Source organism: Clostridium bowmanii (assembly GCF_018861315.1).
Classification (GTDB): domain Bacteria; phylum Bacillota; class Clostridia; order Clostridiales; family Clostridiaceae; genus Clostridium_AD; species Clostridium_AD bowmanii.
This window is the reverse complement of record NZ_JAHLDL010000003.1, coordinates 1-115,343: the sequence shown is the minus strand read 5'-3', so window position 1 is coordinate 115,343 and position 115,343 is coordinate 1. Positions and strand designations below refer to the sequence as shown.

General features: G+C 31.3%; 99 protein-coding genes, 5 pseudogenes and 1 other annotated feature (1 of these 105 running past the window's edge). Of the genes and pseudogenes, 86 read left to right on the top strand and 18 right to left on the bottom strand.

The window, feature by feature from the left end; genetic code table 11:
• Nucleotides 1–325, top strand: the 3' end of a protein-coding gene (locus tag KPL51_RS02865; protein WP_216157054.1) for an energy-coupling factor transporter transmembrane component T. It extends 470 nt beyond the left edge of the window; only the last 325 of its 795 coding nucleotides appear in the window; its start codon lies beyond the left edge, outside the window; the stop codon is at nucleotides 323–325.
• Between the two features lie 5 nt (nucleotides 326–330).
• Entirely contained in the window at nucleotides 331–1,059 is a 729-nt protein-coding gene (locus KPL51_RS02860; RefSeq protein ID WP_216157052.1) for an energy-coupling factor ABC transporter ATP-binding protein, read from the top strand.
• Between the two features lie 54 nt (nucleotides 1,060–1,113).
• On the opposite strand, the gene KPL51_RS02855 is transcribed toward KPL51_RS02860, so the two are convergent.
• The gene (locus tag KPL51_RS02855; RefSeq protein WP_216157049.1) at nucleotides 1,114–1,362 is read right to left on the bottom strand and encodes a hypothetical protein; all 249 of its coding nucleotides are present in this window, start codon (nucleotides 1,360–1,362) and stop codon (nucleotides 1,114–1,116) included.
• A gap of 238 nt (nucleotides 1,363–1,600) precedes the next feature.
• On the opposite strand from KPL51_RS02855, the gene KPL51_RS02850 reads away from it, so the two are divergent.
• From KPL51_RS02850 to KPL51_RS02780, 16 genes are all read left to right on the top strand, one after another.
• The gene (locus tag KPL51_RS02850; protein ID WP_216157046.1) at nucleotides 1,601–1,960 is read left to right on the top strand and encodes an ArsR/SmtB family transcription factor; all 360 of its coding nucleotides are present in this window, start codon (nucleotides 1,601–1,603) and stop codon (nucleotides 1,958–1,960) included.
• 91 nt (nucleotides 1,961–2,051) lie between these two features.
• Entirely contained in the window at nucleotides 2,052–3,068 is a 1,017-nt protein-coding gene (locus KPL51_RS02845; protein WP_216157043.1) for a permease, read from the top strand.
• Between the two features lie 110 nt (nucleotides 3,069–3,178).
• Nucleotides 3,179–3,406, top strand: a complete 228-nt coding sequence (locus tag KPL51_RS02840; protein WP_216157039.1) for a thioredoxin family protein — start codon at nucleotides 3,179–3,181, stop codon at nucleotides 3,404–3,406.
• 166 nt (nucleotides 3,407–3,572) lie between these two features.
• Nucleotides 3,573–4,109: a thioredoxin family protein gene (locus KPL51_RS02835; protein ID WP_216157037.1), complete on the top strand. Its 537-nt coding sequence runs from the start codon at nucleotides 3,573–3,575 to the stop codon at nucleotides 4,107–4,109.
• Nucleotides 4,106–4,798 (top strand): cytochrome c biogenesis CcdA family protein, encoded by a 693-nt coding sequence (locus KPL51_RS02830; protein ID WP_216157034.1) that lies wholly within the window; start codon nucleotides 4,106–4,108, stop codon nucleotides 4,796–4,798. Before KPL51_RS02835 ends, KPL51_RS02830 begins: the two co-directional genes overlap by 4 nt.
• Nucleotides 4,799–5,042: 244 nt before the next feature.
• Nucleotides 5,043–5,471 carry an arsenate reductase/protein-tyrosine-phosphatase family protein gene (locus tag KPL51_RS02825; RefSeq protein WP_216157032.1) on the top strand — a complete coding sequence of 143 codons (429 nt, stop codon included), beginning with the start codon at nucleotides 5,043–5,045 and terminating at the stop codon, nucleotides 5,469–5,471.
• A gap of 71 nt (nucleotides 5,472–5,542) precedes the next feature.
• On the top strand, nucleotides 5,543–5,887 hold the full coding sequence (locus tag KPL51_RS02820) for an ArsR/SmtB family transcription factor (RefSeq protein WP_216157029.1): 345 nt from the start codon (nucleotides 5,543–5,545) through the stop codon (nucleotides 5,885–5,887).
• Between the two features lie 41 nt (nucleotides 5,888–5,928).
• Entirely contained in the window at nucleotides 5,929–7,401 is a 1,473-nt protein-coding gene (gene arsB, locus KPL51_RS23920; RefSeq protein ID WP_224853624.1) for an ACR3 family arsenite efflux transporter, read from the top strand.
• A gap of 21 nt (nucleotides 7,402–7,422) precedes the next feature.
• The gene (locus tag KPL51_RS24245; RefSeq protein ID WP_312888333.1) at nucleotides 7,423–7,557 is read left to right on the top strand and encodes a hypothetical protein; all 135 of its coding nucleotides are present in this window, start codon (nucleotides 7,423–7,425) and stop codon (nucleotides 7,555–7,557) included.
• A 399-nt stretch (nucleotides 7,558–7,956) separates the two neighbouring features.
• Nucleotides 7,957–9,036: a C40 family peptidase gene (locus KPL51_RS02810; RefSeq protein WP_216157026.1), complete on the top strand. Its 1,080-nt coding sequence runs from the start codon at nucleotides 7,957–7,959 to the stop codon at nucleotides 9,034–9,036.
• Nucleotides 9,037–9,342: 306 nt separating this feature from the next.
• Nucleotides 9,343–9,540 (top strand): helix-turn-helix domain-containing protein, encoded by a 198-nt coding sequence (locus tag KPL51_RS02805; RefSeq protein ID WP_216157022.1) that lies wholly within the window; start codon nucleotides 9,343–9,345, stop codon nucleotides 9,538–9,540.
• 12 nt (nucleotides 9,541–9,552) lie between these two features.
• The gene (locus KPL51_RS02800; protein WP_244997979.1) at nucleotides 9,553–11,235 is read left to right on the top strand and encodes a ribonuclease J; all 1,683 of its coding nucleotides are present in this window, start codon (nucleotides 9,553–9,555) and stop codon (nucleotides 11,233–11,235) included.
• A gap of 471 nt (nucleotides 11,236–11,706) precedes the next feature.
• Complete coding sequence (locus tag KPL51_RS02795) at nucleotides 11,707–11,952, top strand: hypothetical protein (RefSeq protein WP_216157019.1); 246 nt, start codon at nucleotides 11,707–11,709, stop codon at nucleotides 11,950–11,952.
• Nucleotides 11,953–12,669: 717 nt separating this feature from the next.
• On the top strand, nucleotides 12,670–14,352 hold the full coding sequence (locus tag KPL51_RS02790; RefSeq protein ID WP_244997978.1) for a ribonuclease J: 1,683 nt from the start codon (nucleotides 12,670–12,672) through the stop codon (nucleotides 14,350–14,352).
• Between the two features lie 53 nt (nucleotides 14,353–14,405).
• Nucleotides 14,406–14,567: a hypothetical protein gene (locus tag KPL51_RS02785; protein ID WP_216157016.1), complete on the top strand. Its 162-nt coding sequence runs from the start codon at nucleotides 14,406–14,408 to the stop codon at nucleotides 14,565–14,567.
• A gap of 219 nt (nucleotides 14,568–14,786) precedes the next feature.
• Nucleotides 14,787–15,989 carry an EAL and HDOD domain-containing protein gene (locus KPL51_RS02780; protein ID WP_216157013.1) on the top strand — a complete coding sequence of 401 codons (1,203 nt, stop codon included), beginning with the start codon at nucleotides 14,787–14,789 and terminating at the stop codon, nucleotides 15,987–15,989.
• Between the two features lie 82 nt (nucleotides 15,990–16,071).
• Here the strand turns inward: KPL51_RS02780 and KPL51_RS02775 are convergent, their stop codons facing one another.
• Entirely contained in the window at nucleotides 16,072–17,358 is a 1,287-nt protein-coding gene (locus KPL51_RS02775; RefSeq protein WP_216157010.1) for an MFS transporter, read from the bottom strand.
• Nucleotides 17,359–17,498: 140 nt separating this feature from the next.
• Here KPL51_RS02775 and KPL51_RS02770 point away from each other — a divergent pair.
• Nucleotides 17,499–18,651 (top strand): annotated as a pseudogene (locus tag KPL51_RS02770) (pyruvate formate lyase family protein); the annotation flags it as partial.
• A gap of 196 nt (nucleotides 18,652–18,847) precedes the next feature.
• Here KPL51_RS02770 and KPL51_RS02765 read toward each other — a convergent pair.
• The 3 genes from KPL51_RS02765 to KPL51_RS02755 form a co-directional block, all read right to left on the bottom strand.
• Nucleotides 18,848–19,498 carry a transaldolase family protein gene (locus tag KPL51_RS02765; protein ID WP_216157007.1) on the bottom strand — a complete coding sequence of 217 codons (651 nt, stop codon included), beginning with the start codon at nucleotides 19,496–19,498 and terminating at the stop codon, nucleotides 18,848–18,850.
• The gene (locus KPL51_RS02760) at nucleotides 19,428–20,321 is read right to left on the bottom strand and encodes an SDR family oxidoreductase (protein WP_216157003.1); all 894 of its coding nucleotides are present in this window, start codon (nucleotides 20,319–20,321) and stop codon (nucleotides 19,428–19,430) included. Before KPL51_RS02760 ends, KPL51_RS02765 begins: the two co-directional genes overlap by 71 nt.
• 61 nt (nucleotides 20,322–20,382) lie before the next feature.
• Complete coding sequence (locus tag KPL51_RS02755) at nucleotides 20,383–20,901, bottom strand: pyruvate formate lyase family protein (RefSeq protein ID WP_263628183.1); 519 nt, start codon at nucleotides 20,899–20,901, stop codon at nucleotides 20,383–20,385.
• A gap of 187 nt (nucleotides 20,902–21,088) precedes the next feature.
• On the opposite strand from KPL51_RS02755, the gene KPL51_RS02750 reads away from it, so the two are divergent.
• The 4 genes from KPL51_RS02750 to KPL51_RS02735 all read left to right on the top strand — a co-directional run bounded on the left by KPL51_RS02750 (nucleotide 21,089) and on the right by KPL51_RS02735 (nucleotide 24,425).
• Nucleotides 21,089–22,081: a Cof-type HAD-IIB family hydrolase gene (locus KPL51_RS02750; protein ID WP_216157000.1), complete on the top strand. Its 993-nt coding sequence runs from the start codon at nucleotides 21,089–21,091 to the stop codon at nucleotides 22,079–22,081.
• 61 nt (nucleotides 22,082–22,142) lie between these two features.
• Nucleotides 22,143–22,904 (top strand): DeoR/GlpR family DNA-binding transcription regulator, encoded by a 762-nt coding sequence (locus KPL51_RS02745; protein WP_216156997.1) that lies wholly within the window; start codon nucleotides 22,143–22,145, stop codon nucleotides 22,902–22,904.
• Between the two features lie 219 nt (nucleotides 22,905–23,123).
• Nucleotides 23,124–23,921, top strand: coding sequence for an alpha/beta fold hydrolase (locus tag KPL51_RS02740; RefSeq protein ID WP_216156994.1), 798 nt, complete (start codon nucleotides 23,124–23,126; stop codon nucleotides 23,919–23,921).
• 111 nt (nucleotides 23,922–24,032) lie between these two features.
• The gene (locus KPL51_RS02735) at nucleotides 24,033–24,425 is read left to right on the top strand and encodes a VOC family protein (protein ID WP_216156991.1); all 393 of its coding nucleotides are present in this window, start codon (nucleotides 24,033–24,035) and stop codon (nucleotides 24,423–24,425) included.
• Between the two features lie 153 nt (nucleotides 24,426–24,578).
• Here KPL51_RS02735 and rsgA read toward each other — a convergent pair whose 3' ends face one another.
• Both rsgA and KPL51_RS02725 read right to left on the bottom strand, forming a co-directional pair.
• Nucleotides 24,579–25,577: a ribosome small subunit-dependent GTPase A gene (rsgA, locus tag KPL51_RS02730; protein WP_216156987.1), complete on the bottom strand. Its 999-nt coding sequence runs from the start codon at nucleotides 25,575–25,577 to the stop codon at nucleotides 24,579–24,581.
• A 108-nt stretch (nucleotides 25,578–25,685) separates the two neighbouring features.
• Nucleotides 25,686–25,976 carry a CD3324 family protein gene (locus KPL51_RS02725; RefSeq protein ID WP_216156984.1) on the bottom strand — a complete coding sequence of 97 codons (291 nt, stop codon included), beginning with the start codon at nucleotides 25,974–25,976 and terminating at the stop codon, nucleotides 25,686–25,688.
• Nucleotides 25,977–26,920: 944 nt separating this feature from the next.
• On the opposite strand from KPL51_RS02725, the gene KPL51_RS02720 reads away from it, so the two are divergent.
• Nucleotides 26,921–27,175: a hypothetical protein gene (locus KPL51_RS02720; protein ID WP_216156981.1), complete on the top strand. Its 255-nt coding sequence runs from the start codon at nucleotides 26,921–26,923 to the stop codon at nucleotides 27,173–27,175.
• Nucleotides 27,176–27,315: 140 nt separating this feature from the next.
• Here KPL51_RS02720 and KPL51_RS02715 read toward each other — a convergent pair whose 3' ends face one another.
• Nucleotides 27,316–28,110, bottom strand: a complete 795-nt coding sequence (locus KPL51_RS02715) for a sodium-dependent transporter (protein WP_224853621.1) — start codon at nucleotides 28,108–28,110, stop codon at nucleotides 27,316–27,318.
• A 453-nt stretch (nucleotides 28,111–28,563) separates the two neighbouring features.
• Between KPL51_RS02715 and KPL51_RS02710 the strand changes: the two genes are divergently transcribed.
• The 4 genes from KPL51_RS02710 to KPL51_RS02695 all read left to right on the top strand — a co-directional run bounded on the left by KPL51_RS02710 (nucleotide 28,564) and on the right by KPL51_RS02695 (nucleotide 31,322).
• A complete protein-coding gene (locus KPL51_RS02710) occupies nucleotides 28,564–28,860 on the top strand; it encodes a uroporphyrinogen decarboxylase family protein (protein WP_216156978.1) in 297 nt (98 codons plus the stop codon).
• Complete coding sequence (locus KPL51_RS02705; protein ID WP_216156976.1) at nucleotides 28,845–29,027, top strand: hypothetical protein; 183 nt, start codon at nucleotides 28,845–28,847, stop codon at nucleotides 29,025–29,027. Before KPL51_RS02710 ends, KPL51_RS02705 begins: the two co-directional genes overlap by 16 nt.
• Nucleotides 29,012–29,197, top strand: coding sequence for a uroporphyrinogen decarboxylase family protein (locus KPL51_RS24450; RefSeq protein WP_216157400.1), 186 nt, complete (start codon nucleotides 29,012–29,014; stop codon nucleotides 29,195–29,197). The genes KPL51_RS02705 and KPL51_RS24450 overlap by 16 nt, the downstream gene beginning before the upstream one ends.
• 466 nt (nucleotides 29,198–29,663) lie before the next feature.
• Entirely contained in the window at nucleotides 29,664–31,322 is a 1,659-nt protein-coding gene (locus KPL51_RS02695) for a glutamine--tRNA ligase/YqeY domain fusion protein (RefSeq protein WP_216156974.1), read from the top strand.
• A gap of 133 nt (nucleotides 31,323–31,455) precedes the next feature.
• On the opposite strand, the gene thrS is transcribed toward KPL51_RS02695, so the two are convergent.
• From thrS to KPL51_RS02680, 3 genes are all read right to left on the bottom strand, one after another.
• Nucleotides 31,456–33,393 carry a threonine--tRNA ligase gene (gene thrS, locus KPL51_RS02690; protein WP_216156972.1) on the bottom strand — a complete coding sequence of 646 codons (1,938 nt, stop codon included), beginning with the start codon at nucleotides 33,391–33,393 and terminating at the stop codon, nucleotides 31,456–31,458.
• A 131-nt stretch (nucleotides 33,394–33,524) separates the two neighbouring features.
• Nucleotides 33,525–33,728, bottom strand: a binding site (T-box leader).
• Nucleotides 33,729–33,786: 58 nt separating this feature from the next.
• Entirely contained in the window at nucleotides 33,787–34,683 is an 897-nt protein-coding gene (locus KPL51_RS02685) for a polysaccharide deacetylase family protein (protein WP_216156970.1), read from the bottom strand.
• Between the two features lie 49 nt (nucleotides 34,684–34,732).
• Nucleotides 34,733–34,975: a hypothetical protein gene (locus KPL51_RS02680; protein ID WP_216156968.1), complete on the bottom strand. Its 243-nt coding sequence runs from the start codon at nucleotides 34,973–34,975 to the stop codon at nucleotides 34,733–34,735.
• A gap of 382 nt (nucleotides 34,976–35,357) precedes the next feature.
• Here KPL51_RS02680 and KPL51_RS02675 point away from each other — a divergent pair, with 382 nt between their 5' ends.
• Complete coding sequence (locus tag KPL51_RS02675) at nucleotides 35,358–37,481, top strand: sensor domain-containing protein (protein ID WP_216156966.1); 2,124 nt, start codon at nucleotides 35,358–35,360, stop codon at nucleotides 37,479–37,481.
• Between the two features lie 314 nt (nucleotides 37,482–37,795).
• Here the strand turns inward: KPL51_RS02675 and KPL51_RS02670 are convergent, their stop codons facing one another.
• Nucleotides 37,796–37,978 (bottom strand): hypothetical protein, encoded by a 183-nt coding sequence (locus KPL51_RS02670; RefSeq protein WP_216156963.1) that lies wholly within the window; start codon nucleotides 37,976–37,978, stop codon nucleotides 37,796–37,798.
• Between the two features lie 268 nt (nucleotides 37,979–38,246).
• Nucleotides 38,247–38,456 (bottom strand): DUF1450 domain-containing protein, encoded by a 210-nt coding sequence (locus KPL51_RS24240; protein WP_216157397.1) that lies wholly within the window; start codon nucleotides 38,454–38,456, stop codon nucleotides 38,247–38,249.
• 191 nt (nucleotides 38,457–38,647) lie between these two features.
• On the opposite strand from KPL51_RS24240, the gene KPL51_RS02660 reads away from it, so the two are divergent.
• Nucleotides 38,648–39,328, top strand: a complete 681-nt coding sequence (locus KPL51_RS02660) for a response regulator transcription factor (protein WP_216156960.1) — start codon at nucleotides 38,648–38,650, stop codon at nucleotides 39,326–39,328.
• Between the two features lie 3 nt (nucleotides 39,329–39,331).
• Nucleotides 39,332–40,699, top strand: coding sequence for a sensor histidine kinase (locus KPL51_RS02655; RefSeq protein ID WP_216156957.1), 1,368 nt, complete (start codon nucleotides 39,332–39,334; stop codon nucleotides 40,697–40,699).
• Nucleotides 40,700–41,069: 370 nt separating this feature from the next.
• Here KPL51_RS02655 and KPL51_RS02650 read toward each other — a convergent pair whose 3' ends face one another.
• Nucleotides 41,070–41,981, bottom strand: coding sequence for a transposase (locus KPL51_RS02650; protein WP_216156954.1), 912 nt, complete (start codon nucleotides 41,979–41,981; stop codon nucleotides 41,070–41,072).
• Nucleotides 41,982–42,125: 144 nt separating this feature from the next.
• Nucleotides 42,126–43,196, bottom strand: a pseudogene (locus KPL51_RS02645) (urease accessory protein UreH domain-containing protein); the annotation flags it as partial.
• Nucleotides 43,197–43,593: 397 nt separating this feature from the next.
• Here KPL51_RS02645 and KPL51_RS02640 point away from each other — a divergent pair.
• From KPL51_RS02640 to KPL51_RS02620, 5 genes and pseudogenes are all read left to right on the top strand, one after another.
• Nucleotides 43,594–44,565 carry a serine hydrolase gene (locus tag KPL51_RS02640; protein WP_216156951.1) on the top strand — a complete coding sequence of 324 codons (972 nt, stop codon included), beginning with the start codon at nucleotides 43,594–43,596 and terminating at the stop codon, nucleotides 44,563–44,565.
• A 341-nt stretch (nucleotides 44,566–44,906) separates the two neighbouring features.
• A complete protein-coding gene (locus tag KPL51_RS02635) occupies nucleotides 44,907–45,146 on the top strand; it encodes a FeoA family protein (RefSeq protein ID WP_216156948.1) in 240 nt (79 codons plus the stop codon).
• Nucleotides 45,147–45,223: 77 nt separating this feature from the next.
• A pseudogene (locus KPL51_RS24625) lies at nucleotides 45,224–45,490 on the top strand (FeoB small GTPase domain-containing protein); the annotation flags it as partial.
• 31 nt (nucleotides 45,491–45,521) lie between these two features.
• Nucleotides 45,522–46,565, top strand: a pseudogene (locus KPL51_RS02625) (nucleoside recognition domain-containing protein); the annotation flags it as partial.
• Nucleotides 46,566–46,814: 249 nt separating this feature from the next.
• Nucleotides 46,815–48,539: a phospho-sugar mutase gene (locus KPL51_RS02620; RefSeq protein ID WP_216156942.1), complete on the top strand. Its 1,725-nt coding sequence runs from the start codon at nucleotides 46,815–46,817 to the stop codon at nucleotides 48,537–48,539.
• A gap of 74 nt (nucleotides 48,540–48,613) precedes the next feature.
• Here KPL51_RS02620 and KPL51_RS02615 read toward each other — a convergent pair whose 3' ends face one another.
• Nucleotides 48,614–50,695, bottom strand: a complete 2,082-nt coding sequence (locus KPL51_RS02615; RefSeq protein WP_216156939.1) for a methyl-accepting chemotaxis protein — start codon at nucleotides 50,693–50,695, stop codon at nucleotides 48,614–48,616.
• Nucleotides 50,696–50,979: 284 nt separating this feature from the next.
• Between KPL51_RS02615 and KPL51_RS02610 the strand changes: the two genes are divergently transcribed.
• From KPL51_RS02610 to KPL51_RS02585, 6 genes are all read left to right on the top strand, one after another.
• Nucleotides 50,980–54,759, top strand: a complete 3,780-nt coding sequence (locus KPL51_RS02610; RefSeq protein ID WP_216156936.1) for a helicase-exonuclease subunit AddB family protein — start codon at nucleotides 50,980–50,982, stop codon at nucleotides 54,757–54,759.
• Nucleotides 54,760–54,764: 5 nt separating this feature from the next.
• Nucleotides 54,765–58,916 carry a helicase-exonuclease AddAB subunit AddA gene (gene addA / locus KPL51_RS02605; RefSeq protein WP_263628189.1) on the top strand — a complete coding sequence of 1,384 codons (4,152 nt, stop codon included), beginning with the start codon at nucleotides 54,765–54,767 and terminating at the stop codon, nucleotides 58,914–58,916.
• A 23-nt stretch (nucleotides 58,917–58,939) separates the two neighbouring features.
• The gene (locus KPL51_RS02600; protein WP_216156930.1) at nucleotides 58,940–60,190 is read left to right on the top strand and encodes an exonuclease SbcCD subunit D; all 1,251 of its coding nucleotides are present in this window, start codon (nucleotides 58,940–58,942) and stop codon (nucleotides 60,188–60,190) included.
• Nucleotides 60,177–63,794 (top strand): AAA family ATPase, encoded by a 3,618-nt coding sequence (locus KPL51_RS02595; protein ID WP_216156927.1) that lies wholly within the window; start codon nucleotides 60,177–60,179, stop codon nucleotides 63,792–63,794. Before KPL51_RS02600 ends, KPL51_RS02595 begins: the two co-directional genes overlap by 14 nt.
• Before the next feature lie 511 nt (nucleotides 63,795–64,305).
• Nucleotides 64,306–64,575: a DUF1294 domain-containing protein gene (locus KPL51_RS02590; protein ID WP_216156924.1), complete on the top strand. Its 270-nt coding sequence runs from the start codon at nucleotides 64,306–64,308 to the stop codon at nucleotides 64,573–64,575.
• A 110-nt stretch (nucleotides 64,576–64,685) separates the two neighbouring features.
• Complete coding sequence (locus tag KPL51_RS02585) at nucleotides 64,686–65,150, top strand: hypothetical protein (protein ID WP_216156921.1); 465 nt, start codon at nucleotides 64,686–64,688, stop codon at nucleotides 65,148–65,150.
• A 283-nt stretch (nucleotides 65,151–65,433) separates the two neighbouring features.
• Here the strand turns inward: KPL51_RS02585 and KPL51_RS02580 are convergent, their stop codons facing one another.
• Nucleotides 65,434–66,219: a nitrilase-related carbon-nitrogen hydrolase gene (locus KPL51_RS02580; protein WP_216156918.1), complete on the bottom strand. Its 786-nt coding sequence runs from the start codon at nucleotides 66,217–66,219 to the stop codon at nucleotides 65,434–65,436.
• 606 nt (nucleotides 66,220–66,825) lie between these two features.
• Here KPL51_RS02580 and KPL51_RS02575 point away from each other — a divergent pair.
• The 41 genes from KPL51_RS02575 to KPL51_RS02380 all read left to right on the top strand — a co-directional run bounded on the left by KPL51_RS02575 (nucleotide 66,826) and on the right by KPL51_RS02380 (nucleotide 111,745).
• Nucleotides 66,826–67,449, top strand: a complete 624-nt coding sequence (locus tag KPL51_RS02575; RefSeq protein WP_216156915.1) for a sugar transferase — start codon at nucleotides 66,826–66,828, stop codon at nucleotides 67,447–67,449.
• Nucleotides 67,450–67,599: 150 nt separating this feature from the next.
• Nucleotides 67,600–68,451: an NAD-dependent epimerase/dehydratase family protein gene (locus tag KPL51_RS02570; protein ID WP_216156912.1), complete on the top strand. Its 852-nt coding sequence runs from the start codon at nucleotides 67,600–67,602 to the stop codon at nucleotides 68,449–68,451.
• A 98-nt stretch (nucleotides 68,452–68,549) separates the two neighbouring features.
• Nucleotides 68,550–69,716 carry an NAD-dependent epimerase/dehydratase family protein gene (locus KPL51_RS02565; RefSeq protein ID WP_216156909.1) on the top strand — a complete coding sequence of 389 codons (1,167 nt, stop codon included), beginning with the start codon at nucleotides 68,550–68,552 and terminating at the stop codon, nucleotides 69,714–69,716.
• Between the two features lie 6 nt (nucleotides 69,717–69,722).
• Complete coding sequence (locus KPL51_RS02560; protein WP_216156906.1) at nucleotides 69,723–70,733, top strand: WaaS/CpsH family glycosyltransferase; 1,011 nt, start codon at nucleotides 69,723–69,725, stop codon at nucleotides 70,731–70,733.
• Nucleotides 70,734–70,773: 40 nt separating this feature from the next.
• Nucleotides 70,774–71,928, top strand: a complete 1,155-nt coding sequence (locus tag KPL51_RS02555) for a glycosyltransferase family 4 protein (protein ID WP_216156903.1) — start codon at nucleotides 70,774–70,776, stop codon at nucleotides 71,926–71,928.
• A 52-nt stretch (nucleotides 71,929–71,980) separates the two neighbouring features.
• On the top strand, nucleotides 71,981–73,039 hold the full coding sequence (locus KPL51_RS02550) for a mannose-1-phosphate guanylyltransferase (RefSeq protein ID WP_216156900.1): 1,059 nt from the start codon (nucleotides 71,981–71,983) through the stop codon (nucleotides 73,037–73,039).
• Between the two features lie 72 nt (nucleotides 73,040–73,111).
• On the top strand, nucleotides 73,112–74,236 hold the full coding sequence (locus tag KPL51_RS02545) for an acyltransferase family protein (protein ID WP_216156898.1): 1,125 nt from the start codon (nucleotides 73,112–73,114) through the stop codon (nucleotides 74,234–74,236).
• A 155-nt stretch (nucleotides 74,237–74,391) separates the two neighbouring features.
• Nucleotides 74,392–74,991: a DapH/DapD/GlmU-related protein gene (locus KPL51_RS23915; protein ID WP_280526752.1), complete on the top strand. Its 600-nt coding sequence runs from the start codon at nucleotides 74,392–74,394 to the stop codon at nucleotides 74,989–74,991.
• A gap of 42 nt (nucleotides 74,992–75,033) precedes the next feature.
• The gene (gene rfbA / locus KPL51_RS02535) at nucleotides 75,034–75,969 is read left to right on the top strand and encodes a glucose-1-phosphate thymidylyltransferase RfbA (protein WP_216156895.1); all 936 of its coding nucleotides are present in this window, start codon (nucleotides 75,034–75,036) and stop codon (nucleotides 75,967–75,969) included.
• Between the two features lie 18 nt (nucleotides 75,970–75,987).
• Entirely contained in the window at nucleotides 75,988–76,557 is a 570-nt protein-coding gene (gene rfbC, locus KPL51_RS02530; RefSeq protein ID WP_216156892.1) for a dTDP-4-dehydrorhamnose 3,5-epimerase, read from the top strand.
• Between the two features lie 2 nt (nucleotides 76,558–76,559).
• Complete coding sequence (gene rfbB, locus KPL51_RS02525; protein WP_216156888.1) at nucleotides 76,560–77,612, top strand: dTDP-glucose 4,6-dehydratase; 1,053 nt, start codon at nucleotides 76,560–76,562, stop codon at nucleotides 77,610–77,612.
• Between the two features lie 41 nt (nucleotides 77,613–77,653).
• Nucleotides 77,654–78,991 (top strand): O-antigen ligase family protein, encoded by a 1,338-nt coding sequence (locus tag KPL51_RS02520; RefSeq protein WP_216156885.1) that lies wholly within the window; start codon nucleotides 77,654–77,656, stop codon nucleotides 78,989–78,991.
• Nucleotides 78,992–79,009: 18 nt separating this feature from the next.
• Nucleotides 79,010–80,104, top strand: a complete 1,095-nt coding sequence (locus KPL51_RS02515; RefSeq protein WP_216156882.1) for a CDP-glycerol glycerophosphotransferase family protein — start codon at nucleotides 79,010–79,012, stop codon at nucleotides 80,102–80,104.
• Nucleotides 80,104–80,814: a 2-C-methyl-D-erythritol 4-phosphate cytidylyltransferase gene (gene ispD, locus KPL51_RS02510; RefSeq protein ID WP_216156880.1), complete on the top strand. Its 711-nt coding sequence runs from the start codon at nucleotides 80,104–80,106 to the stop codon at nucleotides 80,812–80,814. Before KPL51_RS02515 ends, ispD begins: the two co-directional genes overlap by 1 nt.
• Nucleotides 80,814–81,863 carry an alcohol dehydrogenase catalytic domain-containing protein gene (locus tag KPL51_RS02505; protein ID WP_216156876.1) on the top strand — a complete coding sequence of 350 codons (1,050 nt, stop codon included), beginning with the start codon at nucleotides 80,814–80,816 and terminating at the stop codon, nucleotides 81,861–81,863. Before ispD ends, KPL51_RS02505 begins: the two co-directional genes overlap by 1 nt.
• A 56-nt stretch (nucleotides 81,864–81,919) precedes the next feature.
• Complete coding sequence (locus KPL51_RS02500; protein ID WP_216156873.1) at nucleotides 81,920–83,305, top strand: MATE family efflux transporter; 1,386 nt, start codon at nucleotides 81,920–81,922, stop codon at nucleotides 83,303–83,305.
• 140 nt (nucleotides 83,306–83,445) lie between these two features.
• Nucleotides 83,446–84,621 carry an O-antigen ligase family protein gene (locus KPL51_RS02495; protein ID WP_224853618.1) on the top strand — a complete coding sequence of 392 codons (1,176 nt, stop codon included), beginning with the start codon at nucleotides 83,446–83,448 and terminating at the stop codon, nucleotides 84,619–84,621.
• 168 nt (nucleotides 84,622–84,789) lie between these two features.
• Complete coding sequence (locus KPL51_RS02490; protein ID WP_216156867.1) at nucleotides 84,790–85,626, top strand: YihY/virulence factor BrkB family protein; 837 nt, start codon at nucleotides 84,790–84,792, stop codon at nucleotides 85,624–85,626.
• A 904-nt stretch (nucleotides 85,627–86,530) separates the two neighbouring features.
• Nucleotides 86,531–87,199 (top strand): sugar transferase, encoded by a 669-nt coding sequence (locus KPL51_RS02485; RefSeq protein WP_216156865.1) that lies wholly within the window; start codon nucleotides 86,531–86,533, stop codon nucleotides 87,197–87,199.
• 47 nt (nucleotides 87,200–87,246) lie between these two features.
• The gene (locus KPL51_RS02480) at nucleotides 87,247–88,296 is read left to right on the top strand and encodes a mannose-1-phosphate guanylyltransferase (RefSeq protein ID WP_216156862.1); all 1,050 of its coding nucleotides are present in this window, start codon (nucleotides 87,247–87,249) and stop codon (nucleotides 88,294–88,296) included.
• Between the two features lie 69 nt (nucleotides 88,297–88,365).
• Nucleotides 88,366–89,448 carry a GDP-mannose 4,6-dehydratase gene (gene gmd, locus KPL51_RS02475; protein WP_216156859.1) on the top strand — a complete coding sequence of 361 codons (1,083 nt, stop codon included), beginning with the start codon at nucleotides 88,366–88,368 and terminating at the stop codon, nucleotides 89,446–89,448.
• 34 nt (nucleotides 89,449–89,482) lie between these two features.
• On the top strand, nucleotides 89,483–90,415 hold the full coding sequence (locus tag KPL51_RS02470) for a GDP-L-fucose synthase family protein (RefSeq protein WP_216156856.1): 933 nt from the start codon (nucleotides 89,483–89,485) through the stop codon (nucleotides 90,413–90,415).
• Nucleotides 90,416–90,501: 86 nt separating this feature from the next.
• Nucleotides 90,502–91,086, top strand: a complete 585-nt coding sequence (locus tag KPL51_RS02465) for an acyltransferase (protein WP_216156853.1) — start codon at nucleotides 90,502–90,504, stop codon at nucleotides 91,084–91,086.
• Between the two features lie 18 nt (nucleotides 91,087–91,104).
• The gene (locus KPL51_RS02460) at nucleotides 91,105–92,343 is read left to right on the top strand and encodes a glycosyltransferase family 4 protein (protein ID WP_216156850.1); all 1,239 of its coding nucleotides are present in this window, start codon (nucleotides 91,105–91,107) and stop codon (nucleotides 92,341–92,343) included.
• A 188-nt stretch (nucleotides 92,344–92,531) separates the two neighbouring features.
• Nucleotides 92,532–93,554 (top strand): glycosyltransferase family 4 protein, encoded by a 1,023-nt coding sequence (locus KPL51_RS24235; protein WP_216156847.1) that lies wholly within the window; start codon nucleotides 92,532–92,534, stop codon nucleotides 93,552–93,554.
• A 101-nt stretch (nucleotides 93,555–93,655) separates the two neighbouring features.
• The gene (locus KPL51_RS02450; RefSeq protein ID WP_216156844.1) at nucleotides 93,656–94,954 is read left to right on the top strand and encodes a hypothetical protein; all 1,299 of its coding nucleotides are present in this window, start codon (nucleotides 93,656–93,658) and stop codon (nucleotides 94,952–94,954) included.
• Nucleotides 94,932–95,984, top strand: coding sequence for a glycosyltransferase (locus KPL51_RS02445; RefSeq protein ID WP_216156841.1), 1,053 nt, complete (start codon nucleotides 94,932–94,934; stop codon nucleotides 95,982–95,984). Before KPL51_RS02450 ends, KPL51_RS02445 begins: the two co-directional genes overlap by 23 nt.
• The gene (locus KPL51_RS02440; protein WP_216156837.1) at nucleotides 95,981–97,036 is read left to right on the top strand and encodes a glycosyltransferase family 2 protein; all 1,056 of its coding nucleotides are present in this window, start codon (nucleotides 95,981–95,983) and stop codon (nucleotides 97,034–97,036) included. The genes KPL51_RS02445 and KPL51_RS02440 overlap by 4 nt, the downstream gene beginning before the upstream one ends.
• A complete protein-coding gene (locus tag KPL51_RS02435) occupies nucleotides 97,033–98,220 on the top strand; it encodes a polysaccharide pyruvyl transferase family protein (protein WP_216156834.1) in 1,188 nt (395 codons plus the stop codon). The genes KPL51_RS02440 and KPL51_RS02435 overlap by 4 nt, the downstream gene beginning before the upstream one ends.
• A gap of 100 nt (nucleotides 98,221–98,320) precedes the next feature.
• Nucleotides 98,321–99,847, top strand: a complete 1,527-nt coding sequence (locus KPL51_RS02430) for a lipopolysaccharide biosynthesis protein (protein ID WP_216156831.1) — start codon at nucleotides 98,321–98,323, stop codon at nucleotides 99,845–99,847.
• A complete protein-coding gene (locus tag KPL51_RS02425) occupies nucleotides 99,844–101,022 on the top strand; it encodes a Coenzyme F420 hydrogenase/dehydrogenase, beta subunit C-terminal domain (RefSeq protein WP_216156828.1) in 1,179 nt (392 codons plus the stop codon). The genes KPL51_RS02430 and KPL51_RS02425 overlap by 4 nt, the downstream gene beginning before the upstream one ends.
• A gap of 11 nt (nucleotides 101,023–101,033) precedes the next feature.
• Nucleotides 101,034–102,104, top strand: coding sequence for an acyltransferase (locus KPL51_RS02420; RefSeq protein WP_216156825.1), 1,071 nt, complete (start codon nucleotides 101,034–101,036; stop codon nucleotides 102,102–102,104).
• 37 nt (nucleotides 102,105–102,141) lie between these two features.
• The gene (galU, locus tag KPL51_RS02415) at nucleotides 102,142–103,056 is read left to right on the top strand and encodes a UTP--glucose-1-phosphate uridylyltransferase GalU (RefSeq protein ID WP_216156822.1); all 915 of its coding nucleotides are present in this window, start codon (nucleotides 102,142–102,144) and stop codon (nucleotides 103,054–103,056) included.
• Entirely contained in the window at nucleotides 103,046–104,152 is a 1,107-nt protein-coding gene (locus KPL51_RS02410; RefSeq protein WP_216156819.1) for an acyltransferase family protein, read from the top strand. The genes galU and KPL51_RS02410 overlap by 11 nt, the downstream gene beginning before the upstream one ends.
• A 24-nt stretch (nucleotides 104,153–104,176) precedes the next feature.
• Entirely contained in the window at nucleotides 104,177–105,058 is an 882-nt protein-coding gene (locus KPL51_RS02405; RefSeq protein ID WP_216156816.1) for a beta-1,6-N-acetylglucosaminyltransferase, read from the top strand.
• Nucleotides 105,059–105,128: 70 nt separating this feature from the next.
• Nucleotides 105,129–106,193 (top strand): glycosyl hydrolase family 28-related protein, encoded by a 1,065-nt coding sequence (locus tag KPL51_RS02400; RefSeq protein ID WP_216156812.1) that lies wholly within the window; start codon nucleotides 105,129–105,131, stop codon nucleotides 106,191–106,193.
• 213 nt (nucleotides 106,194–106,406) lie between these two features.
• Nucleotides 106,407–108,269, top strand: coding sequence for a nucleoside-diphosphate sugar epimerase/dehydratase (locus KPL51_RS02395; protein WP_216157387.1), 1,863 nt, complete (start codon nucleotides 106,407–106,409; stop codon nucleotides 108,267–108,269).
• 263 nt (nucleotides 108,270–108,532) lie between these two features.
• Nucleotides 108,533–109,930, top strand: coding sequence for a cell wall-binding repeat-containing protein (locus KPL51_RS02390; RefSeq protein WP_216156808.1), 1,398 nt, complete (start codon nucleotides 108,533–108,535; stop codon nucleotides 109,928–109,930).
• A gap of 263 nt (nucleotides 109,931–110,193) precedes the next feature.
• Entirely contained in the window at nucleotides 110,194–111,189 is a 996-nt protein-coding gene (gene galE / locus KPL51_RS02385) for a UDP-glucose 4-epimerase GalE (protein WP_216156805.1), read from the top strand.
• A 126-nt stretch (nucleotides 111,190–111,315) separates the two neighbouring features.
• Complete coding sequence (locus KPL51_RS24620) at nucleotides 111,316–111,453, top strand: DUF1659 domain-containing protein (RefSeq protein WP_446681734.1); 138 nt, start codon at nucleotides 111,316–111,318, stop codon at nucleotides 111,451–111,453.
• A gap of 55 nt (nucleotides 111,454–111,508) precedes the next feature.
• On the top strand, nucleotides 111,509–111,745 hold the full coding sequence (locus tag KPL51_RS02380) for a DUF2922 domain-containing protein (protein WP_216156802.1): 237 nt from the start codon (nucleotides 111,509–111,511) through the stop codon (nucleotides 111,743–111,745).
• A 120-nt stretch (nucleotides 111,746–111,865) separates the two neighbouring features.
• Here the strand turns inward: KPL51_RS02380 and KPL51_RS02375 are convergent, their stop codons facing one another.
• Complete coding sequence (locus tag KPL51_RS02375) at nucleotides 111,866–112,387, bottom strand: cell wall hydrolase (RefSeq protein ID WP_216156799.1); 522 nt, start codon at nucleotides 112,385–112,387, stop codon at nucleotides 111,866–111,868.
• Between the two features lie 151 nt (nucleotides 112,388–112,538).
• On the opposite strand from KPL51_RS02375, the pseudogene rfbD reads away from it, so the two are divergent.
• The 3 genes and pseudogenes from rfbD (at nucleotide 112,539) to KPL51_RS02360 (ending at nucleotide 115,264) form a co-directional block, all read left to right on the top strand.
• A pseudogene (gene rfbD / locus KPL51_RS02370) lies at nucleotides 112,539–113,378 on the top strand (dTDP-4-dehydrorhamnose reductase).
• Nucleotides 113,379–113,700: 322 nt separating this feature from the next.
• The gene (locus KPL51_RS02365) at nucleotides 113,701–113,976 is read left to right on the top strand and encodes a chalcone isomerase family protein (protein ID WP_224853612.1); all 276 of its coding nucleotides are present in this window, start codon (nucleotides 113,701–113,703) and stop codon (nucleotides 113,974–113,976) included.
• Nucleotides 113,969–115,264, top strand: a complete 1,296-nt coding sequence (locus KPL51_RS02360; RefSeq protein ID WP_216156796.1) for a hypothetical protein — start codon at nucleotides 113,969–113,971, stop codon at nucleotides 115,262–115,264. Before KPL51_RS02365 ends, KPL51_RS02360 begins: the two co-directional genes overlap by 8 nt.
• Nucleotides 115,265–115,343 lie beyond the last annotated feature (79 nt).

Here is a 115,343-nt window from a genome sequence, read left to right as displayed (position 1 = left end):
CCCTGACATATTTATCTTAGTTTTGGATATCACTATAAAGTACATAGTTATTTTTGGAGAATTTTCTTTAAATATGCTTTATGCACTTAAATTAAGGTCTGTAGGAAAAAACAAAAACAAAACAACCTCACTATCAGGGATTATAGGCACTATGTTTATAAAGTCAAAAGAAATGGCTGAGGAAATGTATGGAGCTATGGAGTGTAGAGGATTCACTGGGGAATATAAATTACATAGTAAGTACAAATTTAGATTAAATGATATCTTATGTTTTATAATTAATATAGGGTTTATAGCTTCATATTTTTATTTTGTTAGGGCGTGATTTTGTTGATCGGAATGAAAAATATTTATTACTCATATGACAGCGGTGCACCGGCACTTAAAAATGTTAGTTTGAAAATTATGCCTGGTGAATCTGTGGCTTTTATAGGACCAAATGGAAGTGGGAAATCTACACTTATGAAATTAATTAATGGACTAGTGAGTCCGAGTAGTGGAAGCTACAGTTTTGAGGATTTAGAAATAACTTCAAAATATCTTAAGAATGATCTACTTTTAAAGAGCTTTCATAAGAAAATTGGCTTTGTATTTCAAAATTCAGAAGTACAACTATTTTGCTCAAATGTATATGAAGAAATAGCCTTTGGAGTAAGGCAAATGGGAATGCCTGAAGGTGAAGTTCAGGAAAAGGTGGAAGATATTTTAAAGTTACTAAAGGTTGAACACCTGAAACACAGACAGCCTTACCACTTAAGTGGAGGAGAAAAAAGGAAAATCGCTATAGCTTCGGTACTAGTGATGAATCCTCAGGTGCTTGTTTTTGATGAACCTATGAATGGGCTTGATCCTGAGTCGAAAAGGTTTTTAAGAGAACTCATGATTTCACTAAATGAGGCTGGAAAGACAATCTTATGTTCAACTCATGATTTCGAGTATGTAAAAGATGTGTTTAAGAGAGTTGTAGTATTTTCAAAGGATCATACCATTATAAGAGACGGTAGCTACAAAGAAATAATGGAAGATAAAGAGTTTTTGATTAAAAATAATATAATATAAAAAAATAAGTGCTATCCAAGTGGCAAGGTTCTAACTTGCCACTTGGATAGCACTTTATTTTTGTAAACTATCAATATATTTTACCATTTTAGATTGATTTTCCACCAATATTTTTTGGTTTTGGATTAATATACCCATTTTATTCCCAAAAGTAAGAGTCTGTGCATGAGCGATGATGTTATCTTTGGATATCTTATTTTCTATTAATTCATGTAATAAATCCTCTTCAATATCATTAAAAATCTCACCTTGTTCTAATATTTCATTTACAATTTTTTCAGTATCTAATTTTTTAACTTCCAAATTAAGGGACTCCCAATGCTTTACTAAAAGTATTATACACTACTTTAGATTTTTTACATAGGACATTTGATCCTATAATTATAAATAATTTAGGGTTGGCCAACATGCCACTTGCCATATGGCAATTTATCTTTTTTTTAGAAAAGTAGTTGACAAATAGGCGGTTTTGGAATACTATGCTTATATACCCATATAGGCATATAAGCGCGGTATTATTTATTTAAAGGATGTGAAATGGATGGAAAAATTAATAAACTTATTTAAAGTACTATCAGATGAAACACGTATGAGGATTTTAGTATTGCTATATCATAAAAAGCTTTGTGTATGCCAGATTCAAGGAATATTAGAGGAAGGGCAGCCTAAAATTTCAAAGCACCTAGGCAAACTTCGAGATATGGGCTTTGTAAAAGATGAAAGGCAAGAACAATTTATTTACTACTACATAGATAAGGATAATGAACTTCTTAATGACATACTTAAGAAAATAATTTTAAATATAGAAAATTACGATATCATAAAAAATGATTTAGAAACCCTTCAAAAAGGTGATGAATATACGGAAATGTTAAAAAATAAATGTACTCCCAGCAGTTAACGTAAGTTTAGCAATGAAGATTATAAACGGCAGCGAAGGTTATAATCAAATTTCATATTAATAAAAAATATTATACAGGTAGGTGACAAGAATGAATGTAATATCACAAATATTTAGTTGGGTAAATAACGAGATTTTGAAAATGACTTGGCTTTCAAATCTTATTAAAAGGCTTGTAGAAAACGTATTTGGACTATCAATCAAAGAAAGATTAGGAGGCAGTGTACACTTTTTCATTTATGACACTATAAAGATATTTATACTGTTATCAGTGTTGATTTTCCTTATATCTTATATTCAAAGTTATTTTCCACCGGAAAGAACAAAAAAACTACTTGGAAATATTAAGGGTATCAAGGGGAATATACTAGGAGCATTGCTTGGAACTATTACACCCTTTTGTAGCTGTTCTAGTATTCCAATATTTATAGGATTTAACGCAGCAGGACTACCCCTTGGAATAACTTTTTCCTTCCTTATATCTTCACCGCTTGTAGATTTGGCATCATTATTAATTTTAATGTCTTTCTTTGGTGCTAAGATCGCTATTACCTATGTTGTTGTAGGACTAATTTTAGCAGTAGTAGGTGGAACTATTATTGATAAATTAGGGCTTGAAAATTATGTAGAAGGATATGTAAAAGAAATAGAAAATGTAGATGTGGAAATAATTGAAATGACAAGAGAAGAGAGAATATCTTATTCTAAAGAGCAGGTTAAAGATGTATTTCGTAAGGTTTGGATATATGTTTTAATCGGTGTTGGCATCGGGGCTGCAATCCACAATTGGATACCACAATCAATAATAGAAACTGTAGTTGGGAATAATAATCCTTTTGCAGTATTACTAGCTACCGCAGTAGGTATACCAATGTATGCTGACATATTTGGTACCTTACCAATAGCAGAAGCACTATTTGGTAAAGGAGTAGGAATTGGTACAGTATTATCCTTTATGATGGCAGTAACTGCACTTTCGCTTCCATCAATAATCATGCTTAGTAAAGTTGTTAAGCCTAAACTACTGGCTATATTTGTAGCGATAGTTGCAACAGGCATAATTATAATAGGATATCTATTTAATGCATTTTCATTTTTATTAGTTTAGTACTACAATAAAATAATAACATTGTGTTTTTAAAATGCACAATAACATAAAACAAGGGGGATAATAACTAATAATTATTATCTACCAAAAATATACAAGGAGGATTTATTATGATAATTAAAGTTTTAGGTTCAGGATGTTCAAGTTGCAAGAAATTAGAGGAAAACACAAGAAAGGCAGTAGAGGAGTTAGGTATTGAGGCTACTATAGAAAAAGTTGAAGACTTTAAAAAAATTATGGCTTATGGAGTTATGAAAACTCCTGCTTTAGTAGTAGATGAAAAAGTTAAGATAATGGGAAGAGTGCCATCAGCTGAGGAAATTAAGAAATATTTATAATAAGTAAAGAAAATTTAATTAGGTATTAATAACAAGGAGTTAACATTTAGTTTACTCCTTGTTATTTCCATTTTTGGAGGATAACACATTGAAAGTTATCTATGTATAAATATATCCTATGATACATAGATTTATATAAATGTATGAGAAATGGAGTGTGTTTTTAATGGATGAAAGAAAGAGTGAAAAGTTCTCTAAAAATAGGGCTAAAATAATTATACCTGTGCTTATAGTTATAGCAATAGGAGCAATATGGTATTTTAAAAACTTTAATAAAACACCAATTGCTAAAGATGATAATTCCGATTTTGCCCTACACGTGACCGGCAGACTGGATCTTAAACAACTTAAATCCTATGAAATACCTATTATGATTGATTTTGGTGCGGATTCCTGTATTCCTTGTAAGGAAATGTCTCCTGTTTTAAAGGCACTTAATGAAGAACTCCGTGGGAAAGTAATCATAAAATTTGTTGATGTAGGTCAGTACCAAAGTTTAGCAAATGATTATCCTATTAGTGTAATTCCAACACAAGTTTTTATAGATAAGGATGGTAAACCTTATACTCCTAAAAATGCAGAAGCCTCACAAATGAAAATATATGATTCTAAAGAAACAGATGAGCATGTATTTACTACTCATGAGGGTGGCATGACTAAGGATCAAATCCTACAGGTATTAAAGGAGATGGGTGTAGAATGATTAATGATTGGTTAGGTATATTATCAAAGCTTATTTCTCAGAGCTTTTGGCTTGCACCTTTAATTGCACTCCTTGCAGGTGTATTAACATCATTTACCCCATGTGCGCTTACAAGTGTACCACTTGTAATTGGCTACGTAGGTGGTGTTGGGAACAATGATACAAAAAGAGCATTTAAATTATCAATTGTTTTTGCTACTGGGATGGCGCTTACTTTTACCATTCTCGGCACTATGGCATCTATTCTAGGCAAACTTATGGGAACATCAAGCTCCTTATGGTATATTGCACTAGGTATTTTAATGGTGCTTATGGCACTTCAAGTTTGGGAGGTATATAGTTTTATACCATCAATCTCTTTAGGGAGTAAGAAACCTAAAAAAGGTTATCCGGGAGCTTTTTTAGCAGGAATTTTAGGAGGTGTATTTTCATCGCCCTGTGCGACTCCAGTACTTGTAGTCTTGCTTTCCATAGTAGCAAAAGAAGGGAATATTGCAAGAGGGGTACTGCTTTTACTATTATATTCAATAGGACATAGTGTTCTAGTTATAATAGCAGGAACATCAATGGGATTTGTAACTAAGCTTACATCTAGCAATAAATATGGTGACCTTAGTAAGGTTCTAAAATATATTATGGGCACCGCTATTCTTCTAATTGCTTTTTATATGTTTTATTTGGGGTTTTAGAAGTCTTTAGATATAATCTAAGTTGGATTGTAACAAATGGATTTAATTTCACTTAAGCATGTTATGTAATATTATGGAATTCATAAGAGAATATAATGATATGCTGTTGACAAAACAGGTAGTTAATATTACAATATGAGTATAAACAAATATACGAATATACGAATATACGAATATACGAATATACAAATTATGTTTGAAAACTAAAAATACTACATATAACAAATAAAAGGAGGATTATTTTATGAAACCCAAAGTAGCATTTATATGTGTTCACAATTCATGCAGGTCACAGATGGCAGAGGCACTGGGAAAACTATTCGCATCAGAGGTGTTTGAATCTTTTTCTGCAGGTACCGAAACTAAGCCTCAAATTAACCAAGATGCGGTGAGAATAATAAAGGATTTATATAGTTTAGACATGAATGAAATTCACAGATCAAAATTAATTGATGATATACCAGAAGCTGATATTGTAATAAAAATGGGATGTAATGTAGTTTGCCCAATAATGGCTCATAGGCATGAAGAAGATTGGGGACTAGATGATCCTACTGGAAAATCTGATGAGGAATTTATAAAGACAGCAAAAATAATAGAAGGAAAGGTAAAAGATTTAAAGAAAAGAATAGAAAATAATAAAATTGATTTAAGTGGAGAACTTGAGTGGTAATTGTAACAAATGTGCTTTAAAGGCATAGTATATGAGCATATGAGTATATAAAAATATAGGAGGTGAAAATAGTGGTTGATATATTTAAAGCATTAGCAGAGGAAAATAGACTTCGTATATTGGCATTGCTTATGGTAGATGAAATGTGCGTATGTGAAATTGAGAATTGTCTAAATATGAATCAATCCAATGTTTCCAGACATTTAACGGCGCTTAGAAGGTGTGGAATACTTGAGGGCTATAAAAAAGCACAGTGGGTGTACTACAAAATAAACAATAATTTTATAGAAAAAAATCCTGATTTATATGCTTATTTGACAAAGGAACTTAAACAATTAGCTTCTTACAATAGCGATTGCGAAAAAATGGCATCATCAAAACTTCAATGTTTATGTGATGTGAAAATTAAAGAATAATTTATAAGATTTTAAACAAAGTAAGGGGTGATTAATTATGAGTGAAATTAAAAAACCAGATATGGGATTTTTTTCAAAAGTATTTAACAGTTTGGGTAGCAACTTGTATGGTAGTAAGTGTACTCATTGGTAAATTTATTCCAGTAATTCCGGAATTCTTAAATCAGTTTGAGTACGCGAAGGTTTCCATTCCTACCGCTATACTTATTTGGGTAATGATTTATCCAATGATGATGAAGGTAGACTTCCAAAGCATTAAGAATGTTAGGAAAGAGCCAAAAGGCTTGTATATAACATGGATAACAAATTGGCTTATAAAACCATTTACAATGTATGTAATATCTTCATTTTTCTTTTTTGTTGTATTCAAAGCATTTATAGCACCAGAACTGGCTACTCAATATCTTGCAGGAACCATATTGCTCGGAGCCGCTCCCTGCACTGCCATGGTATTTGTTTGGAGCACTCTTACAAAGGGGAATCCCGCTTATACTGTTGTACAAGTAGCCACAAATGATTTAATCATACTAGTTGCATTTATACCTATAGTGAAACTTCTGCTTGGTGTCAGTAGCATTGTGGTTCCCTGGAGTACACTAATTCTATCGGTGGTTTTATTTGTTGTTATTCCTTTGGCCGCGGGCATTTTGACTAGAATTATGATGACAAAGAAAAGAGGCCTAGAGTATTTTGAAAATACTTTTCTCCATAAGTTTGATAATGCAACAACTGTTGGATTATTACTCATATTGGTATTGTTATTTTCATTTCAAGGTGAAATCATTTTAAACAATCCATTGCACATTTTACTTATTTCTGTGCCACTAACTATACAAACATTTTTGATTTTCTTTATTGCTTATTTAGCATGTAGAAAGCTAAAACTAACACATGATATTGCTGCACCTGCTGGAATGATTGGAGCATCAAACTTTTTTGAACTATCGGTTGCGGTTGCCATTGCACTGGGATTATCTGCAAAAGGTAAAAAGGTACATCTTACCACAACTGACCCTGCAGCTCATCTTAAATTTGTTATTAATGAGAGTAGCAACATCACTATGAGTCACATTGATGAGCAGGTTGAACTTGAAAAATATAAGCAGGAGGTGCTTTTAAAGGCAAGAGAAACCATGGCTGATGAAGATATAGAATATGTTGAAGAGGATCTTCGTTCTCCATGTACACAAGAAATAGCAGTGTTTAGAGCCTTTGCTGAGATAGGAGACAAGTCGGAGGAGCAAATTGTTGTTATAGACACCGCTCCAACAGGACATACTTTGCTGCTATTTGATTCCACCCAAAGCTATAATAAGAAAATTAAGCGCTATCAGGGAGATATCCCGGAATCTACGAAAAAACTGTTGCCAAGGCTTCGTAATGCTGATGAAACTGAAGTCATTATTGTAACTCTAGCGGAAGCTACACCTGTATATGAAGCAATGCGTCTCGAGGAAGATTTAATACGTGCAAAAATATCAACAAAATGGTGGGTTATTAATTCATCACTTTAAGCCACTGGTACTACAAATAAATTGCTGGCTGCAAAGGCAAGTAATGAAATTGAATGGATTAAAAAGGTTGATGCACATGCAAAGGGTAAATTTGCAGTAATAGCTTGGAGCCCTGATGAAATTAAAGGTGATAAGTTAAAAAATTTATTGGTGTAAAACTATTTAAACATATTAATAAATATGTTTTATGGGTATGTGAATATTATGAAAGATGACATAAAATAAAGATAATAGAAAAGAAATATAAATTTCTTTAATAGCACTCGACAGTTAGATAAAGTTTTCTAACTATTGGGTGCCTTTTACATTTTAAAAAAGGAAAAGTGAGAATACAGTTCATAAAATATAGAAACAAATTTTTATACTTAATGTAAAAAAAATATTAAAAAGTAAAAAAAATATAAAAATTACATATTAAATAAGATTTGTTCTTGAATTTAGCTGTAAAATAGTGGTACAATAAAAACATTGGGTTGTAAGCAGTAAATTAACAACGTTTACATTGCGTAAATAAATATAAACACATAAATTTGTTATGATATAGGGGGGATTGGGTTGCGTAAAAGAATATTATCATTGTTATTAATACTTGGGTTAGTTACTACAACGAGTATAACCGCATTTGCAGAACCATTATCAGATAGTTTAGTAAATCAAAATGAAGTATATAAGCAAGCACAAAACAAGGTTGAGGATATAGAAATTTCTATTGAAAAATTAGATTCAGATATAGAAAAAATCATGATACAAGTTGATCAAGCAAAAGTAAAAATGGGTAAAACTCAACTGGAAATAGAAAAATCTAAAAAAGATATACAAGATGCAGAGGATAATATTCTAGAAGAAGAAGACTTATTCAACAAGAGAATGCGAAGCATGTATATTAATGGTGTGGATAGTTACATAGAAGTTTTATTAGATTCAGAGGGTATAGAAGACTTAATTTCAAGAGTTGAAAACATAAAAAAGATTGTGGAATATGATAATGATATTATTGGAGGATTAACAGATAAGAAAGATGAAATTGAAGATCAAAAGGAAATACTTGAAAATGAAAAAACTAAGCTAGCACTTTTGACAACTGATAATGAAGTCAAAATAAGTAGCCTTAAAGATAAAAAGCAAAAACAAATTGTATTAAATGAGGAAGCTAAAAAGCAACGACGATTATATGCTGGTATGGTTAGTGAGGGACAAGCCATTGTCAATATTTCTATGAATCAAATAAATGCAGTAAAAGCGGATTCGCCTAAGTATACCTTATCTAGAGGAGCGACATCACTTAGCTCTAACTCTATAGTTGCTTATGCAAGTAATTTTCTAGGAACACCATATGCTTGGGGTGGCAATGGTCCTAGTAATTTTGATTGTTCTGGTTTTGTAAAATATGTGTATGCTCATTTTGGAGTGTCAATAGGTAGATCTACATCTGATCAAATAAATGATGGGTCCTATGTATCTAGAGAAAATTTGCAGCCGGGAGATTTAATTTTCTTTGGTTCATCCTCAGATCCTCATCATGTGGGAATGTATGTAGGCAATAACTCATATATTCATTCGCCAAGTACTGGAGATGTAGTTAAAATATCAGCACTTACAAGAAACGATTACATTGGTGCAAGAAGAGTTAAGTAGTTTTAAATGTGGACAGACTATTTGAAATAGCCTGTCCTTTGTACGTTCATCCTTATTTTAAGGATGAATAAATAATCCTCAAAACTTTTTTACTTTATAATCAAATATAATTAATTGTAATGTGGTATAATTAAGTTTCGTTAGTATAAAAGTAAGCTTGTTTAATTTATTTTTTATTTTAAGCGTTTAGGGGTGTAAGAACATGTTATAAAATTAATAGTGAAATAAAGAGTGTGATGTTTACATAACAATCACTACTTTAAAATATAGGTTTACTAAAAAATAAATTCAAGAAAGGATAAGTAAATGAGTGGAAACATCAAAGCCGATGAAATTATGACAGTAAGTGAAGTTGCAACATACTTTAAAATTAGTGAAGTAACTTGTTATAAATTGGTGCAAAGCGGTAAGATACCAGCCTTTAAAATCGGGCGTAATTGGAGAGTGAAAAAAAGTAATTTAAATGAACTATTGGAAAAATTACAACAGGGAGAAAGAATATAAGGGAGGCAAATTTTGAACAATAATTATAAAAAGAAAGTTAAAAACAAGATTAAAATTATTCCACTAGGTGGACTTGGAGAAATAGGAAAAAACATTACGGTAATAGAATACAAAGAAGAAATCGTTATTATAGATTGTGGAATTTCTTTTCCAGATGCGGATATGTATGGGGTAGATTTAGTTATTCCAGATGTAAATTATCTACTAGAGAACAGAGATAAGGTAAAAGGAATTTTTCTAACCCATGGTCATGAGGACCACATTGGCGCATTACCATATATTTTAAAACAAATTAATATCCCCGTTTATGGAACACAACTAACCTTAGGGATTGTAGAAAGTAAGTTGCAAGAACATGGAATATTATCGGATTGTACCTTAAATGTAGTGAAATCTGGAGATATTATAAAATTGGATAAACTTAGTGTAGAGTTTATAAGGGTTGGTCATAGTATAGCCGATGCCTGTGCCATTTGCATACATACACCCATTGGCAGAATTATAGATACAGGAGATTTTAAGATTGATTATACTCCAATTGATGGAAAAGTTATAGATTTAGAGCGATTTGCAAAACTAGGTGGTCAGGGAGTACTTCTACTTATGGCTGATAGTACTAACGTGGAACGTCCTGGATTTAATATTTCTGAGAAAGTAGTGGGAGAAACTTTAAATAAATTGTTTTATAAAGTTAAGGGCCGAATAATAGTAGCATCCTTCGCTTCAAATGTCCATAGAGTACAATTAATTGCCAATGCATCAATTATGAATGGAAGAAAAATAGCCTTCAGTGGAAGAAGTATGGAGAAGATTTCTGAGGTAGCTATGGATCTAGGGTATTTAGATATTCCAAGGGAAGCTATAATTACTGTGGCGGAACTTCATAATTATCCTGATGATAAGGTAACAATAATAACTACTGGTAGCCAAGGTGAACCACTAGCTGCACTTACAAGGATGGCATTCTCCACCCATAGAAGTATTCAAATACAGGAGGGCGATTTGATTATTTTATCTGCATCACCTATTCCTGGAAACGAAAAATCCATATACAATGTTATAAATGAATTATTTAAAAAGGGAGCTAATGTAATATATAATACTACTGACGATATTCATGTTTCTGGGCATGCATGCCAAGAAGAATTGAAATTAATGCATAGTTTAATAAGGCCTAAGTATTTTATGCCAGTACACGGAGAATATAGACATTTAAAAGAACATGCGTTACTTGCAGAAAAAATGGGAATGGATCCTGCAAACATATTTATTGGAGAAACTGGACAGATATTAGAAGTATCCCAAAATGCATGTGAACTTACTGGAAGAGTTCAAACTGGAGCTATAATGGTAGATGGACTAGGTGTAGGGGATGTTGGTAGCATTGTACTTAGAGACAGAAAACACTTAGCTGAAGAGGGTATTCTTACTGTGGTAGTTACTATAGAAAGAGATACTTATAGTATATTAGCAGGACCAGATATAATAACTAGAGGTTTTGTATACATGAAAGAATCAAATGAATTAATTAATGAGGCAAGAGACATTGTTAGAAAAGAATTAGAGCAGTGTTTAGATAAAAAAATTAAAGAATGGTCGGTAATAAAGGCCTGTATAAGAAATGCACTAGGTCAGTTTTTATATATAAAAACTAAGAGACGACCTATTATTATTCCAATAATAATGGAAATATAATAAAAATATTGATTTAAACTATTGATTTAAACTATAATTTAGGTGATGGAATTCACCTTAACTACTGTGAATTTACAATAAAAGACTCCTACTTAGAGCTTAGCTTTAAGTAGGAGTCTTTTATTATGCAGGAATTATAGCAGGAGAAAGGTTGTTGCCAGATGATTATATATCATCAAAATTTACTAAATACAATTGTAAATTTAAAAAATGCTTTGATTTTGGATTTTATAAAATATAATAGATAATAATTGTTTATTGTTTTAAAATATTGTTAATAATTATAAAGAAATATAATAATTTATAATCCCTCTTAAAGCAGAGATATTGTAACAAATAGAGTATAATACATCAATCCAAATTATAATGGAAGTTGATTATATTTGATAACATATATATAATAGAAGTGCGCAAGAAAAAACATACAATAGAGATAATGATATTATTCATATTATACAAGGAGGAAGATAAATGATTCTAGATGTAAACACACCACTCGATAACCTTTTAGATACCTGGGCGACGTATTCAACAAAACTTTTCTACACTAAGCTAACTTCCAAAGAAGAAATTGATGAATTTGATAAAATAAAATTAGTCTTAAAAACAAAAGGAATTATAAATTTAGAATTACATAACGTATATGAAAAAGAGTACATTTTACATTATACTAAGCAAGGTGGATTATTTAAAAAGCACTTTATTATAAATAAATAAGTAATTAACTTAGAATGCAACTTGAATGGGAAGAAATGCACACTGTTATTGAGTGTCATGTCTCCTTCAAGTTGTATTTTGTGCATTATATAGAGTTTATTTTAAGAACATTAATTGCTGTAGAAAGCAATATCTTGCGACTTATAAATTGTTTCTCAACCTTTATTAATTTATAATCGAATATAATCAAATGTAATATGGTATAATTATATTTAATTAGTATAAATTAAGTTGATAATGTTGTAGCTACGAAGGTGAAAAGCATCTTCGAAGATAATGAATAGCTACATAGGTGTTTATGTAAGCACCAATTGGAGTCAACTGCTAACTACAATAATGGGATAGTTGGGTTAGCACAATCTTATAAAAAAACTATTATAAACATATAGTGTAGTAAAGAGAGTGATGTTTAATTAAAAAGCAACACTTTGAAATATAGGTTGCATTAATAAAATATTAAAGAAAGGAGATAAAAATAACAAAGCAATAAAAATATAAAAGAAAAGGTAGGTGAAAATCCTGATTTATGGTCAGTTAATAGGATGAAAATACTTGGGATAGTATGCTAACATAACAGAACTGTTTGTACAATAGAACTGTTGATATAACAGGATTAACCTAATTATTTGAAACCTGTGGTACCGCCATGCTGTTTAGTCGACAGAACGAAAATATTGGATATATAAATTGATAAATATTTAGAAATCAGGAAAAATATTGAATAATAATTATAAAAGTAAAGGCAAAAACAAAATCAAAATTATCCCAATAGGTGGACTTGGAGAAATTGGAAAAAACATAACTGCAATAGAGTATAAAGATGAAATCATTGTTATAGATTGTGGAATTTCATTTCCCGATGCTGATATGTATGGAGTGGATTTAGTTATTCCAGATGTAACTTATCTTTTAGAAAATAGAGATAAGGTAAAAGGAATTTTTCTAACTCATGGTCATGAGGATCATATAGGAGCATTACCATACGTTTTAAAACAAATTAATATTCCCGTTTACGGAACACGTTTAACCCTAGGACTTGTAGAGAATAAGTTACAAGAACATGGGATAATGGCAGATTGCACCTTAAATGTAGTAAAAGCTGGGGATATTATAAAATTAGAAAAACTAAGTGTAGAATTTATAAGGGTTAGCCATAGTATTGCAGATGCTTGTGCCATTGCGGTACATACACCTATTGGAAGAATTGTACACACAGGTGATTTTAAAATAGACTATACTCCAATTGATGGAGAACTTCTAGATTTTGAGCGATTTGCGAAATTAGGTGGCCAAGGAGTACTTCTACTAATGGCTGATAGTACTAATGTAGAGCGCCCGGGATTTACTATATCTGAGAAAGTAATTGGCGAATCATTAAATAAATTATTTTACAAGGCTGATGGAAGAATAATAGTAGCTTCTTTTGCATCAAATATTCATAGAATACAACAAATTGCAAATGCTTCAGTTATGCATGGTAGAAAAATAGCCTTTAGTGGAAGAAGTATGGAAAGAATATCTGAGGTAGCTATGGATCTTGGATATTTGCATATACCACAGGAATCTATAATTACTGTGGCAGAAATTCATAATTATCCTGATGATAAAGTAACAATAGTTACTACTGGTAGCCAAGGTGAACCCCTTGCTGCATTAACAAGAATGGCATCAGCTACTCATAGAAGTATTGAAATACAAAAGGGTGATTTAATTATTATATCAGCATCTCCTATTCCTGGAAATGAAAAATTCATATACAATGTTATAAATGAATTATTCAAAAAAGGGGCTAATGTAATATACAATACTACAGAAGAGATTCACGTTTCTGGGCATGCTTGTCAAGAAGAATTGAAATTAATGCATAGCTTAGTCCGTCCTAAGTATTTTATGCCGGTACATGGTGAATATAGACATTTAAAACAACATGCTTTACTTGCAGAAAAATTAGGTATGGATCCAGCAAATATATTTATTGGAGAAACTGGGCAGATATTAGAAGTATCCCAGAATGAATGTAAATTTGGTGGAAGAGTTCAAACAGGAGCCATAATGGTGGATGGACTAGGTGTAGGGGACGTTGGGAATATTGTACTTAGAGACAGAAAACATTTAGCAGAAGAGGGTATACTTACTGTAGTAGTTACTATTGAAAGAGAAACTTATAGTATACTTGCAGGACCGGATATAATAACTAGAGGTTTTGTATATATGAAAGAATCTAATGAGCTTATTAATGAAGCAAGAGACATTGTGAGAAAAGAGTTAGAACAGTGTTTAAATAATAAAGTTAAAGAATGGGCAGTAATAAAGTCTTGTATAAGAAATGCTCTAGGTCAGTTTTTATATATAAAAACTAAGAGAAGACCTATAATTATACCAATAATAATGGAAATTTAATAAAAACAAATTATTATATTCTTTGTGATTAGAAAATATAGAAAGTATGTATTGTGCAAAAGGCAGTTGCAGTAGCAATTGAAATTGTGTTAATACATACTTTTTTTTATAATATAATAGATTTAAATAATAAAGACTTCTACACAATTGAACAGGATGAGGATTTTTGTGATAGAAAATCTACTTTTGAATCAAAATTTTATTCAAATTTATAAAAATAAAAAATATGTGTTAATTTATATAAAATATTGCAAAAGGATGTAAATATATGTATAATGGAATTAGTAGAAAATAATATAAATAAATGTATAATTGAGGTATTAGCAATTAAAATATTTGAGAGGCCATTTGGAAATTAGGCGCTACCGCGTAGGAGGCTGTAATTTGCAAAATAACATATAGTGATAAAAAAATGAAATTACTAGGGGGATAACATGGAAGTTTTTTTAGCTAGACAGCCCATACTTGATAGATTTAATAAATTATTTGGATATGAATTACTATTTAGAGATAGTGAAAAAAATATATACCAAAGTGAAGATGGCGATAAAGCAACAATGGCGGTTATAAAGAATAGTTTTGTAAATATAGGAATTGAAAAAGTAACAGGGGGTAAAAAAGCTTTTATTAATTTCACTGAAAATATATTAAAATCTGATATATTTCAGGTTTTGAATCCTCAATCAGTGATAGTTGAGATATTAGAGGATGTGCAGCCTACAGAGGAAATATTAGACCTGTGTAAAACATTAAAAGCACAGGGTTATATTATAGCTTTAGATGATTTCGTATATTCTGACAGATATAGAAAACTTATAGAAATAGCAGATATTATTAAAGTGGATTTTAAAACCACTAAAGGACACGAAAGAAGAAAAGTAATTGAACTAGTAAATTGTGAAGATATAAAGTTTCTTGCAGAAAAAGTTGAGACCCTGGAAGATTATAATGAAGCAGTTTCTTTTGGATATTCATACTTCCAAGGATTTTATTTTAGTAAACCCACAATGATTTTGGGAAAAAGAATGTCAGAAAATAAAGTTATCTATATGAGATTATTGAAAGAAATTACTAGTAGTAATTTTGCTATTGAGGGCATAGAAAATTTAATAAAACGGGATGTATCTTTATCTTTCAAATTATTAAAGCTTATGAACTCTGCCAGTTATAGTTTTATAAGTGAAATAAAATCAATGAAACAAGCATTGGCGCTGCTTGGAGAAAAAGAAATAAAAAAGTGGTTATATTTAATGGTTTTTAAGAATATGGGACAAGATAAGCCTGAGATTTTAACTATTAATTCTTTAATTAGAGCAAAGTTTGCAGAAATAATTGCTGGTAAAACCCAGAAGAAAATAAACCCTTTCAATGCGTATTTATTAGGAATGTTATCTCTGATAGATTTGCTTTTAGATAGACCAATAGATGAAATACTTCAGGAATTATTAATACCAATTGATTTAAAGGATGCTTTAAATGGAGTTAGTAACAATGGCTATAGTAAATTATTAAATTTAATTATAGCCTATGAAAATGGAAACTGGGATGAGGTATCAAAAGTTTCAAGGGACCTTAATATAGATGAGAATTCATTACCCAATGCATATTATGAAGCTATTTTCTATACAACAATTTAATAAAAAAGAAAAAAAGGTATATATTACGCGTAATATATACCTTTTTTTGCGTATAAAAACATATTTTTTATTTAAGCATATTTTATTCTTCAGGTGCGGTATCCATATCTATAGCAGTATCTATAATATCTACATTTTTAAGTTTTTGTTCTTTGATAAAGAATACTCTAAAGACAATCCATGCAAGTAAAGTGCTTCCGGCTGCAAATATTGTAGGTAGATTTAAACTTACAGAAGTTACAAAGCCTGCAATAATAGGAGGGATAGCTTGCGCAAGGGATAAAATAGATTGGTTTATGCCTAAGATCTCTCCTTGTTTATCCTTGTCTGCCAAATTAGAAATAATGGCTGTACTGTTTGGCTGAGTAAGTCCTTGAAATATAGCTATAAAAGGTATTATTAAGTATATTCCAATAGCTTTATTAGGTATTAAAAGTAGTGGGAAGGTTAAAGCTAATAATATTATGGAAATACTTAAGATGCTCATAGGCTTATATTTTTTAGATAGTGGACGTAAAAACACACCTTGAGCTACTGCAATCCATATTCCCATATAAGCAAATAAATCGCCTATTCTTGATTGATTAAATTTGAACTTACCTATTAGAAATACCTGAAAAAACTGAGTAAAGAAATTAAAACCTACAGTTAGTAGAAAGGCAACTAAAAACATAGTTCTTAAATCTTTATATGCGAAGGCTTTTTTAATATTCCTAAACCCAGTAAGTGCGCTAACTTTAGTTGCTTTTGTTGCTTTAACTAAAGTTTCTGGAAAGTACAATAGAACTAGCAATATGTTTATTGAAGTCAGTATAACAGAAAGCCAAAATGGTGTAGCATAGGTAAACCAGCTTACTATAGAAGGATCTGCCAGTTTTCCGCCTACATAAGGTCCGATAATAAAGCCTAAACCAAAAGCCATACCAATAAGTCCGAAATTTCGAGATTTTGTTTCTGGAGTACTAATGTCAGCTATAGCAGATTGTGCAATAGAGATATTACCACCAGTAAAGCCATCTAAGAGTCTACCAATAAATAAAAGAAAAATATTACTATAGACTATTCCAAGAGCAAATAAAACATAACCGATAAAGGTCCCAATTAGTGAAACTATTAATAGCTTTTTTCTTCCCTTTTGGTCTGCTAAAGAACCTAAAATAGGTGCACCAAAAAATTGAGCTAAAGGGTAAGAGGCTATTAAGAATCCATATATTAAGGTCCTTGTTGAAAAAACATAGCTAACAGGTAATATTGCTGAACGTGGATCTAATAAAACTGCAGGTAATATAGGAATTACAATGCCAAGACCCAGTAGGTCTAAAAATACTGTGAAAAATATGGGCAGAATTGTGAATTTCTTATTTTTCAAATTGATCACTCCTTTAAAAAATATTTATTGTTAAATAAAAAATTTTATCTATACATATATTATAGTGAACGTTGTTCATAAATGCAATATGTATTAACAATATATTTTTGAATATTTTCTATATTATAGGAATTAAACATATTGAAAAAGGTGTTGCAGAAGAAGATGCTTATAATTACAGTGTCATTGGCTGCGTAGAGGTAGCTATACCTGGAAAGTGGGGCTATCGATGCACAGGTATGAGTTTCTTAAACTTTGCTAAGAGCTTAATGATTGCATTAAATGATGGGGTTGATATTGATAGTGGAATTAGAGTATGCCAGGGGGTTGGTCACTTTAGAGATATGAAAAGCTTTGATCAGGTGCTTGCTGCTTGGGATAAAATCATCCGTGAATTTACACGTCAAAGTGTTATTATTGATAGTTGTGCAGATACTGTACTAGAGAAAGATGCTGCGGATATTTTATGTTCTTCACTAGTTGATGATTGCATTGATTGTGGCTTAACTCTAAAAGAGGGTGGTGCAGTTTATGACTTTATTAGCGGTCCACAGGTTGGTATTGCAAATCTTGGAGACTCTCTTGCTGCAATTAAAAAATGTGTATTGTAAGATATTTACCCCTACTCAGTTATGGGAAGCTTTGATAAGTGACTTTGAAGGTGACACGGGTAAGCATATTCAAGATGCTTTAATAAGTGGTGCACCCAAATATGGCAATGATGAGGACTATATCGACCTGCTACTAAAAGATTCTTATGGAGTATATATTGATGAGATTAGTAAATATCACAACACAAGGTATGGACGTGGTCCTATTGGTGGAGTTTATTATGCTGGAACTTCTTCAATCTCTGCAAATGTTCCACAGGGAGCTTCTACAACGGCTACACCAGATGGACGTAAGGCGCACACTCCACTTGCTGAGGGTTGTTCACCAAGTCATGCTATGGATAAAAATGGTCCCACATCTGTGTTTAAATCAGTATCCAAATTACCTACTGATAAAATTACAGGGGGCGTGCTTCTAAACCAAAAGGTTAATCCACAAATGCTTGCAAAAGAGGAAGATAGGATGAAACTTATTATGCTCATACGTACTTTCTTTAACCGATTGAAGGGTTTTCATGTTCAATATAACGTTGTATCCAGAGAAGTTTTATTAGATGCACAAGTGCATCCAGAAGACCATGGAGATTTGATTGTGCGAGTGGCAGGTTATAGTGCCTTCTTCAATGTATTATCAAAACAAACTCAAGATGACATAATTGAACGTACCGAACACGTAATATAGTAAAAGCATTGGATATAAAAAACCAACCTGTAATTTTTATTACAGGTTGGTTTTTTATTAGAGGATTAAGTTTGCCAAACCTACTCTTCGACAAACTTATTTTCTATAAGGCTTACTAGTGCATTCACAATTTTTTTTCATCTGTGCCTTCTGTAAGAATCTTAGTTTCTTCACCTTTTTTAGGCTTAAACTCTAGTTATTCAACATCTAAAGTTGTTTTTCCTATTCCATATACACTTTCCCAATCATTTACGAATTGATTAACACTCCAATCGGTAAGAGGATGTGCAAGCATTGCATCTAGTATCTCTGGATTTACAGTTACAGAGTGTCCACCAACAAGAGCTACATTATGTACTTGTTGAACGTTTTTAAAAGAAGCAGCTAAAACTTTAGCATCTATATTATATTGATCAAATAATTGAACTATTTGAGCTACGACGCAAACTCCATCACCACTAATATTATCTATTCTATTAACATAAGGAGCAACAAAGGAAGCTCCAGCCACTGCTGCCATAAGAGCCTGCTCCGCCGTGAAAATTGCTGTAGCAGTTGTTTTTATACCCTTTTGTTTAAGTATTTTTATTGCTTTTATTCCTTCGGGTATAACAGGAATCTTAACATAAAGATTTCCGCCAATTACACTATTTAAATACTCAGCTTCTTGTACCATTTTTTCAGCAGTTAGGCTCACAGCTTGAACATGAAGCATTGACTCAGTACCTATAATTTTTCTGATACCCTTTAAAATTTTTAAAAAACTTTTGTTTTCTTTAGAAATGATTGTTGGGTTTGTAGTAACTCCTGCCATAGGGTAGAAGTTGTAAGCATTTTTTAATTCCATCTGTTGACTTTGAAAACTTTAGACCATAGCTTTTAATTTTATTAGTACATAGTCTTATATCTCTATTATGAACTTTATATTTTTCTGTGTCTGCTTCTAATAATTCATCTATTCTGTGTTCTAGTCCAACTTCTTTAAATATTAAAGAGCAGATATCATAACGGTTTAAACTGTTATGACTTCCTACATGATAGGTACCATAAGGTATTTCAAAGATCATCGGAAATTGGTCTACAACTTCATGAACATAAGTGAGGCCTCTATACTCGTTTGTTGTAACTTTTGTTTTCTTACCTTGTAAGATATCAGTTAAGGTACCCCAAAGTATATTAGGTGACATACCACAATTTCGTTCAGGAACACCGAAAAGCCAAGTAAATCTTACAACCCAAAGTTCATCTAATACTTCTTTTAATAGGTCTTCAGCTTCAAGTTTGTTCTTTCCATACATTGTATCAGGACAAGGAGTAGATTCTTCGGTATATGGACCTCCCTCTAAATTGCCATTAAAAACTTGCTCAGAGCTAATGAATATCATTTTACCATGTACTTGTTTGCAAGCTTTAGCAACGTTTATTGCTCCTGTAACATTAATCTTATGTGCAAGCTCTGGATTTTTGTCGCAAAATTCAGTGCTTGCTACGGCAGCTGCATGAATAATGTAATCTGGTTTAAAGTTTTTAATAGTTTCAGTTACCTTGGCTTCATCAGTAATATCAAGCATGGGTACATCTGTTGATAGAATTTCATAAGTGTTTTTATATCTCTCCACAAATCTTGTACAAAAGAAACCATTTCCACCTGTTAATAATATTTTTTTCATTTTAACACCTCATCTTAAAATTTTTAATAATTAAAACATGATTACTAACCACTAACTATAATTACAAACCACCAACCACAAATGAAATGAGGAATAATGATCTTACTGTTTCGAACTTGGGAATTATATGTCCTTGACCCTTATCAGTCTGATTAAGTTTGAAAATATCTAAATCCACAGGCTCCATTACTTCAGGTATAAGTCTTTTATTTATAAAGTCTTTTAAGGATTTACCGGCCCAATAAGGATAAAGAACTTCCCTATAAATTTTTTTATCTCCCTCTGAAATAATGAAGGGGTCTTGTGGTCTACTCTCTAATGTATCAAGTTCATCATTAATCCAGTAGGGATCCATTTCAGGAGAGATGATTCCGCTTCTAGGTTTTGTTGTTCTATTACCAACTATAAGTTCTTCTTCCCTTATAGACATTTCTACATTATCAAGTATGTGGGCGGTTGATTTCGCACGTCTAATAATTGCTGAATCTTTTGAAGTCTGTTTATAGCTTTCTGTATATAGAAGAGCTCTTTTATTTTCAAAAAGTTGGTTTTTCAGTATTTGAATTCTATTACGAGTCAAAACTATACCTCCTTTTTACATGTTTATTATTGTTTATTATCATTGTTTATTGTTTAATCTTATTGTATAATGTAATTATGGAAAGTTCAATACCTAATTAAAAAAATTATAATTCAAGGCAAATTCAAATAGATAACAAGTAAGTATGTTATTTTAATATACATAACATTAGGAGTGGAATGACATTATGGAAGAGTATGAAAAAATATTAACAGAGATAAAAGAACAAGAGAAATTGTTACAATTCACTGAATTTACAAAAATAAGGGGTTTTTATATGTATAAATTATTGGCAATAGATATGGATGGAACACTGCTAAATGATAATAAGAAAATTTCTAAGGAAAATATTTTAGCAATTAAAAAAGCAACACAACTAGGTATTAAAATTGTAATTGCATCAGGGCGTACAATTCAAGGCATAGAGAAGTATTTAAAAGAATTAGATTTAGTAAATGATGATGAGTACTGTGTGGTTTGTAGTGGTGCACTTGTAATGAATAATACTAATGAAAAAGTAATTCAATCTAATCCGCTTAGTTATGATGAGTTTAAATATGTATTTAATTTGGTGAAAAAGCTTCATATAACTTTGAATATGTATTCTGATGAACGTATATTAATAAATTCTAGTAGCTATTATAGTAAATTTGATGCTATTGCGAATAATATACCTTTGGAAATCAGGGATTTTAATTATCTAGATAAAGATACATTAATAACAAAAATCATGCTAATAAATGAGGACTTAAGTATTGTAGAAGAAATGCAATCATTATTTCCAAGTATAATAGTGGATGAAAATAAACTTGAAGCTAAAGAGGGGTTCAATAGAGAGTTATTTAAAGATATGTCTAAGTTGCCCAAGGAATTCTTAGAAAATTTCACAGTTTCAAAAGTAACACCTTTCAATGTGGAAGTTATGAAGAAAAATATTAGTAAAAGAACAGGTCTAGAAAAGATTGCAAGGGAACTCAAAATAAAGCCGCATGAGATAATTTGTATAGGGGATTCAGGGAATGATAAAGAGATGATCCAGTATGCAGGACTTGGGGTGGCAATGGGAAATGCATTCCCAGAAATCAAGGAGATTGCTGATTATATAACTTGTAGCAATGAGGACAATGGGGTCGCTCATGTCATAGAGAAGTTTATTCTAAATCAAAAAGAAGCTATATAAGAAATGATAGTTTGTATTAAAGTGTAATCACGCATATTTTATAAGGCGAGGTGGAAATGTAATGTTTGCAGAAGAAAGAATAGAAAAAATAGTTCAGCTATTAAATGAAAATGAAAAGGTAGTTGTAAAGGACCTAAGCAAAAGGTTCAATGTAACAGAGGATTGTATAAGAAAAGATCTAAAGACCTTAGGCAAACGAGGAATTATAAAAAGAACCTATGGAGGAGCAGTATTACTTAGGCAGTCCGCTCCACATAATGATATTTTAAGTAGGGTGAATATTAATTCAGAGGGAAAAATGAAAATTGCAGAAAAGGCATTCGAACTTATAAAGCCAATGGAGACAATTTTTTTAGACATATCATCTATAAATATATTAATTGCAGAGAAAATCGCAAAAGGCAATAAAAGACTCATAGTCATAACCAATATGATTGATATTTTTAGAACCTTTTCAAAGTGTGACCATGTAGACGTAATAGGCACTGGTGGAGTGTTTAATAAAGAATTAAATGGGTTTGTTGGATCTACTGCTATAGAGAGCGTATCTCGGCACAAGGTAAATAGAGCCTTTATAGGTAGTTGTGGAGTAAACATGTTTGATAAAAGTGTAACAACATTTTATATGGAAGATGGTAATACAAAAAAAGCCATTATTCACTCAGGAAAAAAAGTTTATCTAGTTATGGAAAACAAGAAATTTCAATATGATGGTACTTATAAATTTGCAGATATTTATGATGTGGACGCAATTATTTTAGACGAAAGGCCAGATGAGAAAATTTGTGAAGAATTAGAAGAAATGAGCATAGAGATTATCTAGAATGTAGAGAAAGTATGAAAATTACCATGCGGGCCTTGTAATACGAATTCGAAGCTGGAAATTTGATTAAGAAATTCTAATGTTTTGAAAATAAATCACCAATTTTCAGGTGATTTAATTCCTTATACTTGAAATTTAAGTTATAATTATTTAGTACTCGGTTGTTTGATTTAGTCAATTAAGTATTATTTATATTTTGGAAAGTGAGGTAAATGAACTGTGGAACATAAAAGTATAAAATCAGAACGTGGTGCAACACATTATTGGATAAATAGAAATATAGATAATAATGCTAGGTGCATTGTTTTTACACATGGGTTAACGGCAAATCATATTATGTTTGAAAAACAAGTTGATTATTTTTCAAAGAAATATACTATCATCACATGGGACGTCCCTCTACATGGAAAGTCTCGTCCTTATACCAACTTTTCTTATGAAAATACCGCAGTAGAATTAAAATTAATACTTGATGCTGAGAATATTAAGCAGGTTATATTAGTTGGAATGTCAATGGGTGGATACCCAAGTCAGGAATTTGGAATAAGGTATCCAGACAAAGTGAGTGCTTTTATAGCATTAGATACAACACCACTAGGATTGAGTTACTATTCTGCATTAGACAGATGGTGTTTAAAATTGGTTGAACCGATGGCAAAATTATTTACTAATAAAATGTTACGCAATAGTATGGCAAAATCGGTTTCAAAAACACAATATGCCTATGATATGATAATTAAAATGCTTGAGCCTTTGAGTAAGGCTGAAATTGTTAAACAAATGGGTATAGCCTATGGTAGAGTTTTTGACAGAAAAGAATCAATACATTTTGATTTTCCTGTTCTGATTTTGCTAGGTGAATATGATAAAACGGCAAAAGTGAAGCAATATTGTGAAGCATGGTCAAAAAAAGAGGGCTATCCGTTGCATATCATCAAAGGGGCATCCCATTTTTCTAATGCGGATAACTATGATGATGTTAACAAAGAAATAAGCAATTTCATTTGTGAATTATGATTATAGTCTATAATTAATGTTAAGTCACATCTTTGTAATATGCTGTGTAAATCAAATAAATACGATATATACAACTTTGTATTATATGGCATAGGAAAAAAGGGGGTTACTATGAAAGGAACATTACATCATATTGAAATTTATGTTAAAGACTTAAATAAAAGTAAAGAGTTTTGGGGATGGCTATTAAATGAATTGGGTTATAAAGAATATCAGAATTGGGAACAGGGTATAAGTTATATTTTAGAGAAAACCTATATTGTATTTGTTCAAGTTGAGAAAAAGTTTTTAGATATCCCTTATCATAGATGTAGAGCGGGATTAAACCACATCGCCTTTAATGGTGGGAGCAAAGAATTTGTAGATGAAGTTACACTAAAGTTAAGACTAAGGGGTGTTAAAATTTTATATGAAAATAAACATCCTTATGCAGGTGGACCAGATTATTATGCTGTGTATTTTGAAGACCCAGATAGGATGAAAGTTGAAATAACTGCTGAATAAAACGATTAATATGTTCATAACATTCTAGGATTATTCTGTTATAATACAATTAAAAACCGCCTTATCTTTAAATAGATAAGGCAGTTTTTATATGACCAGATCCTCTATATTGTCTTACAGATCCTTTTTTTTAGTGTGGCAAAAACATCGCAATTAAAGCCCACGATACTTATGGTCTATATAGACTTTGCTTTTTTTATTCCCAATAGTTCTATTTATATTACTTTGCTTTTTTTCAATCATTAATATTTCCTTTTGTAATGCTACATAGCTTTTAAATCTTTTTTCATCCATAAGGCCATCTTCGATAGCTTGTTTTATGGCACAACCTGGTTCTTTTTTATGACTACAATCTGAGAACCTACATTGAGTTTTCAATTCTTCTATATCTTCAAAAGCTTCACTTATGCCCTCACCGCCTCCCCATAGCTGAAGTTCTCTCATTCCTGGGGTATCTATCATAATGGCACCATTATCTAAAATAAACATCTCTCTAGAGGTTGAAGTATGTCTTCCTCTATCATCGTATGCGCGAACTTCCTTTGTTTCTTGAACCACTTCTCCTGCAAGATAATTAAGCAAGGTGGATTTTCCAACACCTGAAGAACCCAGTAGTGCAATGGTTGTACCGGGCTTCAGATATTGATTTAAATCATCCATACCACGATTATTAACGGTACTTATTACGTGGATAGGGACTCCCGCAGCCACTCTTACTGTCTGTCTTAAATTTTCGGCTAAATCTTCACATAAATCAGCTTTGCTAAGCAGAATAACTGGATTTGCATTGCTTTCCCAGGCCATGATTAAATATCGCTCTATTCTTCTGGCATTAAAATCCTTGTTTAAGGAATTAACAAGAAAAATTGTATCTATATTTGAAGCTACAATTTGTTCCTTAGTGTTAGTGCCTGCGACTTTTCTGGAAAATCTACTTTTTCTAGGGAATACTTTGTGAATAGTGGCCTTCATTTCGGAGAAGCGAAGACTTACGACTACAAAGTCTCCTACAGATGGAAATTCCTGTTGGTCCGTTGCTGCGTGTCTTAGTTTCCCGGATACCTCAGCCATCATTTCGCCAAGCTCTGTATAAACCCTGTAAATATTCTTATGCTCACCGAAAACTCTTGCTACTGAATAACACTCTTCCATAAAAGTGGTAGTATCTTTTAAAGATGAGTTATCCTCTTTGTTATAAATTTCTTCTTTATAATATTCTTCCCAGCCTAATTGTTTTAAACTATATATAGATATCCTCTCCTATGCATTTATTTTTAAATTTTCATTATTTATATTAAAAATTATCTTTCTAATGCTATCTTCTGATAGATTATAAGATTCTGTAAGCTTAGTAATTGTAGTTCCACTTTTATAAAATTTATATATTTCCATATTACGTTTTCTTAGAAGTTTTCGAGTGCCATTATTTTCACCCCAAGCCTTCCTCATATTATCCTCTTTTGGAATATATATAATTTCTCCTTGAATATATTTCTGCAGCTCCTTTAAAAGAGCTTCTGGTAGAACATCTTTCCCATTTTTGTAACACAATATTAAATTCCTCCTCTTTATTTTCAATAGTATTTAATAGTGTTTTAGAAATTTGCATTGAAACCACCTCCTGTATTTATTTTTAGAGATAATAATTGTGAATCATTATCTTATTTATTTTTCTATAGAAAAATCCCGTGGACATAAAAACCATCCACGGGAATATTAAAAAAGGCAATAAAAAAAACACGATAACTTCGTGCATTCTGCCAAACTTTAAATTCATTTAACGTTTCAGATGACGGTTATTAATTAGATTTCGAAAGCACACAAAATAAAGGATTAATAATCCCAATTTCATATTTTATAGATAAAATAAAAACTTCTCTACAAAAGGTTATACTGCCTTCGAATAATATTCAGTTATTGATGGAGCACCTCAAAAGCTATAATTAAATTTATCATATATCAACATCTCCTTCATCTAAATTATTTTCTGTTTAAATTGATTATTCACACAATTTTATTTTAGTTTAAAAACCTTTTTATGTCAATAAAAATTGGTATCCCAGTGATAAGTGGTAAGGTCATATATAAGGAGGCGATATGCCTCCCTACATTCTTCTGAAGTAGTTACCAAATATAAATTGCTAAATACCTCATATTTAATGGTAAACTTTTAACTTTTTTAGGTCAAAAGCCACCTCCTAGCTATAATCAATCTAATCATCTCCTTTCACTAGATTACTGGTTAGCTATATTATGACATATTTAGAATTGTATTCTCAAGTTAAAGAATTATTATAATTGTTTTTTCCTAAAAGGTGTGGTGAAGTGAGAGATATTGAAAATGAATATATTTTTAAAAAATATGTAATAATAAACCAAAAGGCATTTTTGAAATAAAATTAGAATGGGTTTAAATAAAAGATATATGTATATTTTTAGAACTCTGTAGAACATTATATTTAGTATGTTAAATATAACGATAAGGAGGAAAGATTATGCCAATAAATAATAAAATATACGAAATTATAATATCAGATGAGGGTCTTGATACTTATAGAGGATCTAATATTAGTGCAAATACTATGGGTGAATATTTAGGAATTAATGAGGTCATGACTGATTTTGAGTGGGATGAGGATGTCAATAAAGGTGTAATTCTTTATGGTAGAATCTTAGACGATATATCAGTAGAAGATGCTTTAGAAGAGTTGAAAAATGTTGAATATATTGAGAAGGTAGAGGAAAGCTAAGATATCTGCCAAATTATAAAGGTCATAACTATAGTAGGCTGCCACACTCTAAAATAAATGATAGAGTGTGGCAGTGTGTTATTTAGCTTGATTAAATTATATTTATAATTTAATTATTCCTATTGAATTTAAGAAAACAATTATAAGTAGGATAGTGCAACTCTTACTGAGGTTGCTATCATATTATTGTTCTGTGTAAAATAACTACCATAGGTAATCATTATCCCCATTCCCAGTGACAGTTTGAAAAATGCTAAACCGAGTGCAGTTAATATAACAGCTCCATTTATCTGTGAAAAATCCACATGGAATAAAAATTTTAATCCTTGTGATGCGCCTGGAAGCATTAATGCTGTTACATCACATACAAGAATTAGTATGAATAATACAGGCATAAGTGTTTTTGTTAGTCTCTCAATTCCATTTTTAACTCCTGCAATTAAAACTAGAGAAACTACTACAAGAAATATAAACTGCCATATAAGTGGAGGAATTGGTCCAACTAGTGTTGACATGAATTTTGCTGAGGAGGTAGCCGAGGTAACCCCTGAAAAATCTCCCTTTATTGCTTTGAAAACATAGGAGTAAACCCAGCCTGCAACGCAACTGTAAAAAAACATAATTAGAAATGCTGAAATTACACCTATAAAGCCGATGTTTTTCCAACCTTTAGCAGCCTTTAGCTCTTCAAAAGCTCCTACTGCATTTTTTCTTGATTTCCTACCTATGTAAAATTCACATACCATAATTGGAATACCAACTAAGGCTACACATAAAACATATATTAATAGAAAAGCTCCTCCACCATTGACCCCTGTTAAATAGGGAACTTTCCATATATTACCCAAACCGACTGCTGAACCCAATGTTGCGAAAAAAACTGCAAATCCTGAGGAAAAGATCTCTCGCTTTTTTTCTCTGACATTATAAATCACTCCTTTTTACATTTAATTAAACAGTTATCCGTACCCGTGATGGAGCTCTGTTTAAAAAAGATAGACATATATTTGAGTAAAAGTAGTAAGGTGTCAACGTTACCAGACAAATTCATAAATGATAAATTATTTTTAGTGTTTACAAAACATTCTTATCTTTTCATGCCTTTAACAAAATATCACGTATAAAATGTTAAGTCAACATAAAATAAAACTAAGTATTACAAAATATTTGATCTAAAATTAATTGTGAATTTTAAGACACATTATGGAATTATTTACATATTTAATATAGCTATAGATGAGCTAAAACCTATTTGATAAACCAATTTGCATATGATTATAGGAGAGTGTAAAATTTATATGTATTTATTCTAGGAATGTAAAAGGGTATAACTAACCTTTCTAATTATAAAAATGTTTAGTCTTACAATTTTCGGAGGAGGAGTTAAAATGAACCAAGTTATAAAGCCAGATGAAATGACACCAAGGGAAAGAATGGAAGCATTCTCAGCTGGAAAAGAAATTGATAGAATTCCTTGTAGTCCATTTTTAGGGGAAGCTTGTGCACCGCTTTTTGGGCATACAATTAAAGAACACAATTTTTCAAAGGAAGTAATTATAGATGTAGCAATAAGGAGTTTTGAAACATTTAGACCAGATAGCATAGGTGTTGGACCAGGACTTCAGGGAATACCTGAGGCTATGGGAAGTGAATTTAAGTTTAGGACGATATGGAAAATAAATTAAATTTTAAATGTGCTGGGGATAATTTTGAACAAATACCGGAAGAAATTATTGAAGAATTAAAATTAAAATTCTCAGACTTACATAAAAACATTAATGATATGGTAAAACTATCTATAGAAATGAAAAAACATAATAATGATAGTTTATGTAGATTACCTTTTGCGTAACAGTAGAAGCAGAAGCCCTAGGTGCAGATATAAAACTTGGAGATGAAAAAGTAGGCCCAAGAGTTAATAAATATGCTTTTAATAACGTAGAAGAATTAAAGAATATTGAGGAAATTAATTTTACTAAGGGACGTATACATTCTGTATTAGAAGCAGAATTAATATATTAAAAACAGTTCAGCAAATTTTAAATAATGTAATCACTAAGGGAAAATTAAATAATGGAATCATTCAGAAAAATTTAGATGACGGCACCATTCATAAAAATTTAAAACATAACATAATTCATATTTGCGGAAAAACCTCCACAGCCCTAGAAAAAATGGGCTTTATACAATCAGAACCTATAGTATATGATAAGCAGTTTACATATGGCGATGCTCTAGTAGATTTATTAGAAAATAGTAAGGAACTTTTGTTTATATGACATCGCTGTATTAAAACTACACCTTTTAAATTGAAAGACTCTAATATCTGGAACATAAAGTTATCTTAAAAATTACGATATGTGGAAAAATACCGCTTTATGTTAACAAATACCATAAAAATCCTAGGAAAAAATCTATTTTTGTGATATATTTATTAGAATATAGAGAAAATTTACAGGTAAGGTAGATTAAAAGGAAGGTGACAAGTATGGAAGATAAAACCACTTCATCAAATTTTATAAGAAACATTGTCATGGATGATTTAGAAAGCGGAAAACATAGTAAAATCATAACTCGTTTTCCACCAGAACCAAACGGGTATTTGCACATTGGGCATGCAAAAGCAATTATATTAAACTTTGAACTTGCAGATGAATTTAACGGCAAGACAAACTTGCGTTTTGATGATACTAACCCAGCAAAGGAAGATAAAGAATACGTTAATTCCATAGAAGAAGACATAAAATGGCTTGGATATGAGTGGGATGAACTATTTTTCGCATCAAACTATTTTCAAGAAATGTATGATCGCGCTGTATTATTAATAAAAAATAATAAAGCATATGTTTGTGATTTAACAGCTGAAGAGATGAAAGAGTACAGAGGAACACTAAGAGAACCTGGTAAAGAAAGCCCGTACAAAAATAGAACTATGGAAGAAAACCTAGATCTATTCGACCGTATGAGAAAAGGCGAATTCGTTGACGGAGAAAAGGTTCTAAGAGCTAAAATCGATATGAGTTCTCCTAATATAAACATGAGAGATCCAATAATTTATCGTATATCTCATGCAATACATCACAATACAGAAGATAAATGGTGTATTTATCCTATGTACGATTATGCCCATCCAATAGAAGATGCAATTGAAGGAATTACACATTCAATATGTACCTTAGAATTTGAAGATCATCGTCCACTATATGATTGGGTTATAAACAATTGTGAAATGGAGAATAAACCAAGACAAATAGAATTCGCAAGATTAAACATTACAAATACTGTAATGAGTAAAAGAAATCTTAAGCAATTAGTAGATGAGGGCATTGTAGATGCTTGGGATGACCCACGTATGCCAACTATAGCAGGACTTAGACGTCGTGGCTATACTCCTGATGCTATACGTAATTTTTGTAGAGAAATTGGGGTTGCAAAAGCTAACAGTACAGTAGACGGTCAAATGCTTGAACACTTTATAAGGGAAGATTTAAGCCCAAAAACACTTAGAACTATGGCAGTTCTAAGACCACTAAAAGTGGTTATTACAAACTACCCTGAAGCTCAAGTGGAAATGCTAGAAATAGAGAATAATCAAGATGATGCATCCATGGGAACTCGTCAAGTGTCATTCTCAAAAGAAATATATATAGAGCAAGAAGATTTCATGGAGATTCCACTAAAGAAATATTTCAGATTGTTCCCAGGAAACGAAGTAAGACTAAAGGGAGCATATTTTATAAAATGTAATGATGTAGTTAAAGATTCAGATGGAAATGTATCCGAAATACACTGTACTTATGATATTGACACTAAGAGTGGAAGTGGATTTACAGGAAGAAAAGTTAAAGGAACAATCCACTGGGTAGATGCAACAAATGCAGTACCAGCAGAATTTAGATTGTTTGAACCTTTAATTTTAGATGAAGAAAAAGAAGAAGGAAAGACTTTCTTAGATCAAATAAACCCAAACTCTATAGAGATTTTACAAGGATTTGTAGAACCCAATATGGAAACTTCAAAGGTACAAGATAAATTTCAATTCTTCAGACATGGATATTTCAATGTGGATTCTAGATACACGTCACAAGGTAAACTAGTGTTTAATAGAATAGTATCTTTAAAAAGTTCTTTTAAAATTCAAAAATAGTCTAGTCTTTAAAAGGTTATAAAAATACCCTTATATCACATTTGTGATGTAAGGGTATTTTTAAGTCTGCTTTTTAAAAGATTTTCATTACATAGAGTACATTTTAATGAACTCTATGTAATGGCTTTATTTATTATAATAATCTAGTTTCTATTTCTTCTTTAATTCGTGCAATAAAGGAATCCAGGGCTATTGAACCTTCATCACCATTTTTTCTACTTCTAACAGAAACTTCATTTAGGTCAGCTTCTTTTTCACCAACTATTAGTAGGAAAGGAGCTCTTTCATTACGAGCTTCACGAATCTTATATCCAATTTTTTCTGCTCTAAAGTCTCCTGAAGTTCTAATGTTAGCTGCTTTGAGTTTTGCTACTACTGAGTCAGCATAATCATGGAATTTTTCAGAAATAGGTAAAACCTTAACTTGCAGCGGTGCAAGCCAAGTTGGGAAAGCACCAGCATATTTTTCTATTAAAATTGCAAGTGTTCTCTCATAACAACCAATTGAAGTTCTATGGATAACATATGGACGTTTTTTAACTCCATCACTATCAATATAATTCATGTCAAATCTTTCTGGTAATGCAAAGTCAATTTGAACAGTAATTATAGTATCTTCTTTACCATGAACATTTTTGATTTGAAGATCAAGTTTAGGCCCGTAGAAAGCAGCTTCATCTATAGCTGTTTTATAATTTATTCCTAAGTGGTCTAATATATCCTTCATCTTAGCTTCAGTATCTGCCCAAGCTGCTGGGTTATCAATATATTTCTCTTTATTATCTGGATCCCCTTTAGAGAATCTATAAGTGATATCATCTTCAAGTCCTAATGTTTCCATCAAATAGTTAATTAAATTTATTACACCTTTAAATTCTTCTTCTAATTGATCCGGTCTAACAACTAAATGACCCTCTGAAATAGTAAATTGTCGTACCCTTATTAGGCCGTGCATTTCACCTGAAGATTCATTTCTAAATAATGTTGAAGTTTCTGCATATCTAATTGGAAGGTCACGATAACTCTTTTGATCAGCATTATAAATTGTAAATTGGAATGGGCAAGTCATTGGGCGAAGTGCCATAACTTCTTCATCTTTAGATTCATCACCAAGGACAAACATTCCATCTTTATAATGATCCCAGTGGCCAGACATTTTATATAAATCGCTCTTAGCCATAAGAGGAGTTTTAGTTATAACATAGCCTCTTTTTTCTTCCTCATCTTCAACAAAACGTTGTAATAATTGGATTACCCTTGCACCATTAGGCATAAGTAGAGGTAAGCCTTGACCTATAACATCAGAAGTTGTAAAGAATTTTAATTCACGTCCAAGCTTGTTATGATCTCTTTTCTTAGCATCTTCCATTTGTTCTATATGAGCATCTAAATCTGATTTTTTTGTGAAGGCAGTTCCGTATATACGACTAAGCATTTTGTTTTTCTCGTTACCTCTCCAGTATGCACCTGCAACTTGAGTAAGTTTAAAGGCTTTTACAGGCTTTGTAGACATTAAATGTGGTCCTGCACAAAGATCTGTATATTCACCTTGTTTGTAGAAGGATAATGCTGCATCCTCTGGAAGGTCTTCAATTAATTGAACTTTAAAGTTTTCATCTTTTCCTAGCATAAAGGATATTGCTTCAGATCGAAGAAGTTCATATCTTTCTATTAGTAAATCTTCTTTAACAATTTTCTTCATTTCTTCTTCAATTTTTATAATTTCCTCAGCAGAGAAGGAACCTTGTTTATCAAAATCGTAGTAGAAACCTCCATCTATAGCAGGTCCGATGGCAAGTTTTGTATCAGGGAATAATCTTTTAACTGCTTGAGCTAATATATGACAAGCGGTATGTCTAAAGGCTTTTTTTCCTTCCTCATCATCAAAAGTTAGAATACTAAGTTCACAGTCCTCAGTGATTTTCTGACGTAAATCTACAGTTTTACCATTTACCATTCCAGCACAAGCAACTCTGGCAAGTCCCTCGCTAATATCTTTCGCAATTTCAAATACAGTCATACCAAATTCATAAGACTTCATTGAACCATCTTTTAATGTAATATTTATCATATATATTGCTCCTTTCACTTTTGAAATTAATTTAAAATATTTAAAAAATAACCAGGCATAAAATTATGCACAAGTATTGCTAGCATATTTTTTAATAAAACAAAAAAACCACATCCCAATTCTAGCTAAAGAAAAGGGACGAGATTATAATTTCCCGCGGTTCCACCCAAATTGTTTATAAAAATAAACCACTTAATAATTATAACGTAATTACCGGACTTTATTAAAGTCACTCAGAGGCAGTCTTCAACAATGAACATTTAAGAATACTTACAGCTAGGGTATTCTCTCTCTGCAAATGCGCTAGAGCTTACTTTTCTCTTCGTAGTGTTAAATTATTGAATTTACATTAATTATAGCACTTGCAGTAAAAATGTCAAGGTTCCAATAAAACTATTTTACTACTGTAAACTGTGGTGCATAAGCTTTCTTAGAAAGTACATCAAAAATAAATCCTTGATTTTTAAGACCCTCAATAATTTCAGGTAGGGCTTGTACAGTTGTAATCTTCGGAGCTAAATCATGCATTAATATAATTGCATGTTTAGTTTGACTACTTTCACTTAAAACTGCTTGTACAATTTTATTTCTATCTTGACAGTAAGTAGAAGCATCAGTAGAATCAACATTCCAATCAAAGTACTTATAACCAGATGCATTCATTTCTTTAATTACGGAGGTCATTATTTCATTGCCACCAAAATTGTTACTAATTGTATTATTAGATCCACCTGGGAATCGTAAAATATAATTAGGTTCTTTGCCAGTTACTGATGTAAGATACCGATCTAATTTTTCTGTATCATTTTTAAAATTATCTGGAGAGTTATAAATATCTTTATATTCATGACTATAAGTATGGTTAGCTAGAAGATGTCCTTCATCAGAAATTTGTTTATAAAGATACGAGTAATTAGGATGACCATTTACAAAAAAAGTGGCTTTAACATCATATTGCTTTAAAATTCTCAATATTTCTACAGTATTTTCTGATGGACCATCATCAAAAGTTAAATAAGCTATTTTAGTATTAGCCATCTTTTCTTTATATGAAGCTTCTTTTTTTATGATTCCACTTTGGAGATTTTTGTTTTCTAATTTTAATTTTTTATTATGGCTACGAATTTGGCTTATCTGCTGTAATAGTAAAGTACTTTCATTTTCGCCACGTACAACGGTTGCTTGCCCAACAGCTGCTTGTACAAGTGAAGAGATACATAGTGTAAAAATGAAAATTTTAACTAATAGAAGTCCTAATGGGCGTTTTTTCTTTATTTTTGAATTTCTCATAGTAAAACCTCCTTTTTATATTTATTTTAATAGGCCTAAAGCATTTATGTTAATTAGTAACATTTTTTAAATTATTAACCTTTAATGATACTTTTGTATTTGTTTCGGTAAGTTTCTCATTTGTTTCTTTTAAGGTTTGATTTTCAGCTTTTAAGGACTGGAATTCAATTTTCAAAGACTCAGTTTTAAGTTCAGCAAATTTAATTTTATTGGTATTTAAAGAATTAAAATATATGGAAGTTACGATTAAAATACCCAAAATCGTAGTGGTGATTATACTTCTTTTTTTCATTTTAAAAACTCCTTTAATGAATATTTTTCCAAACGACAATATAACAATATAATACACCGTATTATATTAAAATGTATTACGATAAAGTTACAAAAACAAAAATTAACAACATTAACTAAAATATATCAAATTATCTTATACAAATATACATTTTTATAATGAATATTGTATAAAATATTGTAACAAATGAGAGAAAACCATTAAATTAATAATATACTAAAATTTAATAAAAAAATACATAAATTCAAAAATAAATAAATAAATAAAATTTGTAAAAAACTATTAATAAAAAATTAAATTTGACGATAATTATATTAATATGCTTTAAAATAAAATGTAAAACGGGCTCTATGCTTTGTAAGTGCTAATAGGAGGAAACTAGGTGAATGGGAAAAAAATTGACTTAAAAAGGATTGCAAAAGAAGAATTAAAGATTAATGCTGAGGGACTTAATATAGATTGGTTATTTCAAGATGATGTGGGATTAGGAAAAATGCCACTTAAAGTAACTATTGTGTATGCTTTAATCGGTGGCATTTGGGTATTATTTTCAGACAAAATTTTAGATCTTATTATTGAAAGTAAAGCCTTAATGGCACGAATACAGACCATTAAAGGGTGGGCTTATGTACTTATATCATCTTTTATAATATATTTTCTAATTAATGAGTTTACTAAGAAAAGTAAGGCTTGGTCACATACATTAAAAGGAAGCTATCAAGAAATTCAAGCTACCTATGAGCAACTAATAGCTGCGGAGGAGGAATTAAGGGCACAATTTGATGAATTACATGAGAAACAAGCAATAATTGAAAAAAGTGAAGAAAGATATAAATTAGCTTTAGAAGGTTCTAATGATGCCATATTTGAAATTGATCTTATAACTAAAGAATTTTTTTCTTCAGACAAAATTAGTGATATTACAGGATATGATAAGGATACTATGAGGAATTTAAAGGATTTAATGAAGTTAGTTGTGGAGGAAGATAAGAAAATTGCGGTAGATGATTTTAACAATCACATTGAGGGCAAAACGTTACATTACCAAAGTAATTTGAAAATTAAATTTAATGGTGGCGGAGATAGATGGATTCTAATTAGGGGCAAGTGTATGAGAAATAAAAACGGCATTGCAACTAAAATTTCTGGATCTGTTACAGATGTATCGGGTCAAAAGGATTCTGAAAATAAAATTAATAAATTGCAGTTTTATGATATATTAACAGACATACCTAACAGGAGATTATTTATTAGTACCTTGGACAATGAAATTTTTAAAGCTAAAGATAAAAGTGATAAAATTGCTGTATTGTTTATTGATTTAGACAATTTTAAAGAAATTAATGATACTTTAGGTCATGACTATGGAGATGAATTATTAAAAAATGTTGCAATATCCTTGAAAGTTGATCTTAAAGAGGGAGATCTTGTTGCAAGAGTAGGCGGAGATGAATTTTTTATCTTAATGAAAAATATTGAGGATTATTCTGAGATAACTTGTCTTTGCGAAAAACTACTAAGCACATTGAACAATGAAATATCAATAGCTGGTAAACAGTTTTATACTTCAGCAAGTATTGGCATTACAGTATTCCCCGATGATGGGAATGCAACCAATGTATTATTGAAAAATGCAGATACTGCAATGTACAGTGCTAAATATAATGGTAAAGCAAAATATTCTTTTTTTAATAAGAACATGAGTGAAATAGTTGTAAGACGTGTTGAAATAGAAAAGGGATTAAGGCATGCATTAGAAAATAATGAACTGGAAATTTATTATCAACCACAGATTGATATTATAAATAATAAAATAAAGGGCTTTGAAGCACTTTTAAGATGGAATAGTTCTGAGCTTGGAAGAATATCTCCAGATGAATTTATACCAGTAGCGGAGAAAAGTGGACTAATAATTCCTATGGGTGAGTGGATTATAAAAACTGTGTATTTACAAAATAATTTCTGGAAAAGCAAAGGGTACTTATATGATACTATTGCAATAAATTTATCCGCAGTTCAACTTCAAAATGATAAATTTGAAGAAAACCTAAAAAGAATTATATCTGAGACAAAGGTTAATACAAGATTTGTGGAACTGGAAATTACAGAAAGTATATTAATGAAGGATTTTGAAAAGGGTGTTAAATTACTTACTGAGATTAGAAGTTTAGGTATAAACATTGCCTTAGATGACTTTGGAACGGGATATTCTTCTCTTAGTTATCTAAAACAGTTACCTATAAATACATTGAAAATAGATAAATCATTTATCGACAACATTGTTACAAATGAAAGAGAAAAAGCCATAGTAGATGGAATAATACAACTTGCACAAAAAATTGATTTAGACGTTATTGCAGAAGGGGTAGAAACAAAGGAACAGATTTTATTACTTCAAAGCATGGGCTGTAATCAAATACAAGGCTATTATTTTAGTAAACCCCTCCCCCCGGAAGAAATTGAGGAAAAATTCTTAAAAACTAATTGGATTGAACCTTATAATTAGAAATAAAAGGGCTGTGCTTTTTAAAATCACGCAATTATATTATTATAGATTCACGTAAAAATAGCAGGGGGACGGGATACCCCTGCTATTTTAATAATATAATTTTTTGAACTCCACCATAAGCCTGATGCACCTATGATGATAAAAGTTACTGCTATGAATAATGATTTTATATTTTGTAGTCTTAAAAATTTCTTCTCATTAATCACTTCATGCTTATCCTTCTTAAGGAAAAATCCAGTGACATTTATTTTATATCTGTTTTTATTTGTTTGTAAAATACCGAATCTAAAGCGAATCCGTTGTTTTTAAAATTACAGTTTTTTAGTTCTGTTAGAACATAAAACAAACAACGTAACACCAGAAAATAATGCTAGTCCAATTGCTACATACGAAAAGCTTTCATTATATAACAAATTGCCTGCTAGTGTAAATATTGAACTTAAAATTGCTAAAGTACCTGCAAGCATTCCAACTTTTTTACCGGTTATAACCATCATATTCCACCTTTTTTCAGCAATTGTATTATATAACAATGTGCATTATAGTTTGCTACTCTACTAAGCATAACATTAAAGTGTAGCACGAAGGGTTCGTATGTGTAATATTCCCCCCAAAAACTTTATTGCATATAATCTTCATAAGAACTACATATGTTTTTGATAGATTTATTCTATGAGTAATAAGCTAAAGGCACATTGAAATAACTAATAAGTCGAAGATCATTTATTTGACTTATTAGTTATTTCAATGTGCCTAAGGTAATTATAATTTGCTGATTATTATATTGTATAAATCTTGTTCATCAGTACCTACTAACAGTTCTTTATGAATCATGGCTATAGGATGAGATTTGCATTTATGGCATTTCCCAAAACATTTTTTTTCAGATATCTTTATATTAGGATGAGTTTCAGTTATCATAGTAATTACAGCATCATTCCAATGATTGTGTTTGCAAAATTTAACTTTAATATTACCACCCCCTAAATAAGATTCATCTATATATTATGCTAGATATTGAGAAAATATAATTTAATTGATAAATAAATCATCAATGAATCATGAATCATTTGGGGACGGTTAACAAATAGATAAGCAAATGAATGAGTGGAAACAGTTGGGACGGTTAACAAAATAGCATAAATTTAAAAGGGGATAGAAAAGTGGATAACATACTAATTATTGAAGATGAGGAAAAGGTATCAGAAATACAAAAGGCATATCTTGAAAAAGCGGGATATAATGTTTATTGTGCTACAAAAGGTATTGAGGGAATAAAACTTTTCGAGAAAATTACATTTAGCTTAGTTATTTTAGACCTAATGCTGCCAGATATATCAGGTGAAGAGGTGTGTAGCACTTTAAGAAAAATTTCTGAAGTGCATATATTTATGCTTACCGCAAAGAGTACATTAGAGGATAGAATAGAAGGATTAAACCTTGGTGCAGATGAGTATCTAGTTAAGCCTTTCAGTCCACGAGAACTAACTGCGAGAGTAAATGCCTTATTTAGAAGGCTTAATATACATGAATCTGCAACAAAAGTTTTTAACAATGGAGAACTACAAATTAATTATGAAAAAAGAATAGTTAAGGTGCAAGGTGTAGAAGTATCCCTTACCCCAAATGAATTTGACATAGTGCATATTCTTTCGTCTAATGGGGGCAAAGTATTTACTAGAGAGCAGCTAATTGAAAGAATTATGGGAATAGATTTTCAAGGGTTTGACAGAACAATAGATGTACACATTAAAAATATACGTAAAAAGATAGAAAAAGACAGCAGAAATCCAAAATATATAGTAACCGTGACTAGAATTGGTTATAAATTTGGTGGTGATTAAGTTATGCAAAGTATAAGAAAAAGATTAAGTATTATTTTGGTATGCACCTCTATATTAGGGCTTCTCATAGCTACACTTTCTGTGAATATAGCAATATCAAGAACTTTTAATAAATACTTAGTGGAAATACAAAACAAGAGAAATGTTAGAATAGTAACATATTTAGAAGAAGTATATAAAAAAACTAATAAGTGGAATGAAAACTCAGGAATAGAAATTATGCATGAAGCCTACATGAGTAATTATTGCCTTACTCTTAAGGATGAAAATAAAAAAGTAGTATGGGGAATGAACCCAAAAAGCATGGCACTGGACCCTAATATTAACATGCACGTTAAAAATGAAGGGGTTTATACTACAAGTACATTTGAACTAAAACCTGCAGACAAAATTATAGGATACGTAGAAATAGGACAATATGCTCCAGTAATACTATCCCAAGAAGATGTGAACTTCAAAGTTTCAATAAATGAAAGTATTGTTTTAAGTGTTGTACTTTCAACTTTAATAACGATATTAATTAGTTTGTTTATCTCAAAGCAATTTTCTACTCCTCTTAGGCAAGTTTCAAAGATTTCAGTTCATCTTTCAAATGGAAATTATCATGAAAGATCAAATGATAAGAGCAGTATTTTAGAACTTGAAGATTTAAGAAATAGCATAAATACACTTGGGCAAAAGCTTCAACACCAGGATATTCTTAGAAAAAGGTTGATATCGGATATATCTCATGAAGTTAGGACTCCGCTTAATATTCTTCAAAACAATTTTGAAGCTATGATAGATGGTGTTTTTCCAATAGACAATGAAAGATTAACATACCTCAATGAAGAGGTTATTAGATTTGGAAAGCTTTTAGATAATTTAAATGGGTTAAAAGAAGTAGAAAGTGAAGAAGTAGTATTGAACATTGAAAGAATCTCTTTGAAAGACACACTTTCATCAGTTGTAAAGGAATTTGAGCTAATATCAGAAAACAAGAACATTAAAATGACTTTAGATTGTAATACTAGTAAACAATTTAACATTTTAGGTGATACAGATAAAATAAAACAGGTAATTATTAATTTGCTTTCAAATGCAGTTAAGTTCACTCCAGAGCAAGGGGAAATTAATATCACTTTAAAAGAAGTCGATGAAAAAATAATATTAAAAATAGAAGATACAGGCATTGGTATCAGTAAAGAGGACTTACCATATATATTCGAAAGATTGTATAGGGGAGACAAAAGTAGACACGAAATAGAAGGTATGGGAATAGGATTAACTATTGTAAAAAACATTTTAACACTTCATAAGGCAAGCATAGAAATCAAAAACAAACAAGGCACAGGGTGCGTGGTTACGATATATTTTAATAGGGTTTTATGATTGAGTTGTAATTTGGTGGAATCAATGGTGGGCGAAACAGTGGGGACGGTTAACAACTATTTAAACCATCATATGCAACGAATAGCTAGGGACGGTTAATAACTTTTTATATTTGTTATACAAAAGAAGCACAAGTTTTTAATTTAAAACTTGTGTTTCTTTATTGCCAATTACATTTAGATAGAAGTCGGTTTAGTTATCCTAACGGTGAGGATTAATATTTCTGATATTTTTCTAGGCATGTCCAAGTTTATAATATTTTAAATAAAACATAACTAACGACTTGATTTTTTTGTTTGTTAAAAAAGATTATTAAAAAAAATTGTTTTCATTATTAAACTCAGCGTAAGCCAAATATTAAAACTTGCTTTTAAGCATAAGATTCAATAAATTCTTCAATAATACTTTCGTATTTTTTGTCAGTTCCAATCATCTCAATACCGATGCTAGTTAATTGAGAAATCCTAGCCTGTGTAATGTTTCCAAGGGTGCTAGATATATCACTAAATTTAAAATTGCAGAGACCGCGCAGTAAAACAACAGTTAAGGCTTTTACTCCTACAAGCTTTCTACTGTATTTCCTATGAAAATGAAGCTCAGATATATTCATTTTTGATGCTATAAATTTCAGCACATCTTCGGATGTGAAATTTCTTTCAATTATTATTCGTCCACTTCTATATTCTGTTTTTTCACCTTTAAATTCAAGTTCATCTTTTAATTGTTCATCGGTGTTCCCCAAAACAAGGCTAATGTAATTTTTTCTTGCAGTGTCAAGATTATTACCGAAAAACCCCATAACAAAGCCATAATCAATTATGTTGAAATGATCTCGCCTTTTGCCTATATATATTCCTAAACTAGAAAAAGCATAGGTTTCAGGACAATCCTTAAATTTACCTATATCTGTAGGATTATTATGTATATATAATGATACGGTTCTTAAGTATGATTCATTATCAACAATTTTACTCTTGAATCTATCTTTAAAAAGATGTCCGTCCCTTTTATATTTTTTATTAAAGTACGTTGCATAAGAAAAATTTATTCCATGCATGACTTTTGATATGTCTGAGCCATTAGAATCAACCAATAAATGTACATGGTTATCCATAAGACAGTATCCGTAAATTTTAACTTTATAGAGATCTTTATACTTCTTTACAAGGGATAAATACTTTTCCTTATCTTCAGAATCCCTATATAAATCTACCTCGCTGATGCTTTTACACATAATATGAAATATAGCATCAGCTGCTTTTAATCTTGCCATTCTTGCCATAAAAAATCACCCCTACTCATTAGTTTTTATTTAAATTATTTCCAATGAGTTAGGGTGATATTCATATTTTCAGCTATTAGTTCAAATAGTTTTTAATCAGTTCCAGTTATTTTTGTTTAATGGTTTAATTAGTTGTTAACCGTCCCCATTAGCATTAGCAGTCATGTTTATTACTTGAACTCCATTTGTAATAGTAGCCTTTGTAACATTTCCAGAAGGGGCAGCCTTCTTAGAAGTGGTATTATTCGCAAAAGCCATAGGGGATACATTAATGCCAGCAAGAGCTAGCCCCCGATTACCCATAATAAGCCCAAGAACAACTATAAGAATTCCTCCGAATTTTACAAGTTGCTTAGTATGGTCCTTACTTAAAAGACCAGAAATAGCTCCAAAGCCAAGCATTAGAGGCACTGTGCCAAGAGCAAATACAAACATTGAAGTGGCGCCAATTATAGCACTACCCGTTCCAAGAGCATATAGTTGCATAGTTTGAAGAGGTCCACAAGGCATAAAACCATTCAAAATACCTACAACAAATGGAGCCTTTCCGCTTTTTTTAATATTACAGGTAGACCAAGGTAACCTTATGTTGAATTTTCTAAAAATACCATAGCCAGACATATTGAGACCCATAACGATCATGAAAAGTCCAGCCAAAACTTGAAGAGCAGCTTTGAAGGGTAGGGTAAGCGAAAAAACAGAACCTAAAGCTCCAACAATTCCACCAAGAATAGTATATGATAGTACTCTGCCAAGATTATAAGCCAAAGAAGGTTTTAGAGCCTCAAAATTAGTCTTATTTCCTGTTGAAATACTTTGGGATAACATTATGCCACCGCACATACCCACGCAGTGTAGGGAAGTGAAAATACCCACTACAAATAAAACAAAATAGGAATCATTCTTTAGTTTAGAATCCATATCAAAGCTATTTCCAGCCTTGCTTAAAAGAAAAATTGCAACAACTATAACTAGCAGACCAATAATCTTAAAATTACCAGGGTTATTTGTACTATAGCCAAGTTTTGAGATTTTTTCTTTAACATTTACCATGTTTAAAATTTCATCATCATATTCTAAAAATACACTCTCACTTTTGTAATCCGCTAATACCTTTGTAACTTAAGGTATATCCATCAAGGCTTTTTCAATTCTAGCTTCACAGGAGGTACATGTCATGTTGTAAACTTTAATTTTTTGTTTTTTATTACTCATACTACACCTTCTTTTTAAATAATATCATCTAATTTAGAGTATAAGCGCTTAGCATGAAGATTAAAGTAACAAATCTAATTTCTAATAAGACAAGTATTTTTACAAATACTTGTTAACCGTCCCCACTGATTCGCGCAGATTCCCCCAACGACACCCACTGATTCCCCCGCTATTCCTATTTTTTCATTAAATATAAAAAAATATAAAAAAATATAAAACTTTGACAAAATTTAAGGTATAATGTAAATTAAGGTAGAAAATAAATTTACAAATTGTTAGCGATATTGTAACTAAATTGACATATAAATAGTGTATTGTTAAAATAAGAGGTTTTTTTAAGAGTTTTAATAACTGATAATAGTTGTCAAACATACATAAGATTAAGGGGGAATGGTCCATGGAAGGTAAGAATACTGCAATTTTTATAGTTACATTAATGGTATGCTTTGCAACATTTTTTATAAATAAACAAGGAGTAGCAGCTGATGCAAGCATTGCAGCATTTAATTTTATATCCACCAATAATAAAAGTAATAGTTATGGATTGTCTGATGGGATGTCCCAAGCTGAACATGATGAGATAGAAAAACAGCATTTATTAGAGTACAAGCAAAAAAGGACAAAAGAAAATTCCGAAAAACAAGCCCAGTTAGATACTTTAGAAAGTCAAATTAGAGCCTTAATCGGCAATAACATAAATAAAGTTGGAATGGTTTACTATGATATAAAATCTGGCAAATCTATTATAATAAATGGGGACAAGCAGTTTGTGGCAGCCAGCACAATAAAGGTACCTATAAATATGCTCATGTATGATATGGTTAAGGATAAAAAAATAAATATAAATGAAAAATTAAAATATGAAGAATGTGACTTTGAAGAAGGTGCAGGAATACTTCAAGGGACGGATTTAAGCAGTCCGATTAGTATAAAGACTTTAAGTGATTATTCCATAAGGTATTCGGACAATATAGCCATAAATATGATTTTAAGAAAAGTGGGCATTGAAAATAAATATGATTATATGGAAGAAATGCTTGATCATACAGTAGTTCATAGTGGAAATAATACAACAGCAGAAGATTCTTGCAAGATTTTAGAAAAACTATATTTTAATGTTGATAATAATAAATACTATGATACTATGATTCAAGCTATGAAAAAAACAGAGTATCATGACAGGATAGACAAGTATATTCCAAAGGAAATTGTAGCTCATAAAATTGGAGATTTTGGTGAGTGTGTTAATGATATAGCCATAGTGAATAAAGAAAATCCATATATTCTTGTTGCTTTTACAGACGGCATTCCAGAGGCAAATGAAGTTATTGCAAAAGTATCTAAGCTGATATACGATGCACAAGAATAATAAAGTGGGTAAATCTTAAAGAGTAATATGAAATTTATAATAGTTGAAGATATTTTAGAACTTAAGATGATGATTTGAGGCATATGTGTACAGAATATATTTATGGCACATATGTTTTTTTTAGATTTCAACTACAATTACGTAGATAATATAAGCCCATGACTTGGTTCAAAATGGAAAGTATATAAACTGTAAAATTAATTTTACGGGTTATATACTTTTTTTATTTTAAGTGGCGATTTCACCTATAAACTCATAATATAAAGCAATGGCACATTGAAATAAATATACTCAATCTTTGATGGGCCTAAATGCCTTAGCTTAGTAAAGTAGGTGAAACAATGGAAATCACAACGGTAAAATTAACAGAAATTTCTGTAGGTAAGAAAGCACAAGTGGTAGAATTGCTTTCAAAAGGCTTATCAAGACAAAGAATGTTGGATTTAGGTATAATACCAAACACCATTATCCACGTACTTAGGCAGAGCCCTTTTGGAGATCCTACTGCATACCTTATTAGAGATACTTGCATTGCCCTAAGAGAAGAGGAAGCAAAAAATATTATGGTAAGAATGGTATAGATGTTTACTGAAATGATAATAACTGCTAATCATTCACTAAAAAGATACCAATAACAATAGAAAAAGGAGGATGAATAATGGGTCTAACTCACAGTTCTAGCAATAAACAAGGTCTAAAAGATCTTTTTAATGTAGAAAAATTAAAGGAAGAAGATTATGTCATTGCATTAGCCGGGAACCCTAATACAGGCAAAAGTACAGTATTCAATGCACTAACAGGACTTCATCAGCATACAGGAAATTGGCCGGAAAAAACCGTAGTAAATTCTCAAGGAAAATATGGTCATAAAGATAAAGACTTTATTATTGTGGATTTACCAGGTACTTACTCTCTTCTCGCAAGTGAATCTTAATTTATTTTTTATATATATAAAAGTTCCTCTTTGGTTAAACAATCTTTTAGTGCTAGGAATATATAGAACCTTTGCCTGGGTAGTATCTGTGATGCTTCCACCTATGGCAATATTCTTTCCTATATTTACACTCCTTGAGGATGGTGGATATCTGCCTAGAATATGCTTTAATTTAGACCATGTGTTTAAAAAAGCATGCTGCCATGGTAAGCAAGCACTAACCATGTGTATGGGCTTTGGTTGCAATGCAGCAGGAGTAATAGCTTGTCGGATAATTGAATCCCCAAGAGAGAGGCTTATAGCCATTGTAACCAATAATTTTGTACCCTGTAATGGAAGATTTCCTACCCTTATAGCCCTATCAATGGTGTTTGTGGGAGTGAGTTTTTCTTCCGCAACTAGCTCTATTATAGCTGCATTAATGGTAGTTGTTTTAGTGCTTATAGGCATAGGGATTACCCTACTAACATCCTACGCATTATCAAAAACGATTTTAAGAGGCATGCCCTCGAGTTTTACTTTAGAACTTCCACCATATAGAAGACCTCAACTTGGTAGAGTTCTCTATACATCTATAATTGATAGAACCATGTTTGTGCTAGGAAGGGCTATAACTGTAGCAATACCCGCTGGTGCAATAACTTATATTCTTGGAAATATCATAATAGGAGATATAAGTATACTAGCTCATGCAGCCAATTTCCTAAATCCATTTGCCAAGATGATAGGTCTGGAGGGCTTTATTCTAATAGCTTTTATCTTAGGGTTCCCAGCAAATGAAATAGTACTTCCTATTCTTTTAATGGCATACCTATCGAAAGGATCTATGCTTCAGTTTGAAAGCATAGATCAACTTAGAGAAATATTGCTTAATAATGGATGGACTTACTTAACATTAATAAACACCATGCTATTTTCACTACTACATTTTCCTTGTGCCACAACAGTCTGGACCATCAAAAAAGAAACGGGCAGTATAAAATGGACATTATTATCTGTATTAATGCCCACAGTTATAGCAATAATCATTTGTTTTTGCACAGCTAAAATCTATAGACTGTTTTAACAAAACCTTGGGGACGGTTAACAAATTTTTAAACAATCAAAAGCTCAGGGACGGTTAAGAATTAATTAAATTAATTCATAACCGTCCCCAAGAAAAGCCGAAAAGTCCCCCAAAAGCCCTCCAATAGACCCAAGAAAAGCCCCAAGTAAGTCACCACCATAAGTAACCACCAAAAAGTATTGTTTAAAAAACATATAAAATAATGTATAATGCTAGTAATAGTAATTATTTGGAAAGGTGGGACTTAAAATGACTTACATGAAAAAATATGACGAATGGTTAAATAATGAATACTTTGATGAAAAGACTCGAGAAGAATTAAGGTTAATAGGCGAAGACCCTAAAGAGATTCAAGATAGATTTTATATGGATTTAGAGTTTGGAACTGCAGGGTTAAGAGGAAAATTAGGAGCAGGACTTAACAGAATGAACATATATATTATCTCAAGAGCAACTCAAGGACTTGCAGATTATATAAAAGGTTATGGCAGTGAATATATGGATAGAGGTGTAGCTATAGCTTACGACTGTAGACATTTTTCAGAGAAATTTGCAGCCACAGCAGCACAAGTTTTAGCAGCAAACGGAATAAAGGCTTATTTGTTTGAGCAGCTAAGACCTACTCCAGAATTATCTTATGCGGTAAGAACATTACATACTGCCTCAGGAATTGTAGTAACTGCTAGCCACAACCCTAAAGAATACAACGGATATAAGGTATATTGGGAAGATGGTGCACAAATTTTATCATCTATCGCAGATGGTATAACAGAAAAAATTCAGAGTATTACAGATTTCAGTACTATAAAATTAATGGATATGGAGGTCGCCAAGGAAAAAGGCTTAATAGTAATGCTTGGAAAAGCCATGGATGATGAGTATTTTGAAAAAGTAAAAGGTCTTGCTATAAGAGATGATATAGATAAGGATATAAAAGTTGTATATACTCCTCTAAATGGGACAGGAAATATACCAGTAAGGCGTGTACTAAAAGAAAGAGGCTTTACAAATATAATAGTAGTACCAGAGCAAGAAAATCCAGATCCAGACTTTACCACAGTAGGATATCCAAACCCAGAGGATGTAAAAGCCTTTAAATATGCACAGGCACTTGGCACTAAAGAAGGAGCCGAATTATTAATAGCTACAGATCCAGATTGTGATAGACTTGCCATAATGGTTAGAGATGATAAGGGCGAATATGTTGCTTTTAATGGTAATCAAACAGGAGCTATATTAATAAAATATGTCATAGAAGGAATGAAGGAAAAAGGCACACTTCCAAAGAATGCCGCCATAGTTAAATCTCTAGTAACTGGTGATTTAGGTAAAGCAATAGCTAAGAAATACGGTGTTGAGACTTTTGAAGTACTAACAGGATTCAAAAATATTTGTGGCAAGGTCAATGATTTTAAAAGAGACAATAGCTACGAATTCATCTTTGGATATGAAGAAAGCATAGGCTATGTTGCTGGTACTTTCGTTCGCGACAAAGATGGAGTAATATCATCCATGCTTTTATGTGAAGCAGCAGCCTACTATAAATCACAAGGTAAAACACTAATAAATGTACTAAATGAGATATACGCGGAATTTGGATATTATAGAGAAAACTTAATATCTATAGTTTTAGAAGGCATAGAAGGACAAAAGAGAATTTCTAGGATGATGGAAGAATATAGAAAAGATAATCCAAAGAATTTAGGTGGCGCTAAGCTAGTTAAATATATAGATTATGAAATAGAAAAATCTTATGACGTAATCAATGGAACAGAAGAATCTAGTGGAATTCCAGTATCTAATGTACTTAAATTTTATTTTGATGATGAGAGCTGGTATGCTGTAAGACCTTCAGGTACAGAACCAAAAATTAAAATATACATGTACTCTAAGGGGAAAACTTTAGCACTCGCAGAAAAGAAATTAGTAGAAATGAAAGAGATAATCATAGAAAAACTTCAAAGCACAAAATAGAACTAATAAGGGATTCATGTAATGCATTTTACTGCATTATATGAATCCCTTAATGTTATATTTCTGTATAAAACTTAAATTATAAATCTCTGAACCAATTCATTAAGCTTTTGTGCTAGTTCTGCCTGGTTTTGTGAAGTTTGAGCAACTTGATCTATAGCTATTGTAGTTTCTTCTATACTAACTTTAATATCTCCAGTACGCTCTGCAGAAAGTTGTGAATTTTGTGACAGAATTTGAACGGCTGTACTAACTTGATTTACAGTAGCTTCCACCTCTGCAGACATTGATGCAATTTCTTCTGACATGGAACTTACAAATTCGCCATCTTGACCATATTGATTGCTTGATTCTACATACTCTTCTAAAATAGGTCTAATATTATCCAACATAAATTTAAGTATATCATTGCTATTTACTGATAAATTGTTAAATGATTGTTCAACCTTTGTTATAGTAGATTGAATAGTATTTACAGTTTCTGAGGATTTCTCTGCAAGCTTTCTTACTTCATCTGCAACCACTGCAAATCCTTTCCCTTGCTCGCCAGCTCTTGCAGCTTCAATTGCTGCATTTAATGCAAGTAAATTAGTTTGCTCTGCGATTGCGGCAATTCCATCAGCCATAATTTTTATTTCTGCTACAACTTTTCCATCTTCTATAGCTTTTAATATATTTTTTTCTTTTTCTCTATAAATATTATTGCTATCTTCTAATGCTTGTTTAGCACCTGCTCGAACATCATTAGCTCTCCCTTTTATGTGCATAGCATTATCGCTACCTTCCATAGCTTTTGAGGCTAGTTCGTCCATACTTGAGTTAACCTCTTCCACAGAAGCGGTTATTTCTTCGGAGGTAGCACTGGCTTCTTGTGTATTTTTATCTATTTCTTGCGTTGAATGATCTATAGTTTCCATTCTAGATGTTATTTCTTGAACTGTAGCTGAAAGTTCTTCAGATGATGCACTCATATCCGAAGAATTACTCATTATTTCTTTAACTAATTCACTAATATTTTGTTGCGCAGTATTTAAAGCTATTCCTGTTTCTGCGAATTCATTTTTCCCTTTTATAATAATTCCTTCAGAAAAATCATAGAAAGATAATCGTTTAGCTAAGTCTTTTATTCTATAAATTGGATCTGTAATTTTCTTAGATAATACAGATACAAGAATCGAAGTAAGTATCAATAATATAGCGGCAAAAATTATATTCTTGAATCTTATGGCACTTATGGAAGCCAAAGCGGCTGATTCTTTTTCAACAGTTATGACTGCCCAATTACCAGAATTACCGGGTAGCTTTATAGTGTCATAAGCGCTAATTATTTTATTTTTATTTGTGTCTTCATACTGTGTAATTCCTTTTTTGCCACTTAAGGCATAACCTGTTATGTTTTTTAATTCATCTGGAACTGTAATTTTTTGAGTTTCTGTTTTAGGAACTCCAGCAGCATCTTTTATTATATTACCAGATGCGTCCTTTACTTTAATAGTTTTAGTCATAGTTTTATAATTATATATTTCTGAAATCTGAGATTTATCAGGATGGGCTATTACTGCACCTTCACCATCTATTACATAAGCATAGCTATCTTTAGTACTATATCTTTCAACTATATTTTGCAATTCTTCAAGTTTTAGATCAGCAGCCATTACACCTATTAACTCTGATTTATCATTTTTAATTGGGTATATTATAGAATTTACTGCATAATTGTCACCATTAGTTGTTAAATATGATTTTGTAATAAAAGGCTCTTTTAGCTCAAGGGCTTGTTTAAACCACCATCGGTCAGCTCTATTAGCTAGAGTACCTGCACTCCTAGATGTTTGATCACCTTTCATGTCCTGAATATAAAATAAATCGAAATACGGATTTCTTTCTATAGTGCCTTTAATTGCTTCACTTTGTTTTTTAGGTACAAAGTCACTAACTGCTCTACTTTTTGCTAATTCCTCAGTTAAAGCATAGGATTTGGCCATATAATCAAAAACACTATTTCCTACAGTTTTTGCGAAAACTCGATTATTAATGGATACATCGTTTTTTAATTGAGTTGACATATAATGATCAGAAATTAAATTTGATACTACAAATGGTATAGCTACCAGAAAAATGGTAATAATGACTAATTGATGTTTTATAGATTTCATTTTCACACCCCTATTTTTTTAATCACTTGTATAATTGCAAATTATTCACATAATTTCACTTATTATAGTTAAAATTATAAAAAAATGTCAATTATATTAAAAATTCAACATAATAATACCATGTTTCACTAAATTTTACACTATATTTTTGGTTTTTATAGTGATTAATTTTAAATTCGTCTAATGTGGTAAATAATAAAAAGACTATAGTAGTAAATTAATGTATTATGGGCAAAATCATACATGGTATAATATAATAAGGTCAAAAGAAAGGATGTGTTTTTGTGAGTTTAAGATTTATTTACGGAGGAGCTGGCAAAGGGAAAAGTACTTTCTGCTTAGAAGATATAAAGCATAGGCAAGTGGAAGAGCGTGAAAAACCCCTAGTACTTTTAGTGCCAGAACAATTCTCTTTTCAAGCTGAAAAAAATCTTATAAAAGTAGTTGGATCTACAGGAATAAAGAATGTCCAAGTACTTAGTTTTAATAGATTAGCCTACAAAGTATTTAGTGAGGTTGGAGGAATAACCCGTAGTTCTATGGATACCTCAGGAAAAGCAATGCTCATTCATAGCATAATGCAAAAGAATCAAGATGAATTCAAAGTATTTAGTGCAGCTTCAAGGCAAAAGGGCTTTGTAGATAATGTAGCTGGCGCAATCACAGAATTCAAAAAATATGGAATTTCTGTGGAAGACTTAAATGCGGTAAAAGAAAATTTAGGGGAAAACCCCTTACTAATAGATAAAATAACAGATTTATCCCTTATATATGGGCAATTTGATAATATTTTAAATAAAAACTACGTGGACCCAGATGACGATTTAACCCGTCTATATAATGCTATTGATGAATGTGATCTTGATGGTTCTGAATTTTGGCTTGATGAGTTTACTGGATTTACACCGCAGCAGTATGGAATAATTGAGAAACTATATAAAAAGGCCAAGAGGGTAAATATAACACTTCCATTAAATAGCTCCCAGCATTCAAAAGGAATGGAAGAGTCTAATGCTTTTTATTCTATAAAATTTACAGAAGATAAGTTATTAGAAATTGCTGAGTTAACTGGAACTAGTATCGAGGCGCCTATAGAGCTACAAGGCAGCAAGAAGCATAAATTCAAAGATAATGCAGAACTTTCTTTCCTTGAGAAAAATTATTTTGCATTCCCATATACCCCAACCACTGCGAGATGTAAAAATATAAAGCTGTTTAAAGGTCTAAATTCATATTCAGAAATAGAGCATGTAGCAAAGGATATCTTAAGGCTTTGCCGAGATGAAAATATAAGGTTTAATAAAATAGCAGTAGTAACTAGGGATTTACCTTCCTATGAAAAATTAATCAAGGCTATTTTTAAAGAATATAATATACCTATATTTATAGATAAGAAAAAGGATATAACAAGTAATCCTCTAATTGTGTTAATAACCGGAGCCGTTGAGATATTCACTAAAAACTTTAGTTATGAAGCCGTGTTTAGATACCTTAAGACAGGGTTATTAGATATAAAGATGGAAAATATAGATATACTAGAAAACTTCGTAATAGCAGCTGGCATAAGGGGCAAAAGGAAATGGACAGAAGCTGAGTTATGGCAGGAAAAAATAGAATTTTATTTTAAAGAATATTATATCAATAAGGCAGTCGCTGAGCAGTTGCAAAAGGATATAGAAAATACGAAAGCGTTGAAAACGGAGAAGTCAGAAAAAACTGAGGAGTTTACAACGCAAGTAATTAAATACTCTATAATAGAAGAGATTAAAAATCCAGAAGCCGAGCAAAACGAAGAGTCAGCATTCGAAGAATCCGAAATCCCAGCAAAAAAAGAAGAAAGTGAAGCTGAAAAAATTGAAGCTACAATTAAAATATTAAACGATACAAGGGAAGCTTTCATAAAACCACTAATTGAACTAAATGAAAAATTAAGGGGCAAAAATACCACTATAAAAATTTGTACTGCCCTATTTGAATTTCTAGAAAACATAAAGGTAGATAAAACCATAGAGCTCTGGATAGAGACTTTCAAAAGGGACGGTGCCCAGGAGCAAGTCACAGAGTACAGTAAAATATGGAATCTAGTTAACGAGTTATTAGACCAGATGGTAGATGTGCTTGGCAAAGAAATTCTAACACTAGAGGATTTTGTAAAAATCCTGTCCCTTGGCTTTAGTAAACATCAAATGGGACTTATTCCGCCAGCCTTAGATGGAGTTGCCATCAGCTCTGTGGAGCGTATTAAAAGTCATGATATAAGTGCTTTATACATTATAGGGGTAAATGATGGAGTGTTCCCAAAGGCAAACAAGGAAGAGGGAATATTTACAGACAGTGACCGTATAATTTTAAAAGAAAACAATGTAGAGCTGGCCAATGATACAAAAACCGAAGTGTTTAATGAGCAGTATTTAATTTATGCTACAATAACTATCCCAAGTAAATATTTAAACATAAGTTATCCTATAGCAGATTATGAAGGCAAAACCTTAAGACCTTCTATTATAATATCCAGATTTAAATCCTTATTTAAGGGACTTATAGAAGAAAGCAATATAACAGAGTATGTTGATGATTCAAAGGAAGACCGCGAACTTCGAGAGGTAAGTGCCAAAACTCCAACTTTTAATGGACTAATCTTTGCACTAAGAAAATATTTAGAAGAGGGCTATATATCCCCACTTTGGATAAAAGTTTATAAGTGGTTTCAAAATGAAGAACATTGGAAAGAAAAGTCAAGCACCATGTTCCAGGGCTTTGACTATAAGAATGAAGTTAAAATGCTTGAAAAGGAAAAAGTAAAACTACTTTATGGAGCAAAAAACTATTTTAGTGTATCTAGAATTGAAAAGTATGAAGAGTGTCCCTTTGCATATTTTGTGCAATATGGCCTAAAAGCAAAAGAGAGAAAAACTTTTACCTTTTCATCCCCAGACCTCGGAAGTTTTATGCACAGTGTGCTTGATAATTTTTCAAAGCTTGTGGATAAAAGTGAAATAAAATGGGCGGATTTAAATAAAGACTGGTGCGAGAAAAATATAGCAACTATTGTAGAAATGGAAGCGGCAGAAGGCTCCAGTGGTTATATATTAAATAGTTCACCAAGGTATAAGTACTTTACTGAGCGGTTAAAGAGGGTTTTAAAGCGAACCATTTTGGTAATAGTTGAGCAGATGAAAAATAGTGGTTTTGAACCTTTTGGATATGAAGTATCCTTTGGATTTAATGAGGGAGATTATCCACCGATTCAGGTAGAACTATCCACAGGAGAAATTGTAAATTTAGTTGGTAGAATTGATAGAGTAGATAAATTGATAAATGAAGGAGAAGAATTCTACAGAATTATAGATTATAAATCCGGCAATAAGGATTTTAAACTATCTGATGTATATTACGGACTTCAAATACAATTACTTACCTATTTAGATGCAATGCTTACAAATGAGAGCCAGCTATCAAGGGAGCCTATTTTTCCGGCAGGTATACTGTACTTTAAAATAGATGATCCAGTAATAAAAGCTAAAAATAATTTAGATGAAGAAGAACTGGAAAGAGCCATAATGAAGGCTTTAAAAATGAAGGGACTACTGCTAGCAGATACAAAAATAATTAGGGAAATGGATAGAAATATTCAAGGAGCTTCTTTAGTTGTCCCAGCATCTATTAAAAAAGATGGAGAATTAGGCTCAAGATCTTCTGTAGCAACTGTGGAGCAATTTAATATGCTACTTAATCACGTAAAGGAAAACCTAATAAGTACTTGCGAGGAAATGCTAAGTGGAGAAATAGACATAAAGCCCTACAAGAAAAAGGATATTACCCCTTGTTCTTATTGTGAATACACAGCTATATGCCAATTTGACCCTACATTAAAGGAAAATAATTATAAGATAATAAAAGATAGGAAGGACCAAGAAATTTGGGAACTCTTATCAAAGGAATCTGTAGATCCCTTAGTTCAAAATGAATTATTGGATACGGCTGACTTAGAGGACAAAGTAGAATCACAAAACAAAACTAAATCAAACACCACAAATCATCAAAAGACAGGAGGAGAAGAGTAATGGGAATGGATATAAGCGAAATTGTGCCTGTGGAAAAAGCAGTTTCATGGACCGATGACCAACAAAAGGCTATTTTAACTCGTGACTGCAATATACTAGTAGCTGCAGCTGCAGGTTCAGGAAAAACTGCAGTACTCGTAGAGCGAATAATAAAAATAGTAACAGACGAAGATAGGCCAACAGACATAGACAAGCTCTTAGTAGTTACTTTTACTAATGCAGCTGCATCAGAAATGAGAGAGAGAATAGCTGCAGCAATTTCAAAAGAGCTTCACAAAAATCCACAAAGTAAATTGCTACAAAGACAGTTAACATTATTAAATAAATCTAGCATTACAACTATTCACTCCTTCTGCCTTGAAGTTATTAGAAGTAATTTTCATATAGTAGACTTAGACCCTAATTTTAGAATAGCAGATACAACAGAAGCGGTACTTCTAAAACAGGAAGCTCTAGAGGAACTTTTTGAAGAAAGATATGTATCCATTGCAGAAGAGCAGAAAATTAAAGAAGACGAGAACACTGAAGCCCATAGACTTAGCCAACCATCTGAAGCCTCTAGTCTTCACCAGCTAGTGGAAATTCCTATATCTTCAGAGTTAGCGGAATCCAATAGTTTCCTAGAACCCGCGGAAACAACAACATTAAATAACCCAAAAGACTTTAGTTTCTTAAACCTAGTCGAAGCCTATAGTAATAACAAAGAGGACTTAGGCCTACAAGGCATAGTTCTAAGCCTTTATAATTTCTCCATGAGTTCTACAGAGCCAACAAAATGGCTACTTGGGGCTGCAGAGGATTTTAACATTAAAGATGGTTATAATCTCAGCGGTACCCCTTGGGCAACGGTTTTGATGGAAGATACAAAAATAGAACTACTGGGTATTGAAAAAGTAATGATAAAGGCATTGAGAATCATAGAAGAAAATGAAGCCATTACCTTGTACAAAGATGTGTTTAAAGAAGATTTAGCCTCTATTGCAGACATTATAAGCGCATCTAAAAACTCCTTTAAAAACTTAACAGATACTATAGAACTTTTGAGCTTTCCAAAACTCCCAACTATAAGAGGTTGCAAGGATAAGGAAAAACAAAAGGTAGTACAAGATATAAGAAACAAGGTGAAAAAACAATTACAAGAGCTACAAGGTCAGATAGTTACTGCAAATTCAGAAACAGCCATAGAGGATATAAAAGAACTTTACCCTCTCATGTTAGAACTATCACAACTAGTTATAGATTTGCAGGAAAAATATAAACAAAAGAAAAAGGAACGTTCTATAATAGATTTCAATGACTTTGAGCACTATTGCCTCCATATATTAATGCAGAAAAATGAGCAAGGGGAAGTAGTCCTAGATGAACAGGGAAAACCAGAACCATCTTCTGTAGCCATCCAACTTAGAAATAAATATGAAGAAATTTTGATAGATGAATATCAAGACAGCAACATGGTGCAAGAAACACTATTAAATATAATTTCAAGAGAAAAAATAGGGGCTCCCAATGTATTTATGGTAGGAGATGTAAAACAGAGTATATATAGATTTAGGCAGGCAAGGCCAGAACTATTCCTTGGCAAATATAGTAGCTATTCTAAGGAGGAAGGGGCTAAAACCAGAAAAATAACCCTATATAAAAACTTTAGAAGTAGAGAACCAGTTATAAATGCGGTAAACTATATTTTCAAAGGAGTAATGTGCAAAAACATTGGAGACCTTGACTATACAGATGAAGAAGCACTGAATTTAGGCGCTTATTTTGAAGACCTTAAAGATGAGGGAGTAGTAGGTGGACCAGTAGAACTACACCTTATTGAAAAAGAAGCTGTAGACATAACTGAGGAAAATTCAGATGCTGAAGAGGAAAGTCAGTCAGACGGATCGGAAAATGAAGACTTAGGCAAATCAGCAGAGGACGAAACCCCTACAAATATTCAATTAGAAGCTAGAATTGTGGCAAAACGAATAAAAGAATTAATGCTACATGATGATGAAAATGCCTTTAAAGTTTACGATAAAAATATAAAAGAATATAGAAATGCATCTTACAAGGATATTGTAATATTACTACGTGCTACCTCAAATTGGGCACCTTCATTTTTAGAAGAATTAAAGATAGAAGGCATACCAGTTTATGCAGATACAGGCACAGGGTATTTTAATACCGTAGAAATCCAAATAGTCATGAGTCTCCTTCAAATTATAGATAATCCAAGGCAAGACATTCCTATGCTTTCAGTACTACGCTCTCCTATAGGCGGATTTACCTCAGAGGAGTTAGTAGACATAAGAATAGGGCAAAGGGAAATTACCTTTTACGAGGCCATGGTAAATTTTCTGAGCAGCAAAGAAGCAGTACAAGACGAAAATTTAAAGGAACCTCAGTTGCTACAGTCAGAAACCAAAGCATTAGAACAAGAGCTTGAACCAACAGATTCAGAGCTTGAATCATCGGAAACAGAGGGCGAATCAGAATCAGAATATAAAGTATTAACCCTTGAAAAGTCATCCATAATCCAAAAACTCTCTAAATTCCTAAAAAGATTAGACCACTGGAGACGAACTTGCAAATATATGCCCATTGACGAATTCATCTGGTATTTATACACAGACACAGGCTATTATGGTTATGTAGGAGCCATGCCTGGTGGAATGCAAAGACAGGCAAACCTAAGAGTACTTTTCCAAAGGGCTAAACAATATGAAGAAACTAGCTATAAGGGACTGTTTAACTTTATTAACTTCATAAACAAGCTAAAAGTAAGTTCTGGAGACATGGGCAGTGCTAAAACCTTAGGGGAAAATGAAAATGTGGTTAGGATAATGAGCATTCATAAAAGTAAGGGCCTAGAATTTCCAGTAGTATTTTTAAGTGGTACAGGCAAAAACTTTAACTTAATGGATATAAATAAAAGTATATTATTTCATCATGAATTAGGTTACGGTCCAGATTATGTGGACCCCATAAGAAGAATTTCCTATCCTACAGTTTTAAAACAAGCACTAAGAAAGAAAATAAAAATTGAAAGCCTTTCAGAGGAAATGAGAGTGCTATACGTAGCATTTACAAGGGCTAAGGAAAAACTAATAATAACTGGGTCAATGAAAAACATAGAGAAAAATATAGGAAGAATGAGTTCAAGTTTAGAAGAGTCCACGGAAAAGCTTGGAGAATATGAAATTCTAAAAGCCAAAAGTTATCTAGATTGGATAGTACCATCAGTAATAAGGCATGAAGATGGGAAAATGCTAAGAGAATTAATTGGAATACAGGACGATAACGTAAAGTTATTAGACCATCCCTCTAGCTGGCAGGTAAGATTTTGGAATAGAGATGATATAGTTAAGTCGCAAGAAATTGAGGAAGATACTCCTGTGAGTACAGAGGAAAAGTTATGGAATCTTCAGGAAAAAATCACGGATGATCAAAATCTGGAAGAGATAGATAAAAGGCTTGGCTTTAAATATAAATATGAAATGTCTACAAAAATGCCTACAGTACTTACGGTAACTGAGCTTAAGAGAAAATTTAATGTGGAGCTTACAGAAGGCGACTCAGAAACTATGTATATGCCAAAACTTATAAGTAAACCTAAATTTTTAGAAAAAACCAAGGGTTTAAGCCCAGCAGAAAAAGGAACTGCCATGCATGCGGTGGTGCAAAGATTGGATTTGTCCAAAGTTGAAAATAGGGATGAAATAGAGGATCAAATTCAAATTTACATTGAAAAACTCTTAATGTCAGAGGAAGAGGGCAAAGCTGTACGAGTCGTGAAAATAGTAAAATTATTTAAAACAGAACTTGGGCAAAGAATGGTAAAGGCTTATGGGTTAAATATCTTAAAAAGAGAAGTGCCTTTCCATATGGAGATAAGCTCTAGTGAAATTTATAAAAACCTTCCAATAGATATATATGGAGAGGAAAAAATAATGCTTCAAGGAATAATAGACTGCTATTTTGAGGAAAACGGAGAAATAATCTTGGTGGATTATAAAACGGATTCTGTGAAAGATGGTAAGGTTAGCGATTTAGTTGAGAAATACAGGTCTCAACTAGATTATTATGCTAGAGCCCTGGAAACAACACTACAAAAGAAAGTTAAAGAGAGCTATCTATACCTATTTAGTATAGATGAAGCCGTGAAAGTAGAATAAAAAGTAAGAAAGGAGCGGCATATATGAGAATACTTCACACCTCCGATTGGCATTTGGGGAAAACCCTAGAGCAGTACAGTAGGCTAGAAGAACAGGAAGAATTTTTAGGTGAATTTGAAGAAATAGTGGGTAAAAATGATATAGATTTAGTTATTATAGCTGGAGATATTTATGATAATGGAAATCCCCCAGCAAAGGCAGAATCAATGTTTTATAAAACCCTTAAGAATATAACTAAAAGTGGCAAAACTGCAGTGCTAGTCATTGCAGGTAATCACGATAACCCAGAGCGGTTAGTTGCAGCTAGTCCACTTGCTTATAAGCATGGAGTAATACTACTAGGTGAGCCAAAGAGTATAGCAAAACAAGGTAGCTTTGGGGAAGAAGACTTAGATAATAAATATGAATTTGAAATAGTAGAAAGCGGAGAAGGGTATATAGAGCTAAGTATTAGAGGGGAAAGGGCAGTTATTATAACACTGCCTTATCCAAGTGAAAAAAGGCTAAATGAAGTGCTTTCAGAAAGCTTAGATGATGAGGACAGGCAAAAGTGCTATTCTGATAGAATAGGGCAACTTTTTGAAAAGCTATCTACTAAGTATAGAGAAGATACCATAAACTTAGCAGTATCTCATCTCTACGTTATGGGTGGAGAGGAAAGTGGGTCAGAAAGAAGTATACAACTAGGAGGAAGTCTTTCAGTTTCTCCAGCTGTTTTTCCGAAAATGGCACAGTATTCAGCCTTAGGACATCTTCATAGACCTCAAAAGGTTCCAGGTACCTCTGGAAAGATAAGATATTCTGGCTCTCCAATTCAATATAGCAAAAGTGAAATAAACTATAGCAAGGGAGCATTTTTAGTAAATGTTGAGGCTGGAAGTGAGGCTGAAGTATCCCAAATCATGTTTAGAAACTATAAGCCTATAGAAGTATGGAAATGTAACAGTGTAGAAGAAGCCCTGCAAAAGTGTGGTGTAGAGGGCGAGAGAAATATTTGGGTATATCTTGAAATAAAGACCAAAGAAATAATAAGCACAGAACATATAAAGGAAATGAAAAGGTTAAGGCGTGACATAGTGTCCATACAGCCTATATTAGAAGGGCTTGATAGCGAAGAAGATTTAATAGAGTGTCTAAGAGAAAAATCCATGGAAGAAATGTTTAAAGAATATTTCATAAAAGAAAAAGCAGGGCTCCAGCCCTCCAAAGAGTTAATGGATTTATTCTTAACCATAGCATACGACGAGGAGGATCCGAAAAATGAAACCAGTTAATCTTAAAATAAAGGGCTTAAACTCCTTTGTAGAAGAGCAAACTATAGAATTTTCAAAGCTTACAGAAAAAGGACTTTTCGGTATTTTTGGTCCTACAGCTAGCGGAAAATCCACAATCTTAGATGGAATAACTATTGCTCTTTATGGAAAAGTCTCAAGAGACACCAAGGAGTTTGTAAACACAGAAACAAATGTGGTAGAAATAAGCTACGATTTTGAAATAGGCCTAGGGAAAACTCGAAAGCTTTATAGAGCAGAAAGATGCATAAAGAGGCTAAAAACTGGATATTTTAAAACTGCCTATGCAAGGCTTATAGAAATTAACAAAGAAAACCCTGAAAATAACCAGGTGCTAGCAGAAGGACCAAAGGACTTAGAAGAGAAAATCATAGATATTATAGGACTTAAAGTTGAAGATTTTACAAGGTCCGTAGTACTGCCTCAAGGTAAATTTAATGAATTTTTGAAGCTTACAGGAAAAGAAAGAAGAAATATGCTAGAGCGAATTTTTGCCCTAGAGAAATACGGCACAAAGCTCTATGAAAAAATAAGAGTAATCAAAACTGAGAACCTAAAAGCTAGAAATGAGCTAGATGGAGAAATGAAAGGTTACGAAAATGTAGGAGAAGAATCTCATAAGGAGATACAAGTATCCTTAGCCAGTTTGAAAAGTGAAGAAAAAGCTCTTAGAACTGAAAAAAACACTTTAGACAAACAATATGAGGAGTATAAAACACTTTTTGAGCTTCAACAAGAAAAAAATCAGTATGTTAAAACAGCGGAAGAGTTAAAGCTTCAGGAAGCAGAAATTAAAAGCAAAAGTGAAAAATTCACCAGGGGAAGTGCAGCACTAAATGTAAAACCCTTTATTGACAATGTAGTGGAAACTAAAGATAGTTTAGTTATAAACAAAGTCACTCTTGAAAAATTAAACACTGCTTTTTTAGATCTAGGTAATATGCTAAATATAACTAAAGCCTCTTATGAGGCTTCTATAAACAATAAAAATAGTAGACTTCCTATTTTAATTGAAAAGGAAGTAAGCCTTAAGCAAGCTACAGCTATTCAGGAAAAAGTAAATTATTTAGGTAGTGAAAGGCAGAATCTTTTAGACAGACATAGACAACTTTTGATAAATATAAATGAAAAAACTATAAATTATAATCTGATAGGAGTAAGTAAAACAGAAACAGAAAATAATTTGAAAATAACAGAAGATAATCTAAATGAAATAGAGATACTTCCAGAATATAGAGAGAAACTTCAGTATGCCTACAATAGTGAGCTAGAAGTTTCCACCACTACGAAAAATGTAGAGGTTTTTAAAAATAAACAGGAAGGTTGCCAAAAGGCTGTTAATCTAACGTCGGAAAGATATAGTAAGGCTCTATTATTACAGGAGAGCAGTGGGAATAAATTAGCGGTTTTAGAGGGAAAAAGTAAAGCCTTAGCAGATAATTTCCCGGGAGATAATAATTTGTTGTTAGAAAAGCAGAATGCCTTTAGCACACTTCGTGATATGCTAGATAAAGCTGTAGAAAACAATAAATTAAAGGCTGAGCTTGAAAAAAAATACAATATTAAAAGGTTGGAAAGCGAAAAAGTAAGTGAAGATTTAAAAAATAGGTCACAAGCTATAGAAAACGCAAAAGCCCAGATTAAAACAATAGAGGCTGAAATAAAAGAAATAGAGCTAGGAGGCATGGCTGCGGTTTTAGCTTCTAATTTACAAGAAGGAGAACTATGTCCAGTATGTGGATCTCTTCATCATACTCATTTAGCAGAAGTAATAGTTAATATTGATTTAGATGACAAGAAAAAATTAAAGCAAACACAGGAAGTAACTTTAGAAAAATTAGTTAAAGAGCTTCAAGCAGAGCAAATTAAAAATGCAGAACTTTTAAGAGACGTGGAGTATATAAATAATAGTCTGGTAGAGATCTCTGAAAAACTTGGTGACCTAAACATTGATGATTTGCAGCAGCAAAGAAGCATAAGTGAAGCATCCTTACTCCAGTTTAGGAAAACCCTAGAAGATTATAATAAGGCAAAAAATGAGCTAGATGCAGCCTTAATTGAGCTTCGCGCAGAGAAAGGTAAGTTAGACAGGTCAGAAGCTATCCTCCAAGAAGGTCTGAAAAAAGAAAAGGAAGCAGTAGTAGCAATAGAGGCAGAGCTGTGCATTACCACAGAAAAACTAAAGGAAATAGTAACAAAGGACATGCTTTTAAAAGAAGACTTGCAAAAACAAGAGAATTTATCTAGGGAAGGGGATTCCACTAAACAAAAACAAAGTGATAGTACAATGATTGTATCAATAAGTGAAAAAATACAGCAACTTAAAGTAACGGATAATCAAGTTATAAAATTAACTGCTAGTGCTAGGAAGCTTAGGTTAGTACTGTCAGCACTAGAAAAACAAAAGGCCGAAGTAGACAAGATTTTAAAGGATCTCACTACCTTAAAAACAGAAATAGAAACTAGTGGCAAGGAAAAAAGAGCAGAAATAGATCGCTTGGCTATTCAAATTGAGGAATTATGTGGATTCAAGCCTTCCAAGGACCTAACCCCTAAAATAGAAATAGAAAAGGTAAGAGATGAAATTAAAAACATAACCCTTAAAGAATCAAATTTAAAAGCAGTTTTAGATAGAGAAAATATAGAAATGCAAAGCTTACAAACCCAAAAGACCAGTAGTGATAAGGAGAGTGTAATGCTATTAAAAGTGTTAGCTACTGGGGAGGAAAAATTAAAAATATCTCTTAGTGAAAACTCCTTCCAGAGTATAGAGACAGTATCCTTTTATTTAATTACAAAAGATGCACTTAAACTACTAGAAGAGGAAATAAAAAATTATGAAACAGCAGTGGGTAGAATCTTAGATAATTTGCAAAGATTAGAGAAACTCCTTAAAGGAAAAGAAATAGATCCAGTTTTCTTTGAAGAGTTAAAAGAAAAAAGAGAAATGCTGCAAACTGTTCTAGAAGAAAAGAATAAAGCTGTAGGTGCTGAAAATAGAGCGCTAGAAGAAATGGAAAGAAAACTACTAGAATTCGCAGCGCTTATAAAAAAGAAAGGCGAAATAGAACATATGCTAGGTCTTTTAAAAGAACTTGATAACTTAATTCAAGGAAATAAGTTTGTTGAATATGTAGCCATGAAGCAGCTGAAATATATATCCTTGGAAGCCTCAAAACGTTTAAAGGAAATAACAAGAGGACGTTATGCCTTGGAACTTGATTCTGATGGAGCATTTGTAATGAGAGATGATTTTAATGGAGGTACAAGACGTGAAACTAACACTCTATCCGGTGGAGAAACCTTCTTAACATCACTATGTCTTGCACTAGCGCTATCCTCACAAATTCAATTAAAAGGAAGCGCCCCACTAGAGTTCTTCTTCTTAGATGAAGGTTTTGGAACTTTAGACACTGATTTATTGGAAATAGTAATGAATTCACTTGAAAAGCTTCATTCAAGTACCTTGTCTGTGGGAATTATAAGTCACGTGGAGGAACTTAAGAATAGGGTGCCAATAAAACTAATAGTTACTCCAGCAGAACAAGGCCAAGGGGGGAGCAAGGTTAAACTCGAATATACGTAAAGGTGTCCCATTTTTTCTGCATTAATTGCAAACGAGCTTGAAACTGGAAATTTGATTAAGAAATTCTAATCTTTTGACAATATGAAATTCTCTGACACTCACATTCGGCGTCCTGCCTCAGGTTCGCTACCCTGACGTCCTGTCAGGGTCACGAGAATTTTATATCATCAAAAGAAGAATTTCTAAATCGAATTTCAATAGTTTCTTCGCTTCTTATTGCAATTAACTCCGGAGAAATTTCATACAATTATGTTGAGAGTTAGCCTGTGGGAGATGTAAAGGTGAAGGTTTCGTGAAAAACAGGAAATTCGAATTGTATTCAACGAATCTACTCCTAAAATCTTTTAGCCGATAGGCTGTTTTTACATGTATCATTCAAAGGTAGTGATGAGCAAAATCCGTAGCCTACGGCTAAAAAGATTTGGTAGGATGACATTGCAAATATCAAAGTTACCCAAAATAGTAGCTGGACAGGTTCAAAAATCACTAGAATTCAATTGGAGGAGAACACATGAAATTTTTATTGTATTATATTATAGCTATAAACTTATACGGAATTTTCGTTATGTATTCAGATAAGAAAAAATCACAAAAGGGAAGATGGAGAACACCAGAAAGTACTATTTTTACTATTGCTATTGCTTTTGGGGCCTTGGGAATATTTATGGGTATGCGGTTATTTAGGCATAAAACCAAGCATAAAAAGTTTGTTATAGGAATACCTTTAATACTTATAGTTGAGTTATTTATATTCTTTACATATATTTATAAATTGTTGTAAGTCTTATAATTTAAGCTTTGAAATTCTTACCTTTTGAGGGTATAATGAAATTAATATTGCATTGCAGAATACACAAGATAAACAAGATATAACAGAAAGGTGGCAATGGTATGGACAAAGAAGCCATGGAAATGTTTAGTAAAATGTTAGACAGTAAGTTAGGAGCTTTAGAGAATACATTGGACGGTAAATTAGGAGCTTTAGAGAATAGGTTGGACAGTAAATTAGTGGCTATCGACAATAGATTAGATGGTATAGATAATAGATTAGATAAAAATACTATTTTACTAGAGAACTTAACAAGTAAAGTTGAAACTATGGCAGAAGCACAAAAGTCTCATATGGAGCAAGATGAAAAGGCTCATAATGATATAGTAAAAAACTTTAGCGAAAAGATTGAAGTTATAGAATTAGCTGTAAAGGACACTTCAAAAGATGTTAAAGAAATAAAAAATGATATAAATCATGTTTCAAATGAGGTTGAAGATGTATGTGAAAAAAATGAGTATATTGGCATGAAAGAATTCAATAATGAGAGTGATTTGCTCATGGCGAAAAAGAAGCTTTCACAGTAGAATTATATTTAGACTTATTTCGTGTCTGTGTATAACTATTCTGATAAAGAGAATTAATTGTTATAAAAAATGGACATATTAGAATTCTATGGCATTTAAATGTATATTTAAGCAAAGTTATCCTCTTTAAGTGGATAACTTTGCTTAAATTGTGGATAAATTTTTAATTGTCTGAAAATAAATTATATGAAAATATATAATATTATTAACTTATTCACTAACAAAATAATCTAAATTTACTATTATTATTAGATTTTTGAAAAAATATTTCAATTAAGTTGTGCTAAATATTATCTGAATACATAGCACAATACAACCCATCTTTTCTATCTTCTTTAAGTCTAAAATTTTCTCTAATCTGAGTTACGTTTTCCTGGCAAATATCAGCTATAATCAAACCATCGTCCATATATAAACTACTTATTATATTTCCTAGTGGATCTATGATCATGGAGTCACCGCTGTAGGTTAATCCATTTCCTTCTCCAACTCGGTTTATGCCTGCTATATAACATTGATTTTCTATGGCTCTTGCTTTTAATAAGGTAATCCAGTGCTGGCGACGCTCTATTGGCCAGTTAGCTGCAAGAGTAATTAGGTGAGCAGTTTTTGAAGCTACCTGAAAGATTTCGGGAAAGCGTAAATCGTAACAGATTAAAGGGGCTATAGTAAAACCAAAAGCATTAAATGTGTTTATTTGGCTTCCACTTTGGTAAAATTCACTTTCCTCTCCAAAGGAAAAAGGATGAATTTTAGTGTAATTTACAAGTTCATCCCCGCAAGGCGCTACTACAGAGTAATTATTTTTACTATTAGTGATGCCTTCTACATATCCAAAGCCTATTAAAATATTAAACTGACTACTGATTTTCTTGAAGAATTCTATGGTTTCATTATTGGTGTCTCCTATAAAAACAGTATTCATGGAAAAGCCTGTTAAAGTCATTTCAGGAAAGAGTATCATATCTACCTTTTCATCAGCTGCTTGTTTTATGAATTGTATTGCGGTTTCTTTGCTTTGGGGTTTATCTTCCCAAGCAATATCTAATTGGGCTAGTGCTAATTTCATATTATCAACCCCTTTTATATTCATTTTATATCTACTCATATTATATAATAATATTGATATGAAACCAATATTATTTAAGAGAATCTAATGGCCAGTGGACTTTATTGTACATTATATGGATATTAATAATTAAATTTAAATCATATTCAAAAATTTAATATAATACATAAAAAATAAGGAGTTCATAACTAATGTTTTTTTGCGTGGGTTCTAAAACATACCAGTATATTACTGAACTAACAATAAATTTGACTTGATTTATTGTACAATAAGGAGTTAAATGAATTGCTAGAACTAAAAAATCAGTAATTTGAAAAATAAAACGTTTTATATAGAAAATTAACAAAAAATTATCACACATTTTGTCGAAACTTGATATAATAAATATATAGTTTATATAATTTTTTTGTTGTAGATAAAGAAATTAGTTATAAACAACATTTCTGTTGACTACAGCAAATCAATGGAATTATAAAAAAAGAAGATAATTTGAAAGCTTTGGAAGAATTGGACAAGCCAAAATAATCTAAGTGTTAAAGTACTAATAGACTTGGCATATATATTGACTATATTTTAAAATAAATAAATAAAAAACAGGAGGATATTATGGATAAATTTTTAAACGGTACAATTAGTTTGCTTATTTTAGTGTTACTATCACCATTATTTTTGATTGTGGGAATAATGATAAAGTTAACTTCAAAAGGACCGGTATTTTTCGATCAGATGAGAATAGGTAGAAATAATGAATTGTTTAAATTCTATAAATTTAGGACAATGAAAATTGGAACTCCTGATGTATCAACTGATAAACTTGATAATTCAAAAGGTTATGTAACTTTAATTGGAAAATTCTTAAGGAAATCTAGTCTAGACGAACTTCCACAATTAATTAATATACTTAAAGGGGATATGACTTTTGTAGGACCAAGACCTGCTTTATACAATCAATATGAACTTAAGGAAATGAGAACAAAAGCAAAAGTTCATGCATTATTACCAGGAGTTACTGGATGGGCTCAAATTAATGGACGAGATAATAATGATGATTTTAAAAAAACAGTGCATGACGTTTATTATTTAAATAATAAATCATTGGCACTTGATGTGAAAATATTATATAGAACGGTATTTAAAGTTATAAAAGCAGAGGGAGTAAATGATAATGAACTGAAAAGCATAAATGATAATGAAATTAAAATGCGTAGGTCTAAAGATTATCCAGCATAAATTAAGGGAAAGCTAAAATAAGTGATATGTGTTCGGATATAAATCCATTAAAATGATTAGCATATATGGATTCTTTTGTGGATGTTTTATAAATAGAACAGCAGAATCATATTATATTTTATTTGAATAATATAGAGGGAGTAATGATATATGAAAAAGGTATTAGTTACAGGTGCCAATGGATATATTGGGCGCCATATTGTAAAAACGTTGCTAGATTGTGGGTTTAACGTGGATGCTTGTGATTTTAGATTTGACGGAGTAGATGAGAGGGCTAATAAAATATATACACCTATATTTAATGGAGAAGAGGATATATATGATAAACTAGGAAAACCAGATATATGTATTCATATGGCATGGAGAAACGGATTTGTTCATAATTCAGGAACTCATATTGAAGATTTATATAATCATTATACATTTCTAAGTAATATGATTAGTGGAGGTCTTACGCATTTATCAGTGATGGGTACAATGCATGAGGTTGGATATTGGGAAGGACCTATTGATGAAAATTCACCCACTAATCCTTCTTCATTATATGGTATAGCTAAGAATTGTTTAAGGCAGGCTATAGAACTGCGTGCGAAAGACGACAAAATGATTTTTCAATGGTTAAGAGCATACTATATAACTGGTGATGATTTAAAAAGTAACTCAATATTTTCTAAAATAACTAAAATGGAAATGGAAGGTAAAGATAAATTCCCATTTACTACTGGCAAAAATAAATATGATTTTATAAGTGTGGAAGAGTTATCGGAGCAAATAGTTGCTGCATCTACACAAACAGAAATTAGGGGTATAATTAATTGTTGCTCGGGAAACCCAATTTCACTTGCAGAAAAAGTTGAAGAATTTATTAAAAAAAAGAATTTTAAGATAAAATTACAATATGGTGCATTTCCTGATAGAGAATACGATTCCTTAGCTGTATGGGGAGACAATAATAAAATAAAGAAAATACTTGAACTGACTCCTAAAAAATTGGGAGTTTAGTTCATGCATACAGCACGTAGGAAATTTATGAATATTATTTTAGTAAAGTAATAATCCTATTATATGAAATTATAAATTGATAGAGGAGACAAGAAAAGATGAGTAAAGTTTTAATAACTGGAGGAGCCGGGTTTATAGGAAATTCTGTAGTTGATAACTTATACAAAAAAGGGAAGCATGAGATAGTTGTTCTTGATAATTTTTCGGAGCAAATTCATGGAAGTAATTATGAAGAATCATATCTTTATAAAAATATAAAAGATAAATCGCGCATCATACAAGGTGATGTTAGAAATAGTTTGGATGTAGAGAAGGCGCTTATTGGTGTGGATTATATAATACATCTTGCTGCGGAAACAGGAACAGGTCAATCTATGTATGAAATTAATAGATATACGGATGTTAATATCAAAGGCACAGCAAATTTACTAGAAGTTATATTGAAAAATAAGTTGCCTATCAAGAAAATAATTCTTTCTTCATCACGATCTGTATATGGAGAGGGTATGTATTTTTGTGAAGAGCATGGAATTGTTGTTCCTAAATCAAGGGATATAGATGATATGAAGAGTGGGGATTTTGAAGTGAAATGCCCTATATGTGGTGGAAAAGTTGAATTAAGAAATACAACAGAAGAATGCCCATTAACACCCATCTCTTTTTATGCATATACAAAGTTTGCACAGGAAAAAATGCTTGAGGTAATGTGCCCCACAATGGATTTACCATATACTATATTTAGATATCAAAATGTATACGGTGCAGGACAATCTCTTGACAACCCATATACTGGGATACTTTCTATATTTTCTAAGCTACTACTTAAAAATCAGAACTTGAATATTTTTGAGGATGGCAAAGAAAGTAGGGACTTTGTTCATGTTAGTGATGTTGCAGCTATTACTTGTAACGCACTTGAAAACGTTGCTACGGACTATAAGCATATCAATGTAGGAACTGGGGAAAAAATTTCAGTGATGCAATTAGCAAAAACATTTAAAAAATTATATGCATCAGATTCAGAAATAAATATTTCAGGAGATTTTAGAAAAGGCGATATTAGGCATAATATTGCAGATACAAATAGAGCTAAAGACTTATGTGAATTTAAACCTAAATATACATTTGAAAAAGGTATGGAAGAGTTTACAACATGGGTAAAGCTACAAAACAAAGAAAAAGGTTTAGAAAAATCAGATGGTCTTTTTGAACAATCTATAGATGAAATGAAAGAAACTGGAATGCTGATTCAAGGCAGGAGGTAAACGGATATGAGTAATAAGAAGGTTTTATATATTGGTACTCCAATATTTAATTATCATAAGAGCATTGTTTCAGAATTTAAACAGCAGGGTTACTGCGTTGACTATTATAATGACAGACCAAGTGAAAGATCTATTGTTAAGGGAATTATTAAAATTAAAAAGAGTTTGATGAATTTCATAATTCAAAGGTATTTTGATAAGATTTTGTCTGAAACAAAGGAAAATAGCTATGATTTAGTATTTATTGTAAACTGTAAAGTGTTTACTCCATTAATGATAAGGCAATTGAGGGATAGTCAAAAATCAGCTAGATTCGTTTTATATATGTGGGATTCTTTGAATTTGTATCCAAACAGCAAAGAATTGATACCAATTTTTGATAAGGCATATTCTTTCGATTTAGATGATTGCAATGAAATAGGAAAACTGGCTTTTATGCCGCTATTTTACTGTAAGGAATATGAAGAATTAGGTAAGGAAGAGGTTTCTGAAAGAGAATACGACATTGTAAGTGTTTGTACATCTCACCCTAATCGTTATAAAACAATGCACGAGTTGTTTCCAAAATTAGAAGCAAAGGGTATTCGAATATTTTCGTATATGTTTTTGAATAAGCTACAGTATTTATACAATAAGGTGTCTGAACCTGAATTCAAAGATGCAAAGAGAAATGAATTTAAATTTAAACCTCTATCTGAACAAGAAAATCTAGCAGTTCTTAGAAAATCAAACACTGTATTTGATATGCAACATAACATGCAAAGTGGTTTGACAATGAGAACTATTGAGACTCTTGGTGCTAAAAGAAAGATGGTTACTACCAATACAAATATTGTGAAATATGATTTTTATAATAAAAATAATATATTTGTAATGAACGAGAATAATTTAGATGAAATAGAAGAATTTATTAATAATAAATATGTACCTATTAGTGAGGATATTTATAAAAAATATAGTTTGCATAACTGGGTAGAAACAATTATAAATGAAAGAAATAATAATTATTTTATATAGGTTACCAATATATAAATATAATAAATAGGATGTGTTAAGGTTGGGAATTAGAATAGGAATAGATGGACTATATATTATCCCAGGAGAAATAGCAGGAACTGGAAGTTACCTTATGAATTTGATAAAAGGTTTACAATGTGTGGATAATGAAAATGAGTATTTCATATTTGCAACTAAATCTAATTATAAATGTTTTAATATTGATAAAGAGAATTTTAAAATAGTTATATGTGATTTTGATAACACAATAAGATTTAATAGGGTGCTATATACAAGTACAAAGTTACCAAAGGTTATTAAAAATAATAAGATAGATGTAATGTTTTTCCCAACCTATGTGAGATGTATACAAAATATTAAGGGAATAAAAATAATATCTAATGTACATGACATCCAATACAAACATTTTAAAGAGAATTTTTCTTTTTCTAAGAGGGTATTGTTTTCTTTTACATACCCGCTAAGCTTTAAGAAAAGTGATAAAAATATTTGCATATCAAACTTTGTTAAACAAGATATAATAGAAAATTTTAAAAATATTAATCCGAGTGACTTAGAGGTAATATATAATCCAATAGATTTTGAAAAATTTGAAACCAAGGATAATGTTATTTTTGATGATTTTGCTAATAAGTTAGGATTAGTTAAGAAAAATTATATACTATCAGTTGCATCATTATTGCCCCATAAAAATATTCCAACACTTATAAATGCATTTAGTATTTATAAAAAAAGAAGCGGAAATGTTAACATTAAATTAGTACTTGTAGGAATGAGAGACAAGGCGACTAATGATTTAGTCAAATTAATAGCAGCTAACAAAATAGAAGATAGTGTAGTTATTCCTGGTTTTGTATCGGACGATGAACTTAGTTTACTATATAATAATGCTAAAGTATTTGTGAGTCCATCTCTATTTGAAGGGTTTGGAATGCCACCAGTTGAAGCAATGTATAGGAATATACCAGTTATAACTACAAGATGTACTTCCCTGCCAGAGGTAACTATGGGTCAGGTTATTTATTATAATAACCCTACTGATGCAGATGATTTGTCAAAAGTAATTGAACAAACTATAGTCAAGGGTTTTGTTTATAAAAGTGGCATTAACGAAAAGTTGATTGAAAAATATTCTGTAGAAAATGCAGCAAATCATTATAAGAAATTGTTTGAAAAAACTTTTGCAGAGAAATAAAACAATAACAAAAGAGTAAAACAATAATAAAAGAGTAGAGGAGGGGAATTGTATGCTGTGTGCACTAATTATGGCAGGAGGTAAGGGTACTAGATTCTGGCCTCTTTCAACTGATGAAAAGCCCAAACAGTTTGTAAAACTTTTAGGTGAGAAAACAATGATACAGATGACTATTAATAGAATTAAGGATATAATTCCTGAGGAAAGAATTTTTGTAGTAACGGCGTTAGATTATGTGGACTTAGTAAAGCAGCAGTTACCTGAATTGCCAGCTAGAAATATTATAGTTGAGCCAGTAGGTAAAAATACTGCGCCATGTATAGCACTTTCAGCTTTTTATATAGAAAAGTTTTACAAAGATTCTACCATGGTGGTATTACCTTCAGATCATCTTATTATAAATGAGGAAAAGTTTAGACAAACTATAAAGAATGCTTATGACTTTATACAAGATAATGAAGAGGCAGTAGTAACCCTTGGAATGAAACCTAATAGACCAGAAACAGGATATGGATATATAAAGGCAGTTAAAAATGGACAACATAAAATTGGCAATGAAGTTATTTGTAAAGTTGATGGGTTTGTAGAAAAACCTGATTTAGAGAAGGCTAGAACTTATGTAGAAGATGGAAATTATCTTTGGAATGGTGGTATGTTTATTTGGAAAGCTAAAACTATTCTGAGTTTAACAAAAAGATACTTGAAAAACACTTATGAAATATTGAAAGAAATTGCTATATCTTTAAAGGAAGACTATGAATATAAATTAACTGAAAATTACTGTAAGATATCGTCTGTATCAGTGGATTATGCCATTATGGAAAATGCTAAAGAAATATATGTAATCCCTTGTGATTTTGGATGGGATGATATTGGTAGTTGGAATGCAATAGAAAGATATAGAAAAAAAGATGAGCATAATAATGTGTTTTTAGGAAATGTAAAAAACATAGAAGGATATAATAATCTTATTTTAGCTATGGATAAACCAATAATAACCGTAGGGCTAGATGATATATTTGCAGTTGAAACAGATGATTTTATATTACTTTGTAAAAAAAGTGATTTAGATAATATAAGTGAATTAAGAGATAAGGTAGATATATTATGAAGGAGTAAAACACTCAAATGCATAAATGTGTATTTGAGCATTTTTTTATAAAACCAACACAAGGAGGAAACAATGGGGAAAATTGATTATCTCGATTCATGCAAAGGAATAGCCATACTAGGAGTATTTCTTGTCCATAGTACAATGCTTTTTTCTTTGTTTAAGATTACATCACTGCCCTTTTCTATTGAACAATTACTATATACTGGCCGGTTGGGTGTTGCAATTTTTTTTATAATTAGTGGATATACTGTATTTAGAAGTCTTATGAATAAAACTGCTCAAAAAAATTTCTTTTTAAAATATGTAGCGAGAAAATTTTTTAGATTAGCAGTACCCTTTTATTGTGTGTTATTAGTTGCATATATTTTAAGTCTTATAGTAATGAAAAATGAACTTAACATAACATCTAGTAATATGCTTATGCACTTTACTTTTTTATATGGATTAGACAAAGATATTTACAATAATATTTTAGGGGTAGAGTGGTTCCTTTTCGATACTTTCATATTTTCATTTTTAATCTTAATTCCGTATAAGTTTAAAAAACATTTAACATCTAAAAATACATTGGCATTATTCGTTGCTACTTTACTCATTTCTTTCCTGTTTAGTTTAGGAATACAGTTTCTAAAAGGTAAAGGTGCTATTGATACAACAACTTTTTCATGGCTATATTTTTCACCTATTAATTGGCTTTTTACTTTTTCGGCTGGAATATTCATGTTCTATTTTTTTCAGGATATAAATATTTCTAAAATAAGATTCATAAACAAATATTCTAAAATATTAGTGATTTTCGTTGTGGGTTCTATTATATTAATTTCATATTTAAATTTACATTTTGAGAATATTTTAGTTAGTTTACTATTTATAGTTTTAATTTTCACACTTCATTCAGTTTGGTTTATTAATAAAAAAATGAGTTCACTGTTTAAAATATTTGATAATAAACTCTTTAGCAATCTTGGTAAAATTAGTTATTCATTTTATTTAGTCCACTACCTAGTATTAAGATATCTAAAAGAATACGTTCCTACGGATATATTTACGAGTGTACCATGGATTAATTACTTTTTATTAGTTTTGATATCATTTGCATTAAGTTTGGCGGTGGCATATATTTTATATTTATTTATAGAACGGAAGCCAACATTATTAGAGAAATTTCTCATTAAAAAATTGAGTGCATGCTAAGTAAGTTTGATCTTTTGTAGATAAAATAAAGGGATGAAATTCGTTTTCAAATTTATGATATACTAAGTTAATTAGATGATATAACTTTTAGCAAAAAAAAGTAGTTTAATGAAGCATTAAATAAAGAGTTGGAAGATTTAACTAAGGGGCTGTGTATGGTTATGAAAAATGGATATGGGTTTGGTGAAATATTTAAGAATGCTATATCACTTGTTTATACTAAAATATTTTATAAGGGAGCACGATTAATACGCACTCCAATATTTATAAGAGGCAAAAAGCTTTTACAGTATGGTGAAGGCTTTACTACGGGATATAGTTGTCGTTTAGAAATGTTTGATACAGGAAAAGGTGGAGCAAAAAAACTTATAATAGGTAAAAATTGCAAGATTGGCGATAACGTTCACATTTCAGCAGGTGAAAGTGTCACTATAGGAGATAACTGCCTTATGGCATCCAAGATATTTATTAGTGATAGTAATCATGGAGATTATTCAGGTAATGTGCAGCATTCATCACCAGATATTGAGCCAGATAAGAGACCACTTAATACTAAATCTGTATCAATAGGTAATAATGTATGGATAGGAGAAAATGTTTGCATATTATTAGGAGTTAATATTGGTGATGGTTGTATTATTGGAGCGAATTCAGTGGTTAATAAAGATATTCCTAGTAACTGCATAGCTGTTGGAATGCCAGCTAGGGTTATTAAAAAATATAATTGTGTTGCAAAACAATGGATGAAAATTTAATTAAATTGTGATTTTATATAAAAATTTCTAAGGAGGCAAATTATGAAAGGTATTATTTTAGCTGGTGGTTCCGGCACGAGGCTATATCCAGTAACCAAAGCAGTATCAAAGCAAATACTACCAATATACGATAAGCCAATGATATATTATCCATTATCAGTATTAATGCTTGCAGGTATAAAAGAAATATTAATTATTTCAACGCCAAGAGATATAGTTACTTTTGAAGAGCTATTAGGTGATGGAAGTGATATAGGACTTAAATTGCAATATACTGTTCAAGAAGAGCCAAGAGGACTTGCAGATGCTTTTATTATAGGCGAAGAGTTTATAGGCAGTGATAAAGTAGCATTAGTTTTAGGCGATAACATTTTTTATGGTTATGGATTTAGTGAAAGATTAAAAAGAGCAGTGGACAGAGAAGCAGGATCTACTATTTTTGGATATCATGTAAGTAGTCCAACGGAGTTTGGTGTTGTTGAATTTGATGGTAATAATAACGTATTATCCATAGAGGAAAAACCAATGAATCCAAAATCAAACTATGCAGTGCCTGGATTATATTTCTATGATAATGATGTAGTGGAGATTGCTAAAAACATTAAACCATCCAATAGAGGAGAAATAGAAATAACAGCAGTTAATAATGAATACTTAAGGCGTGGTAATTTAAAAGTTGAACTTTTTGGAAGAGGCATGGCTTGGCTTGACACAGGAACTCACAGAGGACTACTAGACGCAGCTAACTTTGTTGAAGCAATTCAAACCAGGCAAGGATTATATGTAGCGTGCATAGAAGAAATAGCTTTTAGAAATGGATTTATAAATAAAGAGCAACTTTTAAAATTAGCAAAACCACTAATGAAAATAGAATATGGTAAATATTTAATACGGATTGCTGACGATTATGATAAAGCTAAATTAGAAGCTAAAGCAAAAATAGAATCTAAAGCAAAAGTAGAAGCTGAGCTACAATAGATAGAGGAGGAGTTATTGGTGTTTAATTTTATAGAAACTAAGATAAAAGATCTATATATAATAAAGCCAAAAGTTTTCGGTGACAATAGAGGTTATTTTATGGAGACCTACAATAAGAATGATTTCTTTGAAGCAGGACTTACTATGGAATTTGTTCAAGATAATGAATCAAAGTCTAACAGTGGAGTACTTAGAGGACTTCATTTTCAAACTAAACATACTCAAGGTAAATTAGTTAGAGTTACGCAGGGGAAAGTATTTGATGTAGCTGTAGATTTAAGGAAGGGTTCATCCACCTTTGGACAATGGGAAGGAGTAATTCTTACCGAGGAAAATAAAAAACAATTTTATGTACCAGAAGGCTTTGCTCATGGATTTTTAGTCATGTCAGATGTTGCTGTGTTTAACTATAAATGTACAGACTTCTATGCTCCTGAGTATGATAGTGGTATATTGTGGAATGATGAAGATATAGCTATAGAGTGGCCACTAGAAGGTATAGAAGAGATTCTATTATCAGATAAGGATAAGTTGCAAAAGAAACTAAAAGACTTAGAAATATCATTCGAATATAAGGGGTGCAATTAATTATGAAGACTTATTTAGTAACAGGTGGAGCTGGATTTATAGGTGCAAATTTCGTACATTATATGTTAAATAAATATTCAGATATAAAGATTATAAATTTAGATAAATTGACTTATGCAGGGAATTTAGAAAATTTAAAAGATATAGAAAATAATAAAAACTATTCTTTTGCTGCCGGAGATATATGTGACAAAGGATTTGTAGAAAAGATATTTGCAGATAATGATATTGATTATGTTGTGAATTTCGCAGCAGAATCACATGTAGATAGAAGCATAAAAGAGCCAGAGATATTTGTTAAAACAAACATCTTAGGTACAGTAAATATTTTAAATGTAGCAAAGAATGCATGGGAAATTAACGGTGTATTTAAAGAAGGCAAGAAATTTATGCAAGTATCAACGGACGAAGTATATGGATCACTTGGCACCACAGGGTTCTTTCTTGAAACTACACCACTGGATCCACATAGTCCATACTCTTCAAGTAAAACAGGCGCAGATTTAATGGTTAAAGCTTATTTTGATACATATAAAATGCCTGTAAATACAACTAGGTGCTCAAATAATTATGGTCCATACCAATTTCCAGAAAAATTAATACCATTACTAATAAATAACTGTTTGAATCATAAAGAGCTACCAGTTTACGGCGATGGAATGAATATAAGAGATTGGTTATACGTTGAAGATCACTGTAAGGCTATAGATATGGTTATAAATGGTGGTACAGTGGGAGAAGTTTATAATATAGGTGGACACAACGAGAGAACTAATATGCAAATAGTTAAAACTGTTATAAATTATTTAAATGAAAATGTAGATAGTGAGATAACAGAAAAACTAATAACTTATGTTGAAGATAGAAAAGGTCATGACATGAGATATGGAATAGATCCAGCTAAGATAAAAAAAGAGTTAGGATGGCAACCTGAAACTACATTTGAAGTAGGAATAAAAAAGACAATAAAATGGAATTTAGATAATAAACAGTGGATGAATAATATTACATCAGGGGAATACCAGAATTATTATAACAATATGTATGAAAAATAATTTATGTGATAAAATAAAAGCGAGCAAAGGAGAATTATAGAATGGGAGATACCCTATCATTTCATAAACGTTTTTGGGTTACGGAACTTATCTGCACAATACTAATTGCTACTACGATATTGTTTAAAATCCAGGGATTATCACTATATTTGGCCTTATCAGAAGTAATTGCCATAGGATTTTTTCTTAATAGGTTTATTTATCATGGAATATATAAGCGTGATTATAAATTTACTCAATTATCCAATAGAGTATTTTGGATATTGTTTTCATTTGGAGTGTATTTTCTTGTGCTCTTTAGCATACGGTTTATGCTACATTTACCCTTTATGGACTCAATATGGCCAATAAGAGGGTTAGTACTTGGCTCATGTGTTTTCTTTATAATAGATGAATTTAAACCAAAAGTAAACCAACTATTGGGTGGAATAATATTTCTATATACAGTATTAAATATACGGGAATTGATTGATTGCTTAAGATCATCTAGTATTCGTGATTTGCTGTTTTTAGGTAACATTAATATATATTTATATGTTTGTATTATGCTAATCACTTTTTCAATATGGGCAATAAAAGAAAGTGTGTATAAAAGATTGCCGTCATGGATAACACCAATTGCGTATGTTAATGTTGGCATGAGCTTGGTTTTTGCATTTCTTTCTGGAGGTAGACTGGGTTGGGTGGTTATGGGAGCAGTAATTGTAGCATCCTTTCTGTTAATATTTGGAGGGAAATGGAACTCGTGGAAGCGAATTTTGACATTCATGATATCATGTAGTGTGGTTATCGTAATTGCTGCATCTGTAAATTTCATGCAAGCCCGTCCTAGCTTATACAGATCATTTTCTGTTATTGTGACTAGAATTCCGGGACTCGTCAAACCAGCGCCAGAGACCGAAGAAGCTAAGGTTTCTACTGCTGATACTAGTGATAAAATACGAGAAATATTTTGGGCCAAGGCATGGACTTTAATAAAAGAGAATCCTGTTTTAGGAGCTGGTACATTTGCTGTAGCATACAAGCAAGCAATTCCATCAGAATATATAACTGCAGCCCAGTCAGCAGAGATAGCGAAAATGCAACGTCCTGCCCATAACTTCATACTGGAAACGTGGATGGGTTGGGGAATAGTAGGATTAATATTATACGTAGCCGGTTTATTTTCAACTTGTTATTACATATTAAAAAGATTAGTAAATATACCAAAGCCACTGAGGATTTGTTGCGTTATTCCTATTGTTGCAACTGCATTCTTAAGTTTGTTACAATCATTTATACTTTTAAGTTTCCAAGCGACCTATATTATGTGGTTTTGCCTAGGGTTTGCATCAGTGGCAGATTACTACTATAAGCGAGGAGAAATTAAAAACATTTAAATTAAGGAGATAATAACTTTGAAAAAGAGAATATTGCTAACATCTCAAACTGAAGATAACATAAAAGCCTTACATAATTATTATGAAAAAAATATAAAACAAGATAGACCCGATATTGTACTAGAATATAAAAGTTTTTATAAGTATAAAAATAATAAAATTCTACATTATATAATAAGAGCGGGTCAAATGGTGAAAAATTATTCTGCGGTTGTTTCAGATTATCCCAATAGTGTTTTCAAGAAAACTCAAAATGGCATTTATATGAGCCATGGTTATGGAACTAAAAAGACTCCAGGAAATAATGAAGTCCATAATAAAAAAATGATGAATCTCTATAAAGGAATTAGAAACAGAATAAAAAATGTTGTAACCTTGTCGGAAAGAGACAGCACATACTTTTTAAGATCAACAGAACTTGACAAGGACCCTCTTCCAAATTATATGCCACTGGGACTACCAAGAAATGATATGTTGTTTGATAAAAAGCATATTAGTGAATGTAGAAATAAATTTGACTTGAAATATGATACTAAAGGGAAAAAAATTCTACTATTTTGCCCAACTTGGAGAGGGTATGAAATAGAAAAGGATTTTCCAATTTCAAAAGAGGACTGGATAGTGTTTGATAAGTTTATGGGAGAGAATAACTGGAAAATGATTTACCGTCCTCACTACTTAGAGAGACTCCTTGATGACAAAATTTTTGAAAATATGAAAAACATTTTGACAATGGATTTTGATGAAGAGATGTCTACTCAAAGCATACTGGCGGTATCTGATATGCTGCTTACTGATTATAGTTCCATATATGTAGATTACTTAGTATTAAATAGGCCAATTTGTTTTTTACCATATGACGTAGTGCAGTATGATAAAGTGCGAGGGCTTGCTATTGATTTTACTAACTACTTAGATACACCTGGTCCTAAGTTAAAGTGCGTTGATGATTTAATAAATTACATAAAAGATACGGCGGATACTGACCAATACATAGCAATTAGAGAAGCTGCTCAAAAGAACTTCTATCATTACTTGGATGGGGATAGTTGCAAAAGAGTGTGGAACTTAATATTAAATCTTGTAGATAAAAAAATAGGAGGTACATATTAATGAATATAGCTATAATACTTGCTGGTGGAAAAGGTTCTAGAATGGGAATGGTTGATGAGCCTAAGCAATTTATTGATATATATGGCAAACCAATAGTTGTACACACAATAGAGGCATTTGATATACATGAGCAAATAGATGCAATAGCAGTTGTGTGCCTTAAAGAATGGCATGAAGACATAAAGATATGGACTAGAAAGTATGAACTTAATAAAGTTAAATGGATAGTGGATGGTGGAGAAACAAGGCAAGAATCCGTTTTTAATGGCCTAAAGGCAATTGAGGAAGATGTGAGTCCTGAAGATATCGTAGTTATTCACGATTCTGCAAGACCTCTAATATCTCATAGGATAATAGTTAATAATATTGAAGGGGCTAAGAAATATGGCGCCGTAGATACTGTTATTAAAGCCTCTGATACTATAATTAAAAGTACAGATGATGAGACTATATCCTCTATTCCTGTGAGAAAAGAATTATATATAGGTCAAACACCTCAGAGCTTTGTATATTCAACTATATATGATGCCCATAAAACTGCGGAAGCGTCAAAACTTCAAGACTCAACAGACGATTGCAGATTAGTATTAAATTGTGGAAAAAAAGTTCATTTAGTAGATGGAGATAAACTCAATTTTAAGATTACAACAATGGAAGATTTACTTCTACTAAAATCAATAGTTAAAATGAGCAAATTGGAGAGAATATAATGCTTACTCGAGGATTCAAAATCGTCCAATCCAAAAGATTTGAAATCTATATAGAAGATTTAGAAGTGACACTAGGGCATGCAGTGGTTAAGATTGAAACCGCCGCTATTTGTAAGGCTGATTTAAGGTATTATCTTGGAAGCCGCGACGAGAGAACACTTAACCTTAAATATCCTATAAATCTTATTCATGAGGCCATAGGTACTATAGTTAAAGACCCTACTAATTCTTTTAAAGAGGGAGATAAAGTTGCTTTAGTTCCTAACATAATGATTGATAAGGATAAACAAGATGAGTTTGATATTGCATTATCTAAAAATCCAAGACTAGGTGAAAACTATTCCCCTAAAGCATTGTTTGCATCCAGTAGCTATAATGGATTTTCAAAGGATTATCTTGCATACCCAGCTCGTAACCTTGTAAAAATAGAAGAGGGTATTAACACTAGTATCTCGGTGTTTTCAGAACTTATATCTGTAGCAAGTGCAGCAATTCGTAGAGTAATATTAAACGAAAATGACGTTATAGGCATCTGGGGCGATGGTATCCTTGGATATGTATTATGCTCAGTGCTTAAACAGGTACATAAGGGGCCTATTATAGTTGTAGGACATAGCAAAGAGAAGCTAGATAAATATGAGGGGGTACAAACTTACCTTTCAAATGATCCGATTATTAAGAAATGTAAAATTAATGTTGCCTTTGAATGTATAGGGGGTACAGCGTCTGAGAGTGGTATTGAAGGGATTTTAAGCAGTGTGCTTCCAGGAGCTAAAGTAGTCCTTGCAGGAGTAGCTGAGAATCCTATAAAGATAAACACACGTAAGATATTAGAAAAAGGGTTGGCACTTTATGGAGTTACAAGAAGTAATGTAGAAGATTTTAAGTTTGCAGCAGAGTTACTTAAAAAATCAGATTTTAGCGCTGATATATCAAAGCTATTTTTAGACGTAACACCTATCTATGATATTAAAGATTTTTATAGAGTGTTTGAAGTAGAAGCAGAAAGTAGGGCCCTTGGAAAACATATTATGAGATTCGATTTTTAATGAATAGTTAATATTAAATGAAATTAAATTAAATTAAGTGAAATTGAGGAAAATAAATGAATATAAAAAAATCACTAAGAGTAATATTAGTAGAATGTTTTGGGATTTTAATTGGAATACTTAGTGGACTAGTTATACCAAAGGTTTTTGATATACAATCCTATGCTTATTTAAAAACATTTACCCTATATACATCATATGCAGGAATGCTCCATTTTGGATTCTCAGATGGAATGTACTTAATATTGGGTGGTAGAAATATAGAGGATATAAACAAGGAAAAAGTAAAAGGTTATTTCTATGTTATGCTAAAGATAGTAATTGCGGCAGTAGCTATTTTATTTATTATTTCAATGTTTTTTATAAAGGATATAGTGTTTAGGTATTTTGTATTCTACATACTACCCTTTCAGGTTGTGTTATTTATTTCACTGCTATACAGGGCCACAGGTGAATTTAACAAATATGTAGTATTACGAGTAGTGCAAAATGTAATAAATTTAGCATCTATCCTTGCAGTTATCTTTATTGTAAGATCACCAATTTTATATATGCAGATTCAAGTTGTTGGAAATTTGCTTTTAGCAATAGTTACTGGAGCCTTAATTATGCTTTCAGCAAAAAAAGCAGAAAAAACAAAGCGTTCAGAAATAAAATCAATAACAAGTATGGGTTTTACTATAATGATAGCCAACACTGTAAGTCTTCTATTTATTACTTTGGATAGGTGGTTTATTAAAATAAAATTTACTGTTAATGAGTTCGCGTATTATTCTTTTGCGGTATCAATGCTAAGCCTATTTTTAGTCTTAGTAAATTCAGTGACAGTTTTATTTTATCCTTATTTGGCAAAAAATAAGGGAGATGAAAAAGTTGTCTCAAAGGTGAAAAAATATATCATATTAATATGCAGTTTTGCACCTGCTGGTTATTTTGTCTTGGAGTTTATTGTGAATAATTTCCTAGATCAATATATACCATCCTTAGAAGTATTGGGAATATTAATAATAGGAATACCCTTCATTACATTAACAAATGTTTTATATGCCAATCTTTATAAAGTTGGTATGAGAGGCAAGGAATATCTAATTGTCGCCTCTAAAATGGTAGTATTGGCATTTCTATTAAATGTATTTGCATCATACGTATTAAAAAAATTCAATTTAGTTGCATATGCTACGGATATTACATTGTTTGTATGGTATGTATATTCATCAAAAGACTTTAAGGGACTTGAAATACACAAAAATGAGATAATTCATTTTATAGTATATCTATTTTGCTATGAAATTATTAGAGTAATTCCCATACCATCACTAATTAAAGCATTTATGTTTATATTAAGTATTATGATTTCAGAATACGTTTTATTTAATGCAGATGTAAAAGAGAGCTTTTTAATGATAAAGAATAGAAAAAAAGCAAATAAGACTAAAGAGTAATTTTAAAAGACATATAAATTAAAGATAATTAAACTATTTTGTATTTGGAGAGAGGTGGGAAAGTGAATTTTTTTCGAAAATTTTCATTTTTATTAATATGTGTCTATATTATATTGTTACCTTTAATTCCACAAGAGGTTGTGTTTAAGGGAGTAACAGTTACTGATTTTATTTTGGCATTAATAATTTTTCTGTATGTTATAAATTTATTAGTTTCTAAAAGTGGTAGAGGAAGTTTTAAAGAGGGCATCATTGATTTTTTTACTGATAAATTGAGTATCTTTATTGCAGTACTGCTTGGTATAATGCTTTTATCTACTTTATATGCAACAGATAAAGGATTAGCATTAAGTGAAAGTGCAAGGTTTATAACTTATATATTTTTGTATTTTATTATAAAATACGAGTTCAATAACAAAAAACATATAAATACACTACTAAAATGTTATATATTTATTTCCACTGTTTTATGCTGTATAGGAATTGTGCAGTATTTTACTGGGTTTGCATTGAATAAAACGTTTATAAGAACATATAATGCTGGAGTAATTAGAAGGATAACATCAACATTCTCTAATCCAAATGCTTTTGGAGCTTATTTAATACTAATAATTTTCCCAGTGATTATGTTAAGTATTTATGAAAAGAATAAGAATAAAAAAATATTATACATATTACTTTCAATGTTGATGTTTGTTAATGTGGTAATGACGTTTTCTAGGAATGCAATATTAGGTCTTGGATTAGGATTATTAGTACTTACACTAATTTATAGCATTAAGTGGATTTTCGCACTAGGTGGTTTTGCTATTTTGATTTCCTTCATACCCTCTGTCTCTCAAAGGATTAAAGGTACAGTTGATTTACATCAAAATGAATTAAGAATTAAGCTTTGGAAAACAGCACTATATATGATAAGGGATCATCCAATTGTAGGTGTTGGCAATGGGAACTTTGTTACTAGATATAATGAGTATGTAAGCAAGTATAGTGAATTGAAATATTATGAATATAAGAGCTACCCAAACCATAATTCATATTTAAAATTACAAAGTGAGCTAGGAATACTAGGAATAGTTTCTTTCCTTGGAATCATAACAATGACGTTATTTAGAATTAAGAAATTGTATAGTACAACTAGAGATAAGTTTTATATACCATTTTATACTGGTGTAATGGCAAGTTTCATTGTTTTCTTTTTTATGAATTTATCAGATAATTTATTCTTTGTGCCTAAAGTAACAACTTATTTTTGGTTAATACTAGCAACTGCAGAAGCAATACGTTACAAGTCTCACAAGTCACATGAGCAATAAGCCACTTTCATAAAAAATCAGGAGCTTTTAGCTTCTGATTTTATTTAGCTATTGTTAAAAACTTATTGGAATAATAAACCACTATAAGTTATAATAATAGAATAGAGGGTTTATTATTAAATCTCAATTGTCCACTATAGATTGTTAACACAAAAGGGTGGTGTCTATATGTTAAATGATTTGAAAAAACTTATATCTAATGTTATAGATGACGATATTACTGCTTTGGCAGCTCAGCTTACTTATTATTTATTGCTATCTTTTTTTCCTTTTTTATTGCTACTACTTAGCATTTTAGGTTATAGTGATCTAAAAAGTACAGATGTGCTGGTATATCTAAGCAAAGTAGTGCCCAAAGGTGCTTTCGATTTAATTTACGATACAGTTATAACTGTGTTTGATAAAACAAGTGGAAATTTGGTTTCATTAAGTATAGTAGGTGTAATTTGGACTGGGTCCAGTGGTTTCAGAGCCATAATAAAAGGATTAAATAAAGCTTACGATGAGAAAGAAACAAGGCCTTACTTTCAAACTCTAATTATATCCATATTATTCATGCTAGGACTTGTGCTGGTTATTATAGGTGCAGTAGCCTTGGTAGTATTTGGGCAAATGATAGGTGGAATAATTGTAAGTCGATTGCATGTTTCTAGTAAGTTCCTATTAAATTGGGATATCATAAGATACGTAGTAACTCTAATTGGAATGGTATTCATATTTGCATCATTGTATCATTTTACTCCATGTAGAAGACTTACATGGAGAGAAGTAATGCCTGGAGCTACCTTTAGTACTTTAGGTTGGTTATTATCTTCTTTAGCATTTGCGTATTATGTGAATAATTTCAATAACTACTCTAGTGTGTATGGCGGTATTGGAGCAGTGATAGTGCTTATGTTGTGGCTTTATATTACTTCCATAATCATATTACTAGGGGGAGAGCTTAATGCTATGTTAGCATTTGAGAGGGAAGGCAAACAAAAACCGAAATGTAAGAAGTATTAAGTATAGAATTTCTCCTACGTGCTTTGCAACAGAGCTTTAAACTGGAAATTCCATTAACAAATTCTAATCTTTTGCTTATGTAAAATCCTCTAACACTCACACTCGCCGTCCTGGCAGGCTTACGAGGATTTTACATCAGCAAAAGGAGAATTTGTAAATGGAATTTCAATAGTTTCTGTGCCTCTATTGCAAGTCACTTCGGAGGCATTAATACTTGATGTGGAGCAGTAGGGGGAGCGAAATATATCTAAACAGGAAAGTTAATAATATATAAATATGAGAGTCATTACGGAGAAGGTGCATATAATTGTGCATATTATGTGGCATGGTAGAAAAATATAATGCAAAAAAGTCAGAGGGTAGAACCTTCTGGCTTTTTTTATGTGGCATTATAGAATGGGCATTATGCACTATATCCAATTTTATTTACAAACATTTAATATAATTAAACCAATTAGACTTGAAAGCAAAAAAAATGGTGAGGATTGGAAATATATTGTCGCAAAAATACAAATTAATATGAAATTAACCAAACTTAATAAAAAATTAACACATATTTTGTAGAATTATGGTATACTCAACACTATAATAAAAGAATGTCTTGTTTAACATATTTTTAAATTAGATGCATAAATAAAACAGAAAGATTGAGTTTATTACTTTGAAAATAAGAAAAATGTAATAATAAATCATATTCTGTAATTTAACTCAAAAAACATAGCATTTTATATAACACTGTGATGGTGTATATATTTTTAAAAAATGTTTTTACATAAAATAGAAATTTTAAATAATAATTTTAAAAATGTAAAATTAATCACTTTAATGTACGTTTCAATGTTTACAAATTAACTAAAGAAACGAATTTTATAATTGCATATTATAAAACAAGGAGGGAGTATAAATGCAAGAAACAAAGAGAGATTTAGAAGTTACACAGGTAGAGTTTGGAGAAAAGATTGAGAAAAACTTAGGATATTTTATAGTTAAGAGAATAATTGATATGATAGGTGCACTATGCGGGATTTTATTAACAAGCCCGGTTATGATTGTGGTGGCTATATGGATTAAGTTAGATTCAAAAGGACCTGTTTTTTTTGCTCAAAGTAGAGTGGGACAAGATGGTAGAAGGTTTCTAATGTATAAATTTAGATCTATGTGTCCAGACGCAGAAGGGCTTCTTAAAAAACTTGAGGATGATAATGAAATGTCAGGGCCTATGTTTAAGATAAAAGAAGATCCAAGAATAACTAAAATAGGAAAGTTTATAAGAAAGACAAGTATAGATGAGTTACCACAGCTTATTAATATATTAAAGGGTGAAATGTCATTAGTAGGACCAAGGCCAAGTTTACCTAAAGAAGTGGCAGAGTTTACTTCCTTTCAAAAACAAAGATTAGTTGCTAAACCGGGTCTCACTTGTTATTGGCAGGTTGGGGGTAGAAGTGATGTTAGTTTTGAAGAATGGATGGAAATGGACGTTGCTTATTTATTAGAGAGAAATACATTGGTAGATATAGTACTTATTTTTAAAACAGTGGGAGTGCTGTTTGGGGATGAGAAAGCTAGCTAAAATAATTGGGAATTAATTTAACAAATTAGTAAGGGGAGGAAATACATATGTTATGTGCGTTAATAATGGCCGGTGGAAAAGGAAGTAGATTTTGGCCTTTGTCCACGGAAGAAAAACCTAAACAGTTTCTGAAGCTTACAGGTGAAGATACTATGATTCAAATGAGTGTGAAGAGATTAGAAAATCTTATTCCCATAGAAAGAATATTTATAGTAACAGGCACTAGGTATGTGGATTTAGTTAAGGAGCAGTTACCTACTTTGCCACATAGAAATATTATTATGGAACCCGTAGGAAAGAATACAGCACCTTGTATTGCTCTTTCGGCTTTCCACATTAACAAGATATATGAGGATGCTACTATAGCGGTGCTTCCATCAGATCATCTTATACAAGATGAGGAGAATTTCCTTGAAGTATTAAATTCAGCTGATGAATTTGTGAGTGAAAATAGTGAAGCCATAGTGACTATTGGTATGAAACCAGATAGGCCAGAAGTAGGTTATGGCTACATAAATTATAGTCATATGAATTGCACAATAAATGGATGCGAAATTAGATATGTGAAAAAGTTTGTAGAGAAACCCGATTTACAAAGGGCTGAGGAGTATTTAAAAGATGGAAGATATCTTTGGAATGGCGGTATGTTTATTTGGAAGGCGGCCAACATTTTGAGACTTACTAGGCAGCATTTGGCAAACACTTTTGATGTGCTAAGTAAAATAGCAGCAACTAGTGAAGAAGATTATAGTAGGGTGCTGGAAGAGAAATATAATGATGTAGACAATATATCAGTGGATTTTGGAATTATGGAAAAAGTAGAAGATATATATGTTATTCCATCAGATTTTGGTTGGGATGATGTGGGAAGTTGGGAGTCCGTAGAAAGATATAGGGAGAAAGATAGCGACAACAATGTTTGTATGGGTAATGTACGAAACTTTGATTGTAGCAATAACATTATTATTAGTAATGGTAAACCTATAGTTATCGCAGGGCTTGCCGATATATTTGTTGTTGAAAATGAGGATATGATATTTGTTGGAAATAAAGATGAGATAGACAATATAAAAGAACTTAAAAGTAGAATTACTTAAAATCGAAATTTTAAAAATATGAAAATAAATTAAAAATACAATAGGTTATTTTGAAGAGGAGAATTTTATATGAAAAGAGCACTAATAACAGGTATAACAGGACAAGATGGATCTTATTTAACAGAATTATTATTAGAAAAAGGTTATGAGGTACACGGCATAATTAGGCGTGCTAGTTCTTTTAATACAAAACGAATAGATCATTTGTTTGAGGATCCAAAGATAGGGAATGTAACATTATTTCTTCATCACGGAGATTTAACAGATTCAAGTAATTTAAATAGAATAATAGAAAAAGTTAGACCGGATGAAATATATAATTTGGGAGCTCAAAGTCACGTTCAGGTATCCTTTGAGGTGCCAGAGTATACTGCAGAAACGGATGGTATAGGAACACTCAGAATTTTGGATGCTATAAAAGAAAGCGGACTAAAATGTAAATTTTATCAGGCTTCTACTTCAGAACTTTTCGGTGGACTGCCAGGTACTGCACCACAAAGTGAGAAAACACCTTTTTATCCAAAGAGTCCTTATGGAGTAGCAAAGTTATACTCTTATTGGATGACTGTAAACTATAGAGAAGCTTATGATTTATTTGCTTGTAATGGAATATTATTTAATCATGAATCTCCTAGACGTGGAGAAACCTTTGTTACTAGAAAAGTAACAAGAGCAGTGGCGAATATTGTGGCCGGGAAACAAGAAAGACTATCTCTTGGTAATATGGATGCAAAAAGAGATTGGGGCTTTGCAGGAGACTATGTAGAGGCTATGTGGTTACTACTTCAACAAGATAAACCACAAGATGTTGTTATAGCTACTAATGAAACTCACACTGTTCGTGAATTTGTAGAATTATCATTTAAAGAAATTGGCATAGATATAGAGTGGGAAGGTACAGGAGTAGATGAAAAAGGTCGCGACAAAAGGACTGGAGAGATATTAGTCGATATAAATCCTAAATACTTCAGACTAGCTGAGGTTGAATTACTTTGGGGAGACTGCACTAAGGCTGAAACAGAACTTAATTGGGAGAGAAAAGTTAGTTTTAAAGATTTAGTTAAGATGATGGTAGATTCTGATATGAAACAACTTGCTGGAATTAGTTCAGATGAATATATGGCGAGGGTAGAAGCTGCAGTTAGCCTATAATATATTTTAAAATATGTGTGGAAGAAGTGTTGTTATGAATAAGAATAGTAAAATTTATGTAGCTGGAAGTCACGGACTAGTAGGCTCAGCTATAGTTAGAAACTTAAAAGCAAAAGGATATACAAATATCTTAGAAAAAAACCATAGAGAGTTAGATTTAATGGATCAATTAGCGGTTAGAAGTTTTTTCGAAGCTGAAAAACCAGCTTATGTGGTTTTAGCTGCGGCGAAAGTTGGTGGAATCGGAGCTAATAAAGCTTATCCAGCTGATTTTATATATGAAAATATGGAAATACAAAATAATGTTATCAAGGCAGCACATGACTTCAAGGTTACTAAGCTTTTGTTTTTAGGAAGCTCTTGTATATATCCAAAAATGTGTCCTCAACCAATTAAAGAGGAATATTTACTTTCAGGATATCTTGAACCAACAAATGAAGGCTATGCTATAGCTAAAATTTCAGGACTTAAGATGTGCCAGTTTTTCAAAAGAGAATATGGCGATAATTTTATAAGCTGTATGCCAACTAATCTTTATGGACCTAATGATAATTATGATTTGAATAATTCTCATGTTATGCCTGCACTTATTAGAAAGTTTCATGAGGCTGTGGTTAATAATGAACCATCAGTTGAAGTATGGGGATCAGGTAAACCACTTCGAGAGTTTTTATATGTAGATGATATGGCTGATGCTTGTGTGTTCCTTCTAGAAAATTACGATGGTGAAGAGCATGTAAATGTGGGTACCGGAAAAGAACTTACTATAGGTCAATTGGCAGAGATGGTTAAAAAAGTTGTTGGGTTTAAAGGTGAGTTAAAGTTTAATACTGAAAAGCCAGATGGCACTATGAGAAAATTACTAGATGTAAGCAAGCTTGAAGCTACAGGCTGGAAGTATAAAGTTGAGCTAGAAGATGGAGTTAAGATGGCCTACAAGTGGTTCCAGGAAAATTATAAAAATTAAGAGAAAGTCATATGTTTTAAGAAAATTATGCAAGTTAAAATAAAATTATATATGTTACAAGAAAATTATGTAGGTTAGGAGAAAAAATGCTTAAATTTAAAAGTAATTACTTTAAAGTGTTTATGAAATTTAATAAGGTTCAATATGGAGAACATTTAAATTTGATTGGATTGCCTGTTATTTTTAAGCAGAAAAAAGCAGAGCTAACCATAGGAAATGATTGCCTTATAAAAAGTGATTTTCTATCTAATTTAGTTGGATTATATCAAAGAACAATAATTGTGGCTAGAGAAGAAGGAAAGATACACATCGGAAGCAATGTGGGAATTTCCGGGGCTACAATTTATTCTAAGGTATCTATAGAAATAGGAAATTATACTAATATAGGTGGAAATGTTAAAATATTAGACCATGATTTTCACCCTATTGATGCAGAGGCTAGAAAAATGAATAACATGGCTATGGTAGGTAAAAAACCTATTATCATTGGTGAAAATGTTTTTGTAGGCTGCAATTCAATTATACTAAAAGGAACTGAAATTGGTGATAACTCGGTGGTTGGGGCTGGAAGCGTAGTAAGTGGTAAATTTCCAGCGAATGTTGTTATTGCAGGTAATCCTGCTAGAATTATTAAAAGATTAGAGAGTAATCAAGAGTCAAACATGTTTTAAAAAGGAGCAAATTATACTATGAAAAGAAAACTATTGGTATATGCACATTATTTTTATCCGGATGTAGCATCTACTGGGCAAATATTAACAGAATTGTGTGAAGGCCTTCAGGAAGAGTTTGATATAACCGTAATTTGTGTTGTACCTAGCTATGATGGTAAGGTGGAAAGCAGATATAAAAGAAAAAGAATACATAGAGAAGATTACAAGGGTATGCATCTTTTAAGGGTGAGGGTACCTGAGTTCCAAAAGAAAAATAAAATCAGTAGAGTGAAAAATATCTTAGCGTATTTTTTCAATGCAATTATTGCTACTTTTAGTGCAGGAAAACAAGATGTGGTTTTTAGTATATCTCAACCACCAATTTTAGGTGGAGTTCTAGGAGTCATAGGTAAGAAGCTAAAAAGAGCTAAATATATATATAACATTCAAGATTTTAATCCAGAGCAAACAGAGGCGGTAGGTTATTCTAAAAGCAGATTCATATTGAATTTTGCAAGGGGCCTCGATAAATACAGTTGTAAAAAAGCTGATACTGTTGTGATAGTGGGAAGAGATATGAAGAGAACACTAGAAACTAGATTTCAGGGACAGGATGTTCCTAGCAATATTGTGATAAACAACTGGATAGATGAAAAACAGATATATCCACTGCCAGCTGAAAATCCTCAGATTGTGTCTTTTAAAGAGCAATATGAATTAAATGATAAGTTTGTATTTATGTGTTCAGGTAATATTGGCCTTTATTATGATTTAGAAAATATTATTAAAGTTATTGGTGAGTTTAAACATGAAGAGGATGTTGTTTTTGCCTTTGTTGGTGACGGTATTATGAAACAGACACTAGTTGATTATGTGCAGGAAAACGGCTTAGATAATGTTAAGTTCATACCATATCAGGATAAGGAAGATTTAATTTATTCGCTTAATGCAGCAGATGCACATTTAGTTACTAATGCGAAGGGTATAAAAGGAATTTCTGTACCTAGTAAGATTTATGGAGTAATGGCATCAGGTAAATCAGTTTTAGGAGTCTTAGAAGAAGGATCAGAAGCAAGACTTTTAATTGAAAATAGTAATTGTGGAAAATGTGTATGCCCAGGTGATTATGCAAGCATTAAATCTACAATAGCTGAAATCATTAAAAACAAGGCAAGTTTTAAGAAAATGGGTGCACAGGGTAGAAAAACTATAGAAGATAAACTTAAAAAAGATACTTCAATTGATAGATATGCAGAGATGCTGAATCTTAAATAGCACATGTTTAGTAATATATAATTGCTAAGCACTATCTAGATAGTAAACAATAGATAAATATTAATCAATAGAAAAAATTAAAAAATAAATAACTAATGTTAAATAATAAATAGTAGGTGATCATTATTAAAAAGAAAATATGTTTTATAGCACAGTTTCCACCTCCAATACATGGATTATCTAAGGCTGTGGATACCTTATATAATTCAGAACTTGCAGAAAAATATGAATTTAGCAATGTGGATATTACAAATAATAAACGCATAATTTCGAATATTTTTAAGATTATTAAAGATAATGCTGATTTATATTATTTAACTATTTCTCAGACTACAGGGGGAAATATAAGAGATTTGATAATTATTAAGCTTTTACTTATGAAGAGGAAAAAGATATTAGTTCATTTACATGGTGGCTATTATAGAACTATGGTGGATAAGGATTGTAAGGGTATTATTAAGAAAATTAACTTAAAGCTTTTCAGCAAACTTAGTGGAGCTATAGTGCTTGGGAATTCTCTTAAACATATGTTTAAAGGTATTGTGGCAAAGGATAAAATAAAGGTTGTAGAAAATTGTGTTGATGAACAGTACTTAATCAGTGTGGATAAATTTGATTTAAAAATGAAGAATTTAGATAATAAAGAAAAGCTAGATATAGTTTATTTGAGTAATTTTATTGAGAGTAAAGGGTACAAAGACATGTTACAAGTAGCCAAGATATGCAAGGATAATAATGTGGAAAGATTTAATTTTGTTTTTGCAGGCAAGTTTTATAATGAGGAAGATAAAAAGCGGTTTACTGAATACGTAAATACAAATAGTCTACAAGATATTATTGATTATAGAGGTATAGTTCAAGGGGATGAAAAGTTAGATATGTTACAGCAAGGTGATATATTTATGCTTTTAACTAGATATCCCAAAGAAGGTCAGCCTATATCAATAATAGAGGGCATGGCAAATGGAATGTCTATTATAACCACAGATTATGCTGGTATACCAGACTTAATAGAGCAAAAGGAAAATGGTTATTTTGTTGATTATGAAAACCATGAGGACATATACAAATTATTATTGTCTATTGAGGAAAATAGGGATGAGCAGAAAAGAGTAATTTTAAATAATAGAAAAAAAGTTTTAAATATGTTTACGCAGAAAAAGTATATAAATAAAATGGATAGTGTGTTTCATGAAGTATTGGATTGTTAAAGCCGATTTAATATCTATTATACCTCTTTTATTAAGATCACAAGTCCTAGATTAAAGTTAATTTATTAAAATGAGAAAAGGTATGTGAAGGAGCGGTATTAATGGAGTTATTATTTAAATTAGCAGTATTTTTTATCCCATTCGACAATCTATTTTTTGCACCATCTAGAGGGTGGGCAACTATTTCTCCAATATTATTTGCATTCTATGCAATAACTAATATTAAAGAATTAACGCAAAGTATTAAGGCAAATTCAAAGTATGTTTTTTTGATTGTTATAATAGCAATCTATTCCTCTACATTATACCTATTTTACAAACCTGATATGGCCAATACAATTGATGGTATAGTCACTATATCATTTGGAGTTTTACTTTATTTGGCACTACATATTAGATATGTAATTAAAGAAAAAGATATAAAAAAAGATGTTAAGATTCTAATTTTTGCATATAGTTTGTCTTTTTTATATGGGCTAGTAAAGTTTGCAGCCTTAAAGGGTGGAGTAGGGTTTGTATTATCTGCATTTGAACTTCTAGAAAAAAGATATTACAGTAGACTTGCATTTTCCTTTACTGAACCATCGTTTATTTCCTTACATATAGCTGGTGTAATGTACTTAGTATGTATATCAATTAAAGATAAATTGCTGAAAAAGAAGTTAATTATATTAATCTCATTGTTTTGTGCACTAACATTAATCTCTGGAGATAGTGCTAGATTTTTAGTGGATTTTGCAATTATTCTTGCACTTGTAGTTGCAAAATTTCTAGTCCAGAAAAAGATAAAGTTCTCTAAAAAAATGATAGTTTTTATTTTGATTATTTTTATATCTGGTGGCCTAGCACTTCAAATACAAGGGAATACCAGGGTTACTAAGATGTTAAACGGAGATACCTATACTGATATGATATATAGTGATCCGTCACTAGCGGCCAGGTATTTTAGAATAAATAGTTCTATAAAGGGCTATGAGAATGAGCCCATGAAAGCACTATTCGGTGCAGGACTTGGGAACTCTTATTATTTTCTGCAATATGGGTTTATTGATGCCTTAGAGGAATATGATAATCCTTACACAAGTGAGGTTGCGGTCCTGAGTAATTCAAAGGAAAATCAGTTATTTTGCATGCCTATAAGGCTAATAAGTGAGATAGGGGTATTATGGTTTATAGCTATTATGTTACTTATATTTTCGAAGGTAATCAAAAACAAGGAAAATATTTTTGATTTGCTAATTATATTGTATTTATATGTACAATTTGATAGTTATGCTTTTTACACATTCCCACTTTATTTATTTATAATAGATTACAAGGCGCGAAAAAGGCGATTAGCAGAGAAAGATCAAAGCAATACAAGTAATGGAGGTCCATATGGAGAATTTATCGGAAATTAAGGTCAGCATAATAATACCTGTCTATAATGTAGAGGATTATATTGAAAAATGTCTATCTAGTGCTGTGGGTCAAACACTTATAGGGATTGAAATCATCGTTGTTAATGATGGGTCCACAGATGAGAGCATGAAAATAGTAGATATTTTTGAAAATAGACATTCAAATATTCGCGTTATAAATCAGGAAAATGGAGGACTTAGCTTCGCAAGAAACAGCGGAATAACAATTGCTAGAGGTAAATATATTGCTTTTATTGATAGTGATGATTATATAGATGAAACAATGATAAAAACCATGTATAACAGTGCAGAAGATGGAAAACTGGATCTCGTAGCATGTAATTTAACAAAGGTGGATGATACCGGAAAAGTAATTGGTGAAGAGAAGAATGCTATAGATTGTAATTGTACTTATGATAAAGTTGAGGGTACACGTGAATACTTGTTAAATAATATTCCCTCTTATGCCTGGAATAAGCTATATCGTAGAACCTTATTCATTGATAATAAAATTAGCTATCCGGTGGGACGTCTTTATGAAGATATTGGAACAACCTTTGAACTGTTATTTAATGCACATAGAATAGGCTTTATAAATGAATCTCTCTATTTCTATGTTCAACGGGAGGGTGCTATAACTAAAGTGCCTACTTACAAGGCTGGTGGAGATATAATAAATACAGTTGACGAAATTAAAAGTACTTTAAGTAAAAGTGAAATTTATTACAAATATGATGAGGCTTTTAAAGTATTTAGCTTGAAATATTTATTTTTAGCTAATGTGTTATTTTATAAAAGATATTCTATAACAAAAGATAAGAATGAGCTTGAGTGTTTTAAGAATTTAAGCCGTGTTCGGATAGAAGATTTAAATCACGATTCCATTATGCAAGGTAAGTGGTTTAGCTTGAGAGATAAGATAAATTATATGCTTATGAAAACAGGAACTATATATTTAGCAATCACAATAAAGGAAACTCTACTTAAAGTTGAAAGAAAGCTTTGGAGCCTTAGGGGGAAGAGTAAATGAAATTAAGTATTATTATTCCCACATATAATGTAGAAAAACATATAAGAACCACCATTAATTCACTAATTGTTCAATCAGAAAAAAAGTTTGAAATAATTATAGTGGATGATGGCTCCACAGATAATACAATAGAAATCGTATCTTCTATAATAAGAGAAAGTAAGCTGAGTAATTGCGAATTAATAACAAAAGTAAATGGTGGCGTAAGCTCAGCTAGAAATGTTGGAATCCGAAAAGCCAGTGGTAAATACATAATGTTTTTAGATGGAGACGACTATGTAGCTAAGAATTTGGTGCAGTGTATATATGAAAAAATTGCTTATAGTGATAGGGATATCATATGTTTTGGATGCGACATAGTGGATGAAAATAAGGCCATTATAAAAAATTACTTTGATATATTTGAAAAAGGTCAGGGCGAGATGACAGGAATTGACGCATTAAATAATATAATTAACCACAAGAATATGTGGATTTATACAGGCAGTGCAGTTTATAGAAATGAGTTTTTAACTCAGCGGGGTATAAATTATACGCAGGGTTGTGTAAATGGAGAAGATCAAGAATTTACAATTAAAGCACTAGCGTGGGCAAAAGACATAATTTTTATTGATAGTGTGCTTTGTTATTATGTACAGAGAGAAACATCAATATCTAATAGTTATAATATAAAACGCTTTGATACAATAGCTGCCCTAACAAGAACTTACAAGTATCTTGAAAATATAGGTAGTGCTGAACTGACCACAATAGCTAAAAAAATAAAGAACCAGCATATTGTGGACAACTATATATATAATTTTGACTGCTGCTTAGATTATATATATAAAACCTGCGAACTGAGTAAAGAGAGTTTTAAAAACTTATATGCAGAGATTGAGGGCGCTTATCCCTTGTCTAGTAAGGAAGTAATTTCTAGTATGAGAAATTATAAGGGAAAGAACATTAAAATATTATTTAAGGTTAAAATGTTTTTAAACTCACCCGCATTGTACATTTGGATATTTAGTTTGAAGAACAAAATAAAAGTAATGAGAAGAGGTAATATATGAATATATATGTGTACAATTGTCCTAATACGTATAATTATGGATCTATGATGATGGGGGAAAATTTCATAAGCTCCTTTAATAAAATAACAGGTGATAAAAATAAATATTACGTGGAAACTGATGATTCAATAAATGTAGAAAGATTAAAAGAGGCTACAGGAATTGGTGAAATTTATGCGGTGGAGCAGAACTGCCTTTTCAAACCTGAAACCACAAAAAAAGATTATATTCTTGGTTATCTAAGATTAAAAAAGATAATTTCGGATTTTATTAATACTATAGATTTAGTGGTTATTTTAGGTGGGGATGACTTTACTGAAGATTACGGCTGGAAAAGACCTATTGTTAATGGAATAAAATTTAATATGTTAAAAAGAGAAGGGCTTAAAGTTGTAATGCTTGGTCAAACTATGGGACCTTATAAGTCGTTTAGAAAGCCAGTAATGAAATATCTTTTAAGTAAAATAGATAAAATATATCCAAGAGATCCAATTACATATAATTATTTACAGGGAATGGGACTTTCAAACATAGATATTACAGATGATTTAGCACTACTCACTCTTTCAAAGCAAGAAAAAAAGGAAAGAACTAAGCAGTACATAACTTATTGTCCTAGCGAACTAATATATAGATTTTCAAAGGAAGGCAATAGGCAAGATTGGATAGATTTTAATTTATTTATGATAGATAAGCTTATGAGTGATTATCCTACAAAAAAAGTAGTGCTACTTCCTCATGTTACTAGACCAGAAGCTGTAGACGATAGTATTATTGCAAATGAGCTTTATGCACTAGTCAAAGATAAATATGGAGATAGAATTATTGTAGAAAAAAACGAGATGTATCCATACCAGGTAAGAAACTATATACAACAATCGCTATTTACTATTTCAAGTAGAATGCATCCCGTGGTTTCTTCTATACAATGTGAAATACCAGCTATAGCACTATCTTATAGTTCTAAGTATTGGGGTATTATTGGGGAAAGATATGGCCTCGGGGAATATATAATAGATGTTAGAGATTTAACTTATGATGAAATGAGAACAAAATTTACTGAGCTTCTAGGTAATATTGATTTAGAATACGAGGTAATACAGGAAAAAATGCACCATAAAAATATATTAGCAAATGAAACTATTAACAAAACACTCCTAGAAATAGCAAGAGCTAGTTTTTAGAATTATAAATAATAGCCCATAAATAATAAATAGAAAGTAATTTTTAATAAAAATAAAAATAAAGATGTTAAATTTATTAGAAAAATTGAGGTAGATAGATTTGGTAAATAATCAACGAAGAGCAGGAATAGTTTTATCCTATATATCAATGTTTCTTAGTATAGCAATAGGTCTTATATACGTACCAATGCTATTACATTTTTTAGGCAAAGAGCAGTATGGTCTATACCAGCTAATGGGATCTCTCATTGCTTATATGGCAGTTATGGACTTTGGCCTAGCTAATACCATAACAAGATATTATTCAAGGTATCTTGCCTTAAAAGATGAAGAAAATCAATCTAATGTTTTAGCTATATCATCTATTATATATGGTGTCATAACAGTGATTGTATTAATCGCAGGTGTTATTATATATTTTAAGTTAGGTGATATATTTAAAAACTCCTTAACAGTAGAGGAGCTTGCAAAAGCCAAACAAATATATATTATACAAATGGTAAATATAGTTATAACAATTCCATCAAATATATTTACCGCAGTTATAAATTCTCATGAAAGGTTTATATTTATTAGAGGACTTTCAATCCTTCAAACCGTACTTCAGCCTTTTGTTGTAATTGCAGTTATGTATTATAAAGCAGATGTAATTGGCCTTGTTATAGTAATATCAGTATTTAATATTGGGACAATCCTTGTTAAAATTTACTATGCAATGTTTAAGATAAGGGCTAAAATTAAATTATATTGCTGGAATAAAGTTCTTGTAAAAGAAATGACCGTATTTTCATTCTTTATTTTCTTGAATATGGTTATAGATCAGATTTATTTTAAAACAGATCAGATAATTCTAGGAATAGTTGCTGGAACCTCAGTTGTAGCGGTATATTCTATAGCATCACAATTAGATCAGTATTACATAAACTTTTCATCCTCTGTTAATAGTGTATTCTTGCCAAGGATAGCGGCTATTACGGCTATTACAGATGATATGACTGAGATAAATGGCATGTTTAATAAAGTAGGTAGAATACAGTATGCAATTATGGCCATGCTACTTTCAGGATTTATAATGTATGGAAAAAGTTTTATAGTGTTTTGGGCGGGTCCAGATTTTAGTAATGCTTATTATATGTCCTTAATAGTTATGATTCCACTACTCGTACCCTTAATTCAAAGTATGGGAATTGTAATTATACAAGCGAAAAACAAGCATGCCTTTCGTTCCAAAATGTATTTTGGTATTGCATTATTAAATATTGCACTATCAATACCTCTAGCAAAACGGTACGGAGGAATTGGATGTGCTATTGGTACAGCTATAGGACTTATTATTGGTAACTGGTTTGTGATAAACATTTATTATCATAAGGTAATCGGAATTGATATTATAGATTTTGGAAAAGAAATCTTATCAATGACACCTCCAGTAGCAATAGTTATGGGGATTGGAATAATGATAAACCATTTTATACCCACATCAAACCTTGTAATACTTGGTATAAAAATGATTGCTTACGTAGGTGCTTACTCCACACTAATGTGGTTTATGGGTCTTAACACTTATGAGAAAGACATATTTGCTGGTATGTTTAATAAAATTAACAAGAGAAGGAAACGCATATGATTAATATTATTGATAAAAAAAAATGCTCAGGCTGCAAGGCCTGTTATAATATATGTCCCAGAAGCTGCATTGAAATGATCGTGGATAGTGAAGGATTTTGGTATCCTAAAGTTAATGAATCAAGCTGCGTGGACTGTGGATTATGTGAAACAGTTTGTCCTGAAATTAATATATATTCTAAGAAGCGTGCCTATGAGATTCCTACTTGCTATGCCGCCTGGAACAAGGATGAAAATAGTCGTAAAAATAGTTCCTCAGGTGGAGTATTTACAAGTATAGCCCAGTGGATAATATCAAATGGGGGAGTAGTATTTGGCGCAGGCTACGATGAAACCCTGAAGGTTATTCATAGTGAGGTTCATACCAATGAAGAGCTAGCAGCATTAAGAGGCTCAAAATATGTGCAAAGTGACATCAATGATACCTATAACAGCGCAAAAAAATACCTGGAGGCTGGAAAAAAAGTATTGTTTACAGGAACCCCTTGTCAAATAGCAGGGTTATATAATTTTATTAGTAAGGATTATGCGCAGTTGTATACTTGTGATATAGTTTGTCATGGAGTACCATCGCCCCTGGTATTTAAAAAATATAAAAATAATATGGAAAAATTACATGATTCAAAAATCAAGTCCATAAATTTTAGAAATAAAAAACAAGGTTGGAAAAGCTACTGTGTGGCTATAGAATTTCAAAATGATAGGAAGTACAGTAAAACCTTTGTAAATGATGTATACATGAAGGGATTCCTAAGAAATTATTATTTAAGACCTTCTTGCTATAGTTGTTCTTATGCAAAAATTAATAGGGCAAGCGATGTAACCCTAGGAGACTTTTGGGGTATAGCCAGCAAATACCCAGAGCTTGATGATGATTGTGGAACGTCACTTTTATTAATCAATAGTGACAAAGGGAAAACTATGTTAGATGCTTGCATAGGCAGTATTGTCTTTAAAGAATGCGATTTAGATCATGCTATAAAAGGAAATCCTTCTATTATAAGTTCTGTAAAAGTGCCGAGGGGAAGAGAAAAGTTTTTTAAAGACTTAAATAGTAGTGATTTTGATTTTGTTATTAAAAGATATATGAGCTCGCCAACTTGGATGCAGAGAAAAATTATATTTAGCAAAAGAGTATTCAGATTTATCAAAAGAAAAATGGGGTGTGAATTATAGATGAAAAAATAGTGAAAACCGAAACCAAGGACAACTATTTTGAGGCTATAAGAGGTATTTGTATAATACTTGTTGTGCTGATTCACATTCAAAATGGCAGTGCTTATAAAGAATTAGTGGCATACCCCTTCAATCGTAGTTTTTGGTTGATATTAAGGCAATTTATCAATTTTCCTGTGGCTGTGTTTGTATTTCTAACAGCATATTTTACCAATATTACAAAAGTAAATGACAAGCCAAAAGTCTATTTTACAAGTAGAGGTAAACGTCTATTAATTCCTTTTCTGGTTTGGTCCATATTTTACTCTGCTATAACTATAGCCAAAGTAGGCCTTAAGGGGAGTATTTTGAAAGTCCTCATTAAAATAATGGTAGGACAAGCAGCAGCTCCACTTTATTATATTGTGGTGCTTATGCAATTAGTATTAATTACACCAATACTAATAAAATGTGTAAGTAATAAATACTTGAATTTAATGACCTTTTGTATTACACCAATTTATTTAGTTATGGTATACGTTTATACTTACCTTACAAAACAACAACTGCCACTTTATGGCACGATTTTTCCTGCATGGCTTATATTTTATTACTTAGGCTTGTATATAAAAATAAATGGATTTGCATCTCCTAAAAAAGAGAAGGCATCATCTCATGCCATACTTTTAGTTTTAGGAGCCTTAGTATTAAGCTTGATTGAAGGCTACATTCTGCTTCACTCAGAAATGACCATGGCATTTGCCAGTAGTCAAATTAAAGCTTCCTCATTTATATATGCCCTATCAATAATAAATCTAATTTTAGTGTTAAAAGCTAAAGATGTTAAAATTAAAGAAGGTTTTATAAAAAAAGATGGCATTATAACAAAAATCGGAAATTACTCCTATGGAATTTTCTATGTACACCTGTTCTGGCTTGTAATCATTGAAAAACTAACAGAACACATACCATATATTCATAGCATATTACCGATTTATGAACTAATTCAAATATCAATAACCTTAGCACTAAGTATTTTAACCATAATAGCAACAAGAAAAATTATTGGAAAAAAACAAGCCAGCAAATATTTTGGTTTTTAATAAAATTTAAACTATAAAAAAATAGGAGATGTTTTGAATGAAAGTTAAAAAAGCTATTATACCAGCGGCAGGACTAGGAACCAGATTTTTACCTGCTACAAAGGCATTACCTAAGGAAATGTTACCTATAGTTGATAAACCAACTATGCAATATATTATAGAGGAAGCAGTGGCTTCAGGAATAGAAGAAATATTGATTATTACAGGAAGAAACAAAAAATCTATTGAAGATCATTTTGATAAATCAGTAGAACTAGAGCTAGAACTAGAAAATAAACATAAGGATGGTCTACTTGAGCAAGTTAGAGACATATCTAATATGGTTAATATACATTTTATAAGACAAAAGGAGCCAAAAGGACTTGGACATGCTATAAATTGTGCAAGAGCATTTGTAGGCAATGAGCCCTTTGCTGTTATGCTAGGTGATGATATAGTGGATGCTAAAACACCTTGCTTAAAACAACTTATGGACTGCTTTGAAGAAAAGGGAAAGACAATCTTAGGAGTTCAAGAAGTAGCAAAGGCAAATGTAGATAAATATGGAATAGTTGATGGAGTTCAAATTAGTGATAGAGTATACACTGTAAATAACTTAGTGGAAAAACCACAAGTAGATGTGGCGCCATCAAACATAGCTATACTTGGTAGGTATATAATAACACCTGAGATATTTGATATATTAGATAATACAGCACCTGGTAAAGGCGGAGAAATTCAACTTACGGATGCACTAAAGACTTTAATTTCAAAGCAAGAAATGTATGCTTATGTATTTGAGGGAAGAAGATATGACGTAGGGGATAAATTAGGATTTCTTGAAGCTACAGTAGAGTTTGCCTTAAAGAGAGATGAATTAAAAGTTCCTTTTATGGAATATCTCCAAACACTAAAAAACAACAGTACCTTTAGTGAACTGTATAAAGAAGTAGCTATAAGTAATGCAAAATAAGGATTATGAGTTTACTAAAACCCATACTCAAATAGCTAAAGGCATTGCAATAACCCTAATGATGATTCATCACCTATTTCGTTTTCCAGACAGAATACAGGAGGTTTCCTATATTTCCATAGTATCATTTGGAAACACCAGCCTTGAATACTTATTAGGGGACGTTGGTAACATATGTATAGCCATGTATCTATTTTTAAGTGGGTATGGGTTATACATGTCCACTCAGAAAAAAGACAATTTTACATTGAAGGATTCAGCTAAAAAGGCCATAAAATTCTTGACCAACTATTGGGTGGTTTTTGTAATATTTGTACCAATAGGCCTAATATGGTTTAGGGATAGTACAAGATATCACTTTAACATAGCTGGGCTTTTAGCTAATTTTTTTACACTGAGTTCTTCTTATAATAGTGAATGGTGGTTCGTTCGCTTGTACATAGAATTATTACTACTCTTTCCAATAATAAAAAGAATATTGAAAAGAGGCATTAAATCTTCCTTAGCGATAATTTTAAGTTGTTATATTATAGCTATTATTATGGAAGTAATACCTGTAATACTACCAGGATTATCAATGCTTAAAAAGAATTTATTATATTTGGATATAAGAAATATCCTATTTTGGCAAATGAGCTTCTGCAGCGGATTTATAATTGCAAAGCTGAACTTGTTTTCACGTATAAATAAGAGCATATCAATAAGGAAGCTGGACAAGAAAGTATATTTTATTATCATAATACTCTCTATTATGGGAATTAGAATTGGAGCCACATATTTGTTGCAATTTATTGGAAAGGGCAATGCCACCTATGTGGACTTTATTTTAGCTCCTCCCTTCCTCTTAATTTGTACAAACTTTATTAGTAATAGCAAAAGTAAAAGTATATTTTCTACTTTGGGAAGGCATTCCACAAACATGTGGTTGACTCATACTTTTTTCTGCTATTATTACTTTCAAAACCTAGTATTTTTTCCAAAGATATCTATACTAATTGTAATGTGGCTAGCACTATTAAGTCTTATGGCATCTATATTTATCAATTGTGTAATCAAAGTGGGAACAAAGTTCAAACAGAAAGGTTTATTAGAATAGTGGAAAGAGAGGTGTTAGGTTAAAATGCAAATAGGTTATTGTATAATTTGTCATAGAAACACAAACATTTTAAGAACTACTATTGAAATATTACACCAGGGTAATAACAATATATATTTACATGTGGATAAAAAAGCAAATATTGAGGATTTTAATGAGTATAAAAATAGTGTTATCTTTATTGAAGATAGAGTAGATGTAACTTGGGCTAGTTTTTCTCAAATAGAATGTATGATCAAATTACTAGAGCGAGCATCAATAATGAAAGATGATTATATATGTTTATTGTCTGGAGATTGTTTACCATTGAAAAATTCAGAGGAGATTAAAGACTTCTTCACAAAAAATAAGGGCAATGAATTTGTAGGAATACAAAAGGAACCTGATCTAATTGAACTAGAAAATAATATTAAGTATGAACATAGCAAACTGTCTTTTGTGAGAAAAAAGAATGTTCTTCAGTCCATAATGTTTAAAATACAAAACAATACCACATCATCTAAAATAAACAAAGGCTATAAATTATTGCCTCAGTTATATAAAGGCGCCAACTGGTTTTGTATAAGCGGAGACTTATGTAATTATATACTTCAGTATTTACAAGATAATGACTGGTATAAGAAAGCCTTTGAAAACTCCTTCTGCGCGGATGAAGTATTTTTCCAAACTATAATAATGAACTCTATATATAGAGATAAAATATATAAACTGGATGCTGATTATGATGATAATCATATGGAGCTTCGCTATATTGACTGGAATAGTGGCCCAGAGTATCCTAAAATGCTAACACAGCAGGATTTCGTAAACATTAAGGATAGTGAAAATAGTGATTGTATCTTCGCTAGAAAGTTTAGTGAAAATATTGATATAGATAGTTATAAGATTGCTTTCAACATAAAATAGTATTTAACATAAAATAATATTTAACATAAAATAATATTTATATGGTAAAAAGATTTTTAGTAGGTGTAAGATGAAGAAAATTAAATTCTATAAAAGAACTGTATTACGTACAATCTTTTTATTATCAATAGCATTTGTATTAATTAATGTAGTTTCATATATTAATCATGGATTTAGCTTTGTAGATTTACATATTACCCATAGTGTAATTAACGTAAAAACTTATGGGGCTAAACTTGATGGTAAACATTTTGATGATAAAGCTTTAATAAATGCTATTGGTTCAATAGAAGACGGTACAGTTTATATTCCAAAGGGCACACTTTTAATTCCTGACGGTGTAACTATTACTGTGCCTAAGGGTATAAATATTACAGGTGAAGATTTTAATAAAACTAGAATTAAACAAATTAATGGTTATCCTTCAAATAAAATATTCAATCCAATGGGAAACCAAAGGATTCGAGATATAACTATAGATTCTAAGCTTGGTATAAAACCAAGTGGAGGTAATATAGACATATATAGATGTAAGTTTATAAATGGTACTCAAGCAATTCAAGTAGCTGATACAGTTAATAACTTAAAGATTCGTAATTGCGTGTTCCAGGATAATTTGGGTTATTCTATTCTGTTTAATAAAAATCCTTCTTATGATTGTTTAATTTCAAATTGTGTGTTTGATGGTACGAAAAGTGATTTTATAGAAATAAATGCCCCCTGCATGGGAATTAAAATAGAGAACTGTAGTTTTAAAGATAATAAATGTACAGGTCAATGGGCAGGATTTGGCATTGGGGTTGCTGTAAGAGCTAAGGAAATCATTATAAATAATTGCAGCTTTTACAATATTAATGGACAGGGTATACATGTAGAAGATAAATCTCAGGTTAGTATTTCAAAATGTAATTTTAGAAATTGTGGAAGTGTAGAATACAAGGGGTCACCAAAGTCAGATATAGCAGTATTATCTGGAGCAAAGATTGAAATCTCAAAATCTACTCACTACGAGCCACAACGTAAATATAGTGAAATACCTGTGTTTTGTACTGGAGCAGTGGCTAAGGCTTCAGAAGGGACTTATTATAAACGTTCAGCTAGTTATGGTCTTAGTTCTCCAAAAGGCAAAGAGTAAGGATATGAAAATAATAAACAGTTGGATATAGATAAGAAATTCAGATGAAGAGATAGAATTTGCGCAGAGCAAATACTATCTCTTTAATTTTTGAAAATAAAATAGAATTATGTTTTATAATGTGGTATTGTGAAAAATATAAATTTAGTGATATACTGAGTTAAATAACAAAATACATTTAGATGTATAAAAAAGGGGAATAATATGAAAGCAATAGGAAAATGGAAAAAACCAATATTGATACTAAGTGATGCAGTTTTAATAAACTTAGCATATATATTAGCTTTTTATTTTAGATATAATTATAGGGATTTTAGGTTTTATTCAAGGGATTTCAAGGAGATAGCAATAATTGTAACAGTTATCTATATAGCTTGTTTTTATCTCTTTAAGCTTTATGAAAGCCTTTGGAGCTATGCTAGTATAGATGAATTTATGCTAGCTATTGGCGCGTGTCTTACTGGTAATTTAGCTACTATAGCCTTTATTAGAATTACTGGCCATGGCTTTGCTTATGGAGTAAGCATAATAGCTTGTGCCTTTTCTATTATTTTTATATTGGGTCTGCGAATGTCCTTTAGAGTTTACGATAGGTTTGAGAGTATTGTAAATTGTAAAGCTGGCAAAAACGATCAAAAAAGAGTAATGATAATTGGAGCTGGTGCAGCTGCAGCTATGGTTATAAAAGAAATGAAAAGTAGTAACATGAGCACATATAAACCTGTAGCTGTAATTGATGATGAAGATTACAAAAAAGGAAAAAATATTATGGGGGTAAAGGTTTTTGGTAATAGGAAAGACATACCTACTATAGCAAAGCAGCAAGCAATAGAAACTATACTTATAGCTATTCCAACCATTGAAGATGAAGATAAAAAACAAATTATAGAAATATGTAAAAAAACAAATTGTAAAATAGAAATCATTCCAGGTATGTATGAAATAATAAACGGCAAAGTATCCTTAAGTCAAATTAGAAAAGTGGATATTGAAGATTTACTTGGACGTAAAGCAGTGCAACTGGATATGAAGGGCATAGCAGGTTATATTCAAAATAAAACTGTAATAGTAACTGGAGGCGGAGGATCCATTGGATCTGAATTGTGCCGTCAAATTATAAAATTCGAACCTAAACAATTAATTATTTTCGATATATATGAAAATAATGCCTATGACCTACAAATGGAACTTCAATATAAATATCCAAAATTAGATTTAAAAGTACTTATAGGGTCTGTTAGAGATATTAAACGGTTAGAGCATGTATTTAAAAAGTATTCACCAAATGTAGTTTTCCATGCAGCAGCACATAAGCATGTACCGCTGATGGAAGTGAGTCCTATGGAAGCAATAAAAAACAATGTGTTTGGAACCTTTAATGTGGCAGAGTGTGCTCATAAGTACAAGGTAGAAAGATTTGTTATGATATCTACGGATAAAGCAGTAAACCCAACCAGTGTAATGGGTGCTACTAAGAGAATGTGTGAAATGATTATACAATCCATGGATAAAATAAGTGAAACACACTTTGTAGCAGTGAGATTTGGTAATGTGCTAGGAAGCAATGGGTCCGTTATACCACTATTTAATAAGCAAATAGCTCATGGGGGTCCAGTTACACTTACTAATAAATATATAACTAGATTTTTCATGACAATACCAGAAGCTGCGCAATTAGTGCTTCAATCTGGCGCATATGCACAAGGTGGAGAAATATTCGTGCTAGATATGGGAAGCCCGGTTAAGATATACGATTTAGCATGGGATTTAATAAAGCTTTCAGGGTTTGAGCCTAATAAAGACATTAAAATAGAAATCACGGGGCTTAGACCAGGTGAGAAGCTTTATGAAGAGCTGCTGATGAGTGAAGAAGGACTTACTAATACTAAACATGAGAAAATATTTGTGGGGAGACCTACATTTACTGACTTAGGGGTTTTGAAGGCTAGAATGGAAGAACTTAAGGTTATTATTGATAGGGATGATGTTGAAGGGGTAATTGAGAAAATCGGAGAAATAGTTCCTACCTATGTTAGAACATTAGATGAAAGCGCAGTTACCACTGTAGCGGAGTAATTATTAGTTAGTAAAAAATTGCAGAATAAATTATTTTTAGAAACATATCGTAAGGTACGGAATCGGAATGGCGAAAGCCAAGGAGAGAAGCTGCTAAATTATATTTAATATAATTTGGTAGTTTTTTTTAGAATATTAAGCAAAACATAAATATTTTATATTTATAAAAGGGATTATCCTGTTATTGTAGAATTTTAATTATAGAAGATATAGAAAAAATCTAGGCGGACGTCTAGACTCTAAAACAAAAGGGGGAGACAATCATGAAAAAAAATAAAATTATTCTACCATGTTATCTATCTTTCCTTTTATTGTTCTTGATAACATCAGAAGTATCTGCTCAAGTAGCAACTAAAAGATTAGGTGGTAAAAACAGATATCAAACAGCTGTTGCAATTTCAAATGAGGGTTGGAAGCAATCCAACTATGCTGTGATAGCAACAGGTCAAAATTTCCCGGATGCTATTGTAGTATCTCCATTGGCCATGAAATACAATGCACCGATACTACTTACAGAAAAAAATACTCTGAATGAAGATACTAAAAAAGAATTACTTCGTTTAGGTACACAAAGTGTGTTTATTGTTGGTGGACAAGGAGTTATAACAGCTACTGTGGAATCTCAACTAAAATCTCTGAATATTAAGGTTACACGGCTTGCAGGAAAGGACAGATATGAAACAGCAGTTAAAGTGGCAGAAATGATGGGTAATATTAATAAAGTAATTCTTGCAATAGGAGAAAACTTTCCTGATGCTTTATCAGTAGCACCTGCTGCAGCCAAATTGGGTATACCTATACTGCTTATACAACCTAAAAAGATACCTGAAAGTACTACTAAATATCTTAAAAGCAAACCTATTATAAAGGCTTATATAGTAGGAGATGAGACTATAGCATCTGGAGATATAGTAAAGCCATTTAATTTTGCATATGGAAATATTTACGGTACAGATCGTTATAAAACTAATCAAGATGCTATTCTCACCTATGAGGATATCCTTAATTCAAATACATTCTATGTAGCTACTGGTGATAATTATGCAGATGCTTTGACATGCAGTGTATTAGCAGCAAAAAATAATTCACCAATTTTATATCTAGACAAACAAGATTGGAGGTCTGCCCACTTTATTTATTATGAATTTAAAATGCGTATGGAATTACAAAATATAATGAACAGAGCTTTTACAACACCTATTATTTTAGGTGGAGATGGAGTTATAAGTGCTAAATCAGAATACCTGATGAATAATTATAAAAAAATTGCTGACAAGGCATATGAATTAAAAAGTTTACTCCCTAGAAATAATTTGGGAGGGAAACCTAATATAAATCAAATAGTTATTGATGGTGAATGGGTATATTATAATAAAACCACCGTTTATGCATATAGTGATGAGATTATAACTTTTTGGGGTGAAAATGCTATATACAAGATGAAATTAGATGGTTCGGAAAATACCAGAGTGTTCTTTATTGGAGGAGACGTAAATAATTACACCTATGACTATATATCGAGGCATTATAAAGATTTCCCTATAGACATTAATATCACCATTAAAAAAATTGAAAATAATTGGATATACTATAATCTTTCTAATGATAGTAAAAGTTATAAAATAAAAACAGATGGCAAGGAAAAGCAAAAAATTAAATAGCAAATAGAAATTGTCCACTACGTTCAGGAAAGTTATAGTTTTTGGTATCAAAATTGAGCAGAAAATTACAAACCGTGGTAGTATGGAATTTGCGGATATAATGGCAGGATTATGGGGATTTGCAGTATTTTTTGTTGCTTATCTTATAATTTATGGTTTAATTTCATTTATCAAAAAAGGTATAAAAAAGATACATGTAAAAAACATAGAACAATAGAACAAGTGTAAGAAAGAATAGATAACAGAAAGGAGATATGTATCATATGAATATATTAGTAACAGGAGGAGCCGGATATATAGGCTCACATACTTGTGTGGCATTGCTTGAAGCAGGTTATACAGTTATTATTGCAGATAATCTTTGCAACAGTAAGGTTGAAACTATAGATAAAATAAAAAAAATATCAAATAAAGATGTCACTTTCTATGAGATAGATGTAACTGATGAGAAAGCTTTAGATACCATTTTCTCTAAGCATTCAATTGATGGAGTTATTCATTTTGCTGGTCTTAAAGCAGTTGGAGAGTCTGTAGAAAAGCCTTTAGAATACTATTATAATAACTTAGTTTCAACTATGGTATTGGTGAAGGTATGCAGAAAGTATGGTGTCAAAAAGATTGTATTTAGCTCGTCAGCTACTGTGTATGGTGATAACAAGAGTCCTTTTGTAGAGACAATGATGTTATTGCCTACAACTAACCCATATGGAGAAACTAAAGCTATGATAGAGAGAATTCTCACAGATGTAGTAAAAGTAAATCCAGATTGGTCTGTGGCATTACTTAGATATTTTAATCCAGTTGGAGCTCATGTGTGCGGATTAATTGGTGAAGCACCTAATGGTATACCTAACAATTTGATGCCTTATATCACTAAGGTAGCAAAGGGAGAGCTTAAAAAATTACGTATTTTTGGAGATGATTATCCAACATTGGATGGCACAGGAGTTAGAGATTATATTCATGTAATGGATTTAGCAGAAGGTCATGTAGCAGCACTTAATAACCTCACTAATGGTGTACATATTTATAACCTAGGTAGTGGGCAAGGTACTTCAGTTCTACAGTTAGTGAAGGCCTTTGAAGAGGCAAATGGCATTAAAGTACCCTATGAAATAGTAGATAGGAGACCAGGTGACATCGCCACATGTTATGCTGATACTACCAAAGCATCCATTGAGCTTCACTGGACATCTAAACGAGATGTGGTAGAGATGTGCAGGGATGCTTGGCGGTTTGAGAAGGGGTATAAAGAATAGAAAAGATATCTGTTGAGCTGAGAAATTGGCTTGATGGGTATTTTTTTATTTTTTGTTTAGATAGGGTTTATTAAATCCTTATTACTTATTTTTTTCTGATTATAAGTCCTTAACGTAAATCTATATATTTATAAAAGTTCCGCACAAAACTTTACTGCATCAGATGAAGACATTTTTGCTGTAGGACAAGCTATATCCAACATCAAAACTTATCCATTGTTCGGACTTGACAGAGAAGATCAGTATAGTTTAGTTACTGAATAGGTTTTAGCTCAAGATTTAAAGCTGTTACTAAAAAAATTAAAGGAGGAAAAGTGATATGCATAAATTAGTTATGAGATTTTTAACTGCTACAGAAGGTAAATATTTTACTTTAACTGTAGATGACATTAAGGCTGATGGCGATGGGGTTCCAACTGTAACAGATGCTGAAACAAATGCTTTAATGAATTTATTAATTGCAAAGAACATTTTTGCATCAGCAAATGGTAGCTTAATTGGCAAGAAAGATGCTAAGATAATTACTACTAATACTAGTACAGTTGACGTAGCTTAGAAAAGAATAGAAAAAATAGATTTTAGATTAAATCACAGCTGAATTTAAAATTAATCGCTAAGGAAAAATAAAAAAGATAGAATATTCATAGTAAACTACGAATATTCTATCTTTTTTATTTTAACTTTCTATCAAATAAACAAATGTCATATGTCCTATTACAATGGAAACTGGTTGTGGTGATGTTAAACCTTTTGGAACACCACCATCAAAAAAAAACAATGCGTTATTTGTTGGGTCATTTCCATGAAGGGCCTCATATGCTGCTTTTACGGCACTTTCTGTTGCAGGCTTTTTAATGTTACCATTTAGTACTGGGGTAAATTCAAAATTACCATTAGTTTTTTGATTAATAACAGAGCTTATTGAATTTGGGAAAAGGTTGTGCTTAACCCTGTTTATAACCACTTCCCCTACAGCAACTTGAGCATCATAAGGCTCTCCCTGTGCTTCAGCAGTTATTAATCTAGATAGCATGTCTAAATCACTTGCAGTATATTTTATTGAACTTTTTTCCGTTTGTGCAGTGGAAGTATTTGTTACACCAACTTTGAGAACTTGTCCCGGCAAAATAGTATCACTTAAATTGTTATTTGCTTTCCTTAGATTATCTAATGATACTCCCTGTGATTTCGCTATCATAGATAAGCAATCACCACTTTTTACAGTATAAGTTTTAGGTGTTAATGTATCTGCAAATACACTTTGCGATATTACTAGTGAGATACCCACTGTTAGTATTACATATTTAGTAACAGGTGGATCTGGATTTAATGGAAAGGAGATATGAATTATGAAGATATTAATAACAGGAGCTAATGGCCAATTAGGTAGAGAACTTACAAAACAATACAAACAAAAGAAATATAGTGAACTAATACTTACAGATATATTGGATTTAGATATAACAAATGTTATTGGAGTAAATAGTTTTGTGAATGAAAATAAGCCAGATGTAATTATAAACTGCGCAGCACTTACAGCAGTAGATAATCGTGAGTCACAAATAGATATGGCTTATAAGATAAATACAATAGGGCCTAAAAACTTAGCATCAGCTGCAAATCAAATTGGTGCAGAAATTGTACAAGTATCAACGGACTATGTTTTTGATGGTAATATAAATAAATCACTAACAGAGTTTGATCCAGTAAATCCACAAACCATTTATGGAAAAACCAAATTACAAGGAGAAATATTAGTTAAAAGTAACAATCCTAAGCATTATATAGTTAGAACCGCATGGCTTTACGGTGATGGAAATAATTTTGTAAAGACTATGATAAATTTAAGTGAAACTAATACAACATTAAAAGTAGTTAATGACCAAAAGGGAACACCTACAAGCACAGTTGATTTAGCTAGAGTTATAATAAAGCTTATATAAGATAAGAATTATGGAGTTTTCCATTGTACCTGTAAAGGGGAATGCACATGGTATGAATTCACTAAAGAAATATTTAGACTTAAACGTATTGATACAGAAGTTTTTCCTTGCACAACAGATGAATTTAAAAGATCCGCAAAAAGGCCAGAATATTCAGTTCTTAGAAATTATATGTTGGAACTAACAACTGGAGATATAACTAGAACTTGGCAGGAAGCAATTGAGGAATATCTAGATTCTTATTAAAAAGGTGTGCAAATTTCTATGTTCTTCTTAAGATTTATTGTTACCAAGAAGAAAAGCTATCGAAAGTATATTCAACGGGTTTGATTTTGGGTTGCAAAACAATTAAATAACAGTATAAATATTAGATTAAATAGCTTATTAATTAGCATATAATTAATACGCTATTTTTCGTTGGTATGACTATAATTATTATAAATTAAATGGTATAATATTATATGTAATAGCATACGTAATAGCATACAAAAATATTAATTCATAAACCAGTGAAGTTGTTATTTACATTGCTAATATTTGTATTTATTTTACATTAGGAGGCTATTTTATGTCTAATATTGAATTCATTAAACCTAAAACTTTAGTTAAAGTTAATCCTGGTTGGGAAATATCTGAAAATACAAAGGCTATAGTAAAATATTATGCTGAATATACAGATTATACCGAAAGCGAAGTTATTGATAAATTTCTTAATAATCTTCTTAAAGACCAAGGATTTATAAATTGGGCAAATAAAAAACGCAATAATAAAAGACTTAATGCACTTTTAAAAGCAAATAGTGATACTGGAAATATCACATCCGAGGACAAATCAGTTGAGTAAGTTAAAGACTTTGGCGGAATCCTCTGATGATTCAATAATTAAAGTGGAATGTCCGATAACTGATGAAGAAGTTGAATCAAGGGCTATAAATTATCCTCTTTTATCTCCTGTAAAATTTGCCAAATTATATAGAGATTTAGTTTTTCGACCAGTGAAAATAATCCTAAATAACATGGATTATCTTATTCAAGTTAATTACTGTGATAATCCATCTTGTCAATGGTTCGGGGAAGTTCAAGAAAGGTTTATACAAGCTCCCAACAAACCGTATAAATACAAGTTAGGAGGTAATGAAACTTCAAAATATATTCATTGCAATACTCCTGTAATAAACGTGAGAGATGGAATTGTAATCAATAAACACTCAGTATGTTATTCTAATTGGGCATTAGCAGAAGAAATTAAGAGGTTAAAGATAATTAATACCGTAAAAGATATTGAGCCAATTTACCAATTTCATTATGATGATTGTTTAAATAATATATCAACCCCTTATACAATTCCTAAAAATTTTTACCACAAAGGTAGAAGCACAAGCAAATCAGATAAATGGCAGTGTAAAAAGTGTAAGAAGAACACAAATACACTACCTGCAAGAGAAATATCCACAAACTATCATCAACAAAGAAATGAGGTTTTACCACTATTCTTTAAAATGCTAATAAGAAAAGTTCCTGTAAAAAGAACCTGTGAAATATTAGAAATAAATCCGACTACATACTATGGTAAACTTGAATGGGTATACAAACGTTGCTTAGAATTCCTTGAAAGACATGAAACCAAGCCTTTAAAAACCAAGACATTCGACAGAATGTGGATTAATACTGATAATATGGTTTATTATTTAAATAATATTAGAAAAAAAGGTAAAGGCGGAGACGATTATGAGGATGTTGAAGAACAGATTTTTAAAACTCATATAACAATTAGTGGAGATACTCATTCTCAATATATATTTAGAGCAGATATTAATTATAATTTCAATGTTAATATAGAGGATATAGAAGAAGACACCTTAAAATATAAAGAAGACCATTTATACGAGTATCAGGGTAAAAATGGAGCTTATAGATTCCCTTACTATCCACAGCCTCCAACTTTATTTGATGATGAAACTTACGAGGAATATGAAACATCCTTACATGTATTTGAAAGAAGGAAGAAATATATTGAAGGGGTACATCTAAACTCAACATATACGACTATGGCTCATTTTTGGCTTATAAAACAGAGTTTAAAGGTCAATAAATGGAGATTTGTCACTGATGAAGACAATTGTAAGTGGTAAACTAAAACCATGAGATTTAGGAAAATAAGAACCCTGAATAATTTCCAAATAACCACAAAAACAAACACCTTTTCTGTAC

What these genes read in the sequence shown, in the direction of transcription:
- galU (WP_216156822.1), top strand. Translation starts at nt 102,142, where the DNA reads ATGAAAGTTAAAAAAGCTATTATACCAGCGGCAGGACTAGGAACCAGA.
- KPL51_RS02620 (WP_216156942.1), top strand. Translation starts at nt 46,815, where the DNA reads ATGACTTACATGAAAAAATATGACGAATGGTTAAATAATGAATACTTT.
- KPL51_RS02500 (WP_216156873.1), top strand. Translation starts at nt 81,920, where the DNA reads ATGAATATAAAAAAATCACTAAGAGTAATATTAGTAGAATGTTTTGGG.
- KPL51_RS02750 (WP_216157000.1), top strand. Translation starts at nt 21,089, where the DNA reads ATGGAAGAGTATGAAAAAATATTAACAGAGATAAAAGAACAAGAGAAA.
- KPL51_RS02640 (WP_216156951.1), top strand. Translation starts at nt 43,594, where the DNA reads ATGGAAGGTAAGAATACTGCAATTTTTATAGTTACATTAATGGTATGC.
- KPL51_RS02780 (WP_216157013.1), top strand. Translation starts at nt 14,787, where the DNA reads ATGGAAGTTTTTTTAGCTAGACAGCCCATACTTGATAGATTTAATAAA.
- KPL51_RS02440 (WP_216156837.1), top strand. Translation starts at nt 95,981, where the DNA reads ATGAAATTAAGTATTATTATTCCCACATATAATGTAGAAAAACATATA.
- ispD (WP_216156880.1), top strand. Translation starts at nt 80,104, where the DNA reads ATGAATATAGCTATAATACTTGCTGGTGGAAAAGGTTCTAGAATGGGA.
- KPL51_RS02615 (WP_216156939.1), bottom strand. Translation starts at nt 50,695, where the DNA reads ATGAAATCTATAAAACATCAATTAGTCATTATTACCATTTTTCTGGTA.
- KPL51_RS02410 (WP_216156819.1), top strand. Translation starts at nt 103,046, where the DNA reads ATGCAAAATAAGGATTATGAGTTTACTAAAACCCATACTCAAATAGCT.
- galE (WP_216156805.1), top strand. Translation starts at nt 110,194, where the DNA reads ATGAATATATTAGTAACAGGAGGAGCCGGATATATAGGCTCACATACT.
- KPL51_RS02580 (WP_216156918.1), bottom strand. Translation starts at nt 66,219, where the DNA reads ATGAAATTAGCACTAGCCCAATTAGATATTGCTTGGGAAGATAAACCC.
- KPL51_RS02765 (WP_216157007.1), bottom strand. Translation starts at nt 19,498, where the DNA reads ATGGAATTAAAAAATGCTTACAACTTCTACCCTATGGCAGGAGTTACT.
- KPL51_RS23915 (WP_280526752.1), top strand. Translation starts at nt 74,392, where the DNA reads ATGGTTATGAAAAATGGATATGGGTTTGGTGAAATATTTAAGAATGCT.
- KPL51_RS02560 (WP_216156906.1), top strand. Translation starts at nt 69,723, where the DNA reads ATGAGTAATAAGAAGGTTTTATATATTGGTACTCCAATATTTAATTAT.
- KPL51_RS02710 (WP_216156978.1), top strand. Translation starts at nt 28,564, where the DNA reads ATGAACCAAGTTATAAAGCCAGATGAAATGACACCAAGGGAAAGAATG.
- KPL51_RS02595 (WP_216156927.1), top strand. Translation starts at nt 60,177, where the DNA reads ATGAAACCAGTTAATCTTAAAATAAAGGGCTTAAACTCCTTTGTAGAA.
- KPL51_RS02745 (WP_216156997.1), top strand. Translation starts at nt 22,143, where the DNA reads ATGTTTGCAGAAGAAAGAATAGAAAAAATAGTTCAGCTATTAAATGAA.
- rfbB (WP_216156888.1), top strand. Translation starts at nt 76,560, where the DNA reads ATGAAGACTTATTTAGTAACAGGTGGAGCTGGATTTATAGGTGCAAAT.
- KPL51_RS02390 (WP_216156808.1), top strand. Translation starts at nt 108,533, where the DNA reads ATGAAAAAAAATAAAATTATTCTACCATGTTATCTATCTTTCCTTTTA.
- KPL51_RS02380 (WP_216156802.1), top strand. Translation starts at nt 111,509, where the DNA reads ATGCATAAATTAGTTATGAGATTTTTAACTGCTACAGAAGGTAAATAT.
- KPL51_RS02490 (WP_216156867.1), top strand. Translation starts at nt 84,790, where the DNA reads ATGTTAAATGATTTGAAAAAACTTATATCTAATGTTATAGATGACGAT.
- KPL51_RS02470 (WP_216156856.1), top strand. Translation starts at nt 89,483, where the DNA reads ATGAATAAGAATAGTAAAATTTATGTAGCTGGAAGTCACGGACTAGTA.
- KPL51_RS02445 (WP_216156841.1), top strand. Translation starts at nt 94,932, where the DNA reads ATGGAGAATTTATCGGAAATTAAGGTCAGCATAATAATACCTGTCTAT.
- KPL51_RS02565 (WP_216156909.1), top strand. Translation starts at nt 68,550, where the DNA reads ATGAGTAAAGTTTTAATAACTGGAGGAGCCGGGTTTATAGGAAATTCT.
- KPL51_RS02375 (WP_216156799.1), bottom strand. Translation starts at nt 112,387, where the DNA reads ATGATAGCGAAATCACAGGGAGTATCATTAGATAATCTAAGGAAAGCA.
- KPL51_RS02735 (WP_216156991.1), top strand. Translation starts at nt 24,033, where the DNA reads ATGAAAGGAACATTACATCATATTGAAATTTATGTTAAAGACTTAAAT.
- KPL51_RS02550 (WP_216156900.1), top strand. Translation starts at nt 71,981, where the DNA reads ATGCTGTGTGCACTAATTATGGCAGGAGGTAAGGGTACTAGATTCTGG.
- KPL51_RS02795 (WP_216157019.1), top strand. Translation starts at nt 11,707, where the DNA reads ATGATTCTAGATGTAAACACACCACTCGATAACCTTTTAGATACCTGG.
- rfbA (WP_216156895.1), top strand. Translation starts at nt 75,034, where the DNA reads ATGAAAGGTATTATTTTAGCTGGTGGTTCCGGCACGAGGCTATATCCA.
- KPL51_RS02485 (WP_216156865.1), top strand. Translation starts at nt 86,531, where the DNA reads ATGCAAGAAACAAAGAGAGATTTAGAAGTTACACAGGTAGAGTTTGGA.
- KPL51_RS02680 (WP_216156968.1), bottom strand. Translation starts at nt 34,975, where the DNA reads ATGAAAAAAAGAAGTATAATCACCACTACGATTTTGGGTATTTTAATC.
- KPL51_RS02435 (WP_216156834.1), top strand. Translation starts at nt 97,033, where the DNA reads ATGAATATATATGTGTACAATTGTCCTAATACGTATAATTATGGATCT.
- KPL51_RS02600 (WP_216156930.1), top strand. Translation starts at nt 58,940, where the DNA reads ATGAGAATACTTCACACCTCCGATTGGCATTTGGGGAAAACCCTAGAG.
- KPL51_RS02505 (WP_216156876.1), top strand. Translation starts at nt 80,814, where the DNA reads ATGCTTACTCGAGGATTCAAAATCGTCCAATCCAAAAGATTTGAAATC.
- KPL51_RS02425 (WP_216156828.1), top strand. Translation starts at nt 99,844, where the DNA reads ATGATTAATATTATTGATAAAAAAAAATGCTCAGGCTGCAAGGCCTGT.
- KPL51_RS02805 (WP_216157022.1), top strand. Translation starts at nt 9,343, where the DNA reads ATGAGTGGAAACATCAAAGCCGATGAAATTATGACAGTAAGTGAAGTT.
- KPL51_RS02670 (WP_216156963.1), bottom strand. Translation starts at nt 37,978, where the DNA reads ATGGTTATAACCGGTAAAAAAGTTGGAATGCTTGCAGGTACTTTAGCA.
- KPL51_RS02570 (WP_216156912.1), top strand. Translation starts at nt 67,600, where the DNA reads ATGAAAAAGGTATTAGTTACAGGTGCCAATGGATATATTGGGCGCCAT.
- KPL51_RS02845 (WP_216157043.1), top strand. Translation starts at nt 2,052, where the DNA reads ATGAATGTAATATCACAAATATTTAGTTGGGTAAATAACGAGATTTTG.
- KPL51_RS02840 (WP_216157039.1), top strand. Translation starts at nt 3,179, where the DNA reads ATGATAATTAAAGTTTTAGGTTCAGGATGTTCAAGTTGCAAGAAATTA.
- KPL51_RS02705 (WP_216156976.1), top strand. Translation starts at nt 28,845, where the DNA reads ATGGAAAATAAATTAAATTTTAAATGTGCTGGGGATAATTTTGAACAA.
- KPL51_RS02650 (WP_216156954.1), bottom strand. Translation starts at nt 41,981, where the DNA reads ATGGCAAGAATGGCAAGATTAAAAGCAGCTGATGCTATATTTCATATT.
- KPL51_RS02720 (WP_216156981.1), top strand. Translation starts at nt 26,921, where the DNA reads ATGCCAATAAATAATAAAATATACGAAATTATAATATCAGATGAGGGT.
- KPL51_RS02365 (WP_224853612.1), top strand. Translation starts at nt 113,701, where the DNA reads ATGTCTAATATTGAATTCATTAAACCTAAAACTTTAGTTAAAGTTAAT.
- thrS (WP_216156972.1), bottom strand. Translation starts at nt 33,393, where the DNA reads ATGATAAATATTACATTAAAAGATGGTTCAATGAAGTCTTATGAATTT.
- KPL51_RS02695 (WP_216156974.1), top strand. Translation starts at nt 29,664, where the DNA reads ATGGAAGATAAAACCACTTCATCAAATTTTATAAGAAACATTGTCATG.
- KPL51_RS02825 (WP_216157032.1), top strand. Translation starts at nt 5,043, where the DNA reads ATGAAACCCAAAGTAGCATTTATATGTGTTCACAATTCATGCAGGTCA.
- KPL51_RS02465 (WP_216156853.1), top strand. Translation starts at nt 90,502, where the DNA reads ATGCTTAAATTTAAAAGTAATTACTTTAAAGTGTTTATGAAATTTAAT.
- KPL51_RS02405 (WP_216156816.1), top strand. Translation starts at nt 104,177, where the DNA reads ATGCAAATAGGTTATTGTATAATTTGTCATAGAAACACAAACATTTTA.
- KPL51_RS02685 (WP_216156970.1), bottom strand. Translation starts at nt 34,683, where the DNA reads ATGAGAAATTCAAAAATAAAGAAAAAACGCCCATTAGGACTTCTATTA.
- rsgA (WP_216156987.1), bottom strand. Translation starts at nt 25,577, where the DNA reads ATGGAAGAGTGTTATTCAGTAGCAAGAGTTTTCGGTGAGCATAAGAAT.
- KPL51_RS02575 (WP_216156915.1), top strand. Translation starts at nt 66,826, where the DNA reads ATGGATAAATTTTTAAACGGTACAATTAGTTTGCTTATTTTAGTGTTA.
- KPL51_RS02545 (WP_216156898.1), top strand. Translation starts at nt 73,112, where the DNA reads ATGGGGAAAATTGATTATCTCGATTCATGCAAAGGAATAGCCATACTA.
- KPL51_RS02480 (WP_216156862.1), top strand. Translation starts at nt 87,247, where the DNA reads ATGTTATGTGCGTTAATAATGGCCGGTGGAAAAGGAAGTAGATTTTGG.
- KPL51_RS02450 (WP_216156844.1), top strand. Translation starts at nt 93,656, where the DNA reads ATGGAGTTATTATTTAAATTAGCAGTATTTTTTATCCCATTCGACAAT.
- KPL51_RS02585 (WP_216156921.1), top strand. Translation starts at nt 64,686, where the DNA reads ATGGACAAAGAAGCCATGGAAATGTTTAGTAAAATGTTAGACAGTAAG.
- KPL51_RS02830 (WP_216157034.1), top strand. Translation starts at nt 4,106, where the DNA reads ATGATTAATGATTGGTTAGGTATATTATCAAAGCTTATTTCTCAGAGC.
- KPL51_RS02400 (WP_216156812.1), top strand. Translation starts at nt 105,129, where the DNA reads ATGAAGAAAATTAAATTCTATAAAAGAACTGTATTACGTACAATCTTT.
- KPL51_RS02635 (WP_216156948.1), top strand. Translation starts at nt 44,907, where the DNA reads ATGGAAATCACAACGGTAAAATTAACAGAAATTTCTGTAGGTAAGAAA.
- KPL51_RS02835 (WP_216157037.1), top strand. Translation starts at nt 3,573, where the DNA reads ATGGATGAAAGAAAGAGTGAAAAGTTCTCTAAAAATAGGGCTAAAATA.
- KPL51_RS02850 (WP_216157046.1), top strand. Translation starts at nt 1,601, where the DNA reads ATGGAAAAATTAATAAACTTATTTAAAGTACTATCAGATGAAACACGT.
- addA (WP_263628189.1), top strand. Translation starts at nt 54,765, where the DNA reads ATGGATATAAGCGAAATTGTGCCTGTGGAAAAAGCAGTTTCATGGACC.
- KPL51_RS02760 (WP_216157003.1), bottom strand. Translation starts at nt 20,321, where the DNA reads ATGAAAAAAATATTATTAACAGGTGGAAATGGTTTCTTTTGTACAAGA.
- KPL51_RS02460 (WP_216156850.1), top strand. Translation starts at nt 91,105, where the DNA reads ATGAAAAGAAAACTATTGGTATATGCACATTATTTTTATCCGGATGTA.
- KPL51_RS02590 (WP_216156924.1), top strand. Translation starts at nt 64,306, where the DNA reads ATGAAATTTTTATTGTATTATATTATAGCTATAAACTTATACGGAATT.
- gmd (WP_216156859.1), top strand. Translation starts at nt 88,366, where the DNA reads ATGAAAAGAGCACTAATAACAGGTATAACAGGACAAGATGGATCTTAT.
- KPL51_RS02655 (WP_216156957.1), top strand. Translation starts at nt 39,332, where the DNA reads ATGCAAAGTATAAGAAAAAGATTAAGTATTATTTTGGTATGCACCTCT.
- KPL51_RS02520 (WP_216156885.1), top strand. Translation starts at nt 77,654, where the DNA reads ATGGGAGATACCCTATCATTTCATAAACGTTTTTGGGTTACGGAACTT.